The organism is Saccharothrix sp., from assembly GCF_031180885.1.
Lineage (GTDB): Bacteria > Actinomycetota > Actinomycetes > Mycobacteriales > Pseudonocardiaceae > Actinosynnema.
In genome coordinates, this window is sequence record NZ_JAPSLK010000012.1 from 56495 (window position 1) to 168844 (window position 112350).

Annotated in this window: 110 protein-coding genes and 3 tRNA genes (1 of these 113 running past the window's edge); 54 read left to right on the forward strand and 59 right to left on the reverse strand. The window is 71.7% G+C overall.

Going from position 1 to position 112350, the window contains the following annotated elements:
* Positions 1-378 precede the first annotated feature (378 nt).
* Positions 379-3264 (forward strand): BTAD domain-containing putative transcriptional regulator, encoded by a 2886-nt coding sequence (locus tag RIN75_RS17060; RefSeq protein WP_309112920.1) that lies wholly within the window; start codon positions 379-381, stop codon positions 3262-3264.
* Here the strand turns inward: RIN75_RS17060 and RIN75_RS17065 are convergent.
* From RIN75_RS17065 to RIN75_RS17080, 4 genes are all read right to left on the reverse strand, one after another.
* Positions 3251-4381 (reverse strand): glycosyltransferase family 4 protein, encoded by a 1131-nt coding sequence (locus RIN75_RS17065; RefSeq protein WP_309112921.1) that lies wholly within the window; start codon positions 4379-4381, stop codon positions 3251-3253. The two genes, RIN75_RS17060 and RIN75_RS17065, sit on opposite strands and share 14 nt — an antisense overlap.
* 10 nt (positions 4382-4391) lie before the next feature.
* Positions 4392-5660: a hypothetical protein gene (locus tag RIN75_RS17070; RefSeq protein WP_309112922.1), complete on the reverse strand. Its 1269-nt coding sequence runs from the start codon at positions 5658-5660 to the stop codon at positions 4392-4394.
* Between the two features lie 187 nt (positions 5661-5847).
* Positions 5848-6882 (reverse strand): NlpC/P60 family protein, encoded by a 1035-nt coding sequence (locus RIN75_RS17075; RefSeq protein WP_309112923.1) that lies wholly within the window; start codon positions 6880-6882, stop codon positions 5848-5850.
* Positions 6883-7185: 303 nt separating this feature from the next.
* Complete coding sequence (locus tag RIN75_RS17080; protein WP_375295974.1) at positions 7186-8544, reverse strand: NYN domain-containing protein; 1359 nt, start codon at positions 8542-8544, stop codon at positions 7186-7188.
* Positions 8545-8771: 227 nt separating this feature from the next.
* Between RIN75_RS17080 and RIN75_RS17085 the strand changes: the two genes are divergently transcribed.
* Positions 8772-10487: a DEDD exonuclease domain-containing protein gene (locus tag RIN75_RS17085; RefSeq protein ID WP_309112924.1), complete on the forward strand. Its 1716-nt coding sequence runs from the start codon at positions 8772-8774 to the stop codon at positions 10485-10487.
* 37 nt (positions 10488-10524) lie between these two features.
* Positions 10525-10809, forward strand: a complete 285-nt coding sequence (locus tag RIN75_RS17090) for an Lrp/AsnC ligand binding domain-containing protein (RefSeq protein WP_309112925.1) — start codon at positions 10525-10527, stop codon at positions 10807-10809.
* A gap of 100 nt (positions 10810-10909) precedes the next feature.
* On the opposite strand, the gene RIN75_RS17095 is transcribed toward RIN75_RS17090, so the two are convergent.
* The 4 genes from RIN75_RS17095 to RIN75_RS17110 all read right to left on the reverse strand — a co-directional run bounded on the left by RIN75_RS17095 (position 10910) and on the right by RIN75_RS17110 (position 15183).
* The gene (locus tag RIN75_RS17095; RefSeq protein WP_309112926.1) at positions 10910-12580 is read right to left on the reverse strand and encodes a cytochrome bc complex cytochrome b subunit; all 1671 of its coding nucleotides are present in this window, start codon (positions 12578-12580) and stop codon (positions 10910-10912) included.
* Complete coding sequence (locus tag RIN75_RS17100) at positions 12577-13701, reverse strand: ubiquinol-cytochrome c reductase iron-sulfur subunit (protein WP_309112927.1); 1125 nt, start codon at positions 13699-13701, stop codon at positions 12577-12579. Before RIN75_RS17100 ends, RIN75_RS17095 begins: the two co-directional genes overlap by 4 nt.
* On the reverse strand, positions 13698-14507 hold the full coding sequence (locus RIN75_RS17105; protein WP_309112928.1) for a cytochrome c: 810 nt from the start codon (positions 14505-14507) through the stop codon (positions 13698-13700). Before RIN75_RS17105 ends, RIN75_RS17100 begins: the two co-directional genes overlap by 4 nt.
* Positions 14508-14574: 67 nt before the next feature.
* Positions 14575-15183: a heme-copper oxidase subunit III gene (locus RIN75_RS17110; RefSeq protein WP_309112929.1), complete on the reverse strand. Its 609-nt coding sequence runs from the start codon at positions 15181-15183 to the stop codon at positions 14575-14577.
* A gap of 84 nt (positions 15184-15267) precedes the next feature.
* On the opposite strand from RIN75_RS17110, the gene RIN75_RS17115 reads away from it, so the two are divergent.
* The 4 genes from RIN75_RS17115 (at position 15268) to RIN75_RS17130 (ending at position 18016) form a co-directional block, all read left to right on the forward strand.
* The gene (locus tag RIN75_RS17115) at positions 15268-15678 is read left to right on the forward strand and encodes a hypothetical protein (RefSeq protein WP_309112930.1); all 411 of its coding nucleotides are present in this window, start codon (positions 15268-15270) and stop codon (positions 15676-15678) included.
* Positions 15679-15735: 57 nt separating this feature from the next.
* Positions 15736-16146: a hypothetical protein gene (locus RIN75_RS17120; RefSeq protein ID WP_309112931.1), complete on the forward strand. Its 411-nt coding sequence runs from the start codon at positions 15736-15738 to the stop codon at positions 16144-16146.
* Between the two features lie 5 nt (positions 16147-16151).
* Positions 16152-17207, forward strand: a complete 1056-nt coding sequence (gene trpD / locus RIN75_RS17125) for an anthranilate phosphoribosyltransferase (RefSeq protein WP_309112932.1) — start codon at positions 16152-16154, stop codon at positions 17205-17207.
* A 122-nt stretch (positions 17208-17329) separates the two neighbouring features.
* A complete protein-coding gene (locus tag RIN75_RS17130; RefSeq protein ID WP_309112933.1) occupies positions 17330-18016 on the forward strand; it encodes a lysophospholipid acyltransferase family protein in 687 nt (228 codons plus the stop codon).
* Positions 18017-18661: 645 nt separating this feature from the next.
* On the opposite strand, the gene RIN75_RS17135 is transcribed toward RIN75_RS17130, so the two are convergent.
* Together RIN75_RS17135 and coxB are read right to left on the reverse strand one after the other, a co-directional pair.
* The gene (locus RIN75_RS17135) at positions 18662-19078 is read right to left on the reverse strand and encodes a cytochrome c oxidase subunit 4 (RefSeq protein WP_309112934.1); all 417 of its coding nucleotides are present in this window, start codon (positions 19076-19078) and stop codon (positions 18662-18664) included.
* A gap of 13 nt (positions 19079-19091) precedes the next feature.
* Positions 19092-20024, reverse strand: coding sequence for a cytochrome c oxidase subunit II (gene coxB / locus RIN75_RS17140; protein WP_309112935.1), 933 nt, complete (start codon positions 20022-20024; stop codon positions 19092-19094).
* A 216-nt stretch (positions 20025-20240) separates the two neighbouring features.
* Here coxB and asnB point away from each other — a divergent pair, with 216 nt between their 5' ends.
* Complete coding sequence (gene asnB / locus RIN75_RS17145; protein ID WP_309112936.1) at positions 20241-22169, forward strand: asparagine synthase (glutamine-hydrolyzing); 1929 nt, start codon at positions 20241-20243, stop codon at positions 22167-22169.
* A gap of 49 nt (positions 22170-22218) precedes the next feature.
* Here the strand turns inward: asnB and RIN75_RS17150 are convergent, their stop codons facing one another.
* Positions 22219-22629 carry a MerR family transcriptional regulator gene (locus RIN75_RS17150; RefSeq protein WP_309112937.1) on the reverse strand — a complete coding sequence of 137 codons (411 nt, stop codon included), beginning with the start codon at positions 22627-22629 and terminating at the stop codon, positions 22219-22221.
* Between the two features lie 83 nt (positions 22630-22712).
* Here RIN75_RS17150 and RIN75_RS17155 point away from each other — a divergent pair, with 83 nt between their 5' ends.
* Positions 22713-23894 carry an MFS transporter gene (locus RIN75_RS17155; protein ID WP_309112938.1) on the forward strand — a complete coding sequence of 394 codons (1182 nt, stop codon included), beginning with the start codon at positions 22713-22715 and terminating at the stop codon, positions 23892-23894.
* Positions 23895-23975: 81 nt separating this feature from the next.
* The gene (locus RIN75_RS17160; RefSeq protein WP_309112939.1) at positions 23976-24146 is read left to right on the forward strand and encodes a hypothetical protein; all 171 of its coding nucleotides are present in this window, start codon (positions 23976-23978) and stop codon (positions 24144-24146) included.
* An 84-nt stretch (positions 24147-24230) separates the two neighbouring features.
* Here RIN75_RS17160 and RIN75_RS17165 read toward each other — a convergent pair whose 3' ends face one another.
* Both RIN75_RS17165 and RIN75_RS17170 read right to left on the reverse strand, forming a co-directional pair.
* Positions 24231-24605 carry an iron-sulfur cluster assembly accessory protein gene (locus RIN75_RS17165; protein WP_121221943.1) on the reverse strand — a complete coding sequence of 125 codons (375 nt, stop codon included), beginning with the start codon at positions 24603-24605 and terminating at the stop codon, positions 24231-24233.
* Between the two features lie 90 nt (positions 24606-24695).
* Complete coding sequence (locus tag RIN75_RS17170) at positions 24696-25712, reverse strand: glycerate kinase (RefSeq protein WP_309112940.1); 1017 nt, start codon at positions 25710-25712, stop codon at positions 24696-24698.
* Positions 25713-25755: 43 nt separating this feature from the next.
* On the opposite strand from RIN75_RS17170, the gene RIN75_RS17175 reads away from it, so the two are divergent.
* Both RIN75_RS17175 and RIN75_RS17180 read left to right on the forward strand, forming a co-directional pair.
* Positions 25756-26385 carry a DUF3043 domain-containing protein gene (locus RIN75_RS17175; RefSeq protein WP_309112941.1) on the forward strand — a complete coding sequence of 210 codons (630 nt, stop codon included), beginning with the start codon at positions 25756-25758 and terminating at the stop codon, positions 26383-26385.
* Between the two features lie 80 nt (positions 26386-26465).
* Positions 26466-27452 carry an aldo/keto reductase family protein gene (locus tag RIN75_RS17180; RefSeq protein WP_309112942.1) on the forward strand — a complete coding sequence of 329 codons (987 nt, stop codon included), beginning with the start codon at positions 26466-26468 and terminating at the stop codon, positions 27450-27452.
* A gap of 43 nt (positions 27453-27495) precedes the next feature.
* Here RIN75_RS17180 and RIN75_RS17185 read toward each other — a convergent pair whose 3' ends face one another.
* Entirely contained in the window at positions 27496-27696 is a 201-nt protein-coding gene (locus RIN75_RS17185; protein ID WP_309112943.1) for a hypothetical protein, read from the reverse strand.
* Between the two features lie 72 nt (positions 27697-27768).
* Here RIN75_RS17185 and cobU point away from each other — a divergent pair, with 72 nt between their 5' ends.
* From cobU to RIN75_RS17200, 3 genes are read left to right on the forward strand one after another with little or no spacing between them, the layout of a single operon-like run.
* Positions 27769-28326 (forward strand): bifunctional adenosylcobinamide kinase/adenosylcobinamide-phosphate guanylyltransferase, encoded by a 558-nt coding sequence (cobU, locus tag RIN75_RS17190; protein ID WP_309112944.1) that lies wholly within the window; start codon positions 27769-27771, stop codon positions 28324-28326.
* Positions 28323-29360: a nicotinate-nucleotide--dimethylbenzimidazole phosphoribosyltransferase gene (gene cobT, locus RIN75_RS17195; RefSeq protein ID WP_309112945.1), complete on the forward strand. Its 1038-nt coding sequence runs from the start codon at positions 28323-28325 to the stop codon at positions 29358-29360. Before cobU ends, cobT begins: the two co-directional genes overlap by 4 nt.
* The gene (locus RIN75_RS17200) at positions 29360-30076 is read left to right on the forward strand and encodes an adenosylcobinamide-GDP ribazoletransferase (RefSeq protein ID WP_309112946.1); all 717 of its coding nucleotides are present in this window, start codon (positions 29360-29362) and stop codon (positions 30074-30076) included. Before cobT ends, RIN75_RS17200 begins: the two co-directional genes overlap by 1 nt.
* An 815-nt stretch (positions 30077-30891) precedes the next feature.
* Here the strand turns inward: RIN75_RS17200 and RIN75_RS17205 are convergent.
* Both RIN75_RS17205 and RIN75_RS17210 read right to left on the reverse strand, forming a co-directional pair.
* Positions 30892-31992, reverse strand: coding sequence for a branched-chain amino acid aminotransferase (locus tag RIN75_RS17205; RefSeq protein ID WP_309112947.1), 1101 nt, complete (start codon positions 31990-31992; stop codon positions 30892-30894).
* Positions 31993-32057: 65 nt separating this feature from the next.
* Positions 32058-33248, reverse strand: coding sequence for an amino acid permease (locus RIN75_RS17210; protein ID WP_309112948.1), 1191 nt, complete (start codon positions 33246-33248; stop codon positions 32058-32060).
* 213 nt (positions 33249-33461) lie between these two features.
* Here RIN75_RS17210 and RIN75_RS17215 point away from each other — a divergent pair, with 213 nt between their 5' ends.
* Positions 33462-34955 carry a leucyl aminopeptidase gene (locus RIN75_RS17215; protein WP_309112949.1) on the forward strand — a complete coding sequence of 498 codons (1494 nt, stop codon included), beginning with the start codon at positions 33462-33464 and terminating at the stop codon, positions 34953-34955.
* Positions 34956-35007: 52 nt separating this feature from the next.
* On the opposite strand, the gene RIN75_RS17220 is transcribed toward RIN75_RS17215, so the two are convergent.
* A complete protein-coding gene (locus RIN75_RS17220) occupies positions 35008-35616 on the reverse strand; it encodes an SDR family oxidoreductase (protein WP_309112950.1) in 609 nt (202 codons plus the stop codon).
* Between the two features lie 52 nt (positions 35617-35668).
* Here RIN75_RS17220 and RIN75_RS17225 point away from each other — a divergent pair, with 52 nt between their 5' ends.
* Positions 35669-36232: a TetR/AcrR family transcriptional regulator gene (locus RIN75_RS17225; RefSeq protein ID WP_309112951.1), complete on the forward strand. Its 564-nt coding sequence runs from the start codon at positions 35669-35671 to the stop codon at positions 36230-36232.
* Here the strand turns inward: RIN75_RS17225 and RIN75_RS17230 are convergent.
* Positions 36229-36546, reverse strand: coding sequence for an oxidoreductase (locus RIN75_RS17230; RefSeq protein WP_309112952.1), 318 nt, complete (start codon positions 36544-36546; stop codon positions 36229-36231). The genes RIN75_RS17225 and RIN75_RS17230 overlap by 4 nt on opposite strands.
* Positions 36547-36721: 175 nt before the next feature.
* Here RIN75_RS17230 and lpdA point away from each other — a divergent pair, with 175 nt between their 5' ends.
* From lpdA to RIN75_RS17265, 7 genes are all read left to right on the forward strand, one after another.
* Positions 36722-38092 (forward strand): dihydrolipoyl dehydrogenase, encoded by a 1371-nt coding sequence (gene lpdA, locus RIN75_RS17235; RefSeq protein WP_309112953.1) that lies wholly within the window; start codon positions 36722-36724, stop codon positions 38090-38092.
* A 55-nt stretch (positions 38093-38147) separates the two neighbouring features.
* A complete protein-coding gene (sucB, locus tag RIN75_RS17240) occupies positions 38148-39923 on the forward strand; it encodes a 2-oxoglutarate dehydrogenase, E2 component, dihydrolipoamide succinyltransferase (protein ID WP_309112954.1) in 1776 nt (591 codons plus the stop codon).
* A 119-nt stretch (positions 39924-40042) separates the two neighbouring features.
* The gene (locus RIN75_RS17245; protein ID WP_309112955.1) at positions 40043-40924 is read left to right on the forward strand and encodes a TIGR01777 family oxidoreductase; all 882 of its coding nucleotides are present in this window, start codon (positions 40043-40045) and stop codon (positions 40922-40924) included.
* The gene (locus tag RIN75_RS17250) at positions 40921-41538 is read left to right on the forward strand and encodes a phosphatase PAP2 family protein (protein ID WP_309112956.1); all 618 of its coding nucleotides are present in this window, start codon (positions 40921-40923) and stop codon (positions 41536-41538) included. The genes RIN75_RS17245 and RIN75_RS17250 overlap by 4 nt, the downstream gene beginning before the upstream one ends.
* Positions 41535-42278: a lipoyl(octanoyl) transferase LipB gene (lipB, locus tag RIN75_RS17255; RefSeq protein WP_309112957.1), complete on the forward strand. Its 744-nt coding sequence runs from the start codon at positions 41535-41537 to the stop codon at positions 42276-42278. The genes RIN75_RS17250 and lipB overlap by 4 nt, the downstream gene beginning before the upstream one ends.
* 61 nt (positions 42279-42339) lie before the next feature.
* The gene (locus RIN75_RS17260; RefSeq protein WP_309112958.1) at positions 42340-43236 is read left to right on the forward strand and encodes a serine hydrolase; all 897 of its coding nucleotides are present in this window, start codon (positions 42340-42342) and stop codon (positions 43234-43236) included.
* A 1-nt stretch (position 43237) separates the two neighbouring features.
* A complete protein-coding gene (locus tag RIN75_RS17265) occupies positions 43238-43723 on the forward strand; it encodes a helix-turn-helix domain-containing protein (protein WP_309112959.1) in 486 nt (161 codons plus the stop codon).
* On the opposite strand, the gene RIN75_RS17270 is transcribed toward RIN75_RS17265, so the two are convergent.
* Together RIN75_RS17270 and RIN75_RS17275 are read right to left on the reverse strand one after the other, a co-directional pair.
* Positions 43713-44633, reverse strand: coding sequence for an LLM class F420-dependent oxidoreductase (locus RIN75_RS17270; RefSeq protein WP_309112960.1), 921 nt, complete (start codon positions 44631-44633; stop codon positions 43713-43715). The genes RIN75_RS17265 and RIN75_RS17270 overlap by 11 nt on opposite strands.
* A 41-nt stretch (positions 44634-44674) precedes the next feature.
* Positions 44675-45322, reverse strand: coding sequence for a TetR/AcrR family transcriptional regulator (locus RIN75_RS17275; RefSeq protein ID WP_309113044.1), 648 nt, complete (start codon positions 45320-45322; stop codon positions 44675-44677).
* Between the two features lie 128 nt (positions 45323-45450).
* Here RIN75_RS17275 and RIN75_RS17280 point away from each other — a divergent pair, with 128 nt between their 5' ends.
* The 3 genes from RIN75_RS17280 to lipA are packed head-to-tail and all read left to right on the forward strand — an operon-like array spanning position 45451 to position 47861.
* Positions 45451-45909 carry a hypothetical protein gene (locus tag RIN75_RS17280; RefSeq protein WP_309112961.1) on the forward strand — a complete coding sequence of 153 codons (459 nt, stop codon included), beginning with the start codon at positions 45451-45453 and terminating at the stop codon, positions 45907-45909.
* Between the two features lie 20 nt (positions 45910-45929).
* Positions 45930-46844, forward strand: coding sequence for an oxidoreductase (locus tag RIN75_RS17285; protein WP_309112962.1), 915 nt, complete (start codon positions 45930-45932; stop codon positions 46842-46844).
* A gap of 15 nt (positions 46845-46859) precedes the next feature.
* A complete protein-coding gene (lipA, locus tag RIN75_RS17290; protein WP_309112963.1) occupies positions 46860-47861 on the forward strand; it encodes a lipoyl synthase in 1002 nt (333 codons plus the stop codon).
* Between the two features lie 46 nt (positions 47862-47907).
* On the opposite strand, the gene RIN75_RS17295 is transcribed toward lipA, so the two are convergent.
* Positions 47908-48198 carry a hypothetical protein gene (locus RIN75_RS17295; RefSeq protein ID WP_309112964.1) on the reverse strand — a complete coding sequence of 97 codons (291 nt, stop codon included), beginning with the start codon at positions 48196-48198 and terminating at the stop codon, positions 47908-47910.
* 45 nt (positions 48199-48243) lie between these two features.
* Complete coding sequence (locus RIN75_RS17300) at positions 48244-48546, reverse strand: hypothetical protein (protein ID WP_309112965.1); 303 nt, start codon at positions 48544-48546, stop codon at positions 48244-48246.
* A 325-nt stretch (positions 48547-48871) separates the two neighbouring features.
* Between RIN75_RS17300 and RIN75_RS17305 the strand changes: the two genes are divergently transcribed.
* Positions 48872-49066, forward strand: coding sequence for a hypothetical protein (locus tag RIN75_RS17305; RefSeq protein ID WP_309112966.1), 195 nt, complete (start codon positions 48872-48874; stop codon positions 49064-49066).
* A 310-nt stretch (positions 49067-49376) separates the two neighbouring features.
* Here RIN75_RS17305 and RIN75_RS17310 read toward each other — a convergent pair.
* The 3 genes from RIN75_RS17310 to RIN75_RS17320 all read right to left on the reverse strand — a co-directional run bounded on the left by RIN75_RS17310 (position 49377) and on the right by RIN75_RS17320 (position 50496).
* Positions 49377-49448, reverse strand: a tRNA-Val gene (locus RIN75_RS17310).
* A gap of 43 nt (positions 49449-49491) precedes the next feature.
* Complete coding sequence (locus RIN75_RS17315) at positions 49492-49956, reverse strand: peroxiredoxin (RefSeq protein ID WP_309112967.1); 465 nt, start codon at positions 49954-49956, stop codon at positions 49492-49494.
* 108 nt (positions 49957-50064) lie between these two features.
* A complete protein-coding gene (locus RIN75_RS17320) occupies positions 50065-50496 on the reverse strand; it encodes a DUF3052 domain-containing protein (RefSeq protein ID WP_309112968.1) in 432 nt (143 codons plus the stop codon).
* Positions 50497-50790: 294 nt separating this feature from the next.
* Between RIN75_RS17320 and aceE the strand changes: the two genes are divergently transcribed.
* The 3 genes from aceE to RIN75_RS17335 all read left to right on the forward strand — a co-directional run bounded on the left by aceE (position 50791) and on the right by RIN75_RS17335 (position 57002).
* The gene (gene aceE, locus RIN75_RS17325; RefSeq protein ID WP_309112969.1) at positions 50791-53541 is read left to right on the forward strand and encodes a pyruvate dehydrogenase (acetyl-transferring), homodimeric type; all 2751 of its coding nucleotides are present in this window, start codon (positions 50791-50793) and stop codon (positions 53539-53541) included.
* Positions 53542-53784: 243 nt separating this feature from the next.
* Positions 53785-55770: a substrate-binding domain-containing protein gene (locus RIN75_RS17330; protein WP_309112970.1), complete on the forward strand. Its 1986-nt coding sequence runs from the start codon at positions 53785-53787 to the stop codon at positions 55768-55770.
* Positions 55767-57002: an ABC transporter substrate-binding protein gene (locus RIN75_RS17335; RefSeq protein WP_309112971.1), complete on the forward strand. Its 1236-nt coding sequence runs from the start codon at positions 55767-55769 to the stop codon at positions 57000-57002. Before RIN75_RS17330 ends, RIN75_RS17335 begins: the two co-directional genes overlap by 4 nt.
* Before the next feature lie 22 nt (positions 57003-57024).
* Here RIN75_RS17335 and pnuC read toward each other — a convergent pair whose 3' ends face one another.
* Positions 57025-57675: a nicotinamide riboside transporter PnuC gene (pnuC, locus tag RIN75_RS17340; RefSeq protein ID WP_309112972.1), complete on the reverse strand. Its 651-nt coding sequence runs from the start codon at positions 57673-57675 to the stop codon at positions 57025-57027.
* Between the two features lie 131 nt (positions 57676-57806).
* Between pnuC and RIN75_RS17345 the strand changes: the two genes are divergently transcribed.
* A complete protein-coding gene (locus RIN75_RS17345; RefSeq protein WP_309112973.1) occupies positions 57807-59060 on the forward strand; it encodes a phytase in 1254 nt (417 codons plus the stop codon).
* A gap of 476 nt (positions 59061-59536) precedes the next feature.
* Here RIN75_RS17345 and RIN75_RS17350 read toward each other — a convergent pair whose 3' ends face one another.
* Complete coding sequence (locus tag RIN75_RS17350) at positions 59537-60337, reverse strand: hypothetical protein (RefSeq protein ID WP_309112974.1); 801 nt, start codon at positions 60335-60337, stop codon at positions 59537-59539.
* Positions 60338-60596: 259 nt separating this feature from the next.
* Complete coding sequence (locus tag RIN75_RS17355; RefSeq protein ID WP_309112975.1) at positions 60597-62117, reverse strand: alpha/beta hydrolase; 1521 nt, start codon at positions 62115-62117, stop codon at positions 60597-60599.
* 124 nt (positions 62118-62241) lie between these two features.
* On the opposite strand from RIN75_RS17355, the gene RIN75_RS17360 reads away from it, so the two are divergent.
* From RIN75_RS17360 to RIN75_RS17380, 5 genes are all read left to right on the forward strand, one after another.
* Positions 62242-63426 carry a helix-turn-helix domain-containing protein gene (locus RIN75_RS17360; RefSeq protein ID WP_309112976.1) on the forward strand — a complete coding sequence of 395 codons (1185 nt, stop codon included), beginning with the start codon at positions 62242-62244 and terminating at the stop codon, positions 63424-63426.
* Positions 63427-63623: 197 nt separating this feature from the next.
* Positions 63624-64547: an ACP S-malonyltransferase gene (locus RIN75_RS17365; protein ID WP_309112977.1), complete on the forward strand. Its 924-nt coding sequence runs from the start codon at positions 63624-63626 to the stop codon at positions 64545-64547.
* Complete coding sequence (locus RIN75_RS17370; protein ID WP_309112978.1) at positions 64544-65521, forward strand: beta-ketoacyl-ACP synthase III; 978 nt, start codon at positions 64544-64546, stop codon at positions 65519-65521. Before RIN75_RS17365 ends, RIN75_RS17370 begins: the two co-directional genes overlap by 4 nt.
* Positions 65522-65582: 61 nt before the next feature.
* Entirely contained in the window at positions 65583-65822 is a 240-nt protein-coding gene (locus RIN75_RS17375) for an acyl carrier protein (protein WP_053720023.1), read from the forward strand.
* Positions 65819-67054, forward strand: a complete 1236-nt coding sequence (locus tag RIN75_RS17380; RefSeq protein ID WP_309112979.1) for a beta-ketoacyl-ACP synthase II — start codon at positions 65819-65821, stop codon at positions 67052-67054. The genes RIN75_RS17375 and RIN75_RS17380 overlap by 4 nt, the downstream gene beginning before the upstream one ends.
* Positions 67055-67441: 387 nt before the next feature.
* On the opposite strand, the gene RIN75_RS17385 is transcribed toward RIN75_RS17380, so the two are convergent.
* Positions 67442-68014, reverse strand: a complete 573-nt coding sequence (locus RIN75_RS17385; RefSeq protein ID WP_309112980.1) for a hypothetical protein — start codon at positions 68012-68014, stop codon at positions 67442-67444.
* Positions 68015-68523: 509 nt separating this feature from the next.
* On the opposite strand from RIN75_RS17385, the gene lanKC reads away from it, so the two are divergent.
* From lanKC to RIN75_RS17410, 5 genes are all read left to right on the forward strand, one after another.
* Positions 68524-71061: a class III lanthionine synthetase LanKC gene (gene lanKC, locus RIN75_RS17390; RefSeq protein ID WP_309112981.1), complete on the forward strand. Its 2538-nt coding sequence runs from the start codon at positions 68524-68526 to the stop codon at positions 71059-71061.
* A 32-nt stretch (positions 71062-71093) separates the two neighbouring features.
* Positions 71094-71252 (forward strand): SapB/AmfS family lanthipeptide, encoded by a 159-nt coding sequence (locus tag RIN75_RS17395; RefSeq protein ID WP_309112982.1) that lies wholly within the window; start codon positions 71094-71096, stop codon positions 71250-71252.
* A gap of 282 nt (positions 71253-71534) precedes the next feature.
* Positions 71535-73127 (forward strand): ABC transporter ATP-binding protein, encoded by a 1593-nt coding sequence (locus tag RIN75_RS17400; protein WP_309112983.1) that lies wholly within the window; start codon positions 71535-71537, stop codon positions 73125-73127.
* Complete coding sequence (locus tag RIN75_RS17405; protein WP_309112984.1) at positions 73127-74809, forward strand: ABC transporter ATP-binding protein; 1683 nt, start codon at positions 73127-73129, stop codon at positions 74807-74809. Before RIN75_RS17400 ends, RIN75_RS17405 begins: the two co-directional genes overlap by 1 nt.
* A 64-nt stretch (positions 74810-74873) precedes the next feature.
* Positions 74874-75662, forward strand: coding sequence for a sigma-70 family RNA polymerase sigma factor (locus RIN75_RS17410; protein ID WP_375295976.1), 789 nt, complete (start codon positions 74874-74876; stop codon positions 75660-75662).
* Between the two features lie 709 nt (positions 75663-76371).
* Here RIN75_RS17410 and RIN75_RS17415 read toward each other — a convergent pair.
* Positions 76372-76875 (reverse strand): DUF3145 domain-containing protein, encoded by a 504-nt coding sequence (locus tag RIN75_RS17415; protein WP_121222043.1) that lies wholly within the window; start codon positions 76873-76875, stop codon positions 76372-76374.
* 244 nt (positions 76876-77119) lie between these two features.
* Positions 77120-78547 carry a S8 family serine peptidase gene (locus RIN75_RS17420; RefSeq protein ID WP_309112986.1) on the reverse strand — a complete coding sequence of 476 codons (1428 nt, stop codon included), beginning with the start codon at positions 78545-78547 and terminating at the stop codon, positions 77120-77122.
* Between the two features lie 156 nt (positions 78548-78703).
* Between RIN75_RS17420 and RIN75_RS17425 the strand changes: the two genes are divergently transcribed.
* Positions 78704-79948, forward strand: coding sequence for a hypothetical protein (locus RIN75_RS17425; RefSeq protein ID WP_309112987.1), 1245 nt, complete (start codon positions 78704-78706; stop codon positions 79946-79948).
* Positions 79949-79957: 9 nt separating this feature from the next.
* Here RIN75_RS17425 and RIN75_RS17430 read toward each other — a convergent pair whose 3' ends face one another.
* The 5 genes from RIN75_RS17430 to RIN75_RS17450 all read right to left on the reverse strand — a co-directional run bounded on the left by RIN75_RS17430 (position 79958) and on the right by RIN75_RS17450 (position 84253).
* Positions 79958-80329: a hypothetical protein gene (locus RIN75_RS17430; RefSeq protein ID WP_309112988.1), complete on the reverse strand. Its 372-nt coding sequence runs from the start codon at positions 80327-80329 to the stop codon at positions 79958-79960.
* A gap of 118 nt (positions 80330-80447) precedes the next feature.
* Positions 80448-81809, reverse strand: a complete 1362-nt coding sequence (locus RIN75_RS17435; RefSeq protein WP_309113045.1) for an NAD(P)/FAD-dependent oxidoreductase — start codon at positions 81807-81809, stop codon at positions 80448-80450.
* A 187-nt stretch (positions 81810-81996) separates the two neighbouring features.
* Complete coding sequence (locus RIN75_RS17440; RefSeq protein ID WP_309113046.1) at positions 81997-82701, reverse strand: TetR/AcrR family transcriptional regulator; 705 nt, start codon at positions 82699-82701, stop codon at positions 81997-81999.
* 169 nt (positions 82702-82870) lie between these two features.
* Positions 82871-83554 carry a hypothetical protein gene (locus RIN75_RS17445; RefSeq protein WP_309112989.1) on the reverse strand — a complete coding sequence of 228 codons (684 nt, stop codon included), beginning with the start codon at positions 83552-83554 and terminating at the stop codon, positions 82871-82873.
* Positions 83555-83596: 42 nt separating this feature from the next.
* Positions 83597-84253, reverse strand: coding sequence for a helix-turn-helix domain-containing protein (locus RIN75_RS17450; RefSeq protein ID WP_309112990.1), 657 nt, complete (start codon positions 84251-84253; stop codon positions 83597-83599).
* 39 nt (positions 84254-84292) lie between these two features.
* Here RIN75_RS17450 and RIN75_RS17455 point away from each other — a divergent pair, with 39 nt between their 5' ends.
* Positions 84293-85147, forward strand: a complete 855-nt coding sequence (locus RIN75_RS17455) for an SGNH/GDSL hydrolase family protein (RefSeq protein WP_309112991.1) — start codon at positions 84293-84295, stop codon at positions 85145-85147.
* Here RIN75_RS17455 and RIN75_RS17460 read toward each other — a convergent pair.
* On the reverse strand, positions 85113-86021 hold the full coding sequence (locus tag RIN75_RS17460; RefSeq protein WP_309112992.1) for an NAD(P)-dependent oxidoreductase: 909 nt from the start codon (positions 86019-86021) through the stop codon (positions 85113-85115). The two genes, RIN75_RS17455 and RIN75_RS17460, sit on opposite strands and share 35 nt — an antisense overlap.
* Positions 86022-86187: 166 nt before the next feature.
* On the opposite strand from RIN75_RS17460, the gene RIN75_RS17465 reads away from it, so the two are divergent.
* Positions 86188-88449 carry a UvrD-helicase domain-containing protein gene (locus RIN75_RS17465; RefSeq protein ID WP_309112993.1) on the forward strand — a complete coding sequence of 754 codons (2262 nt, stop codon included), beginning with the start codon at positions 86188-86190 and terminating at the stop codon, positions 88447-88449.
* On the opposite strand, the gene crcB is transcribed toward RIN75_RS17465, so the two are convergent.
* Genes crcB through RIN75_RS17480 form a run of 3 tightly spaced genes read right to left on the reverse strand, consistent with a single transcriptional unit; the run spans position 88425 to position 89642 of the window.
* Positions 88425-88781 (reverse strand): fluoride efflux transporter CrcB, encoded by a 357-nt coding sequence (gene crcB / locus RIN75_RS17470; RefSeq protein ID WP_309112994.1) that lies wholly within the window; start codon positions 88779-88781, stop codon positions 88425-88427. The genes RIN75_RS17465 and crcB overlap by 25 nt on opposite strands.
* Positions 88778-89215 carry a CrcB family protein gene (locus tag RIN75_RS17475; protein ID WP_309112995.1) on the reverse strand — a complete coding sequence of 146 codons (438 nt, stop codon included), beginning with the start codon at positions 89213-89215 and terminating at the stop codon, positions 88778-88780. Before RIN75_RS17475 ends, crcB begins: the two co-directional genes overlap by 4 nt.
* A complete protein-coding gene (locus tag RIN75_RS17480; protein WP_309112996.1) occupies positions 89205-89642 on the reverse strand; it encodes a MarR family winged helix-turn-helix transcriptional regulator in 438 nt (145 codons plus the stop codon). Before RIN75_RS17480 ends, RIN75_RS17475 begins: the two co-directional genes overlap by 11 nt.
* A gap of 315 nt (positions 89643-89957) precedes the next feature.
* On the opposite strand from RIN75_RS17480, the gene RIN75_RS17485 reads away from it, so the two are divergent.
* Positions 89958-90767, forward strand: a complete 810-nt coding sequence (locus tag RIN75_RS17485) for an SAM-dependent methyltransferase (protein WP_309112997.1) — start codon at positions 89958-89960, stop codon at positions 90765-90767.
* Positions 90768-90773: 6 nt separating this feature from the next.
* Positions 90774-92807 (forward strand): diguanylate cyclase domain-containing protein, encoded by a 2034-nt coding sequence (locus RIN75_RS17490; protein ID WP_309112998.1) that lies wholly within the window; start codon positions 90774-90776, stop codon positions 92805-92807.
* Between the two features lie 6 nt (positions 92808-92813).
* Here the strand turns inward: RIN75_RS17490 and RIN75_RS17495 are convergent, their stop codons facing one another.
* The 5 genes from RIN75_RS17495 to RIN75_RS17515 form a co-directional block, all read right to left on the reverse strand.
* Entirely contained in the window at positions 92814-94172 is a 1359-nt protein-coding gene (locus RIN75_RS17495) for an NAD(P)(+) transhydrogenase (Re/Si-specific) subunit beta (RefSeq protein ID WP_309112999.1), read from the reverse strand.
* Entirely contained in the window at positions 94169-94444 is a 276-nt protein-coding gene (locus tag RIN75_RS17500; protein WP_309113000.1) for an NAD(P) transhydrogenase subunit alpha, read from the reverse strand. The genes RIN75_RS17495 and RIN75_RS17500 overlap by 4 nt, the downstream gene beginning before the upstream one ends.
* The gene (locus tag RIN75_RS17505; RefSeq protein ID WP_309113001.1) at positions 94441-95550 is read right to left on the reverse strand and encodes an NAD(P) transhydrogenase subunit alpha; all 1110 of its coding nucleotides are present in this window, start codon (positions 95548-95550) and stop codon (positions 94441-94443) included. The genes RIN75_RS17500 and RIN75_RS17505 overlap by 4 nt, the downstream gene beginning before the upstream one ends.
* Positions 95551-95628: 78 nt before the next feature.
* Positions 95629-96780: a nitric oxide synthase oxygenase gene (locus RIN75_RS17510; protein ID WP_309113002.1), complete on the reverse strand. Its 1152-nt coding sequence runs from the start codon at positions 96778-96780 to the stop codon at positions 95629-95631.
* A gap of 201 nt (positions 96781-96981) precedes the next feature.
* On the reverse strand, positions 96982-98100 hold the full coding sequence (locus RIN75_RS17515) for an FAD-dependent monooxygenase (protein WP_309113003.1): 1119 nt from the start codon (positions 98098-98100) through the stop codon (positions 96982-96984).
* Between the two features lie 57 nt (positions 98101-98157).
* Here RIN75_RS17515 and RIN75_RS17520 point away from each other — a divergent pair, with 57 nt between their 5' ends.
* Positions 98158-98736: a TetR family transcriptional regulator gene (locus tag RIN75_RS17520; RefSeq protein ID WP_309113004.1), complete on the forward strand. Its 579-nt coding sequence runs from the start codon at positions 98158-98160 to the stop codon at positions 98734-98736.
* A 765-nt stretch (positions 98737-99501) separates the two neighbouring features.
* Here the strand turns inward: RIN75_RS17520 and RIN75_RS17525 are convergent.
* The 3 genes from RIN75_RS17525 to RIN75_RS17535 are packed head-to-tail and all read right to left on the reverse strand — an operon-like array spanning position 99502 to position 101464.
* The gene (locus RIN75_RS17525) at positions 99502-99744 is read right to left on the reverse strand and encodes a helix-turn-helix transcriptional regulator (protein ID WP_309113005.1); all 243 of its coding nucleotides are present in this window, start codon (positions 99742-99744) and stop codon (positions 99502-99504) included.
* Positions 99741-100595 carry an ABC transporter permease gene (locus tag RIN75_RS17530; protein ID WP_309113006.1) on the reverse strand — a complete coding sequence of 285 codons (855 nt, stop codon included), beginning with the start codon at positions 100593-100595 and terminating at the stop codon, positions 99741-99743. Before RIN75_RS17530 ends, RIN75_RS17525 begins: the two co-directional genes overlap by 4 nt.
* The gene (locus RIN75_RS17535) at positions 100592-101464 is read right to left on the reverse strand and encodes an ABC transporter ATP-binding protein (protein WP_309113047.1); all 873 of its coding nucleotides are present in this window, start codon (positions 101462-101464) and stop codon (positions 100592-100594) included. Before RIN75_RS17535 ends, RIN75_RS17530 begins: the two co-directional genes overlap by 4 nt.
* A 184-nt stretch (positions 101465-101648) precedes the next feature.
* On the opposite strand from RIN75_RS17535, the gene RIN75_RS17540 reads away from it, so the two are divergent.
* Both RIN75_RS17540 and RIN75_RS17545 read left to right on the forward strand, forming a co-directional pair.
* Positions 101649-102848: a cytochrome P450 gene (locus RIN75_RS17540; RefSeq protein ID WP_309113007.1), complete on the forward strand. Its 1200-nt coding sequence runs from the start codon at positions 101649-101651 to the stop codon at positions 102846-102848.
* Positions 102845-103036 carry a ferredoxin gene (locus RIN75_RS17545; RefSeq protein WP_309113008.1) on the forward strand — a complete coding sequence of 64 codons (192 nt, stop codon included), beginning with the start codon at positions 102845-102847 and terminating at the stop codon, positions 103034-103036. Before RIN75_RS17540 ends, RIN75_RS17545 begins: the two co-directional genes overlap by 4 nt.
* A gap of 82 nt (positions 103037-103118) precedes the next feature.
* On the opposite strand, the gene RIN75_RS17550 is transcribed toward RIN75_RS17545, so the two are convergent.
* From RIN75_RS17550 to RIN75_RS17560, 3 genes are read right to left on the reverse strand one after another with little or no spacing between them, the layout of a single operon-like run.
* Complete coding sequence (locus RIN75_RS17550; RefSeq protein WP_309113009.1) at positions 103119-104963, reverse strand: glycosyltransferase; 1845 nt, start codon at positions 104961-104963, stop codon at positions 103119-103121.
* Positions 104960-105088: a hypothetical protein gene (locus tag RIN75_RS17555; protein WP_309113010.1), complete on the reverse strand. Its 129-nt coding sequence runs from the start codon at positions 105086-105088 to the stop codon at positions 104960-104962. Before RIN75_RS17555 ends, RIN75_RS17550 begins: the two co-directional genes overlap by 4 nt.
* Positions 105040-105465 (reverse strand): DUF6542 domain-containing protein, encoded by a 426-nt coding sequence (locus tag RIN75_RS17560; RefSeq protein ID WP_309113011.1) that lies wholly within the window; start codon positions 105463-105465, stop codon positions 105040-105042. Before RIN75_RS17560 ends, RIN75_RS17555 begins: the two co-directional genes overlap by 49 nt.
* Before the next feature lie 33 nt (positions 105466-105498).
* Between RIN75_RS17560 and RIN75_RS17565 the strand changes: the two genes are divergently transcribed.
* Positions 105499-106587, forward strand: coding sequence for an LCP family protein (locus RIN75_RS17565; RefSeq protein ID WP_309113012.1), 1089 nt, complete (start codon positions 105499-105501; stop codon positions 106585-106587).
* A 22-nt stretch (positions 106588-106609) separates the two neighbouring features.
* Here the strand turns inward: RIN75_RS17565 and RIN75_RS17570 are convergent, their stop codons facing one another.
* The gene (locus RIN75_RS17570; protein WP_309113013.1) at positions 106610-107461 is read right to left on the reverse strand and encodes an NAD(P)-binding domain-containing protein; all 852 of its coding nucleotides are present in this window, start codon (positions 107459-107461) and stop codon (positions 106610-106612) included.
* 91 nt (positions 107462-107552) lie between these two features.
* On the opposite strand from RIN75_RS17570, the gene RIN75_RS17575 reads away from it, so the two are divergent.
* Entirely contained in the window at positions 107553-107894 is a 342-nt protein-coding gene (locus RIN75_RS17575) for a helix-turn-helix domain-containing protein (protein WP_309113014.1), read from the forward strand.
* Here RIN75_RS17575 and RIN75_RS17580 read toward each other — a convergent pair.
* The gene (locus tag RIN75_RS17580) at positions 107884-108264 is read right to left on the reverse strand and encodes a helix-turn-helix domain-containing protein (RefSeq protein ID WP_309113015.1); all 381 of its coding nucleotides are present in this window, start codon (positions 108262-108264) and stop codon (positions 107884-107886) included. The genes RIN75_RS17575 and RIN75_RS17580 overlap by 11 nt on opposite strands.
* 86 nt (positions 108265-108350) lie before the next feature.
* Between RIN75_RS17580 and RIN75_RS17585 the strand changes: the two genes are divergently transcribed.
* Positions 108351-109166 (forward strand): NAD(P)H-binding protein, encoded by an 816-nt coding sequence (locus RIN75_RS17585; RefSeq protein ID WP_309113016.1) that lies wholly within the window; start codon positions 108351-108353, stop codon positions 109164-109166.
* Between the two features lie 71 nt (positions 109167-109237).
* On the opposite strand, the gene RIN75_RS17590 is transcribed toward RIN75_RS17585, so the two are convergent.
* The 3 genes from RIN75_RS17590 to RIN75_RS17600 all read right to left on the reverse strand — a co-directional run bounded on the left by RIN75_RS17590 (position 109238) and on the right by RIN75_RS17600 (position 110437).
* Positions 109238-109315 (reverse strand) — tRNA-Ile (locus tag RIN75_RS17590).
* Positions 109316-109400: 85 nt separating this feature from the next.
* On the reverse strand, positions 109401-110246 hold the full coding sequence (locus RIN75_RS17595) for an oxygenase MpaB family protein (RefSeq protein WP_309113017.1): 846 nt from the start codon (positions 110244-110246) through the stop codon (positions 109401-109403).
* Positions 110247-110365: 119 nt separating this feature from the next.
* Positions 110366-110437 (reverse strand) — tRNA-Asn (locus RIN75_RS17600).
* 137 nt (positions 110438-110574) lie between these two features.
* Here RIN75_RS17600 and RIN75_RS17605 point away from each other — a divergent pair.
* Positions 110575-110808: a hypothetical protein gene (locus RIN75_RS17605; protein WP_309113018.1), complete on the forward strand. Its 234-nt coding sequence runs from the start codon at positions 110575-110577 to the stop codon at positions 110806-110808.
* Positions 110809-110884: 76 nt separating this feature from the next.
* On the opposite strand, the gene RIN75_RS17610 is transcribed toward RIN75_RS17605, so the two are convergent.
* The 3 genes from RIN75_RS17610 to dnaG form a co-directional block, all read right to left on the reverse strand.
* Entirely contained in the window at positions 110885-111625 is a 741-nt protein-coding gene (locus RIN75_RS17610; protein WP_309113019.1) for a trans-aconitate 2-methyltransferase, read from the reverse strand.
* Between the two features lie 123 nt (positions 111626-111748).
* Entirely contained in the window at positions 111749-112261 is a 513-nt protein-coding gene (locus tag RIN75_RS17615; RefSeq protein WP_309113020.1) for a hypothetical protein, read from the reverse strand.
* On the reverse strand, positions 112258-112350 hold the final stretch of the coding sequence (dnaG, locus tag RIN75_RS17620; protein WP_309113021.1) for a DNA primase. Its footprint extends 1800 nt past the window's final position; 93 of the gene's 1893 nt are visible here — the last part of the coding sequence; its start codon lies beyond the right edge, outside the window; its stop codon occupies positions 112258-112260. The genes RIN75_RS17615 and dnaG overlap by 4 nt, the downstream gene beginning before the upstream one ends.

Here is a 112350-nt window from a genome sequence, read left to right on the forward strand (position 1 = left end):
TGGAGGTCGGCCCATCGCGGCGTGATTCCACCGATCGGAAGGGCTGATCGGCGGAATCACGCCGCGACAGGCCGGCGCGGCCTCGCGGGTGGCGCGGGATCTCGCGCAGCAGTGGTTCGAAGTTGCGCCAATTGAGACCCTGGCGGTGTGATCGGCGCTACAGTTGGCCGGGAACAGACGAGTGGCCCGCACCGGAACCCGGTGCGGGCCACTCGACCCCCAGTGTTCGTTATCCGCTGGCGCGGATTCGAGAAGTTCTGTTGTCCCGGTCCCCCAACCGGGACGTGCTCAAGACTGCCTGAGCGCGCTGTCGTATCGCTGACGCGGCGATGACACGGGCCGTCAGCGGCCACGCGCGGAGGGCGGGGAACGGACGGGATGGCTGTCGGGTCGGGTCCGTGGTTCGGGCTGCTCGGCCCCCTCGACGTGCGCATCGGCGACCGGCCCGTGCCCGTCCGCGCGGGCAAGCACCGGGCGCTGCTGGCGGCGTTGTCCCTGCGTGCGGGCCGGGTGGTGGCCGTGGCGGAGCTGGTCGGGTTCCTGTGGGGCGACGACCCGCCGGCCCGGACCCGGGGCACCTTGCAGACCTACGTCATGCGGTTGCGCCAGCTGCTCGGGGACGCTTCGCTGATCCGCACCACCGCCGACGGCTACCGCTTGGTGGTGTCGCCGGAACAGGTCGACGTCCACCGGTTCACCACCGCGGCGGGTCTCGCGCGCCGGGCGGCGCTGGCCGGTGAGGCCGTCCGCGCCGCCGACCTCTACGCCGACGCGCTGGCCCTGTGGCGCGGGCCGGCGCTGGTCGACGTGCCGTCCGAGGCGCTGCGCCGCGCCGAAGCGCCCCGGCTCGCCGAACGGCTGCTGACCGTCCACGAGGAGCGCAACGACGTCGAACTCGCGCTGGGCCACCACGAGCGCCTGGTGCCCGACCTGCGCGCGCTGACCGCCGACCACCCGCAGCGGGACCGGTTCCGGGCGCAGTTGATGACCGCGCTCTACCGGTGCAGCCGGCAGGCCGAGGCGCTGGAGGTGTTCCGGCAGGCGGCCAACCCCGGCCCCGAGGTGCGCGCGCTGCACCGGGCGATCCTGCTCGGCGACCCGGCGCTGGCCGCCCCGGGCGGGCCGCCCGACCCGGACGTGCCCGACCAGTTGCCGCCGGACGCGCCGGACTTCGCGGGCCGGGCCGACGCCGTCGCGCGGGTCACCGATCTGATCGCCCCGACCGGGACCGCGGTGCCCGTGGTGGCGGTCACCGGGCCGGCGGGGGTGGGCAAGACCGCGCTGGCGGTGCACGTGGCGCACCGGCTGCGGGACCGGTTCCCGGACGGCCGGCTGTACGCGGACCTGCGCGGCTCGGACCGCGGCCCGGCGACGGCGGACGTGCTGACCCGGTTCCTGCGCGCCCTGGGCGTGCCGCCCGAGCAGATCCCGGTGGACTCCGACGAGCAGGGCACCCTGTTCCGCACGCTGCTCGCGGGCCGCCGGATGCTCGTGGTGCTCGACGACGCCACCGCCCCCGACCAGGTCCGCCCGCTGCTGCCCGGGACCGCCGACTGCCCGGTCCTGGTGACCAGCCGGCACGACCTGCGCGGCCTGATCGCCGTGGACGGCGCCCGCCGGGTCGCCCTGGACGTCCTGAGCACCGAGGACTCCCTCGAACTGCTCGGCGCCACCGGGCCCGCCGCGCGGGAACTGGCCCGGCGCTGCGGCGGGCTGCCGCTGACCCTGCGCGTCGCGGCGGCGGCCACGACGAACGGATCCGTCGACCGGTTCCTGGCCCGCCTGGGCGACCGCGACCCGGTGGCGGCGGCCCTCGACGGCCTGCCCGAGGCCGCCCGCCGGCTGTTCGGCCTGCTCGGTGTCGTGCCGGGCCCGGACATCACCGCCGAGGCCGCCGCGCACGCCGCCGACCTGCCGGTGGACGCCGCCGCGACCCTGCTCAACCAGTTGGCCGCCGCCCGCCTGGTCCAGGCCCACGGTGGCCGCTACCGCCGGCACGAGGCCCTGACCGGCCCGCCCGCGTCGCCCGAGGAGGTGTCCGCGGCCCGCGTGCGGCTGCTGCGCTTCTACGTGCGGGCCGTGGACCACTGCGCCGAACTGCTCTACCCGGACCTGATGCGCCTCCCGCCGTCCGACGGGACCGCCGTCCGCCTGCCCCGCGTCGAGACCGCCGCCCAGGCCCGGGCGTGGCTGGACGCGGAACGCCCCAACCTGACCGCCGCGATCCGCTCCGCCGCCGAGCACGGCCCCGCCGACGTCTCCTGGCGGCTGGCCGACGGCCTGCGCGGCTACCTGTGGATCGGCAAGCACGTCACCGAGTGGCGCACCGCCGCCCGCTACGGCCTCGACGCCGCCTCCGCCCACCACGACCGGGCGGGCCTCGCCGCGATGCACCAGAACCTGGGCGCGCTCCACTGGCGCCTGGGCGACTTCCGCACCTCCACCGCCCACTACACCCGGGCCGTCGAACTGCACCGCGCGGCCGGCGACCACGTCTGGGAGGCCGGCGTGCTCGGCAACCTGGGCCTGGTCAAGCTGGACGCAGGCGACCTCGCGGGCGCCCGCGACGACCTGGAGACCTGCCTGGCGCTGACCCGCGAGGCGGGCTGCGCCAAGAGCGAGGCGGCGGTCCTCACCGGCCTGGGTGTGCTGGCGATCGACACCGGCGAGCTGGCCGAGGCCGAGGACCTGCTCACCGAGGCCCTGTCGATCAGCACCGGACGCGGCAACCCGGTCGGGCGGATCTCGGCGCTGACCCTCCTGGGCCTGACCGCGCGGCTCCGGGGCGACCCGACCCGCGCGTTGACCCACCTGGACGAGGCCCTGCGGCTGAGCACCGAGGCGGGCTTCCGCGAGTCGACCGCCCGGGCCCTGGAGAACGCCGCCGCGGTCCACCTCGACCTGGGCGACCCGGGCACGGCGCTGGCGCTGGCCAACCGGGCTTTGACCGAACTGGCCGAGGACGGCGACCAGCGCACGACCACGAACGTCCTGGTCGTCCTGGCCGCCACCAGCCGGGCCACCCGGGACCTGCGCACCGCGGACGAGCAGTACCAGCAGGCCTTGACCAAGGCCCGGCACATCGGCTACCGGTTCGGCGAGGCCAACGCTTTGGTGGGCCTGGCCGCCGTCCGACGCGAGCGCGGCGAACTGGTCGAGGCGAAGGCCCTGGCCACCCGGGCGGTGGACCTCACCGCCACCCACGGGTTGAAGCTCATCGAGACGGCGGCCCGGGCGGAGCTGGCGAACCTCACAGATCGATGAGAGCCGCCAAGCGGTCGGCCAGGTCGTCCCAGCGCCACTCCCTGGTGACCCAGTCACGGCCGGCCTCGCCCATCTTCGCGGCCAGGTCCCGGTCCGCCAGCAGGCGACCCACCTCGGCCGCCACCGACGACACCGCGCGCCCGTCCACCACCGTGCCGGTGATGCCGTCCCGCACGGTCTCCGGCGCGCCACCCGACTGCCCGGCGACCACGGGCAACCCGGTCGCCGAAGCCTCCAGGTACACGATCCCCAGACCCTCGACGTCCAAGCCACGACCCCGTGTCCGGCACGGCATGGCGAACACGTCACCGGCGTTGTAGTGGGCGGGCAACTCCGACCACGGCACGGAACCCGTGAACACCACGTGCTCCGCGACGCCCACAGACTCGGCCAGGCGCTGCAACGACTTCCGGTACGGCCCGCCGCCCACCAGCAGCAGCGCGGCGTCCGGGGCCAGCCGCCGGATCTCCGGCAACGCCCGCACCAGCACGTCCTGGCCCTTGCGCGGCACCAGACGGGACACGCACACGACCACCGGCCGGTCACCCAAGCCGTACCGGGCGCGGATCTCCACGCGGGCCACGGGGTCCGGGGCGAAGATCGAAGTGTCCACACCGGACGGAAGGTGTTCCAGCGCCGCCATCGGACCGAAGGCGGCGGCGAAGCGGGAACGGGTGTAGCGGCTCACGAACGTGACGACGTCCACAGAGGACCCGATGGCGCGCAACGACTGCCGTGCCGCGGGCAGCATCGACCACCCCACCTCGTGGCCGTGGGTGGACGCGACGACCCGCGCGGCGCCCGCGTTGCGCAGCCACGGCGTCATGAGCGCCAACGGTGCCGCCGCGCCGAACCACACCGCCTCGCAGCGCTCGGCGCGCATGATGTCCGACGCCCGGCGCAGCACGTCCGGTGTCGGCAGCATCAACGTGCCCGGGTGGCGCACCACGGGGAACGGCTGGGCCGCGTCGAACTCCGGGTGGGACCCGGAGGGCGACTCCCACGACGGCGCGTAGACCACCAGGTTCGGCAGGCGGGTGGCCAGGGCGTGCAGGTAGGCCTGGATGCCACCGGGCCGGGGCGGGAAGTCATTGGTCACCAGCAGGGTCCGACGCACGCGCCCCACGTTACGGGAACGCCGCCCGGAGGAATTGCTGCCAGCCCCGCACCAGCCCCGCCACGTCCTCGCCGGTGGCTTCCAGCACGAGCGCGTCCATCCGCTCCGGCGACACCCGGCCCGCGCCCGCGATGCGGCGGTGCAACTGGACGAGGCCCGGTTCACCGAGCCGTTGCGCCAGGTACAGGTTGAGCGACCAGGACTGCTGGTAGGCCAGTTCCATGGACGGGCCGCGGAAGTCGGCGTCGGCGGGCAGCCGGGTGGGCAGTTCGCGTTGCAGCTGGGCGGCCAGGGCGGGCGCCGCCTTGCGCGGGGGCACGTCACTGCCCCGGTAGCCCACGTAGTCCGCGAAGCCCTCCAGCAGCCACATGGGCGCGCCGTCCACGGTCTCGCCGCGCGCGGCCACATGCGTGATCTCGTGCCGCAGCAGGACGCGCAACGACAGCGGTGACAACACGCTCGCGCCCGTCGGGTTCAGCACCACTCGCTGGCCCTGCGCGGTGTGCGTCTCGGCGTCGACCCGGTCGGCCACCGCGACCCCGGCGATCGACCCGTCGGCGAGCCCCGGCCCGACCAGGGCGCGCATCTCCTCGACGTTCCCCGGGATCAGCACCGCCACCTGCCGCGACCAGGCTGGGCCCCACACCTGCGTCACGGTGTCCACGGCGGTGTCCAGTTCGGCCAGCACCCGCGCGGCCAGCGGCTCGCCACCGGGGTGGCTCAGCACGAACCCGCCGGTCCCGGTCAGCACGTGGCACGGCCCGAAGTCCCACGGACCGCGCCAGGTGCGCTTGCCCAGCGGCTCCAGCGCGGTGTCGGAGTTGAGGAACCACCGGTCGCCGCGCCGGGTGAACAGGTAGGCCATCGGCTGCGTGCTGGGCACGACGTCCACCCCGCGCAGCCGGTAGGCCAGCCGCACGTCCGGCGCCCACACCTGGTCGGCGGCGGGCGGCGTGATGCCGGCGAGGTTCGTCTCGCCCTCCAGCCGGTACTCCCACTCCCCCACCGGCACGGCGGCCAGGTTGCGGAACAGCTCCCGCTGCCGGCGGACGAAGTCGGGATCGGCCTGCGGATCCAAGTCGGCGGTGAACGCCGCCTCGTCCCGCTCCAACACCGCCCGCGCCCGACGCTCAAGCAGATCGTGGACGGCCTGCTCACGCGGGTCCGACACGGCGACCGGCGGCGGCGCGGGCGTCTCCACCGGGGTCACGGCCAGCCCGAGCCCCGTCAGGAAGGTCATCGTCACCGCGATGGCCAACAACACCCGAACGCGCCTCACGTGCCTCCTGAAGTCGAACAGGGCCACCCTCGTCATGAGGATGGCCCTGCCCGACAGTATCCATTGCGCCGCCTTCGGCGTCGCGGCGAGGCCGCCTGGAGGTCTGCTCGTCGCGCCGTGTTCCGCTCCGATCGAAAAGCGTGATCGGAGCGAAGGCGCCGCGACAAGCCGACGCGGCCTCGCGTCGTCAGCCCGCGATGCGGCGCATGGCGTAGATCGTGCCCGGGTCCTCCAGGTCCACGATCTTCACCGGAACACCGTCGGTGGACGCGTGCACGACGCGCGCGTTGTCCACCGCCATGGCGACGTGGTTGCCGCCGTTGTAGATGATCAGGTCGCCCGCGGTGACCTCGCCGCGGCTCACCGGGCGGCCGGCGCCCGCCTGGCCGTTGGAGGTGCGCGGGATGGTCACGCCGGCCGACGCGTACGCCTTGGACGTCAGGCCCGAGCAGTCCCACAGGTCCGGGCCGGTCGCGCCGTAGCGGTACATGTCGCCGCGCTGGGCCAGGGCGAACTCCAACGCCTCACCGGCCACGCTCGCGGGCACCGCGATGTTGGACATGTCGCCGCGGTCGCTCAGGATGCCCCGCTCCTGCGCCGTGAGGCGGTTGAGCTGGGCCTTGACCTCGGTGATCTGGCCCTGGAGGTCCGCCTGGCGCTTCTTGACGTCCTCGGCGATCTTCGCGGCCTCGTCGGTCGCGTGCTGCGCCTTGGCCTGCGCGTCCGCGGCGCTGGTGCGCGCCTGCTCGGCGGCCTGGACGGCGCCGGACAGCTTGTCCAGGGCCTCGTTGTTGTCCGCGGCCAGCACGCCCAGGGCGGACATGCGGTTCAGGAAGTCCTGCTGCGAGTCGCTGACCAGCAGCGCCGACAGCTGGTTGAACCGCGCGCCCTCGAACGAGGCCTCGGTCAGCTTGTCGACCTGGACGCGGAAGGCCTCCTCGTCCTTGCGGGCCTGCTCGCCCGCGGCGCTGGCCTGCGCCAGCTGCGCGTTGGCCTGGTCGAGCGCGGCCTGGTTCTGGTCGCGCGCCTCCTCGGCCCGCAGCAGCTCCTCGTTGAGCTTGGTGGCCTCTTCGGCCAGCTCGTTGTACTTCTTCAGCGCGTCGGAGGCCGTGTTCGGCTGCGCACCTGCGGGAACCGGGGACGTGAGGCCCACCGCAGCGGCGGCCACCGCCGTGGCCGCGATCGCCCCGCGCACACCGCGCTTGAGTCGTTGCGACGCCACAGTCGCGTGTCACTCCTAACGGTCTTCGAACCGCCTACCGGGCGGGGACGCGCACGCGTCTACCCGACAGTCCCGACTCGCGTGGTCCGGCTCGGCACCCCGACAGGCCGATTCGGCGGTGAACTCGCGTCGCCGCCCAGGCTGGACGGCTGCCCGCCGCGAGATCTCGGCCAGGTTACGAAAGGTGAGGCCCCACGTCCAGCCACGGGGTCCGGAAAACCGTTCTCCTTCACCGATTTCCCCGAACGGCCCACCGTTGACCTCGGGGTGTGACCCGCCGTGGTGTGAAAAACACGACGCGTGTCACACCCGGCCCAACCGGGCGAGCAGCACCGCCGAGGGCACCGGGTGCGCGCCCCGCCGCCGGACGGAGTCCGCGACCGCCCGGTCGGAGGTCACCACGACCACCGGACGGCCCTCCGGCTCGGCCGTCACCAGCGCCCGGATCACGTCGTCGGCCAGCACGCCGGGGTCGCTGAACAGCACCCGCACCCCGCGCGGCGCGCTGGTCGGCACGGCCACCACGCCCGCGCCGTCGAACACCAGCGTCACCTCCGCGCCGGTGCGGGCGGCCAGGACGGCGAGCTGGTGCACCAGCCGGTCCCGCTGGTCGGACAGCGACAGCTCGGGGTAGCCGGTCTTGGTGACGTTGTAGCCGTCCACGATGAGGTGCACGGCGGGCAGCGCCAGCAGCCGGTCCAGCGCCGCCGGGTCCTCCACCCGGCCCACCGCGCCCTGCGCCGCGCTGGCACCCCGCACCAGGTCCGCCGGCCGCGGTCCCGCGCCGCCCAGCGCCAGTTCCCGGCGCAGGCCGTTCACCGCGCCGTCGAGGGTGTCCACCAGCAGCGCCAGCCGGACCTCGTCGGCCTGCCGGGCCTCCTTGGCGGACTGCCGGGCCACCTCGGCGTCGGCCTCGGCCCGCTGCGCCTTGGCCCGCTCGGTCTCCGCGCGCTCCCGCTCCCGGTCCCGTTCGGCGGCCAGCCGGCGCACCTCGTTCTCCGCCTCCGCGCGCACCCGCTCCGCCTGCGCCTTGGCCGACTCGGCGGCGTCCTTGGCCTCGCGCAGCCGCACGCCCTGCTCGCGCAGGCGCTTGCGCAGCCGTTCCAGCTCGACGTCGGCCTCCTCGCGGATCTTGTCCGCGATCCCGGTCGACTCGGCGCGCTCGGCCCGCAGCCGTTCCAGCTCCTGCTCCAGCCGTTCGGCGCGCTGCACGGCGTTGTCCCGTTCGGACCGCAGGTGGGCCTCGGTGGCGCGGCGGGTGACCAGCTCCACGAAGTGCGCCGCGACCTCCTCGTTCTGCAGGATCGCCGCCGCGCCCGCCGCGACCGGGTCCGGCGCGGTGGTCTCCAGCGCCGCCGGCCGGTTGCGCTGCAACCACTCCACGACGGCCGCGCGGAACGTGGAGGAGGTCTTCAACCCGTTGAGCAGGATCGTCGCCCCCAGCCGCGCCCGCTTGGTCGGCGCGAACCGCGCGACGGCGCGCAGCTGCTGCGGGACGTCGACTTTGGCCAGGTCACCGAGGGCGTCGGCACTCAGCTCCGCCAGCCGGGCGCGCAAGGGCTCCGGCAGCACCCCCCAGTCCACAGTGGACTCGACGGGCGCGTCCGGCTCCCCGGTCTCCCCGGTGACGGGCTCGTCGGCAGGCGCTATCGGGTCTTGCACCCGTACAGGGTATGGCCCCGCCCTACCCCGCACTGTGTTGGATTGCCGCGACTCCGTCGCGGCGGCGAGGCCGCCTGGTAGTCGGCTCGTCGCGGTGCGTTTCCCCGATCGAAAAACGTGACCGGCGGGAAGGGCACCGCGAGGAGCCGACGCGGCCACGCGTGTCTCACCTGCGACTCCACGGAGTGGTCATTCTCTGTCGTACCCCACCGCTAGGGTGCGGCCCGATGACCACCACCGCACCCGCCCAGCTCTCGTTCGACGAGTTGGGCACCCCGTTGCGCGACACCACCTTCGTCGTGTTCGACCTGGAGACCACCGGGGGCAGCAACACCGAGGACGCGGTCACCGAGATCGGCGCGGTGAAGGTGCGAGGTGGCGAAGTCCTCGGCACGTTCTCCACCCTGGTCGACCCCGAACGTGGTATCCCGCCGCAGGTCGTGGCGCTCACCGGCATCACCCAGTACATGGTCACCGGCGCCCCGAGGCTCGCCACGGTGCTCCCCGCGTTCCTGGAGTTCGCCGCCGGCTCGGTCCTGGTCGCCCACAACTCGGGCTTCGACGTGGGGTTCATCAAGGCCGCCTGCGAGCGGTACGGGTACCGGTGGCCGAAGCCCACCGTCGTCTGCACCGTGAAGCTGGCCCGCCGGGTGCTGTCCCGCGACGAGGCCCCGAGCTGCCGGCTGTCCGCGCTCGCGCAGCTGTTCAACATCGGCACGACCCCCGACCACCGGGCGCTGACCGACGCCCAGGCCACCGTCGAGGTCCTGCACCACCTGCTGGAGCGGGTCGGCAACCTCGGCGTGCACTCGCTGGAGGAACTGCTCGCCTACCTGCCCGAGGTGACCCCCGAGCAGCGGCGCAAGCGGCACATGGCCGCCCACCTGCCGTCCGAGCCGGGCGTCTACCTGTTCCGGGGCCCGAGCGAGGAGGTGCTCTACGTCGGCACCGCTTCCGACCTCCGGAGGCGGGTCCGGCAGTACTTCACCGCGTCCGAGGGCCGCCGGCGGCTGCGCGAGATGGTGGCGCTGGCGGTGCGGGTGGACGGGATCGTGTGCGCGCACTCCCTGGAGGCCGAGGTCCGCGAACTGCGCCTGCTGACCGCGCACAAGCCCGCGTACAACCGGAAGTCCAAGAACCAGGCCGGCTGGTGGTGGCTGACCCTGACCGACGAGGCCTTCCCCCGCCTGTCCCTGGTCCGCACCCCGCGCGCCGACGCCATCGGCCCGTTCCGCTCCCGCCGCCTGGCCGAGACCGCCCTGGACGCCCTGCTGGACGCCGTCCCCCTGCGCTCCTGCTCCCAGCGCATCTCGGCCCGCCGCCCCACCGGCACCCCGTGCGCCCGCTTCGAGATGGGCCGCTGCAAGGCCCCCTGCGCAGGTCTCCAGACGGTCGACGAGTACACCCCCGCCGTGACCGCCCTGCGCGCCCTGGTCGCCGGCCAGGACACCGCTCCCCTCCGCGTCATGGCCACCCATCTGGACGTCCTCTCCGACGTCCACCGCTTCGAAGAGGCCGCCACCCACCGCGACCGCCTGGCCGCACTGGTCCGCGCCCTCGACCGGGGCCAACGCCTGGCCGGCCTGGCCGCACTCCCCCAACTGGTGGCCGCGAGACCCGACGGCGAGGGCGGCTGGCAGTTCGCCGTCGTCCGCCACGGCCGCCTGGCTTCAGCGGGCGTCGCCAAGCGGGGCACCCGCCCCATGCCGGTCGTCGACGCCCTGGTCGCAGCGGCCGAGACGGTCGTCCCCGGCGAAGGCCCCCTGTACGGCGCACCCCCGGAGGAAACCGCCGTCATCCTCCGCTGGCTGGACCGCCCCGGCACCCGCCTCGTGTACTGCGACCAGCCCTGGACCTCCCCCGCGCACGCGGCGGCGACGTGGCGGACGTGGGTGGAACGCGCCGAGGCCGGCCGAGATCCGTACCGCGACCCGGCCCACTAGCATGTGGACCACCGTCGACTTGACCAGGAGGACCGCCGTGATCACCGCGATCGTGTTGATCCAGGCCGCCGCCGAGACCATCCCGGACGCGGCACAGGCGATCGCCGACATCGAAGGCGTCACGGAGGTGTACTCGTGCGCCGGCGACGTGGACCTGATCGCCCTGGTCAAGGTCGCCAAGCACGAGGACCTGGCGGACCTGGTGCCGGGCCGGATCTCGAAGGTGCCGGGCGTGCTGAACACCGACACCCACATCTCGTTCCGGTCCTACTCCAAGCGCGACACCGAGGCCGCCTTCGAAGTCGGCCTAGAAGACGCCTGACCCGCGCCGCGCGCCACCCGCTGCCACGCCGGACGCGCTTCGCGCACCGGAAAGCGAAAGGCCCCGCACCACCAGGTGCGGGGCCTTTGCCGTTCTGCGCTCAGTCCTCCGGCTGGGAGGGCTTGCCGGCCAGTTCGCTCGACGGCTTGTTCTCCGCCGTCAGCGCCTCCTTCGGCCCGCCGTTCTCCCCCCGAGCCCGAGCCAACGCCGCGGTCTCCTCCGGCGCGTCCGGCGTCAGGAAGCTGCCCGGCACCGGGTGCCCGGCCGACCCCAGCTTGTTCATCTTCTTCGGCACCGGAGCACCCTGGTAGGCCAGCTCCAGCGGGTGGCCGTGGGCGTCCACCGGGCCGAGCGGCTGGTGGACCTCGATGAACTCGCCGTGCGGCAGGCGCTTGATGATGCCCGTCTCCACGCCGTGCTCCAGGACCTCCCGGTCACCGCGCTGCAAGCCGATGCAGATCCGGTAGGTGATGAAGTACGTGATCGGCGGGATCACCAGCAGGCCGATGCGGCCCATCCACGTCGTCGCGTTCAGCGAGATGTCGAACTGGTAGGCGAAGATGTCGTTCGCACCCATGACCAGCAGCACCATGAAGTACGAGATCGCCATCATGCCCAGCGACGTCCGGACCGGCACGTCGCGCGGGCGCTGCAACAGGTTGTGGTGCGCGTAGTCCTTGGTCATCTTGCGCTCGATCCACGGGTACACCGCGGCGATGCCGGTCAGCAGCGGCAGACCCAGCATGAACGGCCAGAACGGCGCGGGCACCGTGTAGTCGCCCAGGTACAGCTCCCACGCCGGCCAGATGCGGACCAGGCCGTCCGTCCAGCCCATGTACCAGTCGGGCTGCGAGCCCGCCGAGACCTGCGCCGGGTTGTAGGGGCCGATGTTCCAGATCGGGTTGATCTGGAAGACCCCGCCCATGATCGCGGTGACCGCGACGACGATCGCGAAGAAGCCGCCGCCCTTGACCGCGAACACCGGCATGATCCGGACGCCCACGACGTTGGTCTCCTTGCGGCCCACGCCCGGGAACTGGGTGTGCTTCTGGTACCAGACCAGGCCCAGGTGCACCGCGACCAAGGCCAGGATGATGGCCGGGATCAGCAGGATGTGCAGGGCGTAGAGCCTCGGGATGATCTCGGTGCCGGGGAACTCGCCGCCGAACAGCAGCCAGTTCAGCCAGGTGCCGATGACCGGGAACGAGATCAGCAGGGCCGCCATGACCCGCAGGCCGGTGCCGGACAGCAGGTCGTCGGGCAGCGAGTAGCCGAGGAAGCCCTCGATCGCGCCGAGCATGAACAGCACGATGCCGATGACCCAGTTGACCTCACGCGGACGCCGGAAGGCGCCGGTGAAGAAGATCCGGAACATGTGCACGACGATCGCGGCCATGAACAGCAGCGCCGCCCAGTGGTGCACCTGGCGCACGAACAGGCCGCCGCGGACCTCGAACGAGATCTCCAGGGTCGACTCGAACGCCCGGGACATCTCGATGCCCTGGAGGTTGACGAACGCGCCCTGGTAGACGACCTCCTCCATGGAGGGGTCGAAGAACAGGGTCAGGTACGTGCCCGACAGCAGCAGGACGATGAAGCTGTACAGCGCGATCTCGCCGAGCAGGAACGACCAGTGCGTCGGGAAGACCTTGTTCATCTGGTGCCGCAGGCCCTTGGCCATGTGGTACCGGTCGTCCGCCCACTTCGCCGCACCACCCGCCACGCGGGCGGCGGCGTTCTGCCGCTTTGTCGGCGTGGTGATGCCGCTCATGACTTACGCTCCCAGAACGCCGGACCCACAGCCTCGATGAAGTCGCTGCGGGCAATCAAGTATCCGTCCTCGTCGACCGTGATCGGAAGCTGCGGCAGGGCGCGGGTCGCCGGGCCGAACCGGGGCTTGCCGTAGTGGAAGACGTCGAACTGCGACTGGTGGCACGGGCACAGCAGCAGACCGGTCTGCTGCTCGTACAGCGAGGTCGGGCAGCCCAGGTGGGTGCAGATCTTCGAGTACGCGTAGAAGTCCCCGTAGTTGAAGTCCTCCTGGCCCTCCCGCTTGACCACCGACTGGCCGGGGCGCAGGCGGATCAGCATGACCGGGTTGTCACCCCGCTTCAGCGCCGCGACCAGGGCGTGCTCGTCGTTCCGCTCGGACTCGCGGAAGGGGAACACCGTTTCGAAACCGCCGGCGTCGAGGTCCTCGGGACGGACGAGGGCCACCTCGTGGAAGTTGCCGGTGTGCCGGCGCAGGTAGACCTTCTCGCCGTTCTCGGCCTTCCAGCCGGTGTGCCAGAGCGATTCCTTGGTCTCGCTGTCGGCGTGCGGGTTGCGGACGAGGCTGCCCAGCGGCAGGGCCACCAGGCCCAGGCCCATGACGCCCGCGCCCAGGCCCGCGGTCCGCTTGATGAGCGACCGGCGGCCGATGGTGGAGCGCTCGCCCGCGTCGGCCAGCTCGGCGACGATGGTGGCCTTGTCGACCTCGGACGACCCGCCGTCGTTGCGCTGCTGGACCGCCAGCTCCTCGGGGATGAACTTCTTCGTGTACAGCAGCGCGCCGACGCCCAGGCCCAGGATCGCGATGCCCAGGGTCAGGCCGATGACCGGCGTGTACAGGCTGTACAGGAAGTGGTGCCCGCTGTCGGGCGCCGCGTAGCGCCACGGCCAGAACAGGAACGCGGCGAGGAAACCCAGGCCGCCCAGGGCGGCGATGATGAACCACAGGGCGACCTGCCGCTCGGCCCGGCGCTCGGCCCGGGTGCCCTTGACGGGCCACCGGTCCTCGTAGTGGACGATCTCGACGCCGTCCAGCTTCGTGCCGAGCTTGACCAGCTCGTCCCTGCTCATGCCGGCGAGCTCCGCCTCGCTCGGCAGGTCGTTCGGCTTCTCGCCGCTCATGCCTTGGCTCCGATCCAGAGGGCAGCACCGACCAGGGCGGCGATACCCACGATGAACGCGATCAGACCCTCCGAAACCGGCCCGAAGCCGCCGAGGGGGGCGCCGCCGGGGTTGTTGTTCCCGTCGGTCACCGACTTGATGTACGCGATGATGTCCTTCTTCTCCTCCGGCGTGAGCTGCCGGTCGGAGAACTTCGGCATGTTCTGCGGACCGGTGAGCATCGCCGTGTACAGCTGCTCCTCGGTCACGCCGTCCAGCACGGGTGCGAACTTGCCGGACGACAGCGCCCCGCCGCGACCGGTGAAGTTGTGGCACGCCGCGCAGTTGAGCCGGAACAGCTCGCCGCCGCGGGCGGAGTTCTCGCCGCGCAGCGCCTCACCGCGCTCCGCGGGGGTCTCCGGGCCGCCGCCGCGGGTCTGGATGAACGCGCCGATGGCGTCGATCTCCTCCGCGGTGAACACGGCGGGCTTGCGCTGGGCCTGCGCCTCCTGGCGGGCCATCGGCATGCGGCCGGAGGACACCTGGAAGTACACGGCCGCCTCGCCCACGCCGATCAGGCTCGGGCCGCGGCCCTTGACGCCGTCCAGGTTGTCGCCGTGGCAGGAGATGCAGGTGTTGTTGTAGAGCTGCTCACCCAGCCGCACCTGGGCCGGGTCGTCCTGCGCCTGCGCGGTCTGCGGCTGCGGTGCCAGCGCGCTGAACAGGAAGCCCGCGGACAGCAGCGCGAAGCCCAGGGCGAGGAGGCCCGAGATCCGCCGGCGCAGCTTGGTGCCGCGCTTCCGGGCCCGTGTGGTGTTGGTGGTCATGTGTGCGGCAACCCTTGCTGGTGTGAGTTCGGGGTTCGTGCTGCTCGTCGGTGGTGCGCGAGCCTGGTCAGGGCACGATGTAGATGACGGCGAACAAGCCGATCCAGACCACGTCCACGAAGTGCCAGTAGTACGACACGACGATCGCGGAGGTCGCCTGGGCGGGGGTGAACTTGCTCAGCTTCGTGCGGACCAGCAGGTAGCCGAACGCGATCAGACCGCCGATCACGTGGAGGCCGTGGAAGCCGGTCGTCAGGTAGAAGACCGTGCCGTACGCCGAGCCGGGGATCGTGGTGCCCTCCTGGACGAGGGTCACGTACTCGCCCGCCTGGCCGGCCACGAAGATCGCGCCCATGATCAACGTGAGCAGGTACCACCGGCGCAGACCGAACACGTCACCGCGCTCCGCGGCGAACACGCCCCACTGGCAGGTGAACGACGAGGCCACCAGGATGATCGTGAAGAACAGCGCGTACGGCACGTCGAGGTGCGTCGGCGCGGGGGGCCACGGTCCTTCGTTCTGGGCCTTCACCGTGAAGAACATGGCGAAGAGGCCGGCGAAGAACATGAGTTCACTGGACAGCCAGACGATCGTGCCCACGCTGACCATGTTCGGGCGGTTCAGCGAGTGCACGCGCGGGCCGATGGAGGGCGCTGCCGTTGTCACACGACGCATTATTGCTTGCGGGTTTTCGCCCCGCCCATCGGGTCTGGGGCAAGAGCAGTGGTCATCTGGGTCACACGGTCGGTGAGGGACGCCATGGGGTTGTTGAGCCGGTTGCGTGATCGCTTGTCCCGCAAGGACGAACCCGCACTGGAGATCGATTCACCGGGGTTGGTGGTCGTCGCCGAGGCGTTCGACATCGCCGAGGCGGACTCCGCGGTGCTCGCCCGATCACCCGGCCTCCGGACGGCTGAGCCCGCAGTGCTGCGCCACCACCTCACCCTGCCCCCTGACCAGGTCGAACGCGCCCGTGAGCTGCTCGCACCGGACGGTTGGACGTTGGTTCCCGGTGAAGTTCCCGGTGAGGTTTCCCACGCTCTGCGGGTGCAGGTGCTGAGCGCGCTGTCGTGCGCGCAGGAGCGGTCGCGGATGGCGGGCCTGGCGCAGCGGCTCGGCGGCGACTGGATCGGTTGGGACGCTCTCCAGGTCCCGCACGGGTCCGGCTGAGTGGGGCGGATAACATCACCTTCCACCTGGCACCCGACCCGCCGGAGGATCGCGCAGATGAGCACGCAGACGACCAGGATCCTGGTGTTCAGCCACCGCCCCGAGGTGCGTGAGACGATCATCACCGCGGTGGGCCGCCGTCCCGCGCCCGACCTGCCGCGGGTGGAGTACGTGGAGGCGGGTGGCGTGGCCGACGTCCTCTACGAGATGGACAACGGCAACATCGACCTGGCGATCCTGGACGGCGAGGCGCAGCCGACCGGCGGCATGGGCCTGTCCCGCCAGCTCAAGAACGAGATCACCGACTGCCCGCCGATCGTCGTCGCGGTCCGCCGCAAGGACGACCGGTGGCTGGCCACGTGGTCGCAGGCGGACGCCGTCGTCGTCCACCCGCTCGACCCGCTGGCCGCCGCCGAGACCGTCGCCGAGGTGCTGCGGTCCACGGGCGTGCCCGCGGTCCGGGGGTGACCCCGGTGGGCGAGCGGACCTGGCCGCAGCTGCTGGGCCGGCTCATCGACCGGGTCGACCTGGGCGAGGAGGACACCGGCTGGGCCATGGACCAGATCATGTCCGGCGCGGCGACCACGGCCCAGATCGGCGCGTTCGCGGTGGCCCTGCGGGCCAAGGGCGAGACGCCCGAGGAGGTCGACGGCCTGGCGGCGGCGATGCTCAAGCACGCCCGCCGGTTCACCGTCGACGTGCGCGCGGCCGACATCGTCGGCACCGGCGGCGACAGTTCGGGCTCGGTGAACATCTCCACCATGGCGACCCTGGTGGCCGCGGCCGCGGGCGTGCCCGTGGTGAAGCACGGCAACCGGGCGGCGTCGTCCAAGTGCGGCACGGCGGACGTGCTGGAGGCCCTGGGCGTGGCGATCGACCTGCCGCCGCTGGGCGTGCAGACGACCGTCGAGGAGCTGGGGGTCGGGTTCTGCTTCGCGCCGGTGTTCCACCCGGCGTTCCGGCACACCCTGGGGCCGCGGCGCGAGCTGGGCATCCCCACGTCGTTCAACCTGCTGGGGCCGTTGACCAACCCGGCGCAGCCGTCGGTCGGGCTCATCGGCTGCGCGCGGGCGGCCGCGGCTCCGTTGATGGCGGGCGTGTTCGCGCGGCGCGGCAGCACGGCGCTGGTCGTGCGCGGCGACGACGGTCTGGACGAGATCACCACCACGACGACCACGACGGTGTGGGTCGTGTCGGACGGTGCCGTGCGCGAGGACCGCATCGACCCTTCTGTTTTGGGCATCGAGGCTGCCACTCCGGAGGACCTGAAGGGCGGGGACGCGGTGGTCAACGCCGAGGTCGTGCGCGAGCTGGTCGGTGGCAAGCCGGGGCCGGTGCGGGACGCGGTGCTGCTCAACGCGGCCGGGGCGGTCGCGGCGCACTCCGGGTTCAGCGGCGACCTCCACGCGGACCTGCGCGCCGGGATGGTCCGGGCCGCGTCGGCGGTGGATTCGGGTGCGGCGGCGGAGTTGCTGCGGCGGTGGGCGGCGCGGTCGACCGAGCTGAAGGCCGAACTGGCGGACTCCTGAGCTTTCGAGTCACGGGCTCCTGAGGTTTCGAGTCGCGGACTCCTGAGGTTTCGAGTCGCGGACTCCTGAGGTTTCAGCCACCTTTTGACCGGCCGGTAACCGGGAGGAGGGATGCTGTTCCCATGCTCTACACGGTGATGAGGCGGGTCGTGGCCCCCACGGCCCGGATGATCTGGCGGCCCCGCGTCGAGGGCCTGGACAACATCCCGGCCGACGGTCCGGTGATCCTCGCGGCCAATCACCTGTCGTTCATCGACAGCATCGTGATCCCGATGGTGGTCCCCCGCCGGGTCTACTTCCTCGCCAAGGCGCAGTACTTCGTGGGCAAGGGCGTCAAGGGGCGCCTTTCCCGGTACTTCTTCGACTCGCTGGGGCACGTTCCGGTACAGCGGGGTTCCGGAAGGGCGGCGCGGGCGTCGCTGGACACCGCGGCGGCGATCCTGGCCCGGGGTGACGCCTTCGCCATCTACCCCGAGGGCACGCGGTCCCTGGACGGCCGCCTGCACCGGGGCCGGACGGGCGTGGCGCGGATGGCCCTGGAGTCGGGCGCGCCGGTCGTGCCGGTGGGCATCATCGGCACGGACAAGGTCCAGCCAATGGACGCGAAACTCCCTCGCATCCGCCCGGTGACCATCCGGTTCGGCGAGCCCCTGGACTTCTCGCGGTACGCCGGGATGCAGGAGTCGCTGCCGGTGCTGCGGTCGGTGACCGACGAGATCGTGTACCGGATCCTCGAGCTGTCGGGGCAGGAGTACGTCGACAGCTACCAGAAGTCCCCCAGCCAGGAAGCCGGCCTCGACGCCGCCTGACCCTCAGGCCACCTGACCCTCAGGCCACCTGACCCTCAGGCCACCTGACCCCCGGGCCACCTGACCCCCGGGCCGCCTGACCCCCGGGCCGCCTGACCCCCGGGCCGCCTGACCCTCGGGCCGCCTGACCCGACGCCGCTGACCCGACGCCGCTGACCGGCCGGATTGTCGGTGGTCCGTGGGACAATGGAGACGGAGGCCGGAGGCCGGCCCTCGCCAATGCCGAGCCACCTTCACCGCGCCCCCGCTCAAGCCACACCCGCCGCGTCAGCCAGTCAAGCCGTGCGAGCCCAGCCCCGCGCCGCCCGAGCCAGCGCCGCCCGAGCCAGCGCCGCCCGAGCCAGCGCCGCCCGAGCCAGCGCCGCCCGAGCCAGCGCCGCCCGAGCCCCAGCCGCCGAGCCCCAGCCGCCGAGCCCGCGACCACACCTTGGCTCGCCCAGCCAAGCCCGGTCCGGCAGTGTCACCCGACAATCTCGCCGCGAGCCTCCGGCCCAGGCTTCCCGCCGTCTCGCCGCCGGCCTCCGGCCCCCATCTCCATTGTCCCACCCACCACCGACAAAACCGGCGCCTCACCCAGCCCCCCCACCACGCGAAAAGGGCCGCCCCCGAACCCGGGAGGCGGCCCTTCGCAAGCGTCGGTGCAGGTCAGTCGTGGTTCGGACCGGTGTGGTACTCGAAGACCAGACCGCCCACCATGATCAGCACCAGCACGATGCCGATCACCAGCAGCCACACGTGCCAGAACGCGACAGCCACACCGGACACCGCCGCCGCGGCCGCCAGACCCACCGGCCAGTACGACCCCGGGCTGAAGAACCCCAGCTCACCGGCACCGTCGGACACCTCGGCGTCCGCGTTGTCCTCCGGTCGCACCTCGATGCGCCGCGCCACGAAGCGGAAGTACGTGCCGACGATGAGCGCCAGGCCACCGGTCAGCGCCAGCGCCACCGTGCCGGTCGGCTCGACGGCACCCGTGTCGGCCCACGTCCAGTAGCCGTACACCACGGCCATCAGGAACGAGAACGCCATCACCAAGTCGAAAATGCGGGCTTCGACCTTCATCGCAGCGGTCCTCCTACTTCCCGCCGCCGGACGCCTCGCGGACGGTCCGGTCGGTGTCGAAGGGCTTGGTCGTGACCGCGTACGGCGTGCACAGCTCGCCGCAGTTCAGCTCGGTCAGCGCCTCGGCGGCGCTGTAGGGCTGACCCGTCTTCGGGTTGTTCTTCTCGCGCAGCGACATGTAGCGGTCGAACAGGGCCGGCTCCAGGGCGCGGACCTCGAAGTTCATCACGGCGTGGTAGACGCCGCACAGCTCGGCGCAGCGGCCCACGAACGAGCCGGGGCGGTCGATCTTGGTGATCTCGAACGCGTTGTCCTGGTTGTTCTTCTTCGGGTCCGGGAAGACGTCCCGCTTGAAGTGGAACTCCGGCACGAAGAACGAGTGGATGACGTCCGTGGACTCCAGGTTGAACCGGATGGACCGGTCCGCCGGGACCACCAGCAGCGGGATCTCGCCGGACGTGCCGACGGTGCTCACCGGGGTGTCGTCGCGGTCGGTCTTGTAGTCCGGGTAGCGGAACTCCCAGTTCCACTGGAACGCGATGACGTCGACCGTGACGTCCGGGTTCTCGGACTTCTTCGTGACGTAGTTCTGGGTCACCGCGGTGAAGTAGAACAACACGGCCACGATGACCGTCGGCACGACGATGAGGACGAGTTCGAGCGGCAGGTTGTAGGCCACCTGGCGGGGCAGTTCCTCGCTCTTCTTGCGGTGGAACGCGACCGACCAGAGGATCAGCCCCCAGACGATCACACCGACCGCGAGCGCGGCGATGACCGACCAGGTCCACAGCTCGCGCATCTTCTCGGCCTGCGGCGTCACGGCCACCGGCCAGCCGAAGCGCAGCACCTCTTCCGTGGAGCAACCCGTGGCCCCGACGCCGACCAGGCCGACCAGCCCGACGACCTTGGCCAGCCGCGCTGCCCTGGTGCCCTCCTTCAGGCCCACTGCTCGCCGCCTCCTCGTTGAAAGCTCACCGCCGCGGGAAGCGGCATCAGACACAGGCAGGGGTGGTGCAACACCCTCGCCGGATCATGCGGGAGCGTAGCTCAGCGCGGTGGGTCCCACCCCTTGGGGGGAGCCTCCGAGCGGTGCAGTTTCGGTCACACAAAGGCGCCCCGGCATACTGGGGACTTCTCCACACCCCACGAAAGGTGCGACGGCGTGTGCGGCCTGCTTGGACTGGTTTGCCCCGGCGAGAACGAAGCTGAGCACGCGCGCTCGGCCGTGGCGCAGGCGATGCGCTGCCAGCGCCACCGCGGCCCTGACGAGACGGGCACCTGGCAGGGCGGCGAGGTCGTCTTCGGCTTCAACCGGCTCGCCATCATCGACATCGAGCGCTCCCACCAGCCCCTGCACTGGGGCCCGCCGGAGGCGCCGGGTCGCTACACCATCAACTTCAACGGCGAGATCTACAACTACCTGGAGCTGCGCGCCGAGCTGACCAAGGAGTTCGGCACGGCGTTCGCCACCGACGGCGACACCGAGACCATCGTCGCCGCCTACCACCACTGGGGCCCGGCGGCCGTGGCCAAGCTGCGCGGCATGTTCGCGTTCCTGATCTGGGACAACCACCGCAAGGTGGTCTTCGGCGCGCGCGACCCGTTCGGCATCAAGCCGCTGTACTACGCGACCGGCCCGGGCGGGGTGGCGTTCTCCAGCGAGAAGAAGTCGCTGCTGGAGCTGACCCAGACCCTGGGCATCCGGCCCGAGGTGGACCGCAAGGCCCTCCAGCACTACCTGATCCTGCAGTACGTGCCCGAGCCGGAGTCGCTGCACACCCAGATCCACCGCATCGAGTCCGGCACGTCGTTCACCGTCACGCCCGGTGGCAAGCCGGTGGTCGAGCGGTACTTCCCGGCCACGTTCCGCCCGCGCGCGGTGCACGGCGAGGCCGACGCGAACCGGCTGTACGACGAGATCACCGAGGCCCTGCGCGACTCGGTCGCCAAGCACATGCGCGCGGACGTGACGGTCGGCTCGTTCCTGTCCGGCGGCATCGACTCGACCGTGGTCGCGGCCCTGGCCAAGGAGCACAACCCGGACCTCATCACCTTCACCACCGGCTTCGAGCGCGCCGGGTACTCCGAGATCGACGTGGCGGCCGAGTCGGCGGCGGCGATCGGCGTGAAGCACGTGGTCAAGGCCGTGACGGCGCAGGAGATGATGGACGCCCTGCCGCTCATCACGTGGTACCTGGACGACCCGGTGGCCGACCCGGCGCTGGTCCCGCTGTGGTTCATCGCCCGCGAGGCGCGCGAGCACGTGAAGGTCGTCCTGTCGGGCGAGGGCGCGGACGAGCTGTTCGGCGGCTACACGATCTACCGCGAGCCGCTGTCGCTGGCCCCGTTCGAGAAGGTGCCCGGCGCGCTGCGCAAGGCCATGGGCAAGGTCTCCACCAAGATCCCGCAGGGCGTGCGGGGCAAGGACCTGCTGCGCCGGGGCGCGCTGACCCTGGAGGAGCGCTACTACGGCAACGCCCGGATCTTCCTGGACGACCAGCTCCGGCAGGTCCTGCGGTCGTACGACCCGAACGTGTCGCACCAGGACGTGACGGCCCAGCCGTACCGCGAGAGCCAGGGCTGGGACCCGGTGACCCGGATGCAGCACGTGGACCTGTTCACGTGGCTGCGCGGCGACATCCTGGTCAAGGCCGACAAGATGACGATGGCCAACTCGCTGGAGCTGCGGGTGCCGTTCCTGGACCCGGAGGTCTTCCGCATCGCCTCGCAGGTCCCGTCGGAGCTGAAGCTGACGAAGGAGACCACGAAGCACGCCCTGCGCCGGGCGATCCGGGACATCGTCCCGGCCCACGTGCTCAACCGCCGCAAGCTCGGCTTCCCGGTGCCGATCCGGCACTGGCTGAAGGACGAGATGCACGACTGGGCGGTCGACCACGTCAACAAGAGCCAGACCGACCAGTACATCGACAAGAACGCGGTGCTGCGGGTCATCGAGGAGCACCGGTCGGGCGTGGCCGACAACAGCCGCCGCATCTGGGCGCTGCTGGTGTTCATGATCTGGCACGGCATCTTCATCGAGGGCCGGATCCGCCCGGTCGTGCCGGAGCCGCACTACCCGGTCAAGCTCTAGCCAAGTGCGTCAAGAGGCCCCCGCTGCCCGGCGGGGGCCTCTTCGCTCTTCACGCGGTCGCGCCCGCCCCGTGGAGGGCCGCCCGCCGCTCGGCCAGCTTCACCTCGACGTCCCCCACCAGTTTCGCCAGGTGGTCCTTGCTGCGCTGCAACCCGGCGATCCGCTCCTCCACCGAGTTCAACTCCTCCTGGAGCATCTCCAGCAGCGGCACGCACCCGGCCTCGTCCTCCGGCAGGTCGACCTCCTCGCCCAGCGCGTGGGCGAGCACCAGCCGCACCAGGCGGACGTTCAGGCCGGACGAGATCAGGCACCGCACGCTGCGCACGCGCTCCACGTCGGCCTCGTCGTACACCCGGTAGCGGGATTCCGTCCGCCGCGGCTTGAGGAGTCCGTGCTGGTCGTAGTAGCGGAGCATGCGGACGGTGGTCCCCGTCTTCTCCGCGAGTTCGCCGATCAGCACCCCTATTCCCCTTCCGCCGCAAAAGAGCCGTCGATCACGCAAGCTTGACCCTGACGTCAGTGTCACACTTTAGCGTCTGACCCGTGATCGCTCTCGTCCTGATGCTGTGCGCGTTCGCGGTGGGAACCTCGGAGTTCATCGTCGTCGGTGTGCTCCCCGAGGTCGCCGCGGACCTGGGGGTCGCGCTGCCGACCGCGGGCCTGCTGGTCACCGCGTACGCGGTGTCCGTCGCCGTAGGCGGACCCGTCCTGACCGTCCTGACCGGGCGCCTGCCGCGCCGGTCCCTCCTGATCGCCGTCATGGCGTTGGCGCTGCTGGCCTCGACGGCCTCGGCGCTCGCGCCGAACTACGAACTGCTCATGACCGCGCGCATGGTCGCCGCGCTCTCGCAAGGCCTGTTCTTCGCCGTCGCCTCGCAGGTCGCGGTGGCGGCGGTGCCGCCGGAGAAGCAGACGGCCGCCATCGCGAAGATCGTCAACGGGGTGGCGCTGTCGACCATCCTCGGCATCCCGGTCGGCACGCTGGTCGGCCAGAACTACGGGTGGCGCGGGTCGTTCGCGGTGGTCGCCGCGCTCACGCTGCTCGGGCTGCTCGGCGTGGTGCTGGGCGCGCCGAAGGTGGCGCACGAGCCCGACGCCGGGTTCCGCGCCAACATGTTCGCGTTCAGCCGCCGGACGGTGCTGTTCGGCCTGCTCACGACCGTCCTCGCGTTCACCGGCATGATCACCGCCTTCACCTACGTGGCGCCGGCGCTGCGAGACGTGACCGGGTTCAGCCCGGCCTGGGTGACCGGGGTCCTGCTGGTCTACGGCCTGGGCACGATGGTCGGCAGCACGATCGCCGGTCGCGTCCAGCCCGCGGCCATCCCCAAGGTCCTGCCGATCCCGCTGGCCGCGCTGACCGTGCTGCTGCTGGCGCAGGGCTTCCTGCTGGAGACGAAGGTGACGGCCGTCGTGGGGGTGTTCGTGCTGGGCGCCAGCGCGTTCGCGGCCGGACCGCTGCTGCACACGTTCCTGATGGGGCAGGCCGGGTCGGCGGCGGGGCTGGTGGCCTCGGTGAACATCTCCGCGTTCAACGTGGCCGCCGCGTTCGGGCCGATGATCGGCGGGGCGGTCATCACCGGCGGGTTCGGGCTCCAGTGGATCGCCGCCGTGGGGGCGGTGCCGGCGGTCCTGGGGGTGCTGGTGGCGCTGTTCCTCGGCCGGCTGGTGCGCCGGGGTCACGACCACTCCCGGCCGCTGGAACCCGCGCTCGCCGCGGCCTGACGGCCCGACGAGAGCCCTACCGGACGGCTACCGCCCGGTAGGGCTTTTGTCGACGGCAATGACCGGCCTACCGTCCCCCGGATGAGGAACACCGAGGCGGACACGCTGGACGAACTGATCGACGACTGCACCGAGGTCCCCGCCGAGCTGCGGCCGACGGCCAAGGTGCTGCCCGAGCGCCGGGCGGCGGCCCCGTGGCGGGTCACCGACGCCAACGCGGCCCAGGTGGACGACCTGGACGCCTACGTCTGAGCCCCCACCGGCTCGCGGAACGGAAAAGGCCCCCGCCGGAGCGAGGGCCTTCACTTCTTCCGTGCCGACTTCTTCCGTGCCGACTCAGTGGAACGAGTCGCCGCAGGCGCACGAACCGCCCGCGTTCGGGTTGTCGATCGTGAAGCCCTGCTTCTCGATCGTGTCCACGAAGTCGATCACCGCGCCCTCCACGTACGGGGCGGACATGCGGTCCACAGCGACCTTGAGGCCGTTGAAGTCGCGCAGGGCGTCGCCGTCCAGCGTGCGCTCGTCGAAGAACAGCTGGTAGCGCAGGCCGGCACAGCCACCGGGCTGCACGGCGATGCGCAGGTGCATGTCGTCCCGGCCCTCCTGGTCGAGCAGCGCCTTGGCCTTCACGGCAGCCGCGTCGGTCAGCGTGACGCCGTGGGTGGGCGGTGCGTCAGGAGTCGAGGTGGCTGCATCCTGAGCGGTCGTCATGGCTCTCCCTCAGAGGTCCTTTGCGGGCATCTATTCCCAGCAAACACGGGCGGTACCCGCTTTGTTCCTGACCCCATGGTCGCACAACCGTCAGCGGCGGGAGTGTGACCACTGCCTCGCCACGTCGTGGGCCAGGGCGGCCAGGGTGCCGGCCGGGTCGGCCATGGACTTCTCGACCGACCCGGCGTGCTCGGTGACCGAGTAGGACTCCTGGACGCCGGCCGCCGCCGCCTCCCGCCGACCCACGCTGACCTGCCCCGCGAGCACCAGGCACGGGATCCCGCGCTCGGCCGCGCCGCCCGCGACGGCGGTGATGAGCTTCCCGCGCAGCGACTGCCAGTCGAAGCTGCCCTCGCCGGTGACGGCCAGGTCAGCGCCGTCCAGGGCTTCGTCGAGCTTCGTGAGCCGGCGCACCAGGCCCGCGCCCGACGTGACTTCGGCACCCAGCGCGAGCAGTGCGGCACCCAGCCCGCCCGCCGCGCCCGCTCCGGGCAGGTCGCGCACCGCGGCCAGTTCGGGCATGGCCGCCAGGCGCTCCTCCAACCGGGCGACGGCCTCGGGCGACGCGCCTTTCTGCGGCCCGAACGTGTGCGCGGCCCCGTGCGGCCCGAGCAGCGGGTTCTCCACGTCGGAGGCGGCCACCAGCTTGGCGTTCGTGCCGGTCACGACCTCGCGCAGGCCCGCGCCGCCGTCGGTGGTGGCCGACCCGCCGAGACCCACCACGATCGTGTGACAGGTCCGGGCGGCGTCCGCGACCAGTTCCCCCACGCCCCGGGTGGTGGCGGTCTCCGCCGTGGCCGGGCGCTCGTCCTTGGGGATCAGGTGCAGGCCGCAGGCCTGGGCGGACTCGACGTAGGCGGTGCCCTCGTGCTCCAGCCACACGGCGTGCACGCGTTCGCCGCGGGGACCGGTCACCTCGACGTCGTGCAGGGTGCCGCCGAGGGCGGCGTGCAGCACGTCCACGAACCCGGGTCCGCCGTCGGCCAGGGGACGCGGCACCAGCTCGTCGTCGGGGGCGGCGCGGCGCCAGCCCTCCGCGACGGCCTCGGCGGCCTCCCGCGCGGTCAACGTTCCGCCGAAGCAGTCCGGCGCAATAACAACTCGCACCTCGCGAAGGGTACGGAACCGGGCATCTCCTACTCTTGGGTGCGTGAGGTTCCTGCGCCGCAATGCCGACGAAGCCACCCCCGCCGCCGAAGAGACCCCGGCGGAGGTGACGCCCGGCGACGCCTCGCGCACACCCGGCAAGGGCCGCCCGACCCCGAAGCGCCGCGAGGCCGAGGGCAAGCGCCGCGGCCCCGTGCCCCCGCCGCCCCGCACGCAGCGCGAGGCGCTGAAGCGGATGCGCGGGAACAAGGTGTCCAAGGAGGAGCGCCGCGCCGCCGCCGTCGAGCGCCGCAAGCGCATGATGGCCGGCGAGGACAAGTACCTCCTGCCCCGCGACCGCGGCCCGGTGAAGGCCTACATCCGCGACGTGGTCGACTCCCGCCGCAACCTCATGGGCCTGTTCATGCCGCTGGCCATCCTGGTCTTCGTGGCGCTGCTGGTGCCGTCACCGCAGGTGCAGCAGTACGCGACCCTGGTGACCACGTTCATGCTGCTGGCGATGGTCGTCGAGGGCTTCGTGCTGGGCCGGTACGTGGCCAAGCGGGTCCGCGCGAAGTTCCCGCAGGACACCTCGCGGGGCTTGTCGATCGGCTGGTACTCGTTCATCCGGGCGAGCCAGCTCCGGCGGCTGCGGGTCCCCAAGCCCCGCGTGGGCTACGGCGACAAGGTCTGATTCGCGACCTGGCGTTGTCGCGCCGCGGGTGTGCCCGGAGTTCATTAGCTTGCCGAACGATCGGCGGCTAGGGTGGGCGCATGGAGTTCCGACGCCTCGGCCGCAGTGGCCTCAACATCAGCGAGATCTCGTACGGCAACTGGCTCACCCACGGCTCCCAGGTCGAGGAGGAGCAGGCGACCGCTTGCGTCCGCGCCGCGCTCGACGCCGGCATCACCACCTTCGACACCGCCGACGTGTACGCCAACACGAAGGCCGAAGAGGTGCTCGGCCGCGCCCTCAAGGGCGAGCGCCGGCAATCGCTGGAGATCTTCACCAAGGTCTTCTGGCCGACCGGCCCCGGCGGCCCCAACGACAAGGGGCTGGGCCGCAAGCACATCATGGAGTCGATCGACGGGTCGCTCCAGCGCCTCCAGACCGACTACGTCGACCTCTACCAGGCGCACCGGTTCGACCGGCACACCCCGCTGGAAGAGACGATGCTCGCCTTCGCCGACATCGTCCGCCAGGGCAAGGCGCTCTACATCGGCGTCTCCGAGTGGAACGCCGACCAGATCGCGCAGGGCGCCGCGCTGGCCCGCGAGCTGAAGGTGCCGTTCATCTCCAACCAGCCGCAGTACTCGATGCTGTGGCGGGTCATCGAGTCCCAGGTGGTGCCGACCTCCGAGCGCGAGGGCATCAGCCAGATCGTCTGGTCCCCCATCGCGCAGGGCGTGCTGACCGGCAAGTACCTGCCGGGGCAGCCGGTGCCGGAGGGCTCGCGGGCGACCGACGAGAACGGCTCGAAGTTCATCCAGCGGTTCATGCGGGACGACGTGCTGAACAAGGTCCAGCAGCTCAAGCCGCTGGCCGACGAGGCCGGGCTGTCGCTGGCCCAGCTCGCCGTCGCGTGGGTGCTGCAGAACCCGAACGTGGCGTCCGCGATCATCGGCGCGTCCCGGCCGGAGCAGGTGCACGAGAACGTCAAGGCCGCCGGCGTGGTGCTGGAGGACGAGCTGCTGAAGAAGATCGACGAGGTCCTGGAGGGCGTGGTCGAGACCGACCCGCGCCTGACCGTCACCCCGTGACGCCGCTGAGCCCCACCCGGACGGCCGGGTGGGGCTCACCCGTCTATTCGGCCGGGGCGAGGGACATCGGGCCGTACACCTCGGACTCGGCGCGCAGCAGGGTCACCTGGGCCACGCCCGCGTCGCGCAGCGCCGACCACTCGGCGCTGAACCAGTCCTCGGCCTCGGCCTGGTCCGCGAACACCACCGTCGGGCCGTCCACCTCGCGGCCCTCCTCGTCCTGGTAGCGCCACCGGTACTCCACGTCCGGCTCCTCCTGATGTCCTCCGGGTAACGTTCGCCAGGCTATGACCAAACAGACCGGATGGGGTGGGGTGTGACGAGTCGGACACTCGTCCTCGGCGGGGCGCGGTCGGGCAAGTCGGCGCACGCGGAAGGCCTGCTCACCGACGACGTCGTCACGTACGTCGCGACCGCGCGGCGCTACCCGGACGACGCGGACTGGGAGCTGCGGATCGCCCAGCACGTGGCCCGCCGCCCGAAGACCTGGCACACCGTGGAGGCCCCCGCGCCGAACGACCTCACCGCGCTGCTCACCGCCACCGAGGCCACCGACCCGCCGATCCTGGTCGACGACCTGGCCACCTGGCTCGCCGGCGCGCTGGACGACGCGGGCGCGTGGGAGGGGCACGGCATCGGCGAGGTCGAGCGGGAGTGCGCCGCGCTGGTGAACGCGGTCGCGCAGACCCGGACCCGGCTGGTGCTGGTGTCCGCCGAGGTCGGCCTCGGCGTCGTGCCCAGCACCCACTCTGGCAGGCTCTTCCGCGATCACCTCGGCTCGCTCAACGCGCGGCTGGCCGAGGTCTGCGACGAGGTCTTGCTGGTCGTCGCGGGAATCCCACTGCGACTGCGCGAAGCCGGAGGTAGTCGGTGACCATCGAGTTCCCGCCCGTCGAGCCGCCCAGCGAGGACGTCCGCCGCCAGGCCGTCGCCCGCCACGGCGTGCTGACCAAGCCCGCGGGGTCGTTGGGCAAGCTGGAGGAGCTTGGCGTCTGGGTGTCCGCGTGCCAGGGCGTGTGCCCGCCGCGGCCGTTCACCCGGCCGCGGGTCGTCGTGTTCGCCGGTGACCACGGGGTCGCGCGGCACGGCGTGTCCGCGTACCCGAGCGAGGTCACCGGGCAGATGGTGGCGAACTTCCTGGCCGGCGGCGCGGCGGTGAACGTCCTGGCCACGGTCGCCGGGGCGACGGTCCGCGTGGTCGACGTCGCGGTGGACTCGGACACTTCGGTCGGCGACGCCAAGATCCGCCGGGGTTCGGGGTCGATCGACCGCGAGGACGCGTTGACGCTGGAGGAGGCCGAGCGGGCGATCGAGCTGGGTCGCAAGCTCGCCGACGACGAGGTCGACGGCGGCGCCGACCTGCTCATCGCCGGCGACATGGGCATCGGCAACACGACCCCCGCCGCGGTCCTGATCGCCGCGCTGACCGGGTCCGAGCCGGTCGCCGTGGTCGGTCGCGGGACGGGCATCGACGACCAGGGCTGGATGCGCAAGACCGCCGCCATCCGGGACGCGCTGCGCCGGGCTCGGCCCGTGCTGAGCGACCCGGTGCAACTGCTGGCGACCGCGTCGGGGGCGGACATCGCGGCGATGGCCGGGTTCCTGGCGCAGGCGGCCGTGCGGAAGACGCCGGTGATCCTGGACGGGGTCGTGGTCGGCGCGGCGGCGATCGTGGCCGAGGAACTGGCGCCCGGGGCGCGCGAGTGGTGGGTGGCCGGGCACCGGTCGGTCGAGCCCGCGCACGGCATCGCGTTGCAGCACCTGAGCTTGGAACCGCTGCTGGACTTCGAGATGCGCCTGGGCGAGGGCTCGGGTGCGGTGGCCGCGCTGCCGCTGGTGGCGATGGCGGCGAAGGTGCTGGCGGAGATGGCCACCTTCGAGGGCGCGGGCGTCTCCGGACCTGCCTGATGCTGCTCGCGCTGTCCTGGCTGACTGTTCTGCCGATCTCGGTGTCCGATGTGGACGGTCGGGCGGCGCGGCGGGCGATCACGTGGGCCCCGGTGGTCGGGGTGCTGTTGGGTGGCGTGGCGGCGGCGGTGCTGGCCGGGTTGTCGTGGCTGGGCGCGCCGCCGTTGCTGGCCGGGTTCCTGGTCGTCGGCGGGCTGGCGTTGGCCACGCGCGGGATGCACTTGGACGGGCTGGCCGATACGGCGGACGGGTTGGGGTGCTACGGGCCGCCGGAGCGGGCGTTGGCCGTCATGAAGGACGGCGGGGCCGGGCCGTTCGCGGTGGTGGCGCTGATCGTGGTGCTGGGAGCGGAGGCGGTGGCGCTGCCGTCCGTGTCGGCGGGTGCGGTGGTGCTGGCGTTGGCGGTGGGGCGGGCGGCTTTCGTGCTGTGCTGCGCGCGGGGGGTACCGGCGGCTCGGCCCGAGGGGTTGGGGGCGTTGGTCGCCGGGACTCAGCCGGTGTGGGTCGTGGTGGGGTGGTGGGTCGTGCTGGCCGTGGCGGGGTTCTTCGTGGCTCCCGTCCACGGTCCGGTCGCGGTGGTGCTGGCGCTGGGGTTGGTGCTGGTGTTGATCAGGCACACGCGTAGGCGATTTGGCGGGATCACCGGTGATGTGCTGGGCGCGGCTTGCGAGACGGCGAGCGTCGCGGCACTCGCCGTGTGTGCCATGGCGCCTTAATAGTCGACGCCACCCGGTATGCCCACGCATACCGCCCGCTTTTTGCCGCGCAGCGGCTGCTTCGCGCCGCAGGCGCTGCTTTTGCTCGGACTTGCCAAGCCACAGCGGGGCCTCGGTTCGTCCCCCGTACGGCCTGGGCGCAGTCCAACCACGCTTCGGTCCTTTCCGCAACCACGCTTTACCGGTTGCGGAAAGGACCGAAGCGTGGTTGCCTCCGGCAGGTCGTACGGGGGACGAACCGACGCCCTTCCTCGCCCGGGGGCCTCCAGGCCCGCTTTTGGCTTTTGATCTTGAGAGCGCGTCAGCGCGTTCAGCTTGCGAGCGCGTAAGCGCGGTTCAAGAGCGCGAAGCGCGTTCCTCCTCCAGCAGCGCGGAGCGCGTTGCGTGACCACGCGCGAAGCGTGGAGTTGAGCGGGGAAGCGCAATTTTAAAGATTAAAGAGCCTCGCCGGCGGGCGAGCCGCCAAGGATGACACAACTACAACTGCGGGGGCTTCTTGCTTGTGTCATCCCCGCATGACCCGGCAAAGCCGACCACATTTTTGGCCGGGTGCCGCTAAAAATTTTGCTCGTTCCTCACAACATTTTCGGCTGCACCCGACCAAAAATGTGGTAGCCCTTCGGGCGGGCCATACGGGGATGACACAAGCAAGAAGCCGGAGTTGAGGTGTGTGCCCCGGCGGCACTGCCCGACGGCGCTGCGCGCCCAATACAGGCGCTGCGCGCCGAAGAGCGGGGCGCTGTGCGCCGGGAAGCGGGCGCTGCGCGCGCCGAGAAGAAGCGCGCGCAGCGGGTCGAGGACGGGACCTTGGCGTCTTAGGCGAGCTTGGTCATCCAGCCGTGCGGGTCCTCGATGGTGCCCTGTTGGATGCCGGTCAGGCGTTCGCGCAGCTTCATGGTCACCTCGCCGGTCGCGCCGCCCGAGGTGCTGAACTGGCCGCCGGCGTGCTTCACGTGGCCGACCGGGGTGATCACCGCCGCCGTGCCGCAGGCGAAGACCTCGGTCAGCTCACCGGACTCCGCCTTCTTCTCCCACTCCTCCGTGGAGAACCGGCGCTCCTCGACCGCGTGGCCCAGGTCGGCGGCCAGGCGCAGGAGGGAGTCGCGGGTGATGCCGGGCAGCAACGCGCCGGACAGTTCGGGGGTCACGATGCGGGCGTCCGCGCCGGAGCCGAGGACGAAGAACAGGTTCATCCCGCCCATCTCCTCCACCCAGCGCCGCTCCACCGCGTCCAGCCACACGACCTGGTCGCAGCCCTGCTCGGCGGCCTGGGCCTGGGCCACCAGGGACGCCGCGTAGTTGCCCGCGAACTTCGCCGCGCCGGTGCCGCCGGGGGCCGCGCGGACGTACTCGGTGGACAGCCACACCGTCACCGGCTTCAGGCCGCCCGCGAAGTACGAGCCGGCGGGCGAGGCGATGAGCACGTAGAGGTACTCGTTCGCGGGCCGCACGCCCAGGCCCTTCTCGGTCGAGTACATGAACGGCCGGAGGTACAGCGACTCCTCGGCGACCGAGGGCACCCACCGGGCGTCCACCTCGACGAGCTGCCGGATGGACTCCAGGAACAGCTCGTCGGGCAGCTCGGGCATGGCGATGCGGCGGGCCGACGCGCGGAAGCGCGCGGCGTTCGCCTCGGGGCGGAAGGACGCGATCGAGCCGTCGGGCCGGCGGTACGCCTTGAGCCCTTCGAAGATCGCCTGGCCGTAGTGCAGCACCATTGCCGCCGGGTCCAGCTCCAGCGAGTGGTAGGGCTCGACAGCGGCGTCGTGCCAGCCCTTGTCGCGGTTCCAGCGGATCGTCACCATGTGGTCGGTGAAGTGCTGCCCGAAGCCCGGCTTGGCGAGTACCTCCGCGACCCGCTCCGGGGTCGCCGGCGTCGGGTTGGGGGTCCGGGTGAAAGGCAACGCGGTCGTCATGTCAGCACAGTAGCCGCTGGTGGGACAGCGGAAAATCGCTGTCCCGACGCTCGGACGTCCGAGCTTTACCCGACCGGCTGGCGCAGGCGCCCCAGCGCGAGCAGGCCGGTACCCAGGGCGATGCCGACCACGGTGATCACCAGGGCCTCGGCGGGCGCGCTCATGGCCAGCAGGACCGACATGCCCAGACCGATGCACGCCGTGCGCATGGACCACGTGCGGTCCTCGTGCAGCAGGACACGTGCGCCGGCGTTCGTGAAGCCGTAGTAGAAGGCGGTGGCGCACGCGCCGACGGCCAGGGCGGTGGTCGTGGGCAGGAGGAGGAACGCGGCGGCGGCCAGGGCGGTGCCGATCACGTCCAGCGGCCAGCCGGAGCGGATCGGAGGCAGGTCGCCGGTCTCGGTGAGGCCGGTCAACGTGCGGCGCGCGCTGCCCAGCACCCACGAGAGGGAGGCGACGGCCGCCACTGCCGCGCCGAAAGTGAGCAGTGGGATCACAGCGGTTCCGTCTGCGGCTACGAGGGCGTCCCGGAGTGGTGCTGGTGACAGTGCGAGCCTGGGCGCGCCCAGTTGGCGCAAGAGCGCGAAGCCGACCACGGCTGTGATCATCAGGGCGACACCGATGAGGACCGGGATCGCCACGTGGAGGGTTTTCGCCGGGAAAGTTGGCTCGTTCGGGTGAGGTGCGGTCACTCGTTCGAAGCCGGTGAAGGCGATCAACAAGATCGACGCGGCGCCCATGATGCCGTCGAAGCCCGCTGCCGGGGCGGCGGCGTTGTCCGGCGGGGCCACTGAGAAGCCGACCAGGGCGACCAGGGCCAGGACGCCCACGACGACGGCCGCGACCGCCCAGCCGACGCGGCCCCGGACGTGCCGGCCGAGGGCGGCGGTGCCGATGAGCAGGGCCAGGCCGGCGAGCGTGCGGTCGGCGGGGAAGACGTACGCCCCGAACGTGCCGGCCAGGGCGGCGGCGACACCGGCTCTCCCGATCAGGTGAGCGGCGGCGCCGATGCGGGCCGGCCACGGGCCGAGCTGGTTGCGGATGTAGGCGTACCCGCCGGGCGCGTCGGGGTACGCGCGGTGCTGGTCGGCGGTGGAGAACGCGCAGCACAGCGCGGTGAGCGCGGCGAGCAGCAGGGCGAAGAGGAACCAGGGGCCGGCGAGGGCGGCGGCCGGGGCGAGTCCGGTGAAGACTCCGACGCCCAGCGTCGCGCCGAGCGCGAGCACCACGGCCCCGGCACGGGGCGTGACTGTCACCGCCTTACGGTCCCAGATGGATCGGGTGAGCGCGAACGCCCGTGGGGCTGACGCCTGATCGTGTTAATTGTTACTCCCCGCTATCGACAGTGCGGGGGACGCCGCGGTGAACGGGACCTTTAGCATTCGTCACGATCCACCTCAGTCTCGATCCGCCCAAGTTCCCGCCGCACGACCAGGAAGTGCCGGGAGGACCCACGTCGAGGAGCCGCAGTGACCCCGCCGAAGCTGGCCATCACCGACAGTGACCCGAGCACCACGACCGCGGACGCCGTGGTCGTGGGCACCCTCCAGGGACCGGACGGACTCGCCCTCGCGGGTGCGGCCGATGCGGTGAACGCCGCGTTCGACGGCGGCCTGGTGGAAGTGCTGTCCACCCTGGGCGCCACCGGCAAGGCCGAGGAGGTCGTGTCCCTGCCGAGTTTCGGCAAGACCGCGGCCCCGGTCGTGATCGCCGTCGGCCTGGGCAAGCCGGGCGACGACGGCACGGTCACCGAGGAGCAGGTGCGCCGCGCCTCCGGTGCCGCCGCCCGCGCCCTGACCGGCAAGAAGCGCGCCGTCAGCACGCTGTCCGCGCTGCACCTCGGCCCCGCGGTCGAGGGCACGCTGCTGGGCGCGTACCAGTTCAACGCCTACAAGACCTCCGCCGGCGACGCCCCGGTCGGTCGCGTGGAGTTCGCGGTGACCGGCAACCTCAAGCCGCACCGCGCCACCCTGAAGGCGTCCACCCTGATCGCCGAGGCCGTCTCGACCGCCCGCGACCTGATCAACACCCCGCCCAACGACCTGTTCCCGGCCTCCTTCGCCGAGCGGGCGGTCGCGCTGACCAAGGGCCTGGACGGCGTCGAGGTCGAGGTGCTGGACGAGAAGGCGCTGCGCAAGCAGGGCTTCGGCGGCATCCTCGGCGTCGGCGGCGGCTCGTCCCGCCCGCCGCGCCTGGTCCGGATCTCCTACAAGGGGCCGAAGGCGGGCAAGAAGGTCGCCCTGGTCGGCAAGGGCATCACGTTCGACACCGGCGGCATCTCGATCAAGCCCGCCGCGGGCATGGACGAGATGACCTCCGACATGAGCGGCGCGGCGGCGGTCGTCGCCACGGTCGTGCTGGCCGCCAAGCTCAAGTACCCGCTGGAGGTCACCGCGTACGCGCCGCTGGCGGAGAACATGCCGTCCGGCAGCGCCTACCGGCCGGGTGACGTGCTCACCATGTACGGCGGCAAGACCGTCGAGGTGCTCAACACCGACGCCGAGGGCCGCCTGGTGCTGTCCGACGCGATCGTGCGGGCGTGCGAGGACGAGCCGGACTACCTGATCGAGACCTCCACGCTGACCGGCGCGCAGGTCGTGTCCCTGGGCAAGCGCACCGCCGGCGTAATGGGCACCGACGCCTTCCGCGACCGGGTCGCGGAGATCGGCCGGGCGGTCGGCGAGCAGGCCTGGTCCATGCCGCTGCCGGAGGAGCTGCGCGCCGACCTGGACTCGCGCCTGGCGGACATCGCCAACGTGGCCGGGCACCGCTTCGGCGGGATGCTGGCGGCGGGGATCTTCCTGCGCGAGTTCGTGGCCGAGGGCGTCACCTGGGCGCACGTGGACATCGCGGGGCCGTCCTACCACGCGGGCGGTGCCTACGGGTACACCACCAAGGGCGGCACGGGCGTGCCGGTGCGGACGCTGGCCGCAGTGCTGGCGGACATCGCCGCGAACGGCTGAGTTCGCGAGTTCGTGACGGGGGCCGCGCCGTTCTGGCGCGGCCCCGTTCCGTTCAGTAGCCGATGGCGATCGACTGGCCGATCGTCTCCGGGTCTTCCAGGCACGTGATGATCAGGGACGCCAGGTCCGCGCGGGAGATGTTGTTGCCGCCCCTGAGGTTCGTGCCGGTCGCGGTGCGGAACTTGCCCGTGCGCCGGGCGTTGGTGAGCCGCGGCGGGCGGGTGATCGTCCAGTCCAGACCGCTGGAGCGCACGACCTCCTCCATCGCGGCCATGTCCGCCCACGGGTGTTTCAAGACCTGGCGGAGGACGGGCTTGGCCAGGTAGCGGCTGACGGCGGTGTCCTGGTCGTCCACGGTCATGCCGCTGTTGCTGACCACGATCAAGCGCCGGACGCCGGACTGCTTCATCGCCGTCACGATGCTGCGGGTGCTGTCCTCCTGGAGGGTGGTCGGCCCCCTCCCCCTGGTGCCGATGGCCGTGACCACGGCGTCCGCGCCGGCGATCACCGGTGCGATCGACTCCGGGTCCAGCACGTCCGCCACCACGTCGTTGCCGTTCGCCGAGCGCCCCACTGCCGTCACGTGGTGGCCCGCTTCCCTCGCCTGCGCCACGACGTGGACGCCCGTGCCGCCGGTAGCCCCGAACACGATGATCTCCACCTGGTCCCCCTCGGCTGGTTGGTGAGTACTCACTAACCACTAGGGTTACCACATGACCACACGCGACCGCATCCTCGACGCGGCGGCCCACGTCATGCGGACCAAGGGGCTGGCCCGGGCGACCACCAAGGAGATCGCCAAGGCGGCGAGCCTGTCGGAAGCGGCGCTCTACAAGCACTTCCAGGACAAAACGGACCTGTTCCTGGCCGTTCTGAAGGAACGGACGCCGCGCGATCTCACCGCACTCATCACGAGCCTGCGGCCGGGCGAAGGCAACCTGAAGAAAACGCTGATCCACGTGGCCGAAACGGCCATCGGTTTCTATACCGAAACGTTTCCCATCGCCGCGTCGATCTTCTCCGAGCCATCACTGCTCGCCGCGCACAACGAGGCGTTGCAGCAGCGTGGGACTGGTCCGCACGTGCCCGCGAAGGCGCTGGGCGATTACCTGCGCGCCGAGCAGGAAAAGGGCCGGCTGTCCCCGGAATCAGACCCGCAGGCGAGTGCGGACCTGATCCTCGGGACGTGCCAGTACCACGCTTTTCTCAGCTTCTTCACCGAGTGGGAGTCGGACCCGGAAAAGCTCGTCGAGACCCTGTGGAACGGGCTGGCCTAACCCTGGTTCTTGCGCCGGCTGTACTCGCGCATCCGCTTCGGGTAGCCGACGATCCCGGCGTCGTAGATCGGGATGCCCAGCTTCTTGGCCAGCCTGCGGGCGCCCTCGGTGCCGTCGATGCGCCGCCGGGTCCACTCGCCGTCGTGCGCGACCAGCACGACCGTGGTTTCCGTCACGGTCGTCTTGGGCTCGACGTACGCCTCCACCCCGCGCCGCTCCGCCGCCCACTTCTCCAGGTGACCGGTGTCCGCGGACGTGGAGGTCCGCAGCACGCCCGGGCGCTGCTTCCTGCGAAAACGGTCGAACAGGCCCACCGGGCCACCTCCTGCGCAGACTCCTGCCGACCATGGTGCCGGCGGGCGTGTGAAGGCGCGGCCAAATCCTCCCAACAGGACACCGCGTCGCCGTCGTTCGCGAACTAGTGACAAGATGGCAACCACCCGCGCGCACCCGCGCGAAGTAAGGCATCAAGCTCTCCAGGGAGATCCCGTGACCGACACCTCCGCCGACCTTGTGATCCTCGGTGGCGGCTCGGGCGGCTACGCCTGCGCGTTCCGCGCGGCGGAGCTAGGCCTGTCCGTCGTCCTGGTCGAGAAGGACAAGCTGGGGGGCACGTGCCTGCACCGCGGCTGCATCCCCACCAAGGCGCTGCTGCACGCGGCGGAGGTCGCGGACAACGCCCGCGAGGGCGACCAGTTCGGCGTGAAGTCCTCGCTGGAGGGCATCGACATCGCGGGCGTCAACTCGTACAAGGACGGCGTGGTCAGCCGCCTCTACAAGGGCCTCCAGGGCCTGGTGAAGGCGAACAAGGTCACCCTGGTCGAGGGCGCGGGCCGGTTCGTCGGCGGCACCACCATCGAGGTCGACGGGCAGCGCTACACCGGCAAGAACATCGTGCTGGCGACCGGTTCCTACGCCCGCAGCCTGCCCGGCCTGGAGATCGGCGGCCGGGTCATCACCAGCGACCAGGCGCTGAACCTGGACTTCATCCCGGAGAAGGTCGTCGTGCTCGGCGGCGGCGTGATCGGCGTCGAGTTCGCCAGCGTGTGGGCCTCGTTCGGCGCGGACGTGACCATCGTGGAGGCCCTGCCCCGCCTGGTCCCCGCCGAGGACGAGTACGCGTCCAAGCAGCTGGAGCGGGCCTTCCGCCGCCGGGGCATCAAGTTCAAGACCGGCGTCAAGTTCACCGGCGCCACCCAGACCGACAACGGCGTCTCGGTGACCCTGGAGTCCGGCGACGTGCTCGACGCGGACCTCCTGCTGGTCGCCGTCGGCCGCGGCCCGAACACCGCGGGCCACGGCTACGAGGAGGCCGGCGTCAAGATCGACCGCGGGTTCGTCGTCACCGACGAGCGCCTGCGCACCAACCTCCCGAACGTCTACGCCGTCGGCGACATCGTGCCCGGACTGCAGCTCGCGCACCGCGGGTTCCAGCAGGGCATCTTCGTCGCGGAGGAGATCGCCGGGCAGAACCCCAAGGTCATCGACGAGGCGGGCATCCCGCGTGTCACCTACTGCAAGCCGGAGGTCGCCTCGGTCGGCCTCTCCGAGGCGGCGGCCAAGGAGAAGTACGGCTCGGTGGAGACGTTCGTCTACGACCTCGCGGGCAACGGCAAGAGCCAGATCCTGAAGACCGCCGGCGGCGTCAAGCTGGTCAAGGCCCCCGACGGGCCGGTGGTGGGTGTCACGATGGTCGGCGAGCGGGTCGGCGAGCTGATCGGCGAAGCCCAGCTGATCTACAGCTGGGAGGCCTACCCCGAGGACGTGGCCCCGCTGGTCCACGCCCACCCGACCCAGACTGAAGCCCTCGGCGAGGCCTTCCTCGCCCTGGCCGGCAAGCCGCTGCACGTGCACGGCTGACCGTCCCCACCCAAGTCAGCCGATCCACGACCCACGCACGAGGAGTCAGCGAACGATGGCCTTCTCCGTCCAAATGCCCGCACTCGGCGAGAGCGTCACCGAGGGCACGGTCACCCGCTGGTTGAAGCAGGAGGGTGACCGCGTCGAGGTCGACGAGCCGTTGCTGGAGGTGTCCACCGACAAGGTCGACACCGAGATCCCGTCCCCGGCGGCCGGCGTGCTCCAGAAGATCGTCGCCCAGGAGGACGAGACCGTCGAGGTCGGCGCCGAACTCGCCGTCATCGGCGACGGCGACGACTCCGGCGCGGCCCCGGCGCAGCAGTCGGCCCCGGCCGAGACGCCCGCCCCGCAGGCCCCCGCCGAGGAGGCCAAGCCGGACCCGCAGCCCGAGCCGCAGACGGCGCCTGCCCAGCCCGCTCCGGCCTCGTCCGGTGGTGCCGCCGAGGGCACGCCGGTGACCATGCCCGCGCTGGGCGAGAGCGTCACCGAGGGCACCGTGACCCGCTGGCTGAAGTCGGTCGGCGACTCGGTCGAGGTCGACGAGCCGCTGCTGGAGGTGTCGACGGACAAGGTCGACACCGAGATCCCGTCCCCGGTCGCCGGCACCCTGCTGGAGATCACCGCCGGCGAGGACGAGACCGTCGAGGTCGGCGGCCGGCTCGCCGTCATCGGCTCCGGCGCCCCGGCCGCGCAGGCCGCCCCGGCTCCGGCTCCCGCGCCCGCCCCGGCCCAGGAAGCGCCGAAGCCCGCACCGGCCGCCCCGGCCCCGCAGGCCGCCGCTCCGGCTCAGGCCGCCCCGGCGCCGCAGGCCGCCCCGGCGCCGCAGGCCGCCCCGGCCGCGTCCGCCCCGGCTGCCGCTCCCGCCTCCGCGGAGGAGTCCAACGGCCAGCCGTACGTGACGCCGCTGGTGCGCAAGCTCGCCGCCGAGAACGGCATCGACCTCGGCACGCTCAAGGGCACCGGCGTCGGCGGCCGCATCCGCAAGCAGGACGTGCTGGCCGCCGTCGAGGCCGCCAAGGCCCCGGCTCCCGCGCCGGCCGCCCCCGCCGCCCCGGCCGCCTCCGCGCCCGCCCAGCGGGTCGCCACCCCGGCCGTGGACAACAGCGGCAAGCGCGGCACGGTGCAGAAGCTGCCGCGCCTGCGCCAGATCGTCGCGCAGCGCACCCGCGAGTCGCTCCAGGTCTCCGCGCAGCTCACCCAGGTGTTCGAGGTGGACGTCACCAAGATCGCCCGGCTGCGCGGCAAGGCCAAGGCGGCGTTCGAGCAGCGCGAGGGCACCAAGCTCACGTTCCTGCCCTTCTTCGCCAAGGCGGCCGTCGAGGCGCTCAAGCAGCACCCGGTGCTGAACGCCTCGATCGACGAGGAGAAGAAGGAGGTCGTCTACCACGGCGCCGAGCACCTGGGCATCGCGATCGACACCGAGCGCGGCCTGCTCAACGCGGTGATCGCGAACGCGGGCGACCTGAACCTGGCGGGCCTGTCGCACAAGATCAACGACCTCGCGTCGCGCGCCCGGGCGAACAAGCTGACCCCGGACGAGCTGACCGGCGGCACGTTCTCGCTGACCAACCTGGGCAGCAACGGCGCGCTGTTCGACACCCCGATCATCCAGCAGCCGCAGGTCGGCATCCTGGGCGTCGGCGTGGTCAAGAAGCGCGCGGTCGTGATCACCGACGAGAACGGCGACGACACCATCGCGATCCGGTCGATGGCTTACCTCGCGCTGACCTACGACCACCGCCTGGTCGACGGCGCGGACGCGGGCCGCTTCCTGACCACGATGAAGAACCGCCTGGAAGAGGGCGCGTTCGAGGCCGACCTGGGCCTGTAGCACGCACTCGGAAGGGCCGCCCCGGTGAGCAGTTCGGGGCGGCCCTTCGGCGTTTGTGTGGCGCCGGCAACACTGCCGCTGCTGTGCAACACGGCACACCGTGCGAGACGATCACCGGTATGCGGGTTCTGATCGCGGGGTCGTCCGGGTTCCTCGGCACCAGCCTGGTCGCCGCGCTGCGCGGGGCCGAGCACGAGGTGTTGCGGTTGGTCCGCAGGCGGCCGGCGGCGCCCGACGAGCGCGGCTGGGACCCGCCGGCCGGGCGGATCGACCCGGGCGCGCTGGACGGCGTCGACGCCGTGGTGAACCTGTGCGGCGCGGGCGTCGCGGACAAGCGGTGGAACCACGCCCGCAAGCAGGTGCTGCTGGACAGCCGGACCATCCCGACCGAGGTGCTGGCCTCCGCGGTGGCCGAGCACGGGATCCCGGTGCTGGTCAACGCCAGCGCGATCGGGTACTACGGCGACACCGGGGACGCGGTGGTCGACGAGTCCGCGCCGGCGGGCTCGGGATTCCTGGCCGACCTGTGCCGCCGCTGGGAGGCCGCGACCGCCGCCGCCGAGTCGCAGCGGGTCGTGCGGCTGCGGACCGGCCTGGTGATCAGCCCGTCGGGCGGGTTGTTCGGCGCGGTCCGGCCGCTGTTCAAGTTCGGCCTCGGCGGTCGGCTGGGCGACGGGCGGCAGTACATGCCGTGGATCTCCCTGGACGACACGATCGCGGCGATCCAGTTCGTGCTGGAGCACGACGTGCACGGGCCGGTGAACCTCACCGCGCCCAGCCCGGTCACCAACGCCGAGTTCACCCGGACGGTCGGGCACGCGCTGCACCGGCCGACGCCGTGGGTGGTGCCGGGGTTCGTGCTCAAGGTGGTGCTGGGCGAGATCGCCGAGGAGGGCGTGCTCGCGGGGCAGCGGGCCGTGCCGAAGGTCCTGGAGCGCCACGGGTTCCACTTCCTGCACCCGGCCCTGGGCGCGGCGGTCGCCGCGGCCGTGACCGCGTGAGGCGAGCGTTCCCGGCGTCCGTCGGCGCGGTCCTCGCGCTGGCGTCGGTGGTCTTGGGCGTGTCGGTCGACGGGGCGCCGCCCGAACTGGACTCGGCGCTGCGCGGCGCGGCCATCGGGCTGGGGCCGGGCTTCGAGCGGGCGGCGGACGTGGTGAGCCTGGTGCTCAGCCCCGGCCTGGCCACGATCGCGCTGGTCAGCCTCGTGCTGCGGGCGCTGCTGGCGCGGGACGTGCTGGTGTTCAAAGCGGCCGTGCTGCTCGCGGTGTGCTGGGCGACCGTGCAGGCCCGGTGGTTCTACCTGCGGGTCCGGCCGGTGGAGTACGACCTGCCGTCCTACCCGAGCGGGCACGTCACGGCGGTGACCGCGGTGTCCGTGACGGCGGTCGTGCTGTGCGCGCACCTGCGGCCCACGATGGTGCGGTGGGTGGTGGCGGCCTCGGTGACGGCGGTGGTGCTGACGGCGGCGAGCCGGGTCGTGCTGGAGATGCACTGGTTCACCGACACGGTCGGCGCGGTGCTGGCCACGACCGGGGTGGGCCTGGTGGCGGCGCTCGCGTTGGGCCTGCTGCCGGTCGCCGGGGTGCCGGGCGGTGGGCGTAGGGTCGAGCCGTGAGCAGTCGCGAACTCTCCTGCCGCACGTCCTCCGACCCGATCGACGTGCGTGAGCTGGGCACCATCGACTACCTGTCCGCGTGGGACCTCCAGCGCGAACTCGTCGAGGCGCGCGCGGACGGGGCCGCGGGGGACACCCTCCTGCTGCTGGAGCACCCGCCGGTGTACACGTGCGGGCGGCGGACCGAGCCCGACGAGCGACCGGTCGGCGGGGACGTCCCGGTCATCGACGTGGACCGCGGCGGCAAGATCACCTGGCACGGGCCGGGGCAGCTGGTCGGCTACCCGATCGTGGAGCTGGCCGAGCCGATGGACGTCGTGCAGTACGTGCGGCGGCTGGAGCAGGCCCTGATCCACGTGTGCGACCAGCTCGGCGTGCACACCGGGCGGGTCGAGGGCCGCAGCGGCGTGTGGATCCCGGCGGACGAGCGCGGGATCGAGCGCAAGGTGGCCGCGATCGGCATCCGGGTGCAGCGCGGCGTGACCATGCACGGGTTCGAGATCAACTGCAACGCCGACCTGGGCGCGTTCGAGGACATCGTCCCGTGCGGCATCCGGGACGCCGGGGTGGCGTCGCTGTCGCACGAGCTGGACCGGGACGTGACGGTGGCCGAGGTGCTGCCGCTGGCCCGGGACGCGGTGATCGACGCGCTGAACGGCGACCTGCCGCTGACCGACCGGACGTTGCCGCGTCCGGAGCCGGTGGCGCCGGGCGTGACGTTCGCCGTCCAAAGCCGCTGACACCCCCTCGACCTCCCCTCTAGTATTCCGGAATTACGGACTACCCGAGGGGAGTGTCGTCGTGCACCTGACCCGACGGGCGCTGCTCACCGCGTGCGCGGGCACCCTGCTCCTGCCTGCCGTCGCCACCGCGTCGCCCCGGAAGCAGATCGCCTTCGTCCTGGATGACGGCCGCGGCGGCCGGTTCAGCCACCGCCCCCACGCCCTCCTACCGCTCACGTCGGCCGTCCGCGTCGTGCACCTGGCCGCTTACGGCCGAGCCGTGGCCGAGGGCCTGATCTCCCCCGGGCAACGCGTCCCCGTCCACGAGTGGGAGCGCTACTCGACTGGCCCGCACTCGGCCTCCCTGCGCCACTTGGGCACCAAGTCGACCAACGGCGTCGTCGCCGACGACCCGCACGCCACCGTCACGCTGGACGACCTGGCCGCGGTGATGACTCTCTTCGACGACCACGCCGCCGCCGACCACCTGCGCGCCCTGCTCGGCGAGCCCTACCTGAAGGCCGTGGCCGCCCGCCTGGGTTGGCCCGATGCCCCCACTCCGTCCTTCCTCGCCGAGTGGCTCCAGCTCACCCTGGGCCGCCCCGTCGACCCCGCCCAGTACCTGACCGACCCGCGGCTCCAGCTGGAAGCCATCGGCCGCTCCCCCACCGCTCCCACGTCCCGCCGACCGTTGGCGCACGGCACCGCGGCCGACCTGCACCGCCTGCTGCGCAACCTCGACCCGGCGGCAGTCCGGCACCTCGAAGGCCCTCAGGACTCCGACGTGGTGGTCGGTGAGCTGGTCGACTCGATGGCGGGCGCGATCACCGTGGCGGTGCGGGTGCGGTGGGCGGACGGTCGTCTGGGCACCGGGGTGGCGCTGGCCCAGGAGTGGTCCGGCGACCTGCCGGCTTTGGTCCGTTCGGCCCTGCTGGACCCCGCTGCGCTGCGGGGATTCCAGGTGGCGGTTACGTAGGATGACCGGGGTGGACCTGGTGCGACGGCTGGCCGAGCTGGAGCAGCGCGTGGCGGCGCTGGAGGGTGAGGAGCGGGAGACCGTCGTGCTGCCCGAGAGCGACGACGGCGGCGGCGAACTGGGTTACGGCGGACGGGTTTCGCTGGGCGGCGGCCGGGTGTCGTGGCGCATCGACGTGACGCCCGAACGTGCCCTGTCCCTGGCGGACCGGCCGCGCATCGAGGTGCTGGCGGCGTTGGCGCACCCCGCCCGCGTGGACATCGTCCGTTGCCTGCTGGCCCAGGGTCCCCAGCCGGCGGCGGCGCTCCAGGAGACGGCCCGGCTGGGGTCCACCGGGCAGCTCTACCACCACCTGAAGGCGCTGACCGGTTCCGGCGTGGTGGAGCAGGACAAGCGCGGCAGCTACCGCTTGCGCAGCGCGGCGACCGTGCCCGTGCTCGTCCTGCTCACCGCCGCTTCCGACGTGGCCGGTCAGCTCAGGGCGTGACGCTCGCGATCAGCTCGACGTGGTCGAGGTCGGCGAGGTCGAGCACCTGGAAGTAGACCCGCGAGATCCCGGTCCGCTCCCGCCACTGCCCGAGCCGGTCCTGCACCTCGGCCACGGTGCCGGTGAGCCCGTTGGCCTTCAGCTCGTCGAAGTCCCACCCGATCGCGGCGGCCCGCTTGGCGACCTCGGCGTCGTCCCGGCCGACGCAGGCGGTGAGGGCGACCGAACGCGTCATGGTCGCCGGGTCCCGCCCGATGTCCCGGCACGCGGCGGCCACCCGCTCGAACTGCTCGGCGGCGAAGTCCATGCCCACGAACGGCAGGTTGAACTCGGTCGCGAACCGGGCCGCCAGCGCCGGCGTCCGCTTGGCGCCCTTGCCCCCGACCACCACGGGCACGGGCTTCTGGACCGGCTTGGGCAGCGCGGGCGAGTCGGTGAGCGTGTAGTGCTTGCCCTCGAAGGAGTACGTCTCGCCCAGCGGCGTGCCCCACAGCCCGGTGACGATCTCCAGCTGCTCCTCGAACACCTCGAACCGCTCGCCGAGCGTCGGGAACCGCAACCCGTAGGCGGTGTGCTCGTCCTCGAACCACCCGGAGCCGAGCCCGAACTCCACCCGCCCACCGGACATCTGGTCCACCTGCGCGACCGAGATGGCCAGCGGTCCGGGGTGCCGGAAGGTGGCGGCGGTCACCAACGTGCCGAGCCGGATGGACTTGGTCTCGCGCGCCAGGCCGGCCAACGTGATCCACGCGTCGGTGGGGCCGGGCAGGCCGTCGGCGGAGCCCATCTTGAGGTAGTGGTCGGAGCGGAAGAAGGCCCCGAACCCGGCGTCTTCGGCGGTACGGGCGACTCGGAGCAGGTCGTCGTAGGACGCCCCCTGCTGGGGCTCGGTGAAGATACGCAGTTCCACACCCCCCAACCTATCCGCCCGGCGGGACCGCTCCCGCGACCTCAGCGGCGGCGTGAGCGGGAGCGGTGCTCTCGGGCCGGCTCGGCCGGGCGGGGAGTGCCGTTGACGCGCAATCCCTCGACCACCCGCACGATGGTCCGCTCCACCTCCGCACTGGCCTTCTTCGGATCCGCCGCCCCGGCGATCATGCTCGCCCCGGCCGACAGCGACCCGAACAGCAACCGGGCCATGGTCTCCACCGGCAGCTGCTCCAGCTCGCCGCTGGTGATCAGCACCTCGATGGTCGACCGGAGCAGGCCGTAGCTGAAGTGCTCCTCGGCCTCCCGCCACCGCTCCCAGCCCATGACCACCGGAGCCTCGTGGATCACGATGCGCTGGTAGGACGGCTCCAGGCACACCCGCACGTACGCCCGCAGCCCCGCGATGGCCGTGTCCCACGGGTCGCCGGGAGCGCTGACGATCTCGCCGAGCTTGCGCATGAAGGCGTTCTCGACCGAGTCGAACGCGGCCTCGAACAGGGCCTGCTTGCCGCTGAAGTGGTGGTACAGCGCGCCTTTCGTCAGGCGTGCCCGCTTGGCGACCTCGTCCAGGGACGTGCCGGCGTACCCCCGTTTGGTGAACAGCTCGACGGCACTGTCCACCAGTGCCTGCCTGGTGGACTCCGAGTACTCGACACGCCTGGACCGCACTGTCACCACGTTCACAACCGTACGACATACCGACGGTACGTACTCGTGGTATGTTCGTCCCATCGGCCATACCGGCGGTATGCCAAAGACCTCAGGTATGAGCCGCGTCACGAGAGGAGGGCGTGATCATGGGTTGGACCGACTTCTACCGACGGCGCGACGCTCTGGACGCCGTGCTAGACGCCGCGGCGGGGGATCCCGCGGCGCCCCTGACCTTCGACCGCGACCTGTTCGCCACCGAGAGCGAGCTGCTCGCGGCCCTGCACTACCGGTGGATGCAGCAGCTCACCGGGCGCCTCGGCGTCGCGCTGGAGGACGCCGGCGACCGCGTCGAGACCGTCGCCCACACCTGGCGCGCGCTGGCCGCCGAGCAGCCCGTGCTGCGCGCGGTGCTGGACGAGCACCTGACCGCGCAGGACGCGATCGAGCGCGAGCAGCGGATGCTGGCCCTGACCGCCGGGCTGGCGGACCTCACCGAGCCGTCCGACGAGATCGCCAAGGTCGGCGCCGCGTTCCTGGCGCTCATCCGCAACGCGCCGCGGGCCAAGGCGCCGGCCCGCCACACCAGGCTCGCCAAGAGCGCCTGACTTGCGGTTGGGTGGTGACCATGGCGAAGTGGACCGAGGCGGACATCCCCGACCAGACCGGCCGGACCGTGCTCGTGACCGGGGCGAACTCCGGTCTCGGGTTGCGCACCGCCGAGGTGCTGGCCGGGAAGGGCGCGCGCGTCCTGATGGCCTGCCGGTCCCCTGAACGCGGGCAGCGCGCGCTGGAGCGGGTCGGGGACAAGGCCGAGCTGGTCGAGCTGGACCTGGCCGACCTGGGCTCGGTCCACGACGCCGCGAAGGCCGTCCGCGAGCGCACCGACCGGCTGGACGTCCTGGTCAACAACGCCGGGGTGATGGCGGTGCCGCTGGGCCGCACCGCCGACGGCTTCGAGCGCCAGTTCGGCACCAACCACCTGGGCCACGCCGCCCTGACGTGGCTGCTGATGCCGCTGCTCAGGGCCACCCCGGCGGCACGCGTGGTCACCGTGTCGAGCCTCGCGCACCAGATGGGCGCGATCGACCTCGCCGACCCGAACTACGAGGTCCGCCGCTACACGTCGTGGGGCGCGTACGGGCAGTCCAAGCTGGCCAACCTGCTGTTCGCGCGCGAGCTGGAGCGCCGCTGCCGCGCCGCGGGCCTGGACGTGACGTCCGTCGCGGCCCACCCGGGCGTCACGGCGACCGAGCTGAGCACCAACATGGCCCGCTCCCGGCGCAACCCGATCATGTCCGTCGGGGCCAAGATCAGCGACTTCTTCGCCCAGTCGGTCGAGCTGGGGGCGTTGCCGCAGCTCTACGCGGCCACCGCGCCGGACGTCGTCGGCGGCGCGTATTACGGCCCCGACGGGTTCCGCGGGATGCGCGGGTACCCGACCCGTTCGGGCTCCGCGGCGGCGGCCGAGGACGAGCCGGCCGCGAGCCGGTTGTGGGACCTGACGGCCAAGCTCACGGGCGTCGCGCCCGATCCGGCGTGACGTAGTGTTGAGGCCGTGACCGTCGTACCTGAAGGTCGGAAGCTGCTGCGCCTAGAGGTGCGCAACAGCCAAACGCCCATCGAGAAGAAGCCCTCGTGGATCAAGACCAAGGCGAAGATGGGTCCCGAGTACCGGGAACTCAAAGGTCTGGTCAAGCGCGAGGGCCTGCACACGGTGTGCGAAGAGGCCGGTTGTCCCAACATCTACGAGTGCTGGGAAGACCGGGAGGCCACCTTCCTCATCGGTGGCGAGCAGTGCACCCGCCGCTGCGACTTCTGCCAGATCGACACCGGCAAGCCCGCCGACCTGGACCGCGACGAGCCGCGCCGGGTCGCCGAGTCCGTCCAGGCCATGGGCCTGCGCTACTCGACCGTCACGGGCGTCGCGCGTGACGACCTCGAGGACGGCGGCGCGTGGCTGTACGCCGAGACCGTCCGCCAGATCCACGCGCTCAACCCGGGCACGGGCGTCGAGCTGCTGATCCCGGACTTCAACGCGGTGCCCGAGCAACTGGCCGAGGTCTTCGACTCGCGCCCCGAGGTGCTCGCGCACAACCTGGAGACCGTGCCGCGGATCTTCAAGCGGATCCGCCCGGCGTTCCGCTACGAGCGGTCGCTGGAGGTCATCACGAAGGCCCGCGAGGCCGGCCTGGTGACCAAGTCGAACCTCATCCTCGGCATGGGCGAGACCCCCGAGGAGGTCACCGAGGCGCTGCACGACCTGCACGACGCGGGCTGCGAGATCATCACGATCACCCAGTACCTGCGCCCGTCGCCGCGGCACCACCCGGTCGAGCGCTGGGTGAAGCCGGAGGAGTTCGTGGTGCACAAGGAGACCGCCGAGGGCATCGGCTTCTCCGGCGTCATGGCGGGTCCGCTGGTCCGGTCCTCGTACCGGGCGGGTCGGCTGTACGCGCAGGCCGTGCAGAAGCGCGGCGACGTGCTCCCCGAGAACCTTCGCCACCTGCTGGAGGCGGGCGGCGCGGCCCAGGAGATCACCTCCCTGCTGGCCCGCTAGGCCACTCCGGTTTCCCGAAGCCCCCGGCTTGTGGTCGGGGGCTTCGCTATGCCGCAGACCTCCGCCGCACGACCACCGCCCCCACCACGAGCAGCGCCCCCAACACGGTCACCGGCGCCGCCCACGCGAGTCGTTCGACCCGCAGCCGCGAACAGATCTCGACCAGCGCCCCACCCTCGGCCTCGGCCGCGACCTCGTCGAACCCCATGCCGAGACTGTTCCCGCAGGGCACCGCGATGCCCGAGGGCGCGTCGGTGGACAGCGGCAGCAGCATGATCAACAGCCCTGCCAGGAAGAAAGCGACCCCGACCACCGCGGCGACCGTCTTGGGCGACATGGCGGACAAGCTACGTCCTGAACGCTGTTAGGCATAGGGGGCTTCTCACCTGAGGAGCCCCCGTTGGCAACCCCTAATCATCGGCACCCGCTTCAAGAGCGCGGGCAACTCCATCGCCAGGTCGGGCACCTCCATCCCCATCCGCTCCAGCCGCGCGGCCACCTCGTGCAGTGGCAGTTCGAACCACAGGGCCTCCCGGACGAGGGTCCGCATGTCCACCGGTTCGGTCGTGTTCACCCGGTCCAACAGGTCGAAGTCGGTCCGGTCGAACCCGTCGTGCTGTGCCTCCTTCCGCCGCACCCGGTACCCGACAGCTTCCAACGCCTCGACCGCGTCCCGGACAGCCACGACCCGGACCGGATCACCTTCAACGCGTGCGCAAACGGCACTTCGGCCCCCGGCGGCAGGAGCGCGAGCCCGCCAGTCGCGAGGAGCGCTCCCCACAGCGGGGTCAACGGCCGGTTCAGGTGCTCGAACGCCGGCACCTCGTATCCGAGCCGCGCGAACCGCTCCGCAAACGTGGCCGACCGCTTGGGTCCGGTCCAGCCACGGGTTAAACCCGTCGACGTCCTGGCTGACGAGCACCTGGTCCGCCTTCGTGTACCGGCCGTGTGCGCCGTCGGGCGCGTCCACCTCGTACGAGTAGCTCCGCAGCCGGGCGACGATCTCGCGAATGGGTCGGCCGGTGCGCAACTGCGCCGATCACATGGCCGAGCCGCACTACCTCGTCCGCCGGGAGCCACAGCTCCGCGCCGCCCAGGTCGCGGCCGATCGCCCGTGGTTGGAGTTCGCGACGGCGTTGCTGCAAACGGCCGGAGCCGCGCTGGCGCTGGGTGCCGTGCCGGCCCGCAGGCGGGGACGGGATTGATCGAGGGCGCGGACAGCTTAGCCGCGGGACTCCGAAGCTGTCCGCGACACCGCCTCGACCAGTTGCGGTGTCACGTCGTCCACGCCCCAGAGTTCCAGCAGGCTGGACACGGCTTGACGGATACCTTCGTAACTTTCCGTCGGCAGATCGGGTGGGAGCTTGACGTGTAGCTCCGGGTTGTGCATGTGACCAGCGTCCCGGTCGGCGTTACCGGTCCGCAATACCCTGATGGTGGACACCGGAGGTTTTGCGAATTGCCCGCGGGCGATCGATCTCCCCGGGAATAAAATGTGAACCAGCACACAGTCGGTGGGCGCGACAGGATTCGAACCTGCGACCGCTCGGGTGTAAACCGAGTGCTCTTCCGCTGAGCTACACGCCCGGACCGGCACGCGCCCGCGGGCGGCGTACCGGGGGAAACGCTATCAGGCCCCCAGCGCGGCGACGGCCTTCTTCCACGCCTCCTGGTCGCGCGCCTCACCCGGCGCGTTGACCTCGGCGTAGCGGACCACGCCCTCGGTGTCGATCAGGAACGTGCCGCGGTTGGCCAGGCCCGCCGCCTCGTTGAACACGCCGTACTCGCTCGCCACCTTGCCGTGCGGCCAGAAGTCCGACAGCAGCGGGAACGTGTAGCCCTGCTGGTCCGCCCACGCCTTGAGGCTGAACGGCGTGTCCACCGAAACCCCGATGACCTGCACGTTCTCGTTCTCGTACGTGGCCAGCTCGTCGCGCACCTGGCACAGCTCGCCGGTGCAGATGCCGCTGAACGCGAACGGGTAGAACACCAGCAGGACGTTGCGCTCGCCGCGGAACGACGACAGCGTCACCGGCTGCTTGTTGTAGTCGTTGAGCGTGAAGTCCGGAGCCTGCGAACCGACCTCGACCGACATTCCTCGCCCTTCCGCCAAGTGAAAAGTGCAAAGCCCAAGAAGACGGGCTCCGCGCGGAGCCCGTCGTCGAGCCTAGCGGCACGGGTGGGAACTGCCGAGTATCAGGTCTCAGCGCTTGGACTTGACCGACTTCGGCGACACCAGCCGCACTGCCGACCAGTCCGCGCTCGCGCTGATGGAGGAGGTCTGGGCCAGCCCCGCGGTCGGCACGGCCTCGGCGATGTCGCTCGGCTCGACGTACCCGGGCCGCCCGGTCTTGGGCGTCAGGACCCAGATCACGCCATCGTCCGCGAGCGGGCCGATGGCGTCGACCAGGGCGTCCACCAGGTCGCCGTCGTCCTCACGCCACCACAGCAGGACCACGTCCACGACTTCGTCGGCGTCCTCGTCGAGCAGATCGCTGCCGATGCGCTCCTCGACCGCCGCACGGAGGTCGTCGTCGACGTCCTCACCCCAGCCGATTTCCTGGACCACAGCGCCCGGGTCGATCCCGAGCCTATCGGCGACACCGACCTTGCCGGCGTCTTCCGCGGCGACCACGGCTTCCACTCCTCCAAGTACACAAGAGCGGCAGCCGGGTTCGACTGCCGCGCGACGTCACTACCAGTCGCGGCTAGCGAACACTGTCACACCAGGCAAGCGCAACCGTAAGGGCCGAGACACGCCGCATCGGGTACCCCGGGGTGCCTTCCGCCATCCGGATGAGGCAGGCTCTACATACCTCCTATTCGCGCGCGCGAGGGACACGATCCAGAACTACTCACCGGTAGCGGTGACGGGATGGTGTCTTGAAGGCAACGATGGGAACCAGAGACCCCGGATTGAGGAGATCCCTTGAGCCCGCAGAACACTCCCGAACGGGTGCGCGTCATCCGTGACGGCCTGGCCGCCCACCTGCCGGACATCGACCCGGAGGAGACCGCGGAGTGGCTGGAGTCGTTCGACGCCGTGCTCAAGGGCGGCGGTCAGCAGCGAGCGCGCTACCTGATGCTGCGCCTGCTCGAGCGCGCCCGGGAGAGCCACGTCGGCGTCCCGTCGCTGACCAGCACGGACTACGTCAACACCATCCCCACCGAGCGCGAGCCGTGGTTCCCCGGTGACGAGGAGGTGGAGCGCCGCTACCGTGCGTGGATCCGGTGGAACGCGGCGATCACCGTGCACCGCGCGCAGCGGCCCGGCGTGGGTGTCGGCGGCCACATCTCGACCTACGCCTCCAGCGCGAGCCTCTACGAGGTGGGCTTCAACCACTTCTTCCGCGGCAAGGACCACCCCGGCGGCGGCGACCACGTGTTCATCCAGGGCCACGCGTCGCCCGGCGTGTACGCGCGCGCCTTCCTGGAGGGCCGGCTGACCGCCGAGCAGCTCGACGGCTTCCGCCAGGAGCACTCGCACGCCGGTCCGGGCGGCGGCCTGCCGTCCTACCCGCACCCGCGGCTGATGCCGGACTTCTGGGAGTTCCCGACCGTCTCCATGGGCCTGGGCCCGATGAACGCGATCTACCAGGCGCGGTTCAACCGCTACCTGCACGACCGCGGCATCAAGGACACCTCCGACCAGCACGTGTGGGCGTTCCTCGGCGACGGCGAGATGGACGAGCCGGAGTCGCGCGGCCTGCTCCAGGTGGCGGCCAACGAGCAGCTGGACAACCTGACCTTCGTGGTCAACTGCAACCTGCAGCGCCTGGACGGCCCGGTCCGCGGCAACGGCAAGATCATCCAGGAGCTGGAGGCGTTCTTCCGGGGCGCCGGCTGGAACGTCATCAAGGTCATCTGGGGCCGTGAGTGGGACGCCCTGCTGCACGCCGACCGCGACGGCGCGCTGGTGAACCTGATGAACACCACGCCCGACGGCGACTACCAGACCTACAAGGCCAACGACGGCGCGTACGTCAAGGAGCACTTCTTCGGCCGCGACCCGCGCACGAAGGCGCTGGTCGAGCACATGAGCGACGACGAGGTGTGGAACCTCAAGCGCGGCGGCCACGACTACCGCAAGGTCTACGCGGCCTACAAGGCGGCCACCGAGCACCACGGCCAGCCGACGGTGATCCTCGCCAAGACCATCAAGGGCTACGGCCTGGGCCCGCACTTCGCGGCCCGCAACGCCACCCACCAGATGAAGAAGCTGACCCTGGAGGACCTGAAGCTCCTGCGGGACAGCCTGCGCATCCCGATCTCCGACAACGAGCTGGACCCGTACCTGCCGCCGTACTACCACCCCGGCCCGGACGCGCCGGAGGTCCAGTACCTGCTGGAGCGGCGCAAGCAGCTCGGCGGGTTCGTACCGGAGCGCCGGGCGAAGTCCAAGGCGCTGGTGCTGCCCGGCGACAAGGTCTACGACGTGGTCCGCAAGGGCTCGGGCAAGCAGGAGGTCGCCACCACGATGGCGTTCGTCCGGCTGGTCCGCGACCTGGCCAAGGACCCGGAGATCGGCGGCCGGATCGTGCCGATCATCCCGGACGAGGCGCGCACGTTCGGCATGGACTCGATGTTCCCGGCGCAGAAGATCTACAACCCCAACGGGCAGATGTACACGTCCGTGGACGCCCAGCTGATGCTGGCGTACAAGGAGTCCGAGCAGGGGCAGATCCTGCACGAGGGCATCAACGAGGCCGGTTCCACGGCGTCGTTCACCGCCGCCGGCACGTCGTACGCGACGCACGGCGAGCCGATGATCCCGATCTACATCTTCTACTCGATGTTCGGGTTCCAGCGGACCGGTGACGGCCTGTGGGCGGCGGCGGACCAGATGGCCCGCGGCTTCGTGCTGGGCGCGACCGCCGGCCGCACGACGCTGACCGGCGAGGGCCTGCAGCACGCCGACGGCCACTCGCTGCTGCTCGCGCACACCAACCCGGCGGTGATCGCCTACGACCCGGCGTGGTCGTTCGAGGTGGCGCACATCGTCAAGGACGGCCTGCGGCGGATGTACGGCGAGAACGCCGAGAACGTCTTCTACTACATGACCGTCTACAACGAGCCGTACCAGCAGCCGGCCGAGCCCGCGGACCTGGACGTCGAGGGCCTGCTCAAGGGCCTCTACCGGTACCAGCAGGGCGGTGCGGCGGCCGGTCCGCGCGTGCAGTTGCTCGCGTCCGGCGTGGCGATGCCGTGGGCGGTCAAGGCGCAGCAGATGCTCGCCGAGGAGTGGGGCGTGCAGGCCGACGTGTGGTCGGCGACGTCGTACTCGGAGCTGCGCCGCGAGGCCGTGGAGGTCGACCGGCACAACCTGCTGCACCCCGACCAGGAGCCGCGCGTGCCGTACGTGACGCAGGCGCTGGCCGACGCGGCCGGCCCGGTCGTGGCGGTGTCGGACTGGATGACCGCGGTGCCGGACCTGATCCGCCCGTACGTGCCGACCGACATGGTCACCCTGGGCACCGACGGCTTCGGCTTCTCCGACACCCGCCCGGCCGCGCGCCGGCACTTCCTGGTGGACGCGGAGTCGATCGTGGTCGCCACCCTGCAGGCGCTGGCCAAGCGCGGCGAGGTCGACCAGGCGAAGGTCGTCGAGGCGGCCCGCCGCTACAAGATCGACGACGTGTCGGCGGCCGGCCCGTCCACCACGGACGCCGGTCTGGCCTGACCCAGGCTCCTGGCGAACGCCGGGGACTCCACCTGATCGAGTGGAGTCCCCGGCGTTCGCCGTTTTTCCGGCCTGAGCGGCCTTCTGCGGCCCGCAACGGTCGGAGGGCGGGTCCTGGGAACCCCCTGACGATCTCCGGGCCTCCGAGGACGCCCTGACCGTGAGTCGCCCGTCCGCGTCAAAGCGGTGAAGACCTGTGATCCACACCATAGAATCGCGGGGAGCCCGGCGACGAGGGGGGCAATGGGGACGCCTCGACCCGCCGTCCACCGCACGATGCTGGCCGTGGACGTGTCCGGTTTCGGCGCGCGCGGGCGCACCGTGCAGGAGGCGGTGCGGCGCGGCCTGTACGACGCGCTGATCCGGGCGTTCGCCGAGTGCGGCATCCCGTGGACCGACGACTGGGACGGCACCTACCACGAGGACCGGGGCGACGGTCTGTTCGTGCTCATCCCCCACGGCGTGCCCAACGGCCGGGTCGTCGGGTCCCTGCCGCACGTGCTCGCCGGTCAGCTGCGCCGGCACAACAAGGCCGCCGCGCCCGACGCGGTGATCCGGCTGCGCGCCGCGATCACCTCCGGCGAGGTGTCCAACGACGGCAACGGCGTGATGGGCGACGGCCTGGTGCTGGCGTTCCGGCTGCTGGAGTCGACGGCCCTGCGCGAGGAGCTGCGCCGCCGGCCGGGCGAGCTGGCGCTGATCGTGTCCGACCGGTTCTACCAGGACGTGGTGCGCGACGACCCGGTGTGCGACCCGGACTCCTACCGCGAGGTCGCGGTGGACGTGAAGGAGGTCCACGGCAAGGCCTGGATCAGCCGCCCGGACCACCCCAAGCCGCAGCCTCGCCGGTCGTTCCCCCGGCCCCGGTGGTCGGTGGTGGCGCTGGTGCCGCTGCTGGCCGTGCCGCTGTCGTGCGACGCGCTGGCGGCCCGCGCGCCCGAGCCGGTGCCGTGCCCGGAGCCGGTGCAGGTCAACGTGCTGTCGTCGGCGGAGAAGGCGGACGTGGTGCGCGGGCTGGCGGCGGACTTCGGCGACGCCTACCGCGACGACACCGGGTGCAAGCGGGCGAAGGTGCACGTGACGTCCCGGGCGTCGGCGGCGTCGGTCGAGGCGATCGGCCGGGGCTGGCCGGACCACGACCTGGCCACCAACGGCCCCGAGCCGCACGTGTGGCTGCCGGACGTGCGGTGGGAGCTGGACGAGGCCGCGCGGGTGTTGCGGGACAACGGGCGCAAGGACGTCGAGCTGGCCGACCGGGGCACGGTCGCGCGCTCGCCGCTGGTGCTCGGTGTCGCGCCGAGCCGGGCGTCGGCGGACGGGTCGTTCCGGTGGCGGGACCTGGCGGCGTTCCGACTCGCGGCGGTGGACCCGGCGGCGTCGGGCGCGGCTCTGGCGGCGGCGGTCGCGGTGGTGGGGGCCGAGTTGGGTGAGGTCGGTCTGGACGACCCGACCGCGGCTCGCCGGCTGCGGGAGGCGGCGTTGCGGACGACCGCCGGGCCGGTGTGCCCGGACACCGCCGTCGCCGTGCTGGCGTCGGAGAAGGCGGTGGGGCGCGACGACCTGCCGTGCCTGACGCCGCTGTACCCGCAGGAGGGCACGTTCGACCTGGACCACCCGTTCGTGGAGGTGCGGCGGGGGAACCGGCCGCCGAACGAGCGCCGGGAGGCCGCGGTGACGGCGTTCCTGGGCCACCTGCTCGGGGACGGCGGGCAGGGCGCGTTCCGGCGTGCCGGGTTCCGGGACGCGGCGTGGAGTCCGGGCGTGCACCAGCGGGTGCGGCTGGGGAAGCCGCCGTTGCTGGTGCCCGAGGTGAACCCGGCGGCGGCGCGGGCGGCGTGGCGGGCGGCGAGCGACGCCGTTGGCGTGGTGCTCGCCGTGGACGGGTCTGGGCCGGCGCTTGCCCTGGCTGATCGGATCGCGTCGTTGTCGCCGGGGGCCGCGCGGCTGGAGTTCACGCCGGAGACGGCGGGGGACGTGGTGGCCACGGCGGTGGCGCGGCACGGTTCGGAGCGTCCGATCGTGGTGATCACCTCGGCCACGACGCCGGCGCGTCCCGGCCCCGTGGTGGACCGGCCGGTGGACGTTTACGGCGTGGGGCTCGCGGCGGGCGCCTGTGGTGCGACGACCCAGTTGGGGGCGTTCGACGCGGCTTATCCGGGTGACTGCGTGGAGTCGGGCGGGGTCGATCTCGTGGACTGGGTCGCGGACAAGTTGTGGGGTGGGCCGTGATCCGGTGGCTGGTGGTCGTGCTGCTGGTGGCCGCGTGCGGGGTGCCGGCGGTGGACCCGGCGTACCAGGGCCGCGGGCGGATCACGTTCGTGGACAGCCACGACCTGTCCTCGTCCGGGCCGATCAAGCAGCGGGTGGAGGCGTGGAACGCGCGCGCCAGCTCGGTCGAGCAGGTGACCTACCTGCCGATGCCCACCCCCACCGACGACTACCGGGCCCAGCTGATGGCCCGCGCGGGCGACCTGGCGGGCCGGCGGGGCGCGGACGCCCGGGCGCAGTGCTACGACGTGGTCACCCTGGACGTGGTGTGGACGGCGGCCTTCGCCCAGGCCAACTACCTGGCCAGGCTGCCCGAGCCGGAGATCGGGCCGGCCCGGTTCCTGCCGGCTGCCGTCGAGTCGGCGCGGGTCGGCGAGACGCTGTGGGCCGTGCCGTGGCGCGCCGACGCGGGCGTCCTGTACTACCGAGCCGACCTGCTGGCGGCGGAGGGGGCGAGCCCTCCGACGTCGTGGGACCAGCTCGAACGGCAGGCCGCGACCATCGCGCCGAAGTACGGCATCGCCGGGTACGTGGGGCAGTTGGGCCAGTACGAGGGCTTGACGGTGAACGTGCTGGAGGCGGTGTGGGGGCACGGCGGGGATGCCGCCGACTTCGGTGGTCCGGGTGCGCGGGCAGGGGTCGGGCGGCTGGCGAACGGCGTCAAGCAGGGCTGGATCCCGCAGGAGGCGCTGCGCTACGACGAGGCGGCGAGCTTGAAGGAGTTCCTGGAGGGGCGGGCGCTGTTCCTGCGCACGTGGCCGTACGCGCGGGCGGAGTTGGCGGCGTCGCCGTTGAGCGGGAAGTTCGGCATGGCGCCCCTGCCGGGGCCGGCGGCGTTGGGGGGTTGGAACCTGGCGGTGTCGCGGTGTTCTGCCCATCAGGCGACCGCGCGGGAGTTCATCCGGTTCTTGACGGGGGCGGAGAGCCAGGAGGCGTTGCTGACGCAGGCCGGTTACCCGCCGACGTTGGTGAGCCTGTACGAGGAGCCGTCGTTGCAGGCGCCGTTGCCGCACCTGGTGGTGCTGGAGGCGGCGGTCCGGAGCGCGCGGAACCGGCCGCGGACGGCGCACTACGACGACGTGACCCGGGTGGTGCAGCGGGCGGTGCACCACGTGCTGCGGAACCCCGAATCGCTGGACGCCGAGCTGCGGCGGTTGGCGGAGGACGTCGCCAGAGCTTCCGCCGGGCGGTGACGCGCTGGGTGCTCGCGGCCGGTCAGGTGGCGGGGCGGGGCCGCTCGGCGGGTGCGGAACTGGTGTTGGCGGCTCGCTTCGCTTCGCGGTTCCAGTCGATCCAGCCCCGGATCACCAGGACCGCGAAGACCGTGTAGACCAGCGCGCTGAAGTACAGGCCGGACTGGAGTTGCAGCGGCACGCCGATCGCGTCGACCACCAGCCAGACCAGCCAGAACTCCACCAGGCCGAGTCCCTGGAGGGTGAAGGCGAGCACGGTGCCGACGAAGATCGCCGCGTCCGGCCACGGGGCCCAGGAGGCGTCGAGGGCGTCGAGGACCAGGGCGAACGCCGAGGTGCCGACGATGAACGCGGCGGCGATGGCGAGGCGTTCCTTGAGGGTGCCCTTGCGGACGACGACGCCGAAGACCGGGTCGCGGCGGCGGGTCCAGGCCCACCAGCCGTACAGGGTGATCAACGCGATCACGACCTGCCTGGAGGCGGTGCCGCCGAGGTGCGCCGAGATGTAGACGACGAACAGGAGGGTGACCGACACCAGTTGCACGGGCCAGGTCCACAGCGAGCGCCGTTGAGCCAGGTAGACCACGACAAGGGCGAAGACCTGGCCGATGAACTCGGCGTAGGACACCTTCTGGCCGAAGACGGTGAAGCCCTGATCCAGCAAGACGTGCATCGCGTCCTCCAAGCGTCTACTGCGCGGAACACCACCTCGTTGCGGTCTGTTCCGCGTGTGACCGGTGGCACAGGTCCGGCGTACACCCGGATTTCAGCGGGCGTACATCGGTGCCTCGTACGTTGCCGCGAATGCGAGCCCTTGTCCTGGCTTTGGTGCCGTTGCTGGTCGCCGCGCCCGTCGCGGTGGCGTCCTCCGGGGTGGTCGTGGTGCCGGTCGCGCAGACGCGTGCGTTCGTGGGCGACGCGTCCGGTGCGCCGGCGAACGCCGACGCCGACGACCCCGCGATCTGGGTCCACCCGCGCTCGGCCGAGCGCAGCGTCGTGCTGGGGACGTTGAAGGAGGGCGGCCTGGCGGCGTTCGACCTGCGCGGCCGGACCCTCGGCACCTACCCCGCGCCGCAGCCGCCGAACCCGGGCGCCAAGCCCGGCCGGTACAACAACGTCGACGTGCTCAGCCGGGTCCTGGTCGGCGGGGTGCGCCGGGATCTCGCGTTCGTCAGCGACCGGGGCCGGGACCGGGTCCGGGTGTACGAGATCGACGGCCGCGGCTCGGCGGCGGGATCGGCCGTGGTGCGGGACGTGACCGACCCGGCCGCGCGGCCGGTGTTCTCGGCGTCCGAGGAGGAGGTCGACGACCAGCACACGGCGTACGGCCTGGCCGCCGGGCGGGTCGACCGCACGCCGGTGGTCGTGGTGAACCGGCGCAACGAGACCCGCGTGGCCCTGCTGCACGTCGTGCCCGCCGCCGGCGGCGCGGTCGGCACCAAGGTCGTGTCCACTGTGGACCTCCCGTCGACCTTCCCGCTGCCCGGCGGCACCTCGTGGACCCCGTGCGGCGAGCCGGGCGAGGGTCCGCAACTGGAGGGCATGGTCGTCGACTCGGCCAACCGCGTGCTCTACGCGGCCCAGGAGGACGTCGGCATCTGGCGCATCCCGCTGACCGCGACCGGTTTCGGGACGCCGAAGCTGATCGACAAGGTTCGCTCCTTCGGGGTGCCGCAGACCTACGACCCGGAGACCGGGGAGTGCTCCGCGTCCGGCGCCGACCCGGGCTTCGGCGGCCGGCACCTGGAGGCGGACGCGGAGGGCCTGACCATCGGCGGCGACCACCTGGTGGCCTCCAGCCAGGGCGACTCCCGGTTCGTGGTGTACGAGCGGACGGGCCGCAACGGGTACGTCGGCGAGTTCGTCGTGGGTGCGGGCGACGGCAACGACTCGGTCGAGCACTCGGACGGCGCCCAGTTGGTGATGGGCGACCTGGGAGACGAGTACGAGGGGGGCTTGCTGGTCGTCCACGACGGCGAGCGCACTCCCGCGACGGGCGACCTGCCGACCACCGGCTTCGCGTACGTGAGCTGGGAAGACGTCCTGGACGAGCTGTAAGGCCGGGATAAGGCGAGCGTCCTTACGACGGCAGTACGCCCGGCTTTGTCGGCCCCCGGTGAGATGATGGAACCGGGGGCCGGAGGCCGCGCCCGGAGCGCGCGAGGACCGGCCGCGAGGCGGTCGAGAGCGGCGATCCGAGGTGCCGGCAGCGGTTGACGACGGCGGTTGAGGACGGCGGCCCGGCGCGGCCAGCGGCTGGGCGGGCCGGCGGCAGTGCGCGGCGCGGCCCGCGGCCGGGCGCATCAGCGGCCGGGCGCATCAGCGGCGAGGTGCGCCACGGTCGGCGGCGGGCGGATCAGCGGTGGGGTGCGCCACGGTCGGCGGCGGGCGGATCAGCGGTGGGGTGCGGCGCGGTCGGTGACCGGGCGGGTCAGCGGCAAAGCGGGTCAGCGGCAAACCGGACAGGCCCGACGTGCGGGAGCCCCGTCCGGCATCCCGGACGGGGCTCCTCGACGCTGACAGCCGCAAACAGGTCAGCGACCGTCGGCCGGTGGCACGGGCATGCCGGCGGGCGGGGTCGGGGTGTCCATCTGGGACGACCGGGCGCCCGCGCCGACCCGGGTCGGGGCTTGGGTCACCGGCTCCTGCGACTGCCGCGGCTGGGGCGCGCTCTTGGCCTCCTCCTGCATCCGGTCCAGCCAGCCCTCCCAGCGCTGCTGCATCGGCCGCACCAGGCCGCCGCCCACGCCGATCACGATCACGCCGGCGACCGTCGCCAGCACGGTGATGAGCACCGGCATGGTCACCGAGACCGCGATCCCGAGCTGGTTCAGCGCCGCGATCACACCGAGCGCGACGATGAACCCGTACGTGATGCCGCCCAGCATCCGCGTGTACGGCCGCGCGCCCAGCGCACCGGTCACCAGCCCGCGCAGCGCCTTGCCGATCGCGGCGGCCACCAGGACCAGGACGATCGCGACCACGATCCGCGGCAGGTACGCGATGACGTCGTTGAGCAGCACGCTGACCGCGTTGCCGGTGCCGAACACCCCGAACGCCAGCTGCAGCGCGATGAGCAGCACGAAGTAGTACACGATCTTGACGATCAGCCCGGAGGCGTCGATGGGCGACTGCGCCATCGCGCCGCGCAACCCGGACCGCTCCACCAGGCGCTCGAAGCCGACCCGCTTGAGCAGGAACCCCACCGCCTTGGCGATCGCCTTGGCGATGAGCCAGCCGATGAACAGGACCAACAGGAAGCCGAGGAGCTTCGGCACGAACGTGGCCACCATCGCCCACGCCTGTCCGAGTCCTTCAGTGATCTGGGTGCCCACGCGACGCCCCTCCTCGGAAACGATTGTCGAACGCTTGCCGAGATCGTTTCCCACCCCGCATCACCCGGCAACCTGAAGCAGTGGCACGAAAGGGTGACTGACGTGGCACTTCGGCCGGCGACAGTCCAGAGTGGAGTCACCGGTGGGGACCGGGGAGAGGGAAACGCCCGGCGCGCTTCGTGCGTGCCGGGCGTTTTCGCGTTCAGGAGACGTGAAAAAGCCCGGCGCGCGGGCACGCCGGGCTTTTCCGAGCAGGGGTTCACAGGCCGGTGAAGGCCTCCAGGCCGCGGCTGTCCAAGTAGGACCGGACGCGGTCGACCGAGGTCGCCACCGACGGGTCCGGCCGCGGGTCGCCCGGGCAGTTGGAGCTGCTGTCCGGCAGCACCCCGTCCACCAGGTACCGGTCCACCTCGCGGTCCACGCACGTGTTCCCGCCGCCGTAGATGCCGTGCCGGCCCTCGTCCAGCACGGTCAGCAACTGGTGCCCCAGCTGGGTCGCCATCGCCGGACCGCCCTCGTACCGGGTCTGCGTGTCGCCCTCCGCCTGGATGACCACACCCACCGGGTACCCGTCGCGCTTCAGCTCCACCGCGGGCTCCGGCGGCGTGAACGACCGGTACGTGCACGTCGTGGGCGCGGCCCGGACCACGCCGAAGCCGTACGGGTAGCGCTCGCGGAACACCCGCATGTCCTCGAAGTACGTGTCGGTGTCGGTGGGCCAGTCGACCTCGCAGATGACCGTGCTGAACACGCCGGGCACCAGGTCCTGCCGGACCGAGTCGGCCAGGACCCGCGCGGTGTCCGCCGGCGCACCCGAAGCCAACGCCTTCACCGCGGCCGCCAGGTCCGCCCACAGTGGACGGTAGCGGGAGCCGACGCCCACGGCCGCGTCGAACGTGGTGCGCGTCTGGCCGGACACCGGCTTCACCGCCAGCGCCGCGGCGACCGACTCCACGCTCGCCAGCACCGCCTCGGGCGTCGCGCCGAGCCCGAACACCGCGTCGTGCTCGGCCGCCCACGCCGCCCACAGGTCGGCGTTGCGCCGGAACGCCACCGCCTGCGCCCGGAACTGCTCGCGCCAGATCCACTCCGGGTGCACCGACGAGTCCAGCACGCTGCGGTCCAGGCGCTGCGGGAACAGGCTGCCGTACACCGCGCCGAGGTAGGTGCCGTAGGAGTAGCCGAGGTAGTTCAGCTTCTCCTCCTTGAGCACCGCGCGCACGACGTCCATGTCCCGGGCGGTGTTGGGGGTGTTGATGTGCGGGCGGATGCCGCCCGCCGCGCGCCGGCACGCGTCCTCGGCGGCCTGCGCCTCCGCGGCCCACTTGTGGAACTCCGAGTCGGGCGGCCGGGTGTCGACGGTGGCGAAGTCGGGCGCGGGGCGGCAGGCCAGCGCGGTGGACCCGCCGACGCCGCGCGGGTCGAACCCGATCAGGTCGTAGACCTGCGCCGGTTTGGTCTTGGCCAGGAACACCGGCATGCCGACGCCGGACCCGCCCGGTCCGCCGGGGTTGAGCAGCAGGACGCCCCGCCGCCGCGTCGGGTCCTGCGCCTTGAGCCGGCTGATGCGCACCGAGATGCGGTCGGCTTCGGGACGGCTGTAGTCGAGCGGCACGACGACGTCCGCGCACTCCAGGGCCGGGACGTTCGCGCTGCACGGTTTCCAGGTGAGCTGCTGGGACGTGTACGGCGCCAACGGGTCGGCGCTGGCGAACGACGGGACGACGGCTGTCGCCATCATGGTGACGAGCGCCAAGCCGACGGACACGTACCTGCGCACGGGCAACCTCCCACGGTCGCTGGGGTGTTCCCCGAAGGTAGGACGGGTCGCGCTCCGGTTCAGGCTGTGTCACTCGTTGGTGGACCGCGCAGGCACGTCCGGGTGGTGTGCGATGGTGGTGCTCATGAGCGGTTCGGAGGTCCTGCCGGTGTTGTCGAAGGAGACGCTGCGCACGTTGCAGCGCGCCTCCGGCGACCTGGCGGCCTCCAGCGTGGCCGCGATGGAGGAGCAGCTCCCGTGGTTCCGGCGGATGCCCGCCGAGCAGCGCGCGGGCGTGTTGTTGTTGATACAGAACGGGGTCGCGGGGTTCGTGTCGTGGCTGCACGACCCGCAGCAGGCGATCCGGCTGACCGCCGAGGCGTTCCGGTCCGCGCCCAAGGACATCTCGCGGTGGGTGAGCCTGCGGCAGACCGTCGAGCTGGTGCGGATCGCGCTGGAGCTGTTCGAGCACCAGCTGCCCAAGCTCGCCCGCGACGAGGCCGAGCGCGCCCTGCTCACCGAGGGTGTGCTCCGCTACGGCCGCGAGATCGCGTTCTCCGCCGCCACCTCCTACGCCGCCGCAGCCGAGGCCCGGGGCGCGTGGGACGCCCGGCTGGAGGCGCTGGTCGTGGACGGCATCGTGCGTGGCGACGCCGAGGAGTCGCTGCTGTCCCGGGCCACGGCGCTGGGCTGGGACCCGGCGTCGGAGGCCACCGTGCTGGTGGGCAACCCGCCGTCGGACGACCCGCCGGCGGTCGTGTTCGAGGTGCGCAGCCGGGCGGCCCGGATCGCCCGGCCGGTGCTGCTGAGCGTGCAGGGGTCGCGGCTGGTGGTCGTGCTGGGCGGGGAGACCGAGAGCGGGGACGCCCTGGTGCGGCTGTCCGACGCGTTCGGGCCGGGTCCGGTGGTGGCGGGGCCGACCGTGATGAGCCTGGCCGACGCGCACCGCAGCGCCGGTGACGCGTTGTCGGGCCTGCGGGCGGTGGTGGGGTGGCCGTCCGCGCCGCGCCCGGTGCGGTCGCTGGACCTCCTGCCGGAGCGCGCGTTGGCCGGCGACCCCGAGGCGGAGTGGCAGCTGGTGGACCGGATCGCCCGGCCGTTGGAGGACGCGGGCGGGTCGCTGTTGGAGACCGTCGACGCGTTCCTGGAGGTCGGGGGCGTGCTGGAGGCGTGCGCGCGCAAGCTGTTCGTGCACCCGAACACGGTCCGCTACCGGTTGCGCCGGGCGACTGAACTCACCGGGCGGAACGCGAACGATCCCCGTGACGCCCTGGTGCTGCGCGTGGCACTGTCCGTGGGGAGGCTCGCCCGAGCCCGTGGTCTCTGGTAGCACGACCGTGGTCACCCTCGCGGGTGTGATGGAGAACGCATGTCCCATTTGCTGCGGAATGGGCTGCCCTCGACAACACGTGACGTGGTTCAACGTTCATCTGCGAGTCACATTTGTAGACACCCTACAAGCCCGTAGTCGCGGTTTCGTCAGCTCCGGCATCCCGCAGAGCCGCCGAAAACGTGTTCAGTGAGCGGGTGATCGCGCTGCTCGCCCCCGGACAGGGGTCCCAGACACCCGGCATGCTCGCCCCCTGGCTCGAACTCGAGGGGGCCGGGCGGCGCGTGGCCGCGTGGTCGGAGGTCACCGGGCTCGACCTGGAGCGCCTGGGCACCACGGCCGACGCGGACGAGATCAAGGACACCGCGATCACCCAGCCGCTCGTCGTGGCGCTCGCGCTGCTCGCGTTCGAGGAGCTGCGCCGGCGGGTCGAGCTGCCCGCGGACACCGTCGTCGCGGGTCACTCCGTCGGCGAGCTGGCCGCCGCGGCCATCGCGGGCGTGCTGACCCCGGACGACGCCGTCGCCCTGGCCGCGGTGCGCGGTGCGGAGATGGCCGCCGCGTGCGCGCTGGAGCCGACCGGCATGGCGGCCGTGCTGGGCGGCGAGGAGGCCGACGTGCTGGCCCGCCTGGACGAGCTGGGCCTGGTCGGGGCGAACCGCAACGGCGCGGGCCAGATCGTGGCCGCCGGGCCGCTGCCCGCCCTGGACAAGCTCGCCGAGAACCCGCCCGAGCGGGCGAAGATCCGCAAGCTGGCGGTCGCGGGCGCGTTTCACACCTCCTACATGGCTCCCGCCGAGGAGGCGCTGCGCGCCAAGGCCGAAGGCATCGCCGTGGAGGACCCCACGCTGCCGCTGCTGTCCAACGCCGACGGCGCCGAGGTGACCTCCGGCGCCGAGGTGCTGAACCGACTCATCTCGCAGGTCACCCGCCCGGTGCGGTGGGACTCCTGCCAGGCGGCGCTGGGCGCGAAGGGCGTGACCGCGGTGGTGGAACTGCCGCCGGCGGGCGCGCTGACGGGCCTCGCGAAGCGCGAACTGAAGGGCACCCCCACGTTGGCTTTGAAGACCCCCGACCAGCTGGACCAGGTCGTGGCGCTGCTCGGGGAGGCCGCGGAATGACCTCCTTCGCCGTCCCCACCGGCCACGCGGGCACCCGCGTCCTGGGCCTGGGCAGCTACCAGCCCGACACCGTCGTCAGCAACGACGACCTGGCCAAGATCATGGACACCTCGGACGAGTGGATCCGGGACCGCGTCGGCATCGTCAACCGCCGGTTCGCGGGCAAGGACGAGAAGCTCGTCGACATGGCGGTCGAGGCGGGCGCCAAGGCCGTCGCCGACGCCGGGCTGTCCGCCTCCGACATCGGCGCGGTGCTGGTCGCGACCTGCACCATGCCGTCGCAGATCCCCAACGCCGCCGCCCAGGTCGCCGACCGGATCGGGGTGAAGGCCGCGCCCGCGTTCGACCTGAACGCCGCGTGCGCGGGCTTCTGCTACGCCGTCGGCATGGGCTCGGACCTGGTCCGCGCGGGCACCGCGGAGCACGTGCTGGTGATCGGCGCGGAGAAGCTCACCGACTGGGTGAACCCGACCGACCGGTCCACCGCGATCATCTTCGCCGACGGCGCGGGCGCGGTCGTGATCGGCCCCGCCGACGAGGCGCACATCGGCCCGGTGGCGTGGGGCAGCGCCGGCGACCTGGTGGACATGATCCACGTGGCCGACCGGGACTCGTTCATCTTCCAGGAGGGCCAGTCGGTCTTCCGCTGGGCGACCACGCAGATCGCGCCGATCGCGTTGCGCGCGGTCGAACTGGCCGGCATCGACGTGTCCGACGTGGACGTCCTCGTGCCGCACCAGGCGAACCTGCGGATCGTCGAGGCCATCGCGAAGCGCCTGCGCGCCAAGGGTGCCCGTGAGGACCTCGTGATCGCGCGTGACATCGTGGACTCCGGCAACACGTCCTCGGCCTCCATCCCGCTCGCGCTGGACCACATGCGCGCGACCGGCGAGGTGAAGAGCGGGGACGTGGCGCTGCTCGTCGGCTTCGGGGCCGGCCTGTCCTACGCGGGACAGGTCGTCCGACTGCCGTGACCAACCCGAGGACTCCGGTGGGACAGCCCAGCCGGCGGATGCAAGAAGGAAGGGATTTTCAGTGAGCAACGAGGACATCCAGAAGGGGCTCGCCGAGATCGTCGAGGAGGTCGCCGGTGTCGAGGCGGCCGACGTGACGGCTGACAAGTCCTTTGTGGACGACCTGGACATCGACTCGCTGTCCATGGTGGAGATCGCCGTGCAGGCCGAGGACAAGTTCGGCGTGAAGATCCCGGACGACGAGCTGGCCAACCTCAAGACCGTGGGCGATGCGGTGAACTACATCGCCAGCAACGCATGACCACTGGCAACGACGTCGTCGTCACCGGGCTGGGTGCCACCACCCCGCTCGGTGGCGACGTCGCCTCCACCTGGGATGCTCTGCTCGCGGGCCGCAGCGGTGTCAAGCCGCTGGAGGCCGACTGGGTGGAGCGGTTCGAGCTGCCCGTGCGCATCGCCGCGCAGCTCGCGGTCGAGCCGACCGAGGTGCTGCCGCGCGTCGAGGCGCGCCGGCTGGACCGCTGCGAGCAGGTCGCGGTGGTCGCCGCCCGCCAGGCGTGGGCGGACGCGGGGCTCGGCGAGGACGGTGTCGACCCGGAGCGGCTGGGCGTCGTCGTCGGCACCGGCATCGGCGGCGCGCTGACGCTGCTGAACCAGGACGACCTCATCGAGGAGTCGGGGCTGCGCAAGGTGTCCCCGCTGACCGTGCCCATGCTCATGCCCAACGGCCCGGCCGCGCACGTCGGCCTGGACCTGAAGGCGCGGGCGGGCGTGCACGCGCCGGTGTCGGCGTGCGCGTCGGGCGCCGAGGCCCTGGCGTGGGCGTGGCGGATGCTGCGCTCCGGCGAGGCCGACGTGGTCGTGGCCGGTGGCGCGGAAGCGTGCATCACGACGATCACCATGGCGGGCTTCATCCAGGCCCGGACCATGAGCACCCGCAACGACGACCCGACCCGGGCGTCCCGCCCGTTCGACGTCGACCGCGACGGGTTCGTGCTCGGCGAGGGCGCCGGGATCATGGTGCTGGAGCGCGAGGAGTTCGCCCGCGCGCGCGGCGCCCGGATCTACGGCAAGCTCGCGGGCATCGGCACGTCCTCCGACGGCCACCACATCACGGCGGCGGACCCGGAGGGCATCGGCCAGTCGCGGGCGATCGCGGCGGCCATCCGCACCGCCGGCATCTCCCCGGCCGACGTGGGCCACGTCAACTGCCACGCGACGTCCACCCCGGTGGGCGACGTGATCGAACCCCAGGCCGTGAAGCGCGCGATCGGCGACCACGCGGTCCTGACCGCGCCGAAGGGCAACCACGGCCACCTCCTCGGCGCGTCCGGCGCGGTGGAGGCGATCACCACCCTGCTCTCCGTGCGCGACGGCATCGTGCCGCCGACGCTGAACCTGGAGAACCAGGACCCCAAGGTGCAGCTGGAAGTGGTGACGGGCGAGCCGCGCAAGATCGACCTGGTGGCGGCCGTCAACAACTCCTTCGGCTTCGGCGGCCACAACGTGTCCCTCGTGTTCACCGGCGCCTGACCAGATCTCACAGCCACGACCCCGCGGCCCGGCCTCGCCGGTCCCGGGGTCGTCCGCTGTTGTCGGAGATGGACGCACGCCAGGCGGACCGCGATCCGGCTGCACGGTCGGGCGGGCGGCCCGGTCGGGCGAGGGCTCGAGCCGGCGCGGGCGGTGCCAACTGGCGCGGGCTGCAGCTTGTGCGCGGTTGGCTGTGGGTACTTACGCGCGCGGCGCGGTCGGACGGCGTGCGGTTGGCTTTTGCGGCTTTTGCGTTTGTGCAGCTCAAGCGGTGTGCGCGGTCGTCGGTCTGCGCCGCCAGCGTGGCCTCCGGCCCCCGCTTCGATCATCTCACGAGGTACGGACAATTCGGCCGCGCTGCAGTAGCTCGGTAGGCGGTGAACCGGCTCAGCAAGCCGTGAACTGGGAGCTGGAGCCCTCCGTGCCCAGGTCGACCCGCAGCGAGCCCGCCTCCTCCTGCAACGGGTACACCACGCGCCACCGGATGCAGTCCGCCTGCAGCTCCGCCGGCGCCTTCGCCACGTCCTGCGTGCTGACGAACGTCATCATGACCCGCAGCCGCCCCGGCATGACCGTCTCCACCCGGTGCACCTGGATCGACCCGTCCCTCGAACTCTCGTAGTCCGACTCCCACCGGATCCGGGGCGTCCGGCTCACGCGCTCCGCCGTCACCGTCTTCGCCCACGCGTCGTAGTCATGATCATTAATTGAGTCGAAGTAGCGCTGGAGGACCTCGCGCACCCGCTGGCCGTCCGGGTGCAGGGCCGCGTCGATGCTGAGTTGGACGCTCGACGGACCCGGCTGGGCGCTGCGCGGCACCGAGGACGACGCCGTCGGCACCGCGATCTGGTCGCCCGCCGCCTGCACGGGCCTCCGGTACGCCTCGCGGGCCAGGACGCCGGCGCCGGCGGTCAGGGCGGCGACCACCAGGACGGTGGGCAGCAGCAACCGGGACGACACGTCCAGAGGGTGCCACATGAGCCCGATCGCGCGGGCCACCACCCGAACGGAGCAGCGACCCGCCCGACGTCTGGGAGTGGTTCAACCACCGCCGACCACGGTAATTCGGTGAACAAGAATTTCGGCGTGGATTTCACACCCTATCGGCCGATTAACCCGCCGGTTGCCGGAGCAATCCACCGCACTATCCCCCGATGGGACCAGCACAGCACTGCCGGTGACCGATCCCGCAAAACAGCGGATTACCGAGAACCGCCCAGGTAGCGCCCGGGAAATCATTTGAACGAACCAGTGCCGTTTAGCCGCGACACGCCGACGCCACCGCAGGGACCAGCGCTAAACCTGGCGTTCGGGTGTTTCCGCGCCGCCAGGGCACACGGATGGTGCGACTCCGACCCATCCCACGCGCTCGAACGGCGGAGCAGCCTCCCCGGTCTGGCGGATTGGCTCGCGGCGGACCGCCGTGCGGGAATACACCGGTCGAAATAATTTCGGGGAGAGGAATTCCGGTGGACCTCCGCTATGAGGCTTACTGCTTCGCGGACCGTCTGTTCTACGACGTGCAAAGCCACGCGGAAACCGCCGTCGACGATTTCTCGCAGGTGCTGCCGGCGCTCCCGGACGGGTGGTCGCAGACCGACCTCACGATCTGGCGCTACCTCCAGCCCGACGGCGCCTCGATCCCTCGCCAGGGCTGGAAGGTCCACGTCTCGGCCACCGTTGAGAACTCCGGCGAGGTGCTGCTGACCGCCTACGAGTACCTGGTCGCGCGCCGCATCCCCTTCAAGTACCTGCGCACCCAGTCCATCGTCCTGGTCCGCAACTCCAAGTACGCCCCGCGCGAGGCCAGCGGCAAGCTCATCACGATCTACCCGGCCGACGAAGCCCAACTCGAGACCACCCTGCGCGAGCTGGACGCCCTGCTGTCCGGCAAGCCGGGCGCGTACATCCTCAGCGACCTCCGCTACGGCACCGGCCCGCTGTACGTGCGCTACGGCGGGTTCGTCGAGCAGTGGCTCGAACAGGACGGCCGCCGGGTGCTGGCCATCGAAGGCCCCGACGGCGAACTGGTGCCGGACAAGCGGAAGCCCACGTTCACCGTCCCGGACTGGATCACGCTGCCGTCCTTCCTGGACGAGCACCTGGCCGCGCGCAAGTCCGGCGACGCCGAGTCGTTCCCGTACGAGGTGACCGGCTCGCTGCACTTCTCCAACGGCGGCGGGGTCTACCGGGCGACCCGCAAGTCCGACGACACGCCCGTCGTCCTCAAGGAAGCCCGTCCGCACGCCGGGCTGGACCGGGACAACGTCGACGCCGTCACCCGGCTGCGGCGCGAGCACGACATCCTGGTGCGGCTGCGCGGCGTCCCGGGCGTGCCGGAGGTGTTCGAGCACTTCACCGCGTGGGAGCACGAGTTCCTGGCGATGTCGCCGGTGCCGGGCCGCCCGATCGGCCAGTGGCTGGGCCGGCACTACCCGCTGACCCACCACGAGACCACGCCCGAGCAGATCGCCGAGTACACCGAACGCGCGCTCAAGATCGTCGAGAAGGTCGAGGAGATCGTGGCCCGCGTGCACGAGCGCGGTGTCGTGTTCGGCGACCTGCACCCGTTGAACGTGCTGGTGGACGAGGACGACTCTGCGTCCCTGATCGACTTCGAGCTGGCGTCCCCCCTCGAAGAAGGCCGCAAGCCGACGCTCGGCTCTCCGGGTTTCCAGGCCCCGCCGGACCGGTCGGGTTTCGAGATCGACGAGTACGCGCTGGCCGCGCTGCGCCTCTACCTGTTCCTGCCGCTCAACGCGGTCGTCGAGCTGGCCCCGGTGAAGCTGCGCCACCACGTCGACTTCATCCGCCGCCGCTTCGACCTGCCCGACGACTACCGCGCCCGCATCCTCGACGTGCTGACCCCGCGGGTGGGCGCGCCCGCGCCCGCCTCGACCCCGCTGGACGAGCCCGCGCCGGACTGGAAGGTGGTCCGGAAGTCGATCGCCGCCGCGATCCTGGCCAGTGCCACGCCCGAGCGCGAAGACCGGCTGTTCCCCGGTGACATCGAGCAGTTCGAGGTCGGCGGTGCCGGCTTTGCCCACGGCGCGGCGGGCGTGCTGCACGCGCTGGACGCGGTGGGCGAGGGCCGGTTCCCCGAGCACGAGCGGTGGCTGCTCGACAAGATCCGCCGCGACCCGCCCAAGGAGCCCGGCTTCTACACCGGCGCGCACGGCATCGCGCACGTGCTGGAGAACTTCGGCTACCACGAGGAAGCCGATGAGATCGTGTGCGCGTACCACCGGCTGCTGCCTTCGCTCAAGGACCACGGCCTGAACTCGGGCCTGTCCGGCATCGGCCTGAACCTGCTGCACTTCGCGTGGACCCGCCGCGACGACGTGTACACCCACCAGGCCGTGGACGTCGGCGCGAAGCTGGTCGGGATGCTCGCCGACGCCCCGCCGCCCGGCGACAAGGCCAAGGCGGGCCTGCTGCACGGCTGGTCCGGCCCGGCTCTGCTGTTCACCCGGCTGTTCGAGCACACCGGCGACCGGACGTGGCTGGACCCGGCGGAACGCGCCCTGGAGCGCGACCTCGCCGAGTGCGACAGCGCGCTGGACGGCTCGACCCAGGTCCGCGACGGCAACTTCCGCACCCTGCCCTACGTCGGCATCGGCAGCGCCGGCATCGCGTTGGCGCTCAACGAGTTCTCGCGAGCGGCACCGGGCGCGCCGTGCGCCGGGCGGCTGCCGGAACTGGTCGCGAGCCTGACCGGCGAGTTCGTCATCCAGCCCGCGCTCACCCTCGGCCGCGCCGGTCTGCTCGCCTCCCTCGTGCACACCGGCGGTCCTCAGGAGGCGATCGACACCCACCTGGCCGCGCTGGCCTGGCACGCCGTCCCCTTCCAGGAGGGCACGGCGTTCCCCGGGATCCAGTTGCGCCGGCTGTCGATGGACCTCGTCACCGGCGGCGCGGGCGTCCTGCTCGCGCTCGCCTGCGCACTGGACGGCGCCCCCGTGCTGCCGTTCCTCAAGGCCCCGGCCCTCGCGGGCCGGTCGCAGTAAACCCTTTTGTCCCCCGGAATGAGGAGTTCGAGATGGAGTTCATCCTCGACCTGCAGGACCTGGAGACCCCGGAGGTCCAGGACAGCGCGATGGCCGGCGGCGGCAGCGGCGGCGGTGGCAGCACGACGGCGTCCAACGCGTCCCTGCTCCTGCCGTGCAGCCACTCCACCGTGAGCCTGCTCGCCTGCTGACGCCCGAACCAGGTCGGGCACGGGTGAGCGGCGCAGGCGAAGTGCGCCGCTCACCCGTGCCCGAGGGTAAGGCGCACGGCGAGGCCGCGTCGGCTTGTCGGGTCGCCTTTCCCGGCGATCACGCTTTTCGATCGGCGGGAAACGCGGCCCGACGAGCCGACCGCCAGGCGGCCTCGCCCCGCGACGCCGAAGGCGGCGCAATCCAACACGGTCTCCCGGCTCACATCCGGGCGGCCGCGTCGGACCCTCACCCATGATGCGCCTCGTTCAGCTGGAGCGGGAATGTTGTTGCGATCAGTCGTCCGCCGGGACCCGAGGTGGTTGCTGCTGGCGCTCAACGCGCTGCTCGCGACCACGGCGGGTCTCCTGCTGCCCGCTGCGCTGGCCCACGCGGTGGACCTCGCGCTGGGCGGCTGGCTCGACACGGGCGCGGTGTTGTGGCTGGTCGGGCTCGCGGGCGTGGAGGTCGTGGGCGACGCGGTCGGCGTGGTGCTGGCGGCGGCGATCACCGCGCGTGGCACGGCGTGGCTGAGGGACCGGCTGGCCGGGCACCTGGTCGCGCTGGGCCACCCGGCGCGGTTCGAGCCCGGTGACGCGATCAGCCGGCTGACCGGGGACAGCGCCATCGCGGGCGGGTTCGCGGTGCTGCTGGTCAACCTGGGCGTCACGGCGCTGACGGCGGGCGGCGCGGTGGTGGCGCTGGCGCTGCTGGACTGGCGGCTGGCGGTGGTGTTCCTGCTGAGCGTGCCGCTGGCGACGCTGCTGGTGCGGTCGCACCTAATGCTGACCGCCGAGGACGTGACGGCGTACCAAGAGGTGTCCGGCGAGTTGTCCGCGCGGCTGGTGGACGCGGTCGGCGGGCTGCGCACGATCGCGGCGTCCGGGCGCGCCGAGCAGGAGGCGCAACGCGTGCTGCGGCCCCTCCCCCGGCTCGCGGCGGCTGGCGTGGGCATGTGGCGGACGCAGGCGAAGATGATCTGGCGGGCCGGTCTGCTGCTGCCCGCCGTGGAACTCGCCGTGCTGACCGCGGCCGGGTTCGGCGTGGTCGCGGGCCGGTTGAGCGTGGGCGACGTGCTGGCGGCCCTGGGGTACGCGGGGCTGGGCATGACCGTGGTCGGGCAGGCGACCGTGCTGACGGCTGTGCAGCGGGCGCGGGCGTCGGCGGCGCGGATCGACGAGGTCCTGCGGACCGAGCCGGAACCTGTTGTGACACACGGGTTTTCGTCGCCCGGTGTAGTGGAGCTGCGGGGCGTTTCGGTGGGTGACGCGCTGCGGGACGTGGATCTGGTGGTGCCCGCCGGGACGTTCCTGGCCGTGGTGGGCAGGTCCGGTGCGGGGAAGTCGGCGCTGGCGGCGGTGCTCGGCGGGTTGACCGCGCCGTCCTCGGGGCGGGTGCTGCGCGGCGGGTCGGTCGGGTACGCGTTCGAACGGCCGGCGCTGCTGGGGTCGACCGTGGCGGACGCCGTGTCCTACGGCGCTTCGCTGGAGCGGGACGAGGTCGTGGCGGCGTGCCGGGCCGCGCAGGTGCACGACGTGGTGGTCCGCCTCCCGCACGGCTACGACACACCGCTTGTGGAGACCCCGTTGTCGGGTGGTGAGGCGCAGCGGTTGGGCTTGGCGCGGGCCGTCGCGCGCGATCCCCGCGTGCTGGTGCTGGACGACGCCACGGCGAGCTTGGACACCGTCACCGAGTCCACTGTGGAGCGTGCGCTGGCGTCCGCTTTGCCAGGCCGCACAAGGGTTGTCGTGACGCACCGGGTCGCGACCGCGCGGCGGGCCGATCTCGTGGTGTGGCTGGAAGACGGTCGGGCCCGAGCGGTGGGCCCGCACGAAGTGCTGTGGGACGACGCGGAGTACCGGGCGGTGTTCGGCTGATGGGACCGTACCTGCGGGCGTTGGCCGGGCAGCGGCGCCCGGTCCTGGCGCTGCTGGGCTGGTCGGTGGTGGAGGGCGTGCCGGCGCTGCTGTCCGGGCGGCTGGTCGGGTTGGCCGTGGACCGGGGGTTCGCGGTCGGCGACGTGCGGACCGGCGTGCTGTGGCTGCTGGCGTTCGCGGTCGTGGCGGTGCTGGGCGGGTTCGGGCTGCGGCAGGTGTTCATGCGCCTGGGCGAGGTCGTGGAGCCGTTGCGGGACGCGCTGGTCGGGGTGGTCGTGCGGGGTGTTCTGCACTCCTCGCGGCGGCAGCCCGACGCCAGTGCCGTCGCGCGGATCACCCGGCACGTCGAGGTGGTGCGCGATGCCACCGCCGGGTTGTTGGTGCAGGCACGGGCTTTGCTGGTGACGACTGCTGCGGCCCTGGTCGGGTTGGCGACCTTGGTGTCGTCGGTGGCCTGGCTGGTCGTGCTGCCGGTGGTGGCTTCCCTGGTGCTCTTCGGTGCATTGTTGCCGACGTTGGCACGTGGGCAGCGGGCGTTGGTGCTGGCCGACGAGGACGCGGCCGAGGCGGCGGGGTCGGTGCTGCTCGGGATGCGCGACGTCGTGGCGTGCGGGGCGGGTGCGCGGGCGGTCGCGGACGTGCGGCGGCAGGTCGACCGGCAGGCGGCGGCGACCGTGCGGCTGGCGTGGGCGACGGCGTTGCGCGGGATCGTGATCTCGGTTGGCGGGTTCGCGCCGTTGGCGCTGCTGGTGGTGCTCGCGCCGGGGTTGGTTTCGCGGGGCGAGTTGACCGCCGGTGAGGTGCTGGGCGCGGTCGTGTACTTGAGCACGAGCGTGCAGCCGGCGTTGCGGCGGCTCGCGGACACCGTCGGCACGGTGGTGCTGCGCTTGGCCGTGGCGCTGCGGCGGCTGGCCGAGGCGGCTCCGGTGGTCGAGGACCCTCCGGGTGAACTCGTTCCGGGGGGTGACGAGGTGGAGTTGCGCGGGGTGACGTTCGGGTGGGGCGCGGGTGTGCCCGTGGTGCGGGACCTTTCGCTGCGGTTGTCGCCCGGTGCGCACCTGGCGGTGGTGGGGCCGAGTGGGATCGGGAAGTCGACTCTGGCCGGGCTGCTGACCGGGTTGATCGCGCCGCACGCCGGGGACGTGCTGTTCGGCGGGGTGCCGGTGGGGGCGGTGGCGCCTTCGGTGCGGCACTCGCGGATCGCGTTGGTGCCGCAGGAGACGTACCTGTTCACGGGGACGGTGCGGGAGAACTTGTCGCTGTTCGCGCCTTCGGCTTCGGATGATTTGTTGATGGAGGCCCTTTCGGCGGTAGGTGCTTCGGGGGTCGTTACCCGTTTGGGCGGGTTGGACGGGGTCGTCGGGCACGGCGGTGGTGGCCTGTCGGCCGGTGAGGCGCAGTTGCTGGCGGTGGCGCGGGTGTACGCGTGCCCGGCGGATGTCGTGGTGCTGGACGAGGCGACGTCCAACCTCGACCCGGCGGCGGAGGCCGTGGTGGAGCGTGCGTTCGCGGCGCGTGGCGGGGTGCTGGTGGTGATCGCGCACCGGCTGTCGTCCGCTTTGCGTGCTTCGTCCGTGTTGGTGATGGACGGCGGTGAGCCCTTGCTGGGGTCGCACGAGGAGTTGCTGGGCCGGTCGGCGGCCTACCGCGACCTGATGGCGGCGTGGCAGCCGGTGGCGTGATCTATTTGGGCCCGTGGACGTCTTCGAGGAACACCGGCCGCGGTTGAGGGCTGTCGCGTACCGGATGCTGGGGTCTTTCGCCGACGCGGAGGACGCCGTGCAGGAGACGTGGCTGCGGTACTCGCGTTCTACGGGGGATGTCGACAACCTGGCGGCGTGGCTGACGACCGTGGTGAGCCGGGTTTGTTTGAACATGCTGCGGTCGCGGGAGCGGCGGCGGGAGGCGTTGGGTGTTTCCGTGCCGGATCCGGTGATCAGTGGGCCGGACGAGGACGTGGCGCTGGCCGATGCGGTCGGGTTGGCGCTGATGGTGGTGCTGGACACGTTGGCGCCGGCCGAGCGGGTGGCGTTCGTGCTGCACGACATGTTCGCCGTGCCGTTCGAGGAGATCGCGGGTTTGGTCGACCGGTCGCCTGCGTCTGTGCGCCAGTTGGCGTCCCGGGCGCGGCGTCGGGTGCGTGCTTCGGCTCCTGCTCCGGATGTGCCGGTGGCGCAGCAGCGGGAGGTGGTGGACGCGTTCTTCGCGGCGGCTCGGGAGGGGTCGATCGAGGGCTTGCTGGCGGTGTTGGATCCGTCGGTGGTGCTGCGGTCCGATGCGGGTGTGGGTGCTCAGCTGTCGGTGGTGCTCAACGGCGCTTCGGTGGTCGCGGGCCAGGCTGCTTTGTGGGGCTCGCTGTCGCCGCTTGCTCGGCCGGCGCTGGTCAACGGGGTGGCGGGGGTTGTGGTGGTCGGGCCTCGGGGGCCGTTGTCGATCATGGGGTTCGGTGTGGTGGGTGGGCGGATCGTGGCTATCGACGTGATCGCGGACGGGGCGCGGTTGGGGGCGTTCAACTTGTCGGCGGTGGGGGCTTGAGCTGGTGAGATCCCGGAATTGTCGGTGGCCGTCGGCAGAATGGATACCGGGGGGCCGTGGCCCGCGCTGCGCGCCGCGCGGGGGCGCGGGGAACTCGGCGGGCCAGGGGAACTCGGCGGGCGGGACGCGGCGGGCGACTGCGAGCTGGATGCGGCGGGCGACTGCGGGGCTGGATGCGGCGGGCGACTGCCAATTGGAAGCGACCGTTGGATCGCGGCGCGCCTGGCGAAACTCGGTGGGGCAGCGGGACTCGGTGGGGCAGCGGGACTCGGTGGGGCAGCGGGACTCGGTGGGGCAGCGGGACTCGGTGGCTTGGCGAAACTCGACAGCCTGGCGAAGTTGGCAGCCGGCGACGCGGCCCAATCCCCATCGCGTGGCTGGACGGTTCGGCGAGGCACTGCGACTCGACGGCCCCGCAAGCGTTTGCGCCCACAGCTTCCAAGGCGGTTCGAGCGCGCAGCGCGGGCCACGGCCCCCCGGTGTCCGGTTTACCGGCGGGGACCGACAATTCCCGCCGGTCAGCCGCTGATCGGCCGCCGACCAAGTCGCCTGTCAGTCGCTGATCGAGTCACCCGTCAGTCGCTGATCAAGTCGCCCGTCAGTCGCTGATCAGTCACTGGCCGGGCGGTGGTCATGTCGGAGTGCAGCGCGAGAACAGAGCGCGCGAGAACAGAGCGCGATAGAAGAGCGCGCGAGGACAGCAGGCGGGTCAGCCCACGCGGTGGAGCCAAGTCACCGGGGCGCCGTCGCCGGCGCGGCGGAAGGGTTCGAGGGCGTCGTCCCAAGCCGCGCCCAGGATCTCGTCCACGCCGTGCGCGAAGGACTCGCCGCCGCGGCTTCTCGCCGCGAGTGTCCGCAGTTGGTCCTCTGACACGACGATGTCGCCGTTGGCGCTGGTCCGCGCGTGCCACAACCCCAGCACGGGCGCGAAGCAGTACCGGACGCCGTCGACGCCCGGGCTCGGGTCCTCGGTGACCTCGAACCTCAGCATCGGCCACGCCCTGAGGGCGGCCACGAGTCGGGCGCCTGTGCCGGCTTCGCCGGTCCAGGCGGCCTCGGCGCGCAACTGCCCCGGCGCCGCGGGTTGGGCCGCCCACTTGAGGTCCGCCCGCTCACCGAGGGTGCCCGAGATCGCCCACTCGACGTGCGGACAGACCGCAGACGGCGACGAGTGGACGTAGACCACGCCACTGGTGCTGCCACGGGTGCTCACGTTGACCTCCGCTGCTCGACGAGGGACGTCTTCCCCTACGGCCTGTCGAGGTGCTGCGGACGATCTTGCGAATTCCCGACTTGGTCATTCTGCCCGCGATCGCAGCGGTCCGCCAGAAGAACCAGCACGTTCATCACCCGGGCGGGTCAGATACAGGACTTTCGACTCTGAAGTGGAACCCCTCGGCCCACGTCAGCGGGCCGAGGGGTCACTTTGCGAGATCAACCGGACACGATCGCGTGATCTATTGCGCGCGCAGTGCGGTGACCGCCGCCACCACGTCCACCAGACCCGTTCCGCGGTCGAAGCTGCTCGTGTACCCGCCGGCGGGGACGTAACCGCCGCCGTACTTGTACGCGCTCGACTTCAGCGCGGCCTCGACCTGGCCCGGCGTCGCGGACGGCCGCGCCTGGAACAGCTGGGCCACGATGCCCGCGATGTGCGGCGCCGCCATGGACGTGCCGGAGATCGTGTTGAACGTCCCGAGGTCGAGCAGGCCGGGGCCGTTCTGCGGCTGGAGGCCCGTCGCGCAGATCACCAGGTACGGCCGGCACGCCGCGGTGATGTTCTCACCGGGCGCGGAGATGTCCGGCCAGGTCGACGGGTCGGTGGCCAGGCCGCGCGAGGAGTAGTCCGAGACCGCGCCGTCGCGGGTGCCGGTGTCCTGGTCGTAGTAGGACGCGACGGAGATCACGCCGGGCGTCGGGTCCTGACCGGGCGGGTTGGACAGGCTGGTCGACCCGTCGCCGCCGTCGTTGCCGTTGGCCCACACGGTCACCACGCCCTCGGCCGCGAGCGCCCGCTGGAGCTTCGCGGTGGCCGAGTTCGGGTCGAACGCGCCGCCGCCGACCGGGCCGTAGGAGTTGTTGACCACCTTGATCGGCGGGCACGTCGAGGCCGGCACGCCCGCGCCGCACGGCGCCGCGTGGTTCTCCAGCACCCAGTTCAGCGCGGCGTCCGCGCCGAGGATCAGCAGCGCCGCGCCGGTCGAGATGACCACGGTCTTCGCGCCGGGGGCCGCGCCGCGCACCACGGTGCCGTCGGTGAGCTTCACGTCGCTGCCCACGGCGATGCCGGTGACGTGCGTGCCGTGGCCGCCGACGGACAGGGTGTCGGTGTCGACCGACGTCGGCACGTCGACGACGCAGCCGGTGCCCGTGGACGACTCGTCCACGCACAGGCTCTTGAGGTTGCGGACGACCTTGGTCTGCCCGCTCGCGGTGCGGAACGCCGGGTGCGTCGGGTCCACGCCCGAGTCGATGACCGCGACCGTGACACCGCTGCCGTCGAGGGCGAGGCCGTTGGCGCCGGTCAGGGTCTGGCGCGCTTCGAGTCCCCGGGTGGCGGTGTGCGAGGTCGATCCGGTGAACCGGATCGGCTGGTCGGCCTCGACGTAGGTCACACCGGGCACGGCCCGCACGGCCGCGATCTCGGCCGCGCTGCCGCGGGCGGCGACGACGCCGATGCGGTTGAACGCGGTGAGCCGGGTCAGGCCGGCCTGGGTGACCGCGCGTTCGGCGGCGGCCAGGTCGGTGCCGTGCACCAGGACGGTGCCGGAGTAGGTCGAGCTGAGCAGGGTCGAGACGGGCGCGAGCAGGCCCGCGTTGGCGGAGGGGGCGGCGGCTACGGAGAGTGCAAGGACTCCCGCTGCGGCCAAGGCGACTTTGCGCATGGCGTTGAAACCTCCGGTGCAGGGTTGAGCAATCCGTCTAACGATCGACCCCCGTTCCGGTGATGGCAGTCACTGAAAGTGTCAAGTCGCCATCCTCGGGGCCGCGTCGGCGTCGCCGGCGCTACGGTGTCCGATCGTGTGGAACGGTGTGATCTCGTGCGCCTGATCAAGCTCGGGACCGAGCCCTCGGCGGTCGGTGCCGACGTGCGGGCCGCGCTCAGCACGTGGGGTCACGGCGACTCCGTGCTGGGCGGTGTCGCGCTGCTCGGCGTCACGCCGCCGGACAGCCCGCGCCCGCTGGACGCGGTGGTCGTGCTGCCGCGCGGTGTGCTCGTGGTGGTCGGCGTCGACCTGCCGGACCCGGCGATGCGCCTGGAGGCCCCGCTGGCCGGCCAGTGGAAGATCGACGGCTGGCCGCTGACCCGTCCGGACGGCGCGATGAGCCCCGCCGCGGAAGCGCTGGAGGCCAGTGCCGCCGTCACCCGCCGCATCCAGGACATGCGCGGCGAACCGCTTCCGGTGACCACCGTCGTCGCCGTCGGCCCGTACGTGGGTCAGGTCGTGCAGCCGACCGTGGACCTCAACCGGGGCGTGCGCGTCCTGCACCCCAAGCCCACCACCCTGCTCGCCGCCGCCCGCGAACTCGCCACCAGCGACCGGCCCTGCTCGGCCGGCCACGCCGCGAAGCTCGTCGCCGTCCTCGCCCCCACCGGCACCCCGCCCGCGACCCGCGACCTGGTCGCCGAGGGCTTCCCGGACGCGGCGGCGGACCTGGCGTCGGCCAGCACCATGCTGCTGCCCCGGGTCGCGCCCACGCCCAAGCGGCCGAAGTGGCTGCCGTACGCGGCGGCGGCCGTGGTGGTGTCGTTGCTGATCGTGGCGTTGTGGGCGCTGCTGTCGTCGGGCGGTTCGCCGGAGGCTTCGACCTCGACCAGCGCCGCACCGCAGCCGACCACCGTGGTCGTGGACGGCCGCAACTACCTGCCCAAGGGCGCGGACAAGACAGAGAAGTGCGCGGAGCACGCGTTCGGCGACGTGCAGGTGTGGCTGGCCGGGCACATGTGCTTGCAGCTCAAGCGCGCGGTCTACGAGACGACGATGGACGGGCGCAAGGTCGGCATCGCGGTGTCCGAGCTGAACCTGCCGGACGGCACTCGGGCGGCCGAACTGCACGCGGTCACGTCCGCGGCCGGCACGGGCGGGATCACGCCGCTGGTCAAGGAGGGCAAGTCCTGGCCGGGCGGCCCGGCCACGTTCGACCACTCGGCGATGAAGACCGTGGTGAAGGACGCGCAGGTCCGGATCACGCAGGCGGTGTGGTCGGAGGGCCAGTCCGACCCGGCCGACCCGATGCTGGTCGCCTTGGCGCAACAAGCCATGCGCCTACCGGCGACCCAGTAGCGGCGGGGGTCAGCGGCCGGTGCGGGCCAGGCCGATGGCGATCAGGCCGAACGTCACGTGCAGCACGATCGCCAACCCGGCCACCGTGCTCGTCATCTCCGTCCCCGGCCGCCCCGCCAACGCCCCGCACGAGAACAACCACCCCGCGACCGCCACCGCGAACCCGGCCCCCAGCCACGTCCGCGGCACATGAGCCAAGCACAGCAACGCATGGCTCCGCGCCCGCAGCAACGTGTAAGCCACCACGGGCAGCACCAAGAACCCCGGCAGGTACACCGCGATCGGCGCGAGAGCCGGCCCACCCGGCAGGAACGTCGTCGCGATCATGACCACGCACCAGAGCACCGCGGCGGTCGCGAGTGCAACGGTTCCCCTGGTCACCTCCGGCAGTGTAATGAGACGAAGCCGCAATTCCCGTAGTTGACGCCTGATGGCGCACGCCTCCTACGGCACTCGGCCCACCCCCGCGCACACACCGAAACCGCAGGTGCACCGACCGTCAGAGCCCGTACGCCTCCAGCAGTCGCAGCCACACCTCGCTGATCGTCGGGTACGCCGGCACCGCGTGCCACAACCGGTCCACGGTGATCTCGCCGACGATCGCGACGGTCGCCGCGTGCAGCAACTCGGCCGTGTCCGGACCGGCGAACGTGACGCCCACCAAGGTCCGCTTCGACTCGTCCACGATCATCCGCGCCTTGCCGCGGTACCCGTCCGCGTGCAAGGAAGAACCCGCGACGGCGATGTCCAGGTCGACCACTCGCACGTCCAGCCCGGCTTCGCGGGCTTGGGCCTCGGTCCAGCCGACGGCCGCCACCTCCGGGTCGGTGAACACGACCTGCGGCACGGCGGTGTGGTCGGCGGTCGCGACGGAGGCCGTCCACGGCTGCGGGTTCTGCGCGCCCGTGGCGATGGCCGTCCCCACGGCACGGGCCGCGTACTTGCCCTGGTGGGTGAGCAGGGCGCGGCCGGTGACGTCGCCCGCCGCGTACAGCCAGTCCAAGCCCTCCACGCGACCGGTGTCGTCGACGGGCAGCGCTTCGCCGGGGGTGAAGCCGAACCGCTCCACGCCCAGGTCGAACGTCGCCGGCTGCCGCCCGGTGGCCACCAGCAGCTTCGCGCCGGACACCGAACTCCCGTCCGACAGCGACAGCGTCACCTTACCGTCCACAGAGGACACGCCGGTCGCCTTCACGCCCGTGCGCAGCACGACACCGTCCTCGCGCAACCCCTCGGCCACCAGGTCGCCCGCGAACGCCTCGAACTTCGGCAACGGCCGCCCGCCGGACACCACCAGGGTCACCGACGACCCCAGCCGCGCCCACGCCTGCGCCATCTCGACACCGACCACCCCACCGCCGAGCACCACCAGCGACGACGGCACCTCCTGCGCGGAGGTGGCCTCCCGCGAACCCCAGTGCTCGACGTCCGCCAGGCCCGGCAGGTTCGGCGTGCGCGGGACGCTGCCGGTGCACACCACGACGGCACGCCGGGCGGTCAGCACGCGGCCCTCGACTTCGACGGTCCGCTCGCCGGTCAGCCGACCCCGGCCGCGCACCACGTCCAGCCCGGCCCCGACCGCCCAGCCCACCTGGCCGGAGTCGTCCCAGTTCGACGTGAACTCGTTGCGCCGCTTGAGAACCGCCGCGGCGTCCAGCTCGTCGCCCACCGGCACCCCGGGCACCCGCTTGGCCGCGGCGAGGGCGTGTCCCGGGCGCAGCAGGGCCTTGCTGGGCATGCACGCCCAGTACGAGCACTCACCGCCCACCCGCTCGGCCTCGACCAGGGCGGTCCGCAGGCCGCCGGCGGCGGTCCGGGCGGCGGCGTTCTCACCCACCGGCCCGCCGCCGATCACGATCACGTCGTAGGTCTGGTCGCCGTCCGCGACACCGGAATCGCTCACCGTCCCACCCCACACCACCCGGACCGGCGGAGCAAGTCTCGCGGCGATCGGCCCGGGCGCGCGGGGTCAGGCGGGGTCGGACACCCGCGGGGGCCAAGGGGGCGGGACACCCGCAGGGGTCAGGCGGGCGGGACACCCGCGCCGGTCAGGCGGGGTCGAACACCCCCGCCAGCATGCGCATGATCACGCCGTCGGCGGTGCGGAGGACCACTGGGCGCTCGTCGGGCGCCACCCGCTCGGCGAGCTTGTACATGGCGTCCGCGGTCTGGGTCGCCATGCGGAACGTCAGCGCCACCGGCGCGTCGCCGCGCACGGTGAACCGGCCGGTGAACAGCTCGCGCAGCCGCTCGGCCATCAGCTCGTACTGGTCGACGCTGGCGTCGAGCCGGTGACCGTCGAACAGGTCGCTGAACCGCACCCGGCCGAAACCGGGCATTTCGACGAGCATCCGCAGGTAGACCGCGACCACCTGCTGCACCGCTTCCCGCCAGTTCGCGGACAGCCCGCCTTCGGTGAACAGGGTTTCCACCCGCGCCAGGTACTCCTCCATGCCGCGCAGCGCCAACGCGTGCACAACCGAACGCTTGTCCGGGAAGTATTGGTAGAACGAGCCAATTGGCACACCGGCCAGCTCGACGATCCGGGCGGTGGTGATGTCGTCGTAGTCGTACTGGTTCAGCAACTGGGCGCACGCGTCGACAATGGCGGTCACGGTCGCGGCGCCCCGCTGCTGCACAGGCTGACGGCGCATCACCTTGGCTAAGCGGTTTTCGGCGGGATTTTGCTGCACGCGGACATCTTGATGGATACGGACCGGTAATCCCAAACACAGGATTGGCGACAGCTTCATCACGGATCGTCGCACGTCTGCGCAGGACTGCGGACTGCCATGTGAGAAACGCTCATCTTGTAAGACAACCGGACCGAAAAGACCAGGTGCAAAGGCCGCGCACAGCGCAACAATTGGCTATGAAACGATTCCAGGCCGGGGATTCGCCGGTGCGCGCCCGGCACGCGCACTAGTCCGATCGCGGCCGCGAACTCGCCGGCACCGGTTCCGCGCCCGGCGCGCGCTGCTGCGGCAATGCGCGCCCGATCCCGGCGGCCGGCTCTTCTTTCCGTTCAGAACGCGGGCGCGGCGGCCTGGTGACATAGGGCCGCAGCAATCCGGCGACCACCAGCCCGGGCGCGATCAGCGGCACCACGGCCGACAACGCGACCGCCGTGGCCGCGGCCCGCGCCACGTCCTTGGGGATCAACGCGATCCGGTCCACCACGAACGCGCGCCGCCCCGGGATCGACGCCAGCCCCAGCACCGCCAGGAACACCCCGAGCGCCAGCAGCGCCCGGTGCACCGCGCCGTACCCGACGGACTCGGCCGCGGCCATCACCGCCAGCCACCCGCCCAGCGCGGGCAACTGCCGCCGGGTGGTCGTCATCGCCCACAGCAGCCCGCCGACCGGGGCCAGCCACCCGGTGCGGCCCGCGCACCACGCGCCGACCGCGTCGAGCCACCCCACCGGGACACCGGCCCACGCGAAGGGAACCCGCGCCACGTCCAGCGGGCTCGGCCCGCCGAACGGCTGCCCCACCACCCACGCCAGCGACCACACCGACACCACGACCGCGAGCCCGAGCTGCCACCGCGGCCGGTCGACCGCGCACCGGCTGAGCCGGACCAGTTCCCGGCGCTGCTCCTTCACCCCCTCCACCCTGCCGGGTCCACCACCCGCCGTGGTCGGGCTTCACCCGCGTGCCTCCGGTATCCCGCTCTCGGGTGCCCCGGCCCTCACCCGGCGTGCCGCAAACGCCGCGCCGATGTGCTGGAGGTCGCCCGGGTTGCCCGGATCGAGACCGGTCAGCGCCACGATCCGACGCGGCCGGTAGTCGACGGTGTTGGGGTGGACGTGCAGCAAAGCCGCAGTTCTGCGGCGATTGAGCCCTTCGGCGAGGTACAGCTCCAGCGTCGGCAGGAGATCCGGGTTGTCCTGCAAGGGGTCCAGCAGCGCGGACAGCAGCTCGCGGCGCGCCTCGCGCTCGTGGCCGACGATCGTCCGCCGCTCCTCGGCGTACGCGGTGGCCACCACCGACACCGCGATCTCCCGGTAGCGCAGCACGAGGTCCGTCGCGGCGAGCGCGTCGGCCAGGTCGTCGGGGCCGGCGTCGGCGAGCACCGCGTGCCACATCACCCGCAGGCCCATGCCGTACGCGGCGAGCACCGCGCCCAACGGCACACCCTCGGCAGCGAACCGGGCGACCAGGTCGCGCGCGATCACCCGGTGCGGTGTCAGCCGGGCGTGGATCGGCTGACCGTTGATGGTCAGGTTGTGACGGGGCCACAACAGCTCCTCGTCGAGTCTGCGTGAACTCCCAGTGTCCGGACGTGCTCCGGGCCACATCATGTCACCGGCACCACTTCCGACTACGGGAAGGAGGCGATCGTGCGCAGGCTGCTACCGGTGTTGCTGGCGGCGTTGTCGATCACCTGGACGGGCACGGCGGCGGCCGAGCCCGCGGAACTGGAGTACGTGGCGCTCGGCGACTCCGCCGCCGCCGGCCCCCTGATCCCCGACCACGAGCTGATGCACCCGGGCTGCATGCGCTCGACGCGCAACTGGCCGAGCGTCCTGGCCGCGAAGCTCGGCGCGACCGCGTTCCGGGACGTGAGCTGCTCCGGGGCGACCACCGACCACCTGGCCACGTCCCAGGCGACGTTCACCGGGCCCCAGCCGCCGCAGCTCGACGCCCTGACCCCGACCACCGACCTGGTCACCATCACCATCGGCGGCAACGACATCGGCCTGGTCCGCGTGGCGCTGGGGTGCATCAACGTGTTCCCCGAGCCGCTCGGGACGTCGTGCAAGGACCGGCTCACCGCCGGCGGCGACCAGATCGCGGCGAAGATCGACGCCTACGCGGCCGAGTTCGCCGCCGGCCTGGACGCGATCAGGGCGCGCGCGCCGCGGGCGGAGGTCGTGGTCGTCGGCTACGGCACCTACATCCGGCCCGGCGGCTGCCACCCGAAGGAACCGATCTGGGCGCGCGACGCCGACTACCTCCAGGCGTCGGTGCACCGGCTGAACACGGTGCTGGGCAAGGTGTCCGCCGACCGCGGTGCGACCTTTGTTGACATCGAGCCGCCGAGCGTGGGCCACGACGTGTGCGCGCCGATCACCGAGAAGTGGTTCGAGGGCCTGGTGCCGACCTCGGTCGCCGCTCCGCTCCACCCCAACGCGCGGGGCATGGCGGGCATCGGGTCGTTCATCGCCGGGTCGTTGGGCGCGAGCCGCGTGTGAGCGCTTCGTACACCTGGTAGACGCCGCTGTGGTCGTCGTCGCCGAGCCCGAGTGCGCACATCGCGGTGTACACCTGCTCGACGGCGGCGGTCACCGGCAGCGGCACGCCCGCCGCCCGGCCCGCCCCGGTGGCGAACCCGAGGTCCTTGAGCTGGTGCCGCGCCCGCCCGCCGGGCGTGAAGTCGTGCCGCAACCACTTGTCCCGCTTGACCTCCAGCGCGGTGCTGCCCGCGAGCCCGCCGCCCAGGACGTCCAGCAGCGCCTCGGGGTCCAGCCCTTCCGCGACGGCCAGCGCGAGCGCCTCGGAGATCCCGGTGAGCACGGTCGCCACGACGATCTGGTTGCACGCCTTGGCCAACTGGCCCGCGCCCAGCGGCCCCAGGTGCCGCACGGTGGTGCCCAGCACGTCGAAGTAGGGCTTGAGCCGCAGCACGTCCTCGGCGTGGCCGCCGACCATGATGCTCAGCGTGCCCGCCTCCGCGCCGACGTCCCCGCCGCTGACCGGCGCGTCCACCAGCCGCACGCCCAGGCCGTGCAGCCGCGCGCCGAGTTGCCGGACGCCTTCGGGCGAGTGCGTGCCCATCACGACCAGCAGCGGCCGTTCGACGTCGTTCTCCCGCCATCCCGCGAGCAGGCCGTCTTCGCGGTCCAGTACGGCTTCAACGTCCGGCAGGTCGGGCAGCACCGTGATCACCACCGGCAGCGCCGCTTCGGCGGGCGTGGCCGCCGCCGTGCCGCCGGCCGCGCGCACCTCGCCGTCCCGGCCGGGCGTGCGGTTCCAAACGGTGACCGGGAATCCGGCGCGGGCGAGGTTGCGGGCCATCGGCCGCCCCATCGCGCCGAGCCCGAGGACGGAGACGGGGTCGTGGCGCATGGTCACCCATCCTCGCGCGGACGCGGCTGACCCACCAACCGGGAGTCCCCGACACGTGAGCGCGGCGGCGAAACACCGTGTAGATTGGTCGTTCTGCGCGCGCAGAGAGATGTCAGGCGAAAAGCGGCACAGCCTGATAAAACACGCTATCCAGAAATGAGGCACGTTGTCAAGCCCCTCCGATGACCTCCGGCTCGCGGAAATCGAGTCGGAGCAGGAATACGTGTCGATGCTGTACGGAAGGCTGGACGACCTCCGCGAACTCAGCTCGAAGCGGCTCGCCGGCGCGCTTCGGGAAACCGGCGGAACGCACCAGATGCGCTCCGAGCGGGACACCTCGGTGGCCATGTACTCCGACCAGCTGGCGCAGTACAGCGCGGTCGAGAACGGGTTGTGCTTCGGCCGCCTGGACTTCCACGAGGGCGACCGCTTCTACATCGGCCGGATCGGCTTGTTCGACGAGGACAAGGAGTACGAGCCGCTGCTGATGGACTGGCGGGCCCCCGCCGCGCGGCCGTTCTACCTGGCCACCGCCGCCGCCCCGGACGGCGTCAAGCGGCGCCGCCACCTGCGCACCAAGCAGCGCAAGGTGGTCGGGTTCGACGACGAGGTCCTGGACATCAACTCCGTCGACCCGAACCGGCACGAGGGGCTGACCGGCGAGGCCACCCTGCTCGCGGCGGTCAACGCGAGCCGCACCGGGCAGATGGGCGACATCGTCGCCACCATCCAGGCCGAGCAGGACAAGATCATCCGGACCGAGCTGAACGGCGTCGTCGTCGTGCAGGGCGGTCCGGGCACCGGCAAGACCGCCGTGGCCCTGCACCGCGCCGCCTACCTGCTCTACACGCACCGCCGCCAGCTGGCCAAGCGCGGCGTGCTGGTGGTCGGCCCGAACTCCACGTTCCTGCGCTACATCGGGCAGGTGCTGCCGTCGCTGGGCGAGACCGGCGTGCTGCTGTCCACCGTGGGCGAGCTGTTCCCGAACCTGACCGCGACCGGCCGCGAGTCCGCCGAGGCCGCCGCCCTCAAGGGCCGCATCGAGATGGCGGAGGTCGTGGCGCACGCGGTCAAGGACCGGCAGGAAGCGCCCGCCCTGGTGGAGATCCCGTTCGAGCAGGACGTGCTCAAGCTGGACCGCCGGGCGATCACCGCCGCGCGCGGCCGGGCCCGCCGCACCCGCCGCCCGCACAACGAGGCGCGCCGGACGTTCCTTCGCGAGATCATCTCGACCCTGGCGTCCCAGGCCGTGTCCCGCCTCGGCCGGCACCTGCTGGACCAGGCCGACATCGACGACATCCGCCGCGAGTTGCGCGAGGACCCCGAGGTCCAGGCGGCGGTGGAACGCCTGTGGCCGACGCTGACCCCGCAGCGGCTCCTCGAAGACCTCTACGCCACCCCGCGCCTGCTGGCCAAGGCCACGCCCAAGCTGTCCGCCGAGGAACGCGCCCTGCTGGCCCGCCCGCGCGGGTCGGCGTGGACGCCCGCCGACGTGCCGCTGCTGGACGAGGCCGCCGAGCTGCTCGGCGAGGACGACACCGAGGCCAAGGCCCGCGCCGAGCGCCGGCGCCGGCAGGCGATCGACTACGCGCAGGGCGTGCTGGACATCCTCGACCTGGAGGACGACGCCGACCCCGAGATCCTGATGGCGACCGACCTGATGGACGCCTACCGGCTGGCCGAGCGGCACGGCGTGGAGCGCTACGAGACGGCGGCCGAGCGGGCGGCGGCGGACCGGACGTGGACGTTCGGGCACATCATCGTCGACGAGGCGCAGGAGCTGTCCGCGATGGCGTGGCGGACGCTGATGCGGCGCTGCCCCAGCAAGTCCATGACCGTCGTCGGCGACATCGCGCAGACCGGGGACATCGCGGGCGCGTCGTCGTGGCACGAGGTGCTCTCGCCGTACGTGATGGACCGCTGGAAGCTCACCGAGCTGACCGTGAACTACCGGACTCCCTCGGAGATCATGGCCGTCGCGGCGGACGTGCTGGCGGGCGTCGACCCGGACCTGGTGCCGCCGACGTCAGTGCGCGACAGCGGGCACCAGCCGTGGAGCCTCAAGGTGTCCGCCACCGCGGCGGCCCTGCCCGGTCTGGTCGCCGAGGAGGTCGACGCGATCGGGGACGGCAAGCTCGCCGTGATCGTGCCCGCCGCGCAGGTGGCCGACCTGCGCGCGGTCGTGCCGGGCGCGTCGGACGACCTCGACGCGCAGGTCGTGGTGCTCGGCGTGGTGGACGCGAAGGGCCTGGAGTTCGACTCGGTCCTGGTGGTCGACCCGGCGGGCATCCTGGCCGAGTCGCCGCGCGGCGCGAGCGACCTGTACGTGGCGCTGACCCGGGCCACGCAGCGGCTGGGCGTGGTGCACGAGGGCGAGCTGCCCGCCGTGCTGGACCGGCTGGCTCAGAGGTCGGCGAGCACCGTGTAGCCCAGGAGGGCCGCGCCCACGCCCGCCACGACGCTGACCGCCACGTTGGCGACGGCGTGGAAGTGGGCGCGGTTCTCCAGCAGCCGCACGGTCTCGTAGCCGAACGTGCTGTAGGTGGTGAGGCCGCCGCACAACCCGGTGCCCAGCAACGCCGCCGTCCCCGGCCCCACGGCCGCGCCCGCGAGGGCGCCCAGGACGAACGAGCCCACCACGTTCACGGTGAGCGTGCCCCACGGGAAGACGGTGTCGTGGCGGGACTGCACGAACCGGTCGACGAGGTAGCGCAGCGGGGCGCCGACCGCCGCGCCGAGGAACACCATCAGCGCCGTCACGCGACCGCCCTCCGGGTCAGCGCGACCGCCAGCGCGGTCGCGCCCACGGCGGCGACGAGCGTCAGCACCAGGTAAGCGAACGCTTCGAGCACCCCGCCGGGCACCAGGAGCTGCCGGAAGTCGTTGGTGTAAGTGGAGAACGTGGTGAACCCGCCCAGCACGCCGACACCGAGGAACGGCCGCGCCAGCGGGTGCGCCTGCCACCGCTCGGTGATCAGCACCATGAGCACGCCGATCAGCGCGCCGCCGACGACGTTGACCAGGAAGGTCCCCCACACGCCGGGAACCAGCAGCCCGACGCCGTAGCGCGCCAGTCCGCCGAGACCGCCGCCGAGGGCGATCACGGCCAGCACGCCGCCGTGCGTCCGGGCCAGTTCCTGCCGTTGCGCCGGGACGTGGAGGTCGACGTCCGGGTCGACGGGGTCAGTGGGCACGCAGGTGGTCTACCAGGTGGTCCAAAGCGGACAGCGCGCGCACCACGTCCGCCCGCTCCCCCGGCTCCAGCTTGTCCAGCGCGGACCCGATGCGCTTCTCGTGCGCGGCCTGCCAGACGGCCAGTTGCTCGTGCCCCTGCGGCGTCACCGACAGCCGCGCGACGCGCCGGTCGGTCGGGTCGCCGGCGCGGGACACCAGGCCGCTCTCGATGAGCTGGCCCACCAGCCCGCTGACCGTGTTGGGCGCGAGCCGCAGTTCGGCGGCGAGGTCGCCGACCCGCATGGGCGGGCGCTCGGCCAGCGTCTGGAGCAGCTCGACCTGGGCCATCGGCAGCGAGTCCCACGGCCACTCCGACCGGATGCTGGTGCGCAGCGCCCGCCGGAGCCTGGTGACCACGTCGGTGAGCGTGCGTGCCTCGTCTGACATGGGCGAATGGTACTGGGTTCAACTATGTCGGACACCGGACGAATCCCGGTCCGACGGGTGTCCGACACGGCCCGCGGAACGCGAAAACGCTGCGCCCACAAGGGATGTCGTCCGGGACGGCGACACCGGCCGGACACCGTCGTGGCCCGCACCCCGCGTCCACATCGCGGGATCACACGCAGGGTGATCCCGCACCGGCCCCGCGTACGCCGATCGGGGACAAGCGGGCGCGGGCTCTGCCGACAGTTGTCGCCCCCTTTGTACGCTTCCCCTCGCAAGGACCGGGGCAGGTCCCACCGAACACGGAGAGCTGGAGTGGCGCGGAACGCGAACTGGGTCCCGGACGACGTGGACCCGGGACTCCCCAGCGCCGCCCGCCTCAGCGACTACCTGCTCGGCGGCGGCCACAACTTCGCCGCCGACCGCGCGCTGGCCGAGGAGTTCCTGGTCGCCCAGCCCAACGGGCGCGCGATCGTCCGCCTCAACCGGGCGTTCCTGCGGCGTGCGGTGCTGCACCTGGTCGACCACGGCATCCGGCAGTTCCTCGACCTGGGCTCGGGCATCCCGACCGTGGGCAGCGTCCACGAGATCGCGCACCGGGCCGCGCCCGACGCCCACGTGGTCTACGTCGACTACGAGGACGTCGCCGTCGCGCACAGCCGGATGCTGCTGGAGCACGAGCCGCGGGCCACCGTCCTGCAGGAGGACGTGACCGACCCGCACACCGTGCTGGCCGCCGCGCGCCGCACCGGCCTGCTGGACTTCACCGCGCCGGTGGGCGTGCTGGCCGTCGGCGTGTTCCACTTCGTACCGCCGGAGCGCGACCCGGTCGGCGTGCTGGAGGTCTACCGGGACGCCCTGGCGCCGGGCAGCGCCCTCGCGCTGTCGCAGTTCACCTGGGATTTGCAGCCGGTGGAGATGGCGGGGGTCGTCGAGGTGATGAAGAAGAGCATGAACCCGGTGTTCCCGCGCACCCACGAGGAGATCACCGCGCTCTTCGCGGGCTTCGAGGTGGTGCCGCCGGGTGTCGTGCCGCCGCCGCTGTGGCGGCCGGAGGAGGAGATCGCCGGGCGGGACGACCCGGCGCAGGCGGGCATCTTCGCGGGAGTGGGCCACAAGCGGTGAGACCACGTGACGCCGCCGCGTAGCCCACAGCGGGAAGAACTCGCCCGGGAGTGGATGCGGGCCGTCTACCCGACGGCCTACGTGCCGCTGTCCCCGGCGGAGATCGAGCGGTTCCTGCGCGAGCTGGTGGACGTGATCGCCGATGCCGTGCAGGCGGACCCGTTCACCGTCGAGCCGGTCGCGGCGGTCGGCGAACGGCTCGTCAAGGCGCACTTCAACGGGCCGGACACGTTGCAGCGCACGGTGGAGGTGCTCGGCCGGACCCTGCTGTTCACGCCCGAGCTGGAGGACGTGCCGCAGCTGCCGGAGAAGGTCGTGGCGATCCTGGGCAGCCTCAGCACCAGCTTCGCCATCGCCATGCGGCTGGACGCGTTCGACCAGCAGGAGGAGATCAAGCGCGCGTTGATGGCGGCCAAGACCCGTGCCGAGCGGGCGGCCAAGGTCAACGAGAGCCGGTTCCGGGAGGTGTTCACCACCGCCGCGTTCGGCATCGCGATCACCGACCTGCGCGGGGTGTGCGTGCAGGCCAACGCCGCGCTCGGCGAGATGATCGGCGTGCCGCACGAGGACCTGCCCGGCCGCAAGCTCATCGGCGTGTTCCACCCGGACGACCGCGAGGCGCTGGCCGGCATGTACCGGGCCGTGGGCGCGGGCCGCGTCGACCGGTTCCGCGAGCAGCGCCGCCTGCTCGGCGAGGACGGCGACCCGGTGTGGGTGCACCTGGCGGTGTCGTTGCTGCGCGACGCCGACGGCGCGCCCGCCTACCACGTGACGATGGCCGAGGACGTCACCGAACTGCACCTGCTGCAGAAGAACCTCGACCACCAGCTCCTGCACGACTCGCTGACCGGCCTGTCCAACCGGCAGCGCTTCGCGACCCGGCTGGAGGCGATGCACAAGTCCGCCCCGGACGGCATCACCCTGTACCACTTGGACCTCGACGCCTTCTCCGTGGTGAACAACGGCCTGGGCCACCCCGCCGGCGACGACCTGCTGCGCGAGGTCGCCCGGCGGCTGAACAACGTGTTCTCCGGCGAGCAGGCCCTCGTGGCGAGGATCGGCGGCGACGAGTTCGCGATCGTGGTGGCCAACCGCCCCGAGACGCCCAAAGTCCCCCAGATGGTCGAACGCATCAACGCCGCTCTGGAAATCCCCCTGCCCAACGGCACCGCCTTAAGCGCAGGGATCGGCGTGGTGGATCGCCCTTCCCCGGGCTGGGCCACCTCGGAACTCCTGCGTGCCGCCAACGCCACCCTCCGCCGCGCGAAGGCGAAGGGCAAAGGCCAATGGCAGACCTACGACCGCCCCAAGGACACCGCTTCCCGCTCCTGGCTGGCCCGCGCGGCGAGAATGCCCGGCGCCCTCCGCGACACCGAACTGGAAGTCGAATTCCGCCCCATCGTCGACTTGACGACCCGAGCACCGGTCGGCCAACTCGCCAGACTCCGATGGGACGACCTCGAACACCGCGATTGCGTGAAGATGGCCGAAGCGAACGGCCTGTCGCTCAAATTGGGCCAATGGGCGCTCCAGGAAGCCGCCGAGCCCGCCGCCACCTGGTCGGCCGGCACCCTCCACTTCGAACTCTCACCGATGCAGTCCCGCGACGAAGACCTGGTCGCCACGGTGAAACGAGTGCTCGACGAGACCGGTTTACCAGGCGCTTCGCTGTGCCTCCACCTGGACACCCGCGCCATGCTCGACGAGGACGGCGACAACGCCGAGGTGCTCCGGGAAATGGGCATCTCGCTGGCGCTGTCGGGTTTCAACGGCGGCCAGGCGGAACTGTCGTTGCTGGGCGAGTTGCCGGTCGACGCGCTGGTGCTCGCCCCTTCGGTGGTCAGCCGCCTGGCGGTCGAAGAAGAGTCGCTGCCGCACAAAGCCATCGGGTTGATGGTGCGGACCATCCGGGCATCCGGTTACACGGTGTACGTGCCGGACGTCCCGACGACCGCTTTGGCGAACTGGTGGGCCGAAACCGGTGCCGACGCCGCTTTCGGCCCCTTCTCCGGCCCCCCACTCCCGGGCTACGACCTCTGACCGCGGTCACAGCGCCTTGACGGCGGTGAGCAGTTTGGTCAACGACTCCTTGGCGTCACCGAACAGCAACGTCGTCTTCGGGTTGTAGAGCAGCTCGTTGTCCACGCCCGCGAACCCGGGCCGCATCGACCGCTTCATGAACACGACCGACTTGGCCTTGTCCACGTCGAAGATCGGCATCCCGTAGATCGGGCTCGACGGCTCGTCCCGCGCCCCCGGGTTGACCACGTCGTTGGCCCCGACCACCAGGACCACGTCCACGCTCCCCATCCCGGGGTTGACGTCGTCCAACTCCTTCAACTGCTCGTAAGGCACGTCCGCCTCCGCGAGCAGCACGTTCATGTGCCCCGGCATCCGCCCCGCGACCGGGTGGATGCCGTAGTTCACCGAGATCCCGCGCGACTCCAGCAACTGCGCCAACTCCCGCGCCGCGTGCTGGGCCTGCGCGACCGCCAACCCGTACCCCGGCACCACCAGCACGGAGTGCGCGTACCCGAGCAGGATGGCGACGTCCTCGACCGTGCCCGCTCGAACGGTGCGCTGCTCCCCACCACCGGCACTCGGTGGCGCGGCTTTGAAAGCGCCGAACAGGATGTTCGTGAGCGGCCTGCCCATCGCCTGCGCCATGAGCCGGGTCAGGATGGTGCCGGACGCGCCGACCAGGGTGCCCGCCACGATCAACAACGTGTTGCCCAGGACGTAACCGGACGCGGCGACGGCCAAGCCGGTGAAGGCGTTCAGCAGGGAGATCGCGATTGGGACGTCCGCACCGCCCACCGGCAGCACGAACAGCACACCCAGCGCCAAGCCCGCCAACGCCAGCAGCACCAGCAGCGCGCTCGAATCGGTGAACAGCACGGCCAGCGCCAGCAGCCCGCTGACCGCCGCCACCGCGATGCTGATCACCTGGCCGGCGGGCAGCAGCACCGGCCGGGTCGTCATGATCTCCTGCAACTTCAGGAAGGTCACCACGCTGCCGGAGAAGCTGACCGATCCGATGAGGACGGTCAACACCGTGGCCACGTCGAACAGCACGCCGCCGTCGGCGACCTCCAGAAACTCGGTCAGCGCCACCAGGGCCGCCGCCGCGCCGCCCACGCCGTTGAACAGCGCCACCATCTGCGGGATGGCGGTCATCTTCACCTGGCGGGCCGCCGGGATGCCCACGGCGGTGCCGGCGGCCACCGCGACCAGGATGAGCACGAGGTTGTGCGACACCGAGAAGAACGCCGTCACCACGGCCAGTGCCATGCCCGCCGCGCCGACGAGGTTGCCGGCGCGGGCGTACCGGGGCGTGCTGAGGCCCTTGAGCGCCAGGATGAAGCACAGGGCGGCGGCCAGGTAGGCGAGCTGGACCCAGTTCATCGCTTGTGCCCCTTGAACATCTCCAGCATCCGGTCGGTGACCACGAAGCCGCCGACCACGTTCACCGTGGCCAGGAAGACCGCCAGCAGGCCGAGCACCAGCTCGATCCCGCCCTCGGCCTGGCCGGTGATCAGGATCGCGCCGACGAGGATCACGCCGTGGATGGCGTTGGCGCCGGACATCAGCGGGGTGTGCAGGATCGTGGAGACCTTCGAGACCACCTCGAAGCCCACGAACACGGCCAGCACGAAGATCGTCAGCAGGTCGATCACAGCAGCTCCCTGGTGGGCGCGTGCCGGACCTCGCCGGCGTGGGTCAGGCACGCTCCGCCCAACACCTCGTCGTCCAGGTCGGGGACGACCCGGCCGTCCTCGGTCATCAAGCCGAGGAAGTTGGCGACGTTGCGCGCGTACAGGCGGCTGGCGTGCACCGGCATGGTGCTGGGCAGGTTGCGGACCCCGTGCACGAGGACCTCGCCGACCCACACGTCCTCGCCCGGCTTGGAACCGACGACGTTGCCGCCCGACTCGGCGGCCAAATCGACCACCACCGACCCGGGGGTCATGGCCTTGAGCATGTCGGTGGTGACCAGGACGGGCGCCTTGCGGCCGGGGATGGCGGCGGTGGAGATGACCACGTCGCTCTGCGCGACGCGTTCGGCGATGAGTTCGCGCTGGCGTTCCAGGAACTGCTCGGACTGCGCCGAGGCGTACACGCCGTCCTGGGACTCCAGGTCCAGCTCCAGGAACTTCGCGCCCAGGCTGCGCACCTCCTCGGCGGCGGCCCGGCGGACGTCGTAGGCCTCGACCACGGCGCCCAGCCGGCGGGACGTGGCGATCGCCTGCAACCCGGCCACGCCCGCGCCCAGCACGAGGACCTTGGCGGGCGGGACGGTGCCCGCGGCGGTGGTGAACATCGGCAGGAAGCGCGGCAGGTGCTGCGCGGCCACCAGGACCGCGCGGTAACCCGCCACCAGGGCCTGGGAGGACAGCGCGTCGGCGCCCTGCGCCCGGGTCACGCGCGGCAGCAGGTCGAGGCTGAACGCGGTGACCCCGCGCTCGGCCAGCACCCGCACCAGGTCCAGCTCGGCGGACGGTTGGAGGAAGCTGACGGTGATGTCGCCCTCGCGCAGCTTTCGCGCCTGCTCGACGTCGAGCGGCTGCACGGAGACCACGACCTCGGTGGTCCCCGCGGGGTGGTCGGGGACGATCTCGGCGCCGGCCGACCGGTAGGACTCGTCCGAGGCGTGCGCGTGCACGCCCGCCCCGGACTGCACGTCCACCGCGAGACCGGCGCCGATCAGCGTGGTCACCGTTTCCGGTAGACCGGCTACGCGGCGCTCAGCGGGCCGCGACTCCGCGGGGATGCCCACTCTCACGGAGAGTCACACTAGGCGATCAAAGGTGATCCACACCACATCCACGGTTGACTTTAACCGGACGGGCGTACTGGCGTGCTAGTGGATGACCGGGCACACGCCCTTCGTGTCGCCGGGGAAGAAGTTGGGCACCAGCTCGTTCTTGTCGTAGTACCGGTGGAACACGCTGGTGATCCCGCTCGACATGGGCGGCACGATCCACGTCCAGTCCGCCGGGCAGCTGCGGCCCGCCGCCTCCTCCTTCTTCAGGTGCGTGAGGAACCGGTCGGACTCGGTGTGGTGGTCGGTGATGGTCACGCCCGCCTCGGCGAACGAGTGCAGCACCGCGCGGTTCAGCTCGACCAGGACCCGGTCCCGCCACAGGGTCTGCACCCTCGAGGTGTCCAGGCCCATCCGCTTGCCCAGGTAGGGCAGCAGGTCGTAGCGGTCGGTGTCGGCGAAGTTGCGGGCGCCGATCTCCGTGCCCATGTACCAGCCGTTGAAGGGGGCGGCCGGGTAGTCGACGCCGCCGATGCGCAGGCGCATGTTGCTGATGGCGGGGACGGCGTGCCAGCGCAGTCCCAGGTTGGCCAGCCACGGGTACTCGGGGTGGCTGATCGGGACCTCCATGACGGCGTCCCGGGGCAGTTCCAGCAGGTACGGCTCGGCGTCCTCGCGCTCCACGACCAGCGGCAGCACGTCGAACGGGCCGCGCTCGGCCGGCGGGCGCCAGCCCATGCCGATGACGTGGTCGGTGAGGTCGGCGTTGCGGCGGTCGCCGAGGACACCGCCGTCCGGGCCCCGGTAGCCGGCGTAGCGGACCAGCTGCTCGTTGCGGATGCGCGGACCGGGCTGGCCGGGCTCGTCGGGGGCGAACACGGTGATCACCGGTCGGACCTTGCCGCCGTTGGTGGCGAGCTTGAGGTGCTCGACGCACTCGTCGGCGACCTCCTTGGGGTCGCGCAGGTCGCGCAGGTCGCGGACCTTGAGGCTGTGCCAGTACAGCCGGCCGATGCAGCGGGCGCTGTTGCGCCAGGCGACGCGCGCGCCGAAGGCCAGCTCGGCGGCCGTGTGGCGGTAGGTGCCGGTCGCGGCGACCTCGGCGTGGACCTCGGCCAGGCGGTGCTCGACCGGGCCCTCCTCGGGGTGCTCGGAGCGGTGCAGGCGGATGAAGTCGTCGGCCTCGGCGAGGTCGACGGTGGTGGCGCGCAGGGGGATGGCTTCAGTCGGACACGAGGGGACGGGGGCCATGGCGCGACACCGTAGTTGCACTTTCGTGGTCGGTGCACCGCCGTGCCGGTCACCCGGGGGTCGGCACGGCCGGCGATCAGTGCCGCACGGTGAGTGCTTGATCCGGCGGAAGAGTGAGGAATCCTGCGAAAACGAGTGATATTGGATCGTTACCCGCTCGACTCGCGGCGGTGACCAGTGATTTGCATCACGGTCCATTTTTCACCTATCGGGTGACAGCTCCGGTGCCCGCCAAGCGGTGAAGGTCGACATGCCCCGGACGGCCGCGCTTGACGGCAGCGCGCGCAGGACGGTGTTGCGCGCGGCGATGGCCGCCGGGTTGCGCAGCCGGTGCCCGAACCGGCCGGCCAGGCGCGACATCCGGGCCACCGCCAGACCGCGCGGCCGTCGTTCGCGGTCGTAGTGGGCCAGCGCCTCGGCCACCGTCCCGAACCGGGCCAGGGCGGCGGCCAGCACCACGCCGTCCTCGATCGCCATACAAGCCCCTTGTCCCAGGTAGGGCGTCATCGCATGGGCGGCGTCACCGAGCAGCGCCACGCGCCCCTTGGCGTAGGAGGGCGGCTGCTCCCGCAACTCGTGGATGTCGTGGCGCAGAACGGCGTCCGCCGGGGTGGCGTCGAGAAGATCCCCGATCGGCCGGTGCCAGTCCCCCACCAGCCGCCGCACCTCACCGAGCTCGCCGTCCGGATCGGCCTCTCCGCCCTCGACCACTCCCCTTTCCGGCGCGACGGTGGCGGCGTACCAGTAGACCCGGTCGTCCCCCAACGGCAGGATGCCGAACTCCGTCCCCGCCCCCAGCGTCTGGTTGACCTCCAGGTCACGCGCGAACGGCACGCTCGTCACGCTCCGCCACGCCGTAGCCCCCGCGTAGACCGGTCGGGGCAGCCCCGGGAACAGCACCTCCCGCACCCGACTCCAAATCCCGTCCGCCCCCACCACCAGATCCGCATCAAGATCATCCACAGCCGTGACCTCGGTATCGGTCACCAAACACCGCTCCGGCAACGCCCTCCGCAACACCCGGTGCAAGTCGGCCCGATGCACCGCGACGACATGCTCCCCCGCCGCAACCCGAACCAACGCCCGCCCCCGCCAGTCCCGCACACCACCACCCACCCGCCCCGTCCCGATCCGCCGAACCTCGTCCGCCAGCCCCAACACCCCCAGCGCCCGCATCGCGTTCGGCATCACCCCGATCCCCGCTCCCACCTCCCCGAACGAAGCCGCCCGCTCCAACACCACGACCTCCCACCCCACCGCCCGCAACGCCACCGCGGCCGAAACCCCACCCAGCCCGCCCCCCACGACCACCGCACGCATCCCGAGACTCCCTTCTACACCTGTAGAAGCTACTCTACATCGGTAGAAGGAGGCCCCTTGTCCGACCGCTTGACCCAGATCGCAGACGCAGCCGTCCACGTGGTGGCCACCAGGGGCATGCGAGGCCTGACCCACCGCGCCGTGGACGCGCAGGCGGGCCTCCCCCAGGGCTCGACCTCCGCCTACTTCCGCACCCGCAAGGCACTCATCGAGGCCCTGGTCCGCCGCCTGGCCGAACAGGACACCGCCGAGGTGACCGACTTGGTGGACGTGACCGACCTGGACGCCCTCGCGAAGGGTTCAGCGCAGGTACTCGACAGCTGGATGACCACGGGCCGCGAACGCACCCTGGCCCGCTACGCCTGCCTACTGGAGGCAACCCACCACCCAGAACTACGAACAATCCTCACCCACGGCGCTCAATCCAGAGACATGGCACGCACAATGCTCGAACGAGCAGGCGTGCCGGACGCGGAACGCCAAGGCCGAACCCTGGTCGCCTTCATAGACGGCCTCCTGTTCGACCGCCTGGTAGGAGCCGGCGCCCTCAACGCCCCGCAACCAGGCACACCAGAATCCATCACAGACCTGACCACCGCCATCCGCACCGCCCTACGCGCCATCTTCGGCCACTAGCCCCTTCTTTCGGCGCGCAGCCCCTGCTTTTCGACGCGCAGCGCCCGCTTTTCGACCCGCAGCGCCCGCTTTTCGGCGCGCAGCGCCGTCGGGCAGTGCCGCCGGGGCACACACCTCAACCCGGGCTTCTTGCTTGTGTCATCCCCGTATGGCCCGCCCGAAGGGCTACCACAGATTTCCCGGGTGCAGCCAAAAAGTTTTGCGAGGAACGAGCAAAAGTTTTTAGCGGCACCCGGGAAATCTGTGGTCGGCTTTGCCGGGCCATGCGGGGATGACACAAGCAAGAAGCCCCCGCTCTTGCAGTTGTGTCATCCTTGGCGGCTCGCCCGCCGGCGAGGCTCTTTTAATCTTTAAAATTGCGCTTCCCCGCTCAAGTCCACGCTTCGCGGGGCTGAACGCAACGCGCTCCGCGCTGCTGGAGGAGGAACGCGCTTCGCGCTCTTGAACCGCGCTGACGCGCTCTCAAGCTGAACGCGCTGACGCGCTCTCAAGATCAAAGCGGGCCTGGAGGCCCCCGGGGGTGGAAGGGCCGTCGGTTCGTCCCCGCACGGCCTGCCGGAGGCAACCACGCTTCGGTCCTTTCCGCAACCGGTAAAGCGTGGTTGCGGAAAGGACCGAACCGTGGTTGGGCTGCGCTCAGGCCGTACGGGGAACTAACCGAGGCCCTTGCTGTGGCTTGGCAAGCCCGAGCAAAAGCAGCGCCTGCGGCGCAAAAGCAGCCGCAGGCGCGGCGGAAAGCCCGCCGCGCCCGGCCGACAGGCCGTCCTAAGCGGATCGTTCGCTGCCGCTGCCCAACCTCGGGAACGGGTCGGTCGAGAACACGACCTCCACCGGCACCTCAAAATACTGCGCAATCCGCAGCGCGAGGTAAAGGCTGGGACTGTACTCCCCGCGCTCCAAGTACCCCACCGTCTGGTAATGGATACCCAAAGCCTCGGAGAGCTGCCGGCGGGAGACGCCGCGTTCCGCCCGCAGCATCGCGATCCGGTTGTAGACGGTCTCGCTCACCCCATGCCCCTCTGCAACGCCGCTTGTCGGCGCTGCTCCATGTCGGCACCCGACTCGCGGCGGGCCATCCGTCGCAGGATCGTAGGCGCGAGTGCGAACCCGACGACCGCCCACACCCCCAGGACGCCCACCATCTCGAACGTCCGCCACGAACCGCCGATCTCGGTGGCCGCCGCCGCGTCCGGCAGGAGAGCCGACCGAGCCCCCAAGCCGACCCAGTACACCGGGAACACCTGCCCCAAGCCCTGCAACCAGCCGGGCAGCGCCTGGATCGGGTAGAAGACGCCCGAGATCGCCACCACGCCCATCATCGGCAGCATCGTGAAGCCCATGGCCCCCTGCGGGCTCTTGGCGAGCGACCCGGCGATCGCGCCCCACGGCAGGGTCGCGGCCAGTCCCAGCAACAACACAGGCAGCACCGCCAGCCAACCCAGGAAGCCGGCATCCGTCAGGTTCGGAATCAGGATCAACGCCGGGAGGATGCCGACCACCAACCCGAAGAAGATGTCAAGGGACGTCTGCGTCACCCGACCGACCACGTACCCGACCATCCCGTTGGGCACGGCCTTGGCCCGCAGCAGAGTCCCGTCCTCGCGGTTGAGCGACAACTGCCCGGCCGGCCCCACCAAACCACCGAACGCGACCGACGCGCCGATCATGCTCGGCAGCGACAACGCGGCCAACGACAGCGTGGTGCCCTCGATCTTCGAGTCCTTCTGGAAGAACAGGACCAGGGTGTAGGCGATGGCGATGAACAGGTTGAACACCTGGTCCGAGCTGCCCAGCGAGTGCCGGAACTCCGTCCAGCCGCGCTGGAAGCCCAACCCCACCGCGTGCCTCGTCGCGTTCACAGGGCCGCCACCTCCTGGCCGGTCATCTGGCCGCTCTCGAACCGCTGCACCAGTTCCAGGTACGTGTCCTCCAACGTGCTGCGCCGCACCTCCAGCTCCGAGATCCCGTTGGGGTGCTGCCCCAGCAGGGTGCGCACGAACGCGGTGGCGTCGTCGGTGGCGTGGACGTGCCGGGTGCCGTCCTGCGTCCAGCGCACCTCGGACTGGCCCTCGACCTGCCGGCTGAGCTGGTCGGGGCTCCCGTCGGCGATGATCTTCCCGCCCGCCAGCACCAGGATGCGGTCGGCGAGCTTCTCCGCCTCGGCCAGGTCGTGCGTGGTGAGCAGGATCGTCATGCCCTCCAGGTCGGACAGCCGGTGGACCAGGTCGTGGAAGTCCCGCCGGGCGTGCGGGTCGAAGCCCGCGGTCGGCTCGTCGAGGAACAGCAGTTCCGGTTTGCCGACGATGCCGATCGCCACGTCCAGCCGGCGCCGCTGGCCGCCCGACAACTTGCCGCTCTTCTTGTGCGCGTGCTCTTCGAGCCCGACGGTCTTGATCAGCTCGTCGGTGTCGAACGGCCGCGTGCGCTCGGGTGTGCCGTAAGGCTCGTAGTACCTGCCCAAGTGGTCCAGCAGTTCGCGGACCTTCCACCGCGCGTGGTCGCGCCACGACTGGAGCACCACGCCCAGCTTCGCGCGCCACAGCTCGTCGCCCTTGGCCGGGTCGACGCCCAGCACCCGGACGTGGCCCGCGGAGGGCATCCGGAAGCCCTCCAGGATCTCGATCGTCGTGGTCTTGCCCGCCCCGTTCGGCCCGAGCAGGGCGACCACCTCGCCCCGCTCGGCCGTGAAGTCCACCCCGTGCAGCACGTCCGCGGTGCCGTAGCGCATCCGCAGGCCCCGCACTTCGATGACCAAGCCCGTCACCTCCCCCTGTCGAAGTCCTCGGGCAGTTTGTAGCACACCTACTACATCTCGTACTAGCTCGCTTCACTTACGGCTTATTTACTTCACGGGTTCGTGAACCTTCTGTAGCTTGAAAAACAGGTCCCTGACGCACTGGGAGGTGTGCGAGATGACCGAAACGCTGTACCCCGAACTGCCCACCACGCGCAGCTCGGCCTTCGATCCGCCCGCGGCACTGGGGGTGTTGCGCGAGACGGAGCCGATCTCCAGGATGTCCTTCCCGGACGGCCACCTGGGTTGGCTCGTGACCACGCACGCGCTCGCGCGCGAGGTGTTGGCGGACGTCCGGTTCAGCAACCGGGCCGAACTCCAGCACTCGCCGATCCGCGCGGGCGGCAAGCCGATCCCGCCGCAGCCGCCGGCCAAGCCCGGCTTGTTCATCAGCATGGACGGCCAGGACCACGCCAAGTACCGGCGGCTGCTGACCGGCCAGTTCACCGTCCGGCGGATGAACCAGCTGATCCCCCGGATCGAGGCCATCGTGCGCGACCACCTGGCCGACGTGCGGGCGCAGGGCCCGGGTGTCGACCTCGTGGAGACGTTCGCGCTGCCGGTGCCGTCGATGGTGATCTGCGAACTGCTGGGCGTGCCCTACGACGAGCGCGAGTCGTTCCAGCGGGACACGAAGACCTCGTTCACCCTGAGCCAGGACTTCGAGGAGATCCAGGCGGCGTTCGACCGGATCGAGGACTTCGTCGCCGACCTGGTCCGGCGCAAGCACGACGAGCCGGGCGACGACATGCTCACCGGCCTGGTCGAGACCGGCGAGCTGACCGACGAGGAAGTCACCAACATGGGGCTCCTCCTGCTGATCGCCGGCCACGAGACGACGGCGAACATGCTGGGCATCGGCACGCTCACCCTGCTCGACCACCCGGACCAGCTGGAGGCGCTGAAGGACGACCCGTCCTTGATCGACAACACGGTCGAGGAGCTGATGCGGTACCTGTCGATCGTCCAGTTCGGCGCGACCCGCGTCGCGCTGGAGGACGTGGAACTGGGCGGTGTCACCATCGCGGCCGGGGAAGCGGTCAGCATCTCCATCCCGGCCGCGAACCGCGACCCCGCCAAATTCGACCGGCCGGAGGACTTCGACATCCGCCGGCCTGCCACCGGGCACGTCGCGTTCGGGCACGGTGTCCACCAGTGCCTCGGTCAGCAGTTGGCGCGCATCGAGATGCGGGTGGGCTTCACCGAGCTGTTCCGCGAGTTCCCGGACCTGCGCCTGGCGGTGCCGGTGGAGGAGGTGCCGATGCGGGACGACATGGCCATCTACGGCGTGCACAAGCTGCCGGTGGCGTTCTCATGAGGGTCGAGGTGGACCCGGACCGCTGCGCCGGTTCGGGCATGTGCGCCCTGACCGACCCGGCGGTCTTCGACCAGTCCGACGAGGACGGCACCGTGGTCCTGCTGGACCCGACCGCCGCCGGTCACGAACGGGAGGCCCGTGAGGCCGCCCACCTGTGCCCGGCGGGCGCCATCAAGGTGATCGAGTAGCAACACGAGCCCGGGCCGCCAGACGATGGCGGCCCGGGCTCGCCTCGCCGTCGGGAGGCGAAGGCCGCCGAGCCGACGACCGCTATCGGGCGGCGACCTCGGCCAAGCCGCTGCGGCCCACGGACTGCCACCGCACCGGCGTCCCGTGCAAGGCCGTCACCAGCGACTTCACCACCACCAGGTACGTCAACTGCCGATAGGCCAACTGCTGCAACGGGAACGTCCACAACGGCCGCAACGACTCCCCGTCCAACCGCAGCGCGTACCCCGCGCTCACCGTCTGCATGAGCAGGAACAGCGCCCAGACCACCAACGCCCAAGGCGCGTCCGCGATGAAGGCCCCGTAGACCACGTACACGTCCAACGCCGGCGCGAGCAACGGCAGCACCACGTGGAACAGCAACAGGTACGCCAGCCCCAGCCGGCCCATCCGCCCCCGCGCCGCCCGGTGCTTCCACATCGACTGGAACGTGCCGTAGGACCACCGGTACCGCTGCCGGTACAGCCCCCGCACCCCGGTCGGCACCTCGGTCCACGCCCGCGCCCCCGGCTCGTACACCACCCGCCACCCCGCCCGGGTGATCGCCATCGTCACGTCGGTGTCCTCGGCCAGCGTCTCCGCGCTGATCCCGCCGACCTGCGCCAACGCGTCCCGCCGGAACGCGCCGATCGCGCCGGGGATCGTCGGCAGGCAGCCCAGCGCGTTGAGGATCTGCCGGTCCAGGTTCGACCCCGCGCAGTACTCCAGGTGCTGCCACCGCCCGAACACCCCGCCCCGGTTGGCGACCTTCACGTTCCCGGACACCGCGCCCACGCCCGGCAGGCCCAGCGGCCGGACGACCTTGCTCACCGTGTCCGGCTCGAACACCGTGTCGCCGTCGACCAGCACCAGGGCGTCGTACCGGGCCGCGGCGATGCCCGCGTTCAGCGCGGCCGGCTTGCCCGCGTTGGCCTGGCGGAGCACCCGCACGCCCGGCAGTCCCAGGTCCTCCACCAGCGCGGCGGTGCCGTCGGTCGACCCGTCGTCGACCACCACCACCTCGACCGGGGCCGGGTGCTTCGACGTGGCGATCGAGGTCACGGCGGCCACGATGTTCGCGGACTCGTTGTACGCGGGCACGACCACCGACACCGGCGGCGCGTGGTCCACGTCCACCACCGCGTCGAGCCGCCGCAGCCGCCGCGAAGTGTGCGCCAGGCCCAACTGCATGACGGTCCGCAGCAACGCCAGCACCGCGACGATCGCACTCAACACGCCCAGCACGACCACGACGGTCCCGCCGTGCCGCTGGGCGAGCGCCAGCGCGTGCCCGGTCACCCGCTGCCCGAACCCGGCCTCGACCACCCCGCGCCCGGTCACCGAGTCCAGCCCCGCGAACCGGTGCCCGGGGTACCGGTCGGCCAGCAGGTCCACCACGCCGGGGGCGCTGCTGGTGATGTGCAACCGGATCACCCGACCGACGTCCGTGGCCGCCAGGATCGCTTCGGGATCGCGCACCGAGACGTCGACGGTCTCCGGGTCCGCCTCCGAAGATCCACTGTGGACCGGGGCCACCGCCGCCAGCGCCGCCCGGCTGAAAGCGCCGTCCAGCGAGGAATCCGGACCGGCGCGGAACGTCCCGACGCCGACCTCGTGGCCCTCGTCCACCATGCGCCGCACCACGTCCGGGTGCCGGTTGACCGCCGAACCGACCACGAAGAACGTGGCCCGCACCTTCCGGGCCGCCAACCGGTCCAGCAGCCGGGGCGTGTAGCGCGGGTCGGGACCGCCGTGGAAGACCAGCACGACCGTCCCGGGCGGCACCGGCTCGGCCGGCACGGGCACCCGCGGCGACGTCGGCGGCACCGCCGTCGCGTACGCGTGGAAGCTCAACGCCCCCAACAACAACGCCAACCCCACCAGCAGCGAGACCCAGTGCGATCTCACTGCCCCACCACAGTGGCGAGGATCACCAGCGCCAACCCCAGCAACGACGCCGCCACCGCGACGCCGACCACGCCCATCAGTCCCCGACGTCTGCCCGTCTCGTCGACGAAGACCTGCTTTGCCACCACGTTCCCCCCACACGAACCACCGCGACGACGACGCCCGCCGCCACCGCGACCGCCATCGACGGGAACGCCCGCACCACCAGCGGCGCGGACGAGATCACCAACTCCCGCAACGACTTCCCACCCAGAGCGGCGCCGCCCACCACGAGCGCCGCGCACAGCACCGGCGGCGCGGGGACGACCGTCCACAGCCCCACCGGCCGCACGACGGCGGCCGCCACCACGGCACCGACCACCAGGAAGACGCCGAAGAGCCACCCGGGTTGCTCCCCGTCCACCCAGGTGCCGATGCCGGCGAACACCCCGGCCACCGCGAGCGCGGCGAGGCTCGGCAGGTGTGAGATCCGGTCAACCACCGCGCGCCCCCAGCGTCTCAACGGCCATAGGCTACGCGACGGGGGGTGTGGTTGGTGCGGGAGTTCTCACTGGTCGTGGCGCGGATCGCGTGGATCGCGCTGGCGGTGGCGGTGCTAACCGGGTCCGGACTGGCCTGGACCACTTATCACGACCTGGACACCGGTCTGCGCCGGTCGCGGGCCATCCCGGCGGACGCCCCGCGCTCCGCCGACGGGCTGAACGTGCTGCTGATCGGCTTGACCACGCGGCGGGACCTGGACGGCAACCCGCCGCCGGACGACGTGCTGGAGAAGCTGCACGCGGGCGACGTCGACCGGGGCGGCTACAACGCGAACACGTTGATGCTGGTGCACATCCCGAACGACGGCTCGCCCGCCACGGCGATGTCCGTGCCCCGCGACAACTACGCCGTGCTGCACGGGGTGGCGGGCACACCCCGGGAGAAGATCAAGGAGGCCTACGGGCGGGCCAAGGAGGACGAGGAGCGCCGGCTGGTCGCCGAGGGCGGGCACGACCCGGCGGAGCTGGAGTGGCTGGGCCGCGAGGCCGGGCGAAGGGCGCAGGTCGAGACGGTGCGGGAGTTCCTGGGCGTGCCGGTGGACGCGTTCGCCGAGCTGAGCCTGACCGGCTTCTACCACCTGGCGGAGGCGCTGCACGGCGTGGACGTGTGCCTGAACGCGGCGACGGCGGACCGCGAGTTCTCCGGGGCCGACTTCCCGGCGGGCCGGCAGCGGCTGGACGCGGCGCAGGCGCTGGCGTTCGTGCGGCAGCGGCACGGCCTGCGCCACGGCGACCTGGACCGGACCCGGCGGCAGCAGGCGTTCCTCAAGTCCGTGCTGGTCCGGGTCCGCGAGCAGGGCCTGGCCGCGCTGGGGCCGGTGGTGGACGTGGCCAAGCGCAACGTCGTGCTGTCCGAGGGCTGGGACGTGCTCGACGTGGCCCGGCGGGTCACCGGCGTCCGGTTCACCACCCTGCCGATCACCGGCACGCCGGAGGCGGACGGCCGGGAGGCGATGCACACCGCCGTGGGCATCACCCTGGGTCGCCTGACCGCGTCCAAACCCTCCACCACCGCGCCGAAACCCACGACGACCAGTCCCTCTCCGCCACCGTCGGCCGACGGCATCCCCTGTGTGGATTGACGAACGCAGCCCGCCGGGGCGGTCACCCCTTCCTGAGCACTTCGATCACGGCGGCGTAGTCCGAACCGCCGTGCCCGGCCGCGACGGCCCGCTCGATGAGGCTCTTCACGTGCTCCAGCAGCGTGGTGTCGACGCCGCGGTCCTTCGTCGCGTGGATCAGGTGGTCGGCGGCGGCGATCTGCATGTCCAGCCGTGCTTCCCGACTGGTGAAGTCGCCGCTGTCCACCTGCTCCGCCATGGCGGGCAGGAACGACGCCACGGTGCCGACCATCCCTTGCGCCATGGGCAGGAATGCCTTCACCGGCACGCCTTCGCGGTCCACCAGCGCGGTCGCGGTGAGGTAGCCGGTCAAGACGGAGTACATGATCGTCAGCAGGGCGGTGTCGAACAGCGCCGCGAACCCCGTGTCCTCGCCGACGAAGGTCGCCGTGCCCAGGGCTTGGAGGGTGCTCTCGTGCTGCGCGTACAAGTCCGCCGGGCCGGAGTAGAGGATCATGGCCGCGGGGGTGCCGACGGCGGGCGGGGTGGTCATGATGCCGCCGTCGAGGTAGCGCCCACCGCGTCGCTCGACCTCGGCGGCCATCTCGCGGGCCTGGTCCGGGGTGCCGGTGGTGAGGTTGACGACGAGCTTGCCGGCGAGGTCCGCGGGCAGGGTTTCCTCGACGGCGGGGTAGTCGAGCACGCACGCCACGACCACCGGACTGGCTTCGACGGCCTCCGCTGCCGTCCGCGCCCGGGTGGTGCCTTCGGGGCCCGGTCGGTCCGATCGCGTCCACACCGTCGTGGGGTGGCCGGCGCGCTGGAATGCGGTCGCGAGTGCCGTGCCCATCAGGCCCAAGCCGAGCACGGTCACGTTTTCTCGTTCGTTGGTCACGACTTCATCGTCGGCGCGGGCGCATACACTGATCAAGTACGCACAAAATGGTGGCCACTCACCTTTGTGTAACCAGGGGGGCGGTTCGGCGGTGGTGCGGAAAAGGCCTTACGTGTGCGGGATCGACGCAGCTCTCGACGTCGTCGGCGGCAAGTGGAAGGTGCTGATCCTGTGGGCGCTGTCCACCGGCAGCAAGCGGTTCGGCGAGGTGAAGCGGGAACTGCCCGGGGTGAGCGTGAAGGTGCTCACCGAGCAGTTGCGGGAGTTGGAAGCCGACGAGATCGTGACGCGGCACGAGTACGACGAAACCGTGCCGCGGGTGGAGTACTCGCTGACCGAGTTCGGCCGTTCCCTCAACGAGGCGCTGGGTCCCTTGGGCGCGTGGGGCACGCGGCACCGCGCCCGTATCGAGTCGTTGCGCGCTAACGCTTGAGTTTGGCGTCGTAGTCCTTGCGCGCCCGCTCGACGGCGTCGAGGTTGACCGACCACTCGGCGATGGTGGCGAACAGCGGTGCCAGGCTGCGCCCGAGGTCGCTGATCTCGTACTCGACGCGCGGCGGCACCTCGGCGTGGTAGGTGCGGATCACGAGGCCGTCCCGCTCCAACTGCCGCAGCCGCTGGGTGAGCACCTTGGGGCTGATGGTGCTGATCCGCCGCTCCAACTCCACGAACCGCTGGCGGCCGTGCTGGTTGAGGGTCCACAGGATCGGCGTGGTCCACCGGCTGAAGACCAGGTCGACCACGGGCGAGATCGGGCAGGCCAACTCGGGCGGGATCTCCTGGCGCAGTGTGTCGGTGCTCACTTCCACCACTACTTTCCTCTAGGTACCTACTAACCCGAGGTTAGTAGCTTCGCTCCCGAAGATCCAGAACATCCGGAGGAGCAGACATGATCGTGGTGACCGGGGCGACCGGCAACGTGGGCCGACCGCTGGTGGAGTCCTTGGTGGCGGCGGGCGAGGAGGTCGTCGCCGTGTCCCGCGGGACCGGCCTGGACGGCGTCCGCCACCACCGCGCGGACCTGGGTTCACCCTCGTCGTTGGCGCCGGCGCTGGCGGGTGCGTCGGCGGTGTTCTTGTTGACCTCGGCCGATTACCTGGGGTCGGGCAGCGCTTTCGACGAGGTGGTGGACGTGGTGCGGGCGGCCGGGGTGCCGCGGGTGGTGCTCCTGTCGTCCCAGGGCGTGGCGACGGGCCGGCACCCGGACGGCATCGAGCAGGCCGTGCGGGCGTCCGGTCTGGAGTGGACGATCCTCCAGCCGGGTGCGTTCTCCAGCAACGCTTTCCAGTGGGCGCAGTCCATCAGCGGGGCGCGCACGGCGTCCGCGCCGTTCGGCGACGTCGCTCTGCCGGTCGTGCACACGTCCGACATCGCCGACGCGGCGGCTGTGGTGTTGCGCGAAGACGGCCACGCCGGCCGTTCGTACGTCCTGACCGGTCCGGCGCCGATCACGCCCCGGGACCAGGTGGCGGCGATCGCGGAGGCCCTGGGCGAGCCGATCGACTTCGTCGAGCTGAGCCGCGTGGAGGCCAAGGCCCAGATGCTGAACTTCATGCCCGAGCCGGTCGTGGAGACCACCCTGAACGTCCTCGGCACCCCGACCCCGCTGGAACAGGCCGTGAACCCGGACGTCGAATCCCTCCTCGGCCGCCCGGCCCGCCCGTTCGCGGACTGGGCACGGCGCAACGTCGTGGCGTTCAAGTAGCCGGTCCGCCGGGACAAGCGGGCGATGCGCCACGCACCGATCGCGGTGCGTGGCGCATCGTGAGTCCTCCGTGGTGGGGCCGGTGGGGTTCGAACCCACGACCTGACGGATTATGAGTCCGCTGCTCTGACCAGCTGAGCTACAGCCCCCTGACGTGCGGTTCAGGAGAGTACAGATCAGCGGTCCCCGCGTCTCAGCAACCCGTCAGCACGTGACCAAGCTGTGTGCGAGCCGCTACGGAGCACCGAGGTCCGACGGGCGGTAGCCGGCGGGATAGCCGGGGTACGTGCGGTTGTCCGGGTCGTTGGTCAGGCGCGGGGTCTTGCGCGGTGGTAGGTGGCGGACGACGCGGGCACGCAGGCGGAGGGTGTGGGCGGCCAGCCGGGGAAGAACGGCGGGTGGTGGGGTGAAGCCGAAGGCGGTGAGCATGCGGTCGTCGAGCATGGCCAGGACGGCCTTCGACGTCCACGCGCGCGGCACGGGGTACCAGGAGCAGAACAGGTCCAGGGTGTGCTGGCCGATCTGGTGGTTGGTCTCGCTGTAGACGAACCGGCTCTCCTCGTACTCCCGCTTGAACGCCCGGAACCCCTCGTACGTCCCCGGCACGTCCCGGACCGCCATCCGCTCGCCCACGGCCCGGTAGAAGTAGTACGCCCCCAACCGCTCCTGCGTCGTCAACGGCCGCCACCCGAACCTGTCCAGCCAGTCGATCGGCTCGTACACGAACGTGGACAGCACGTACTTCATGTCCTCGTTGTCGATGTCGTACCGGCCGTGCAGCCGGTTGACCACCCGCAACGCCTCCTTGCCGCGCGGCGAGTCGTAGCCGTGGTCCACCAGCTCGGCCATGAGCAGGGCCGTGTCGTCGTAGCGCTTCTGCGGCCGTTGCTCGAACTCGCCGGTCTTGGCCAGCAGCCGCGATATCGACGGCACGCAGTAGGTCTTGAACAAAGCCAACTCCAGCGACCGCACGTAGTCCCACGGGAACTCGTAGCCCGCCGACAGCCGCATGATGCGCTGGTGGTCGCGCTCGGGGTCCAGCGACTCGATCAGGCGGCGGTTGGCGAAGCGGTCCGGCATACCCCGGGAGCCTGCCGGCAAAAACCCGGCCGAACGTGTGACAAACGGGTGACGCCGGGGTACCCATGCCCCATGAGACGACGAAACCCCAGGTCAGGAGACCTGGGGCTGCCATCGCGCTCCCCCAACTGGATTCGAACCAGTAACCCTTCGATTAACAGTCGAATGCTCTGCCGTTGAGCTATGGGGGAATGTTCGGTTGTCTCGCCGGGCCTCGTCGGCCTGACAGGACGTAACTCTAGCGCATGCGGAAGAGTGCTTGCGAACACCCCCCTCCCTTTCCGGCAGGATGGGCGTGACCAGGCACGATGGGAGGAGAGGAGACCTCATGAAGGGCATCCTGCTCGGCGCGGCCGTCGGCTACGTCCTGGGCGCCCGGGCCGGCCGGGAGCGGTACGACCAGATCGTCCGCGCGTACCGCGCCCTCGTCGACCACCCGGCGGTCCAGGGTGCGGCCGGGATCGTCCGCGCGAAGGTGAGCGAGAAGACCGGGTTCGGGAAGCCCCGGCAGGCGGCGAACGCCGACGGCCACCGCCGCGACCCGGTGATCCCCCGCGCCTGACGGCCTTCGCGCCCGTTCGACCACCAGTCGAATGCCCGCCGGGCACACCCCCGAGGTGCCCGGCGGGCACGCTTCCTCAGCGGACGTGGGCGACCGCGAAGACCCGCCGGAACGGGAACCACGTCGTGCCGTCCGCCCGCTCGGGGTAGGCCGCGCGCAGCCTCGGCGCCAGGCGCTCCCGGAACTCGGCCCACCCGGCGTCGTCGAGGGCGGCGCGCACCGGCCGCAGGGCGGTGCCGGTGATCCACTCCAGCACCGGGTCCGCGCCGGTCAGCCGCTGGAGGTAGGTCGTCTCCCAGGCGTCCACGTCGGCGGCCTGGAGCACCTGCGCGTACCCGGCCGGGTCGAGCACGGGTGACTTCCGCAACACCACCTGCGGGCACAGCTCTTCCGCCAGCTCCCGCACGATCTCGTGCGACGGCCCCGCGAAGTTCCCCGGCACCTGCATCGCCAGCCACGCCCCGGACGGCAGCTCGGCCACCCACCGCCGCAACAGCTCCTCGTGCCCGGGCACCCACTGCAACACCGCGTTGGTCACCACGACGTCCGTGTCCGGCGCGGGCGACCACGCGGCCACGTCCTCGACCCGCGCGTCCAAGCCGCGTGCCCGGGCCTCGGCCACCATCTCCGGCGACGAGTCCAGCGCCTCGACCACCGCGCCGGACCACCGCTCGGCCAGCGTCACGGTCAGGTTCCCCGGACCGCACCCCAGGTCCACCACCCGACGCGGCGACCACGCCCCGATCCGCGCGACCAGCTCGTGGAACGGTCGCGCGCGGTGGTCGGTGAACGCCAGGTACTCAGCCGGATCCCACATACGAGCCCCCGAATAACAGTACGGACGTACGGACACCGTACGCTCGTACTGCTACCGCCGGCTACCCCAAACGCCAACCCGTCAGCGCGAACCCGTCAGCGCCAACCCGTCAGCGCCAACCCGTCAGCGCTCGCCCTTCAGCGCGGCGATCTTCCGCGCGACCCCCGCCGCGATCGCCCGCAGGTCCTCGGTGTCCGCGCCGGGATCGGGCCGCACCTGCAACACAAGTCCCTCCGCACCGGGCACCTTGCGCTGGACGAACCACGCCCGCAGGTCGTCCCGCCGCTCGCTGACCTTGATCGACCCGGTCACCCGCTGGTGCACGACCTCGGGCACCTTCCCCGGCGACTCCAGCGCGAACCGCACGGCCGGCAGGTCCCGCAGCACCACGGCGTCCCCGGCGTGCCCCTCCTCGACCGCCTCGACCACGCTCAACGCGCCACCGCGCCAGATCGCCTTGCTGACCAGGTGCCACCCGACGCGCCGCGGATCGGGCAGCCACAGCCCCAACGAGGTCGCCACCAGGAACCCGTCACCGACCGCCGCCGACGCCAGCACGTGCTCGTCGGGCAGCAGCGACCCGGTGAACCCGGCCGGCGCACCCGACCCGAACAGCCGCCGCAGCACACCCCTCACAGCCCGCTCACCGCCTGCTCGCCGAGTTCCTTGTGGTAGGCCTCCAACGCGATCAGGTCGCCGAACAGCGCCCGGTACTCGTCGGCCTC

Excerpts from the sequence above, each read along its gene's own strand:
- RIN75_RS17095 (WP_309112926.1), bottom strand. The coding sequence starts at position 12,580 with ATGAGCGGCATCACCACGCCGACAAAGCGGCAGAACGCCGCCGCCCGC.
- RIN75_RS17060 (WP_309112920.1), top strand. The coding sequence starts at position 379 with ATGGCTGTCGGGTCGGGTCCGTGGTTCGGGCTGCTCGGCCCCCTCGAC.
- RIN75_RS17180 (WP_309112942.1), top strand. The coding sequence starts at position 26,466 with ATGGAGTTCCGACGCCTCGGCCGCAGTGGCCTCAACATCAGCGAGATC.
- RIN75_RS17440 (WP_309113046.1), bottom strand. The coding sequence starts at position 82,701 with ATGAAGCTGTCGCCAATCCTGTGTTTGGGATTACCGGTCCGTATCCAT.
- RIN75_RS17105 (WP_309112928.1), bottom strand. The coding sequence starts at position 14,507 with ATGACCACCAACACCACACGGGCCCGGAAGCGCGGCACCAAGCTGCGC.
- RIN75_RS17315 (WP_309112967.1), bottom strand. The coding sequence starts at position 49,956 with ATGTCGGTCGAGGTCGGTTCGCAGGCTCCGGACTTCACGCTCAACGAC.
- RIN75_RS17395 (WP_309112982.1), top strand. The coding sequence starts at position 71,094 with ATGGAGTTCATCCTCGACCTGCAGGACCTGGAGACCCCGGAGGTCCAG.
- RIN75_RS17545 (WP_309113008.1), top strand. The coding sequence starts at position 102,845 with ATGAGGGTCGAGGTGGACCCGGACCGCTGCGCCGGTTCGGGCATGTGC.
- RIN75_RS17595 (WP_309113017.1), bottom strand. The coding sequence starts at position 110,246 with ATGCCGGACCGCTTCGCCAACCGCCGCCTGATCGAGTCGCTGGACCCC.
- RIN75_RS17165 (WP_121221943.1), bottom strand. The coding sequence starts at position 24,605 with ATGACGACCGCTCAGGATGCAGCCACCTCGACTCCTGACGCACCGCCC.
- RIN75_RS17610 (WP_309113019.1), bottom strand. The coding sequence starts at position 111,625 with ATGTGGGATCCGGCTGAGTACCTGGCGTTCACCGACCACCGCGCGCGA.
- RIN75_RS17110 (WP_309112929.1), bottom strand. The coding sequence starts at position 15,183 with ATGCGTCGTGTGACAACGGCAGCGCCCTCCATCGGCCCGCGCGTGCAC.
- RIN75_RS17420 (WP_309112986.1), bottom strand. The coding sequence starts at position 78,547 with ATGCGCAAAGTCGCCTTGGCCGCAGCGGGAGTCCTTGCACTCTCCGTA.
- RIN75_RS17450 (WP_309112990.1), bottom strand. The coding sequence starts at position 84,253 with ATGATGTGGCCCGGAGCACGTCCGGACACTGGGAGTTCACGCAGACTC.
- RIN75_RS17130 (WP_309112933.1), top strand. The coding sequence starts at position 17,330 with ATGCTCTACACGGTGATGAGGCGGGTCGTGGCCCCCACGGCCCGGATG.
- RIN75_RS17495 (WP_309112999.1), bottom strand. The coding sequence starts at position 94,172 with ATGAACTGGGTCCAGCTCGCCTACCTGGCCGCCGCCCTGTGCTTCATC.
- RIN75_RS17515 (WP_309113003.1), bottom strand. The coding sequence starts at position 98,100 with ATGCGTGCGGTGGTCGTGGGGGGCGGGCTGGGTGGGGTTTCGGCCGCG.
- RIN75_RS17225 (WP_309112951.1), top strand. The coding sequence starts at position 35,669 with ATGACCACACGCGACCGCATCCTCGACGCGGCGGCCCACGTCATGCGG.
- RIN75_RS17135 (WP_309112934.1), bottom strand. The coding sequence starts at position 19,078 with ATGAAGGTCGAAGCCCGCATTTTCGACTTGGTGATGGCGTTCTCGTTC.
- RIN75_RS17460 (WP_309112992.1), bottom strand. The coding sequence starts at position 86,021 with ATGCGCCACGACCCCGTCTCCGTCCTCGGGCTCGGCGCGATGGGGCGG.
- RIN75_RS17265 (WP_309112959.1), top strand. The coding sequence starts at position 43,238 with ATGACCGGGGTGGACCTGGTGCGACGGCTGGCCGAGCTGGAGCAGCGC.
- RIN75_RS17120 (WP_309112931.1), top strand. The coding sequence starts at position 15,736 with ATGAGCACGCAGACGACCAGGATCCTGGTGTTCAGCCACCGCCCCGAG.
- RIN75_RS17085 (WP_309112924.1), top strand. The coding sequence starts at position 8,772 with ATGACCACCACCGCACCCGCCCAGCTCTCGTTCGACGAGTTGGGCACC.
- RIN75_RS17345 (WP_309112973.1), top strand. The coding sequence starts at position 57,807 with ATGCGAGCCCTTGTCCTGGCTTTGGTGCCGTTGCTGGTCGCCGCGCCC.
- RIN75_RS17405 (WP_309112984.1), top strand. The coding sequence starts at position 73,127 with ATGGGACCGTACCTGCGGGCGTTGGCCGGGCAGCGGCGCCCGGTCCTG.
- RIN75_RS17605 (WP_309113018.1), top strand. The coding sequence starts at position 110,575 with ATGAAGGGCATCCTGCTCGGCGCGGCCGTCGGCTACGTCCTGGGCGCC.
- RIN75_RS17295 (WP_309112964.1), bottom strand. The coding sequence starts at position 48,198 with ATGTCGCCCAAGACGGTCGCCGCGGTGGTCGGGGTCGCTTTCTTCCTG.
- RIN75_RS17245 (WP_309112955.1), top strand. The coding sequence starts at position 40,043 with ATGCGGGTTCTGATCGCGGGGTCGTCCGGGTTCCTCGGCACCAGCCTG.
- RIN75_RS17285 (WP_309112962.1), top strand. The coding sequence starts at position 45,930 with ATGGCGAAGTGGACCGAGGCGGACATCCCCGACCAGACCGGCCGGACC.
- RIN75_RS17510 (WP_309113002.1), bottom strand. The coding sequence starts at position 96,780 with ATGGCCCCCGTCCCCTCGTGTCCGACTGAAGCCATCCCCCTGCGCGCC.
- RIN75_RS17200 (WP_309112946.1), top strand. The coding sequence starts at position 29,360 with ATGCTGCTCGCGCTGTCCTGGCTGACTGTTCTGCCGATCTCGGTGTCC.
- RIN75_RS17585 (WP_309113016.1), top strand. The coding sequence starts at position 108,351 with ATGATCGTGGTGACCGGGGCGACCGGCAACGTGGGCCGACCGCTGGTG.
- RIN75_RS17100 (WP_309112927.1), bottom strand. The coding sequence starts at position 13,701 with ATGAGCGGCGAGAAGCCGAACGACCTGCCGAGCGAGGCGGAGCTCGCC.
- pnuC (WP_309112972.1), bottom strand. The coding sequence starts at position 57,675 with ATGCACGTCTTGCTGGATCAGGGCTTCACCGTCTTCGGCCAGAAGGTG.
- RIN75_RS17115 (WP_309112930.1), top strand. The coding sequence starts at position 15,268 with ATGGGGTTGTTGAGCCGGTTGCGTGATCGCTTGTCCCGCAAGGACGAA.
- RIN75_RS17330 (WP_309112970.1), top strand. The coding sequence starts at position 53,785 with ATGGGGACGCCTCGACCCGCCGTCCACCGCACGATGCTGGCCGTGGAC.
- RIN75_RS17205 (WP_309112947.1), bottom strand. The coding sequence starts at position 31,992 with ATGACGACCGCGTTGCCTTTCACCCGGACCCCCAACCCGACGCCGGCG.
- RIN75_RS17370 (WP_309112978.1), top strand. The coding sequence starts at position 64,544 with ATGACCTCCTTCGCCGTCCCCACCGGCCACGCGGGCACCCGCGTCCTG.
- RIN75_RS17360 (WP_309112976.1), top strand. The coding sequence starts at position 62,242 with ATGAGCGGTTCGGAGGTCCTGCCGGTGTTGTCGAAGGAGACGCTGCGC.
- RIN75_RS17410 (WP_375295976.1), top strand. The coding sequence starts at position 74,874 with ATGCTGGGGTCTTTCGCCGACGCGGAGGACGCCGTGCAGGAGACGTGG.
- RIN75_RS17280 (WP_309112961.1), top strand. The coding sequence starts at position 45,451 with ATGGGTTGGACCGACTTCTACCGACGGCGCGACGCTCTGGACGCCGTG.
- RIN75_RS17380 (WP_309112979.1), top strand. The coding sequence starts at position 65,819 with ATGACCACTGGCAACGACGTCGTCGTCACCGGGCTGGGTGCCACCACC.
- RIN75_RS17305 (WP_309112966.1), top strand. The coding sequence starts at position 48,872 with ATGGGTCGGCCGGTGCGCAACTGCGCCGATCACATGGCCGAGCCGCAC.
- RIN75_RS17540 (WP_309113007.1), top strand. The coding sequence starts at position 101,649 with ATGACCGAAACGCTGTACCCCGAACTGCCCACCACGCGCAGCTCGGCC.
- RIN75_RS17480 (WP_309112996.1), bottom strand. The coding sequence starts at position 89,642 with ATGTCAGACGAGGCACGCACGCTCACCGACGTGGTCACCAGGCTCCGG.
- sucB (WP_309112954.1), top strand. The coding sequence starts at position 38,148 with ATGGCCTTCTCCGTCCAAATGCCCGCACTCGGCGAGAGCGTCACCGAG.
- RIN75_RS17160 (WP_309112939.1), top strand. The coding sequence starts at position 23,976 with ATGAGGAACACCGAGGCGGACACGCTGGACGAACTGATCGACGACTGC.
- RIN75_RS17535 (WP_309113047.1), bottom strand. The coding sequence starts at position 101,464 with ATGCGCTACGGCACCGCGGACGTGCTGCACGGGGTGGACTTCACGGCC.
- RIN75_RS17400 (WP_309112983.1), top strand. The coding sequence starts at position 71,535 with ATGTTGTTGCGATCAGTCGTCCGCCGGGACCCGAGGTGGTTGCTGCTG.